At 67.5% G+C, this 112,737-nt stretch carries 103 protein-coding genes and 2 tRNA genes (1 of these 105 running past the window's edge); 56 read left to right on the forward strand and 49 right to left on the reverse strand.

The window, feature by feature from the left end; translation table 11 throughout:
• The 4 genes from GLS40_RS04120 to GLS40_RS04135 form a co-directional block, all read right to left on the reverse strand.
• Positions 1-245, reverse strand: the 5' end (the start) of a protein-coding gene (locus tag GLS40_RS04120; protein ID WP_160381473.1) for a tetratricopeptide repeat protein. The gene continues 1,423 nt to the left of window position 1, outside the view; only the first 245 of its 1,668 coding nucleotides appear in the window; its start codon is at positions 243-245; its stop codon lies beyond the left edge, outside the window.
• A gap of 126 nt (positions 246-371) precedes the next feature.
• Positions 372-956, reverse strand: a complete 585-nt coding sequence (locus GLS40_RS04125) for an HD domain-containing protein (protein ID WP_160381474.1) — start codon at positions 954-956, stop codon at positions 372-374.
• Positions 953-1,255, reverse strand: a complete 303-nt coding sequence (locus GLS40_RS04130) for a hypothetical protein (RefSeq protein ID WP_235905770.1) — start codon at positions 1,253-1,255, stop codon at positions 953-955. The genes GLS40_RS04125 and GLS40_RS04130 overlap by 4 nt, the downstream gene beginning before the upstream one ends.
• A 5-nt stretch (positions 1,256-1,260) precedes the next feature.
• The gene (locus tag GLS40_RS04135) at positions 1,261-1,914 is read right to left on the reverse strand and encodes an alpha/beta hydrolase (RefSeq protein WP_160381475.1); all 654 of its coding nucleotides are present in this window, start codon (positions 1,912-1,914) and stop codon (positions 1,261-1,263) included.
• A gap of 177 nt (positions 1,915-2,091) precedes the next feature.
• On the opposite strand from GLS40_RS04135, the gene iscR reads away from it, so the two are divergent.
• From iscR to GLS40_RS04185, 10 genes are all read left to right on the forward strand, one after another.
• A complete protein-coding gene (gene iscR / locus GLS40_RS04140; RefSeq protein WP_160381476.1) occupies positions 2,092-2,556 on the forward strand; it encodes a Fe-S cluster assembly transcriptional regulator IscR in 465 nt (154 codons plus the stop codon).
• A gap of 142 nt (positions 2,557-2,698) precedes the next feature.
• Positions 2,699-3,742, forward strand: coding sequence for a cysteine desulfurase family protein (locus tag GLS40_RS04145; RefSeq protein ID WP_160381477.1), 1,044 nt, complete (start codon positions 2,699-2,701; stop codon positions 3,740-3,742).
• Between the two features lie 16 nt (positions 3,743-3,758).
• Entirely contained in the window at positions 3,759-5,291 is a 1,533-nt protein-coding gene (sufB, locus tag GLS40_RS04150) for a Fe-S cluster assembly protein SufB (RefSeq protein ID WP_160381478.1), read from the forward strand.
• A 43-nt stretch (positions 5,292-5,334) separates the two neighbouring features.
• The gene (locus GLS40_RS04155; protein WP_160381479.1) at positions 5,335-5,649 is read left to right on the forward strand and encodes a heavy metal-binding domain-containing protein; all 315 of its coding nucleotides are present in this window, start codon (positions 5,335-5,337) and stop codon (positions 5,647-5,649) included.
• A gap of 2 nt (positions 5,650-5,651) precedes the next feature.
• Positions 5,652-6,254 carry a hypothetical protein gene (locus GLS40_RS04160; RefSeq protein WP_160381480.1) on the forward strand — a complete coding sequence of 201 codons (603 nt, stop codon included), beginning with the start codon at positions 5,652-5,654 and terminating at the stop codon, positions 6,252-6,254.
• Positions 6,255-6,312: 58 nt separating this feature from the next.
• On the forward strand, positions 6,313-7,065 hold the full coding sequence (gene sufC / locus GLS40_RS04165) for a Fe-S cluster assembly ATPase SufC (protein ID WP_160381481.1): 753 nt from the start codon (positions 6,313-6,315) through the stop codon (positions 7,063-7,065).
• Positions 7,065-8,354 carry a SufB/SufD family protein gene (locus GLS40_RS04170; protein WP_160381482.1) on the forward strand — a complete coding sequence of 430 codons (1,290 nt, stop codon included), beginning with the start codon at positions 7,065-7,067 and terminating at the stop codon, positions 8,352-8,354. The genes sufC and GLS40_RS04170 overlap by 1 nt, the downstream gene beginning before the upstream one ends.
• Complete coding sequence (locus tag GLS40_RS04175) at positions 8,354-8,845, forward strand: YIP1 family protein (protein ID WP_160381483.1); 492 nt, start codon at positions 8,354-8,356, stop codon at positions 8,843-8,845. Before GLS40_RS04170 ends, GLS40_RS04175 begins: the two co-directional genes overlap by 1 nt.
• On the forward strand, positions 8,835-9,419 hold the full coding sequence (locus GLS40_RS04180; protein ID WP_160381484.1) for a YIP1 family protein: 585 nt from the start codon (positions 8,835-8,837) through the stop codon (positions 9,417-9,419). The genes GLS40_RS04175 and GLS40_RS04180 overlap by 11 nt, the downstream gene beginning before the upstream one ends.
• 1 nt (position 9,420) lies before the next feature.
• Positions 9,421-10,641, forward strand: a complete 1,221-nt coding sequence (locus GLS40_RS04185; protein WP_160381485.1) for a cysteine desulfurase — start codon at positions 9,421-9,423, stop codon at positions 10,639-10,641.
• Positions 10,642-10,717: 76 nt separating this feature from the next.
• Here the strand turns inward: GLS40_RS04185 and GLS40_RS04190 are convergent, their stop codons facing one another.
• Both GLS40_RS04190 and GLS40_RS04195 read right to left on the reverse strand, forming a co-directional pair.
• Positions 10,718-11,284, reverse strand: a complete 567-nt coding sequence (locus GLS40_RS04190; protein WP_160381486.1) for a TetR/AcrR family transcriptional regulator — start codon at positions 11,282-11,284, stop codon at positions 10,718-10,720.
• On the reverse strand, positions 11,281-11,730 hold the full coding sequence (locus GLS40_RS04195) for a PaaI family thioesterase (protein WP_160381487.1): 450 nt from the start codon (positions 11,728-11,730) through the stop codon (positions 11,281-11,283). The genes GLS40_RS04190 and GLS40_RS04195 overlap by 4 nt, the downstream gene beginning before the upstream one ends.
• 177 nt (positions 11,731-11,907) lie before the next feature.
• On the opposite strand from GLS40_RS04195, the gene GLS40_RS04200 reads away from it, so the two are divergent.
• Positions 11,908-12,921 (forward strand): methyltransferase, encoded by a 1,014-nt coding sequence (locus GLS40_RS04200; protein ID WP_160381488.1) that lies wholly within the window; start codon positions 11,908-11,910, stop codon positions 12,919-12,921.
• 76 nt (positions 12,922-12,997) lie between these two features.
• A tRNA-Arg gene (locus GLS40_RS04205) sits at positions 12,998-13,074 on the forward strand.
• 285 nt (positions 13,075-13,359) lie between these two features.
• Here GLS40_RS04205 and xylA read toward each other — a convergent pair.
• The 3 genes from xylA to GLS40_RS04220 all read right to left on the reverse strand — a co-directional run bounded on the left by xylA (position 13,360) and on the right by GLS40_RS04220 (position 16,404).
• On the reverse strand, positions 13,360-14,655 hold the full coding sequence (gene xylA / locus GLS40_RS04210; RefSeq protein ID WP_160381489.1) for a xylose isomerase: 1,296 nt from the start codon (positions 14,653-14,655) through the stop codon (positions 13,360-13,362).
• 124 nt (positions 14,656-14,779) lie between these two features.
• Positions 14,780-14,989 (reverse strand): hypothetical protein, encoded by a 210-nt coding sequence (locus tag GLS40_RS04215; protein WP_160381490.1) that lies wholly within the window; start codon positions 14,987-14,989, stop codon positions 14,780-14,782.
• A gap of 386 nt (positions 14,990-15,375) precedes the next feature.
• Entirely contained in the window at positions 15,376-16,404 is a 1,029-nt protein-coding gene (locus tag GLS40_RS04220; RefSeq protein ID WP_160381491.1) for a LacI family DNA-binding transcriptional regulator, read from the reverse strand.
• 230 nt (positions 16,405-16,634) lie between these two features.
• On the opposite strand from GLS40_RS04220, the gene GLS40_RS04225 reads away from it, so the two are divergent.
• The 7 genes from GLS40_RS04225 (at position 16,635) to xylB (ending at position 25,125) form a co-directional block, all read left to right on the forward strand.
• On the forward strand, positions 16,635-17,693 hold the full coding sequence (locus GLS40_RS04225) for a LacI family DNA-binding transcriptional regulator (RefSeq protein WP_202075882.1): 1,059 nt from the start codon (positions 16,635-16,637) through the stop codon (positions 17,691-17,693).
• 102 nt (positions 17,694-17,795) lie between these two features.
• Positions 17,796-18,851 (forward strand): sugar phosphate isomerase/epimerase family protein, encoded by a 1,056-nt coding sequence (locus GLS40_RS04230; protein WP_160381492.1) that lies wholly within the window; start codon positions 17,796-17,798, stop codon positions 18,849-18,851.
• 1 nt (position 18,852) lies between these two features.
• Positions 18,853-19,995, forward strand: coding sequence for a Gfo/Idh/MocA family protein (locus GLS40_RS04235; protein ID WP_160381493.1), 1,143 nt, complete (start codon positions 18,853-18,855; stop codon positions 19,993-19,995).
• Positions 19,992-21,509, forward strand: coding sequence for a sugar ABC transporter ATP-binding protein (locus GLS40_RS04240; RefSeq protein ID WP_160381494.1), 1,518 nt, complete (start codon positions 19,992-19,994; stop codon positions 21,507-21,509). Before GLS40_RS04235 ends, GLS40_RS04240 begins: the two co-directional genes overlap by 4 nt.
• Positions 21,506-22,507, forward strand: coding sequence for an ABC transporter permease (locus tag GLS40_RS04245; RefSeq protein WP_202075884.1), 1,002 nt, complete (start codon positions 21,506-21,508; stop codon positions 22,505-22,507). Before GLS40_RS04240 ends, GLS40_RS04245 begins: the two co-directional genes overlap by 4 nt.
• Before the next feature lie 38 nt (positions 22,508-22,545).
• The gene (locus GLS40_RS04250) at positions 22,546-23,493 is read left to right on the forward strand and encodes an ABC transporter substrate-binding protein (protein WP_160381772.1); all 948 of its coding nucleotides are present in this window, start codon (positions 22,546-22,548) and stop codon (positions 23,491-23,493) included.
• Between the two features lie 180 nt (positions 23,494-23,673).
• Positions 23,674-25,125 carry a xylulokinase gene (gene xylB, locus GLS40_RS04255; protein WP_160381495.1) on the forward strand — a complete coding sequence of 484 codons (1,452 nt, stop codon included), beginning with the start codon at positions 23,674-23,676 and terminating at the stop codon, positions 25,123-25,125.
• Positions 25,126-25,226: 101 nt separating this feature from the next.
• Here xylB and GLS40_RS04260 read toward each other — a convergent pair whose 3' ends face one another.
• From GLS40_RS04260 to mazG, 5 genes are all read right to left on the reverse strand, one after another.
• A complete protein-coding gene (locus GLS40_RS04260) occupies positions 25,227-26,648 on the reverse strand; it encodes a protein adenylyltransferase SelO (RefSeq protein ID WP_160381496.1) in 1,422 nt (473 codons plus the stop codon).
• 212 nt (positions 26,649-26,860) lie between these two features.
• A complete protein-coding gene (locus GLS40_RS04265; RefSeq protein ID WP_328598873.1) occupies positions 26,861-27,307 on the reverse strand; it encodes a GNAT family N-acetyltransferase in 447 nt (148 codons plus the stop codon).
• The gene (locus GLS40_RS04270) at positions 27,304-28,242 is read right to left on the reverse strand and encodes a nucleoside hydrolase (RefSeq protein WP_160381497.1); all 939 of its coding nucleotides are present in this window, start codon (positions 28,240-28,242) and stop codon (positions 27,304-27,306) included. The genes GLS40_RS04265 and GLS40_RS04270 overlap by 4 nt, the downstream gene beginning before the upstream one ends.
• A 236-nt stretch (positions 28,243-28,478) precedes the next feature.
• Positions 28,479-29,492 carry a Fe(3+) ABC transporter substrate-binding protein gene (locus GLS40_RS04275; RefSeq protein ID WP_160381498.1) on the reverse strand — a complete coding sequence of 338 codons (1,014 nt, stop codon included), beginning with the start codon at positions 29,490-29,492 and terminating at the stop codon, positions 28,479-28,481.
• A gap of 87 nt (positions 29,493-29,579) precedes the next feature.
• Positions 29,580-30,422, reverse strand: a complete 843-nt coding sequence (mazG, locus tag GLS40_RS04280) for a nucleoside triphosphate pyrophosphohydrolase (protein WP_160381499.1) — start codon at positions 30,420-30,422, stop codon at positions 29,580-29,582.
• A 63-nt stretch (positions 30,423-30,485) separates the two neighbouring features.
• On the opposite strand from mazG, the gene GLS40_RS04285 reads away from it, so the two are divergent.
• Together GLS40_RS04285 and speB are read left to right on the forward strand one after the other, a co-directional pair.
• The gene (locus GLS40_RS04285) at positions 30,486-31,658 is read left to right on the forward strand and encodes a M20 aminoacylase family protein (protein WP_160381500.1); all 1,173 of its coding nucleotides are present in this window, start codon (positions 30,486-30,488) and stop codon (positions 31,656-31,658) included.
• A 1-nt stretch (position 31,659) separates the two neighbouring features.
• Positions 31,660-32,631 (forward strand): agmatinase, encoded by a 972-nt coding sequence (gene speB / locus GLS40_RS04290; RefSeq protein ID WP_160381501.1) that lies wholly within the window; start codon positions 31,660-31,662, stop codon positions 32,629-32,631.
• A 3-nt stretch (positions 32,632-32,634) separates the two neighbouring features.
• Here speB and arsH read toward each other — a convergent pair whose 3' ends face one another.
• The 3 genes from arsH to GLS40_RS04305 are packed head-to-tail and all read right to left on the reverse strand — an operon-like array spanning position 32,635 to position 34,115.
• The gene (gene arsH, locus GLS40_RS04295) at positions 32,635-33,339 is read right to left on the reverse strand and encodes an arsenical resistance protein ArsH (protein ID WP_160381502.1); all 705 of its coding nucleotides are present in this window, start codon (positions 33,337-33,339) and stop codon (positions 32,635-32,637) included.
• A complete protein-coding gene (gene arsC / locus GLS40_RS04300) occupies positions 33,332-33,754 on the reverse strand; it encodes an arsenate reductase (glutaredoxin) (RefSeq protein ID WP_160381503.1) in 423 nt (140 codons plus the stop codon). Before arsC ends, arsH begins: the two co-directional genes overlap by 8 nt.
• 28 nt (positions 33,755-33,782) lie before the next feature.
• Positions 33,783-34,115 (reverse strand): ArsR/SmtB family transcription factor, encoded by a 333-nt coding sequence (locus GLS40_RS04305; protein WP_160381504.1) that lies wholly within the window; start codon positions 34,113-34,115, stop codon positions 33,783-33,785.
• Between the two features lie 154 nt (positions 34,116-34,269).
• Here GLS40_RS04305 and GLS40_RS04310 point away from each other — a divergent pair, with 154 nt between their 5' ends.
• From GLS40_RS04310 to GLS40_RS04350, 9 genes are all read left to right on the forward strand, one after another.
• A complete protein-coding gene (locus GLS40_RS04310; RefSeq protein ID WP_160381505.1) occupies positions 34,270-35,301 on the forward strand; it encodes a LacI family DNA-binding transcriptional regulator in 1,032 nt (343 codons plus the stop codon).
• Positions 35,302-35,632: 331 nt separating this feature from the next.
• Positions 35,633-36,958, forward strand: coding sequence for an ABC transporter substrate-binding protein (locus GLS40_RS04315; RefSeq protein WP_160381506.1), 1,326 nt, complete (start codon positions 35,633-35,635; stop codon positions 36,956-36,958).
• A 69-nt stretch (positions 36,959-37,027) separates the two neighbouring features.
• Positions 37,028-37,975 carry a carbohydrate ABC transporter permease gene (locus GLS40_RS04320; RefSeq protein WP_160381507.1) on the forward strand — a complete coding sequence of 316 codons (948 nt, stop codon included), beginning with the start codon at positions 37,028-37,030 and terminating at the stop codon, positions 37,973-37,975.
• A gap of 60 nt (positions 37,976-38,035) precedes the next feature.
• On the forward strand, positions 38,036-38,974 hold the full coding sequence (locus GLS40_RS04325; RefSeq protein WP_160381508.1) for a carbohydrate ABC transporter permease: 939 nt from the start codon (positions 38,036-38,038) through the stop codon (positions 38,972-38,974).
• A 52-nt stretch (positions 38,975-39,026) separates the two neighbouring features.
• Positions 39,027-39,215, forward strand: coding sequence for a hypothetical protein (locus tag GLS40_RS04330; protein ID WP_160381509.1), 189 nt, complete (start codon positions 39,027-39,029; stop codon positions 39,213-39,215).
• A 2-nt stretch (positions 39,216-39,217) separates the two neighbouring features.
• Entirely contained in the window at positions 39,218-40,315 is a 1,098-nt protein-coding gene (locus GLS40_RS04335; protein WP_160381510.1) for an ABC transporter ATP-binding protein, read from the forward strand.
• Entirely contained in the window at positions 40,308-41,303 is a 996-nt protein-coding gene (locus tag GLS40_RS04340) for an ABC transporter ATP-binding protein (protein WP_160381511.1), read from the forward strand. The genes GLS40_RS04335 and GLS40_RS04340 overlap by 8 nt, the downstream gene beginning before the upstream one ends.
• An 11-nt stretch (positions 41,304-41,314) precedes the next feature.
• Entirely contained in the window at positions 41,315-42,946 is a 1,632-nt protein-coding gene (locus GLS40_RS04345) for a dihydroxyacetone kinase subunit DhaK (RefSeq protein WP_160381512.1), read from the forward strand.
• A gap of 418 nt (positions 42,947-43,364) precedes the next feature.
• A complete protein-coding gene (locus GLS40_RS04350) occupies positions 43,365-44,393 on the forward strand; it encodes an AbrB family transcriptional regulator (RefSeq protein ID WP_160381513.1) in 1,029 nt (342 codons plus the stop codon).
• 21 nt (positions 44,394-44,414) lie between these two features.
• On the opposite strand, the gene GLS40_RS04355 is transcribed toward GLS40_RS04350, so the two are convergent.
• From GLS40_RS04355 to trpD, 5 genes are read right to left on the reverse strand one after another with little or no spacing between them, the layout of a single operon-like run.
• Positions 44,415-45,590 (reverse strand): molybdopterin molybdotransferase MoeA, encoded by a 1,176-nt coding sequence (locus GLS40_RS04355; RefSeq protein WP_160381514.1) that lies wholly within the window; start codon positions 45,588-45,590, stop codon positions 44,415-44,417.
• Positions 45,587-46,066: a cyclic pyranopterin monophosphate synthase MoaC gene (moaC, locus tag GLS40_RS04360; protein WP_160381515.1), complete on the reverse strand. Its 480-nt coding sequence runs from the start codon at positions 46,064-46,066 to the stop codon at positions 45,587-45,589. The genes GLS40_RS04355 and moaC overlap by 4 nt, the downstream gene beginning before the upstream one ends.
• On the reverse strand, positions 46,066-46,881 hold the full coding sequence (gene trpC / locus GLS40_RS04365) for an indole-3-glycerol phosphate synthase TrpC (RefSeq protein WP_160381516.1): 816 nt from the start codon (positions 46,879-46,881) through the stop codon (positions 46,066-46,068). The genes moaC and trpC overlap by 1 nt, the downstream gene beginning before the upstream one ends.
• Positions 46,882-46,886: 5 nt before the next feature.
• Entirely contained in the window at positions 46,887-47,555 is a 669-nt protein-coding gene (locus GLS40_RS04370) for a uracil-DNA glycosylase (protein ID WP_160381517.1), read from the reverse strand.
• A gap of 1 nt (position 47,556) precedes the next feature.
• Positions 47,557-48,582 (reverse strand): anthranilate phosphoribosyltransferase, encoded by a 1,026-nt coding sequence (trpD, locus tag GLS40_RS04375; protein WP_160381518.1) that lies wholly within the window; start codon positions 48,580-48,582, stop codon positions 47,557-47,559.
• A gap of 217 nt (positions 48,583-48,799) precedes the next feature.
• On the opposite strand from trpD, the gene GLS40_RS18200 reads away from it, so the two are divergent.
• The gene (locus tag GLS40_RS18200) at positions 48,800-50,608 is read left to right on the forward strand and encodes a divergent polysaccharide deacetylase family protein (RefSeq protein WP_160381519.1); all 1,809 of its coding nucleotides are present in this window, start codon (positions 48,800-48,802) and stop codon (positions 50,606-50,608) included.
• Between the two features lie 36 nt (positions 50,609-50,644).
• On the opposite strand, the gene GLS40_RS04385 is transcribed toward GLS40_RS18200, so the two are convergent.
• The 3 genes from GLS40_RS04385 to GLS40_RS04395 all read right to left on the reverse strand — a co-directional run bounded on the left by GLS40_RS04385 (position 50,645) and on the right by GLS40_RS04395 (position 54,231).
• Positions 50,645-50,971, reverse strand: a complete 327-nt coding sequence (locus GLS40_RS04385; protein ID WP_160381520.1) for a YnfA family protein — start codon at positions 50,969-50,971, stop codon at positions 50,645-50,647.
• A 140-nt stretch (positions 50,972-51,111) separates the two neighbouring features.
• On the reverse strand, positions 51,112-52,953 hold the full coding sequence (locus GLS40_RS04390) for a peptidylprolyl isomerase (RefSeq protein WP_160381521.1): 1,842 nt from the start codon (positions 52,951-52,953) through the stop codon (positions 51,112-51,114).
• Positions 52,954-53,055: 102 nt separating this feature from the next.
• A complete protein-coding gene (locus GLS40_RS04395) occupies positions 53,056-54,231 on the reverse strand; it encodes an aminotransferase (RefSeq protein ID WP_160381522.1) in 1,176 nt (391 codons plus the stop codon).
• 196 nt (positions 54,232-54,427) lie between these two features.
• Here GLS40_RS04395 and GLS40_RS04400 point away from each other — a divergent pair, with 196 nt between their 5' ends.
• Entirely contained in the window at positions 54,428-54,859 is a 432-nt protein-coding gene (locus tag GLS40_RS04400; protein WP_160381523.1) for a hypothetical protein, read from the forward strand.
• A gap of 225 nt (positions 54,860-55,084) precedes the next feature.
• Positions 55,085-56,035, forward strand: a complete 951-nt coding sequence (gene lipA, locus GLS40_RS04405; RefSeq protein WP_160381524.1) for a lipoyl synthase — start codon at positions 55,085-55,087, stop codon at positions 56,033-56,035.
• A gap of 4 nt (positions 56,036-56,039) precedes the next feature.
• Here lipA and GLS40_RS04410 read toward each other — a convergent pair whose 3' ends face one another.
• The 3 genes from GLS40_RS04410 to GLS40_RS04420 all read right to left on the reverse strand — a co-directional run bounded on the left by GLS40_RS04410 (position 56,040) and on the right by GLS40_RS04420 (position 59,351).
• The gene (locus GLS40_RS04410; RefSeq protein WP_160381525.1) at positions 56,040-56,621 is read right to left on the reverse strand and encodes a retropepsin-like aspartic protease family protein; all 582 of its coding nucleotides are present in this window, start codon (positions 56,619-56,621) and stop codon (positions 56,040-56,042) included.
• A 54-nt stretch (positions 56,622-56,675) separates the two neighbouring features.
• Positions 56,676-57,287 (reverse strand): MarC family protein, encoded by a 612-nt coding sequence (locus GLS40_RS04415; protein WP_160381526.1) that lies wholly within the window; start codon positions 57,285-57,287, stop codon positions 56,676-56,678.
• Between the two features lie 219 nt (positions 57,288-57,506).
• Complete coding sequence (locus GLS40_RS04420) at positions 57,507-59,351, reverse strand: ABC-F family ATP-binding cassette domain-containing protein (protein WP_160381774.1); 1,845 nt, start codon at positions 59,349-59,351, stop codon at positions 57,507-57,509.
• A gap of 462 nt (positions 59,352-59,813) precedes the next feature.
• Here GLS40_RS04420 and ndk point away from each other — a divergent pair, with 462 nt between their 5' ends.
• Positions 59,814-60,236, forward strand: coding sequence for a nucleoside-diphosphate kinase (gene ndk / locus GLS40_RS04425; protein WP_160381527.1), 423 nt, complete (start codon positions 59,814-59,816; stop codon positions 60,234-60,236).
• Positions 60,237-60,270: 34 nt separating this feature from the next.
• Here ndk and GLS40_RS04430 read toward each other — a convergent pair whose 3' ends face one another.
• The 6 genes from GLS40_RS04430 to typA all read right to left on the reverse strand — a co-directional run bounded on the left by GLS40_RS04430 (position 60,271) and on the right by typA (position 67,537).
• Entirely contained in the window at positions 60,271-60,627 is a 357-nt protein-coding gene (locus tag GLS40_RS04430) for a TfoX/Sxy family DNA transformation protein (RefSeq protein WP_160381528.1), read from the reverse strand.
• 59 nt (positions 60,628-60,686) lie between these two features.
• Positions 60,687-60,818, reverse strand: a complete 132-nt coding sequence (locus GLS40_RS18085) for a hypothetical protein (protein WP_268892923.1) — start codon at positions 60,816-60,818, stop codon at positions 60,687-60,689.
• A 244-nt stretch (positions 60,819-61,062) separates the two neighbouring features.
• Complete coding sequence (locus tag GLS40_RS04435; RefSeq protein WP_160381529.1) at positions 61,063-62,394, reverse strand: EH signature domain-containing protein; 1,332 nt, start codon at positions 62,392-62,394, stop codon at positions 61,063-61,065.
• Positions 62,391-63,362 (reverse strand): OmpA family protein, encoded by a 972-nt coding sequence (locus tag GLS40_RS04440; RefSeq protein WP_160381530.1) that lies wholly within the window; start codon positions 63,360-63,362, stop codon positions 62,391-62,393. Before GLS40_RS04440 ends, GLS40_RS04435 begins: the two co-directional genes overlap by 4 nt.
• Positions 63,362-65,404, reverse strand: coding sequence for a hypothetical protein (locus GLS40_RS04445; RefSeq protein ID WP_160381531.1), 2,043 nt, complete (start codon positions 65,402-65,404; stop codon positions 63,362-63,364). The genes GLS40_RS04440 and GLS40_RS04445 overlap by 1 nt, the downstream gene beginning before the upstream one ends.
• A 315-nt stretch (positions 65,405-65,719) precedes the next feature.
• Positions 65,720-67,537, reverse strand: a complete 1,818-nt coding sequence (typA, locus tag GLS40_RS04450) for a translational GTPase TypA (RefSeq protein WP_160381532.1) — start codon at positions 67,535-67,537, stop codon at positions 65,720-65,722.
• Positions 67,538-68,111: 574 nt separating this feature from the next.
• On the opposite strand from typA, the gene pdhA reads away from it, so the two are divergent.
• The 7 genes from pdhA to GLS40_RS04485 all read left to right on the forward strand — a co-directional run bounded on the left by pdhA (position 68,112) and on the right by GLS40_RS04485 (position 74,734).
• Positions 68,112-69,140 carry a pyruvate dehydrogenase (acetyl-transferring) E1 component subunit alpha gene (gene pdhA, locus GLS40_RS04455; protein WP_160381533.1) on the forward strand — a complete coding sequence of 343 codons (1,029 nt, stop codon included), beginning with the start codon at positions 68,112-68,114 and terminating at the stop codon, positions 69,138-69,140.
• Between the two features lie 13 nt (positions 69,141-69,153).
• Positions 69,154-70,536 (forward strand): pyruvate dehydrogenase complex E1 component subunit beta, encoded by a 1,383-nt coding sequence (locus GLS40_RS04460; RefSeq protein ID WP_160381534.1) that lies wholly within the window; start codon positions 69,154-69,156, stop codon positions 70,534-70,536.
• Positions 70,537-70,547: 11 nt separating this feature from the next.
• Positions 70,548-71,903: a pyruvate dehydrogenase complex dihydrolipoamide acetyltransferase gene (locus tag GLS40_RS04465; RefSeq protein ID WP_160381535.1), complete on the forward strand. Its 1,356-nt coding sequence runs from the start codon at positions 70,548-70,550 to the stop codon at positions 71,901-71,903.
• Between the two features lie 352 nt (positions 71,904-72,255).
• Positions 72,256-72,471, forward strand: coding sequence for a twin-arginine translocase TatA/TatE family subunit (locus GLS40_RS04470; protein ID WP_160381536.1), 216 nt, complete (start codon positions 72,256-72,258; stop codon positions 72,469-72,471).
• A 27-nt stretch (positions 72,472-72,498) separates the two neighbouring features.
• Positions 72,499-72,978, forward strand: a complete 480-nt coding sequence (gene tatB / locus GLS40_RS04475; RefSeq protein WP_160381537.1) for a Sec-independent protein translocase protein TatB — start codon at positions 72,499-72,501, stop codon at positions 72,976-72,978.
• Entirely contained in the window at positions 72,975-73,901 is a 927-nt protein-coding gene (gene tatC / locus GLS40_RS04480; protein ID WP_160381538.1) for a twin-arginine translocase subunit TatC, read from the forward strand. Before tatB ends, tatC begins: the two co-directional genes overlap by 4 nt.
• Positions 73,898-74,734, forward strand: coding sequence for an ATP-binding protein (locus tag GLS40_RS04485; RefSeq protein WP_160381539.1), 837 nt, complete (start codon positions 73,898-73,900; stop codon positions 74,732-74,734). The genes tatC and GLS40_RS04485 overlap by 4 nt, the downstream gene beginning before the upstream one ends.
• A 196-nt stretch (positions 74,735-74,930) precedes the next feature.
• On the opposite strand, the gene GLS40_RS04490 is transcribed toward GLS40_RS04485, so the two are convergent.
• A complete protein-coding gene (locus tag GLS40_RS04490) occupies positions 74,931-76,586 on the reverse strand; it encodes a thiamine pyrophosphate-binding protein (RefSeq protein WP_160381540.1) in 1,656 nt (551 codons plus the stop codon).
• A 106-nt stretch (positions 76,587-76,692) separates the two neighbouring features.
• Between GLS40_RS04490 and GLS40_RS04495 the strand changes: the two genes are divergently transcribed.
• The 5 genes from GLS40_RS04495 (at position 76,693) to GLS40_RS17810 (ending at position 83,502) form a co-directional block, all read left to right on the forward strand.
• The gene (locus tag GLS40_RS04495) at positions 76,693-77,676 is read left to right on the forward strand and encodes a LysR family transcriptional regulator (protein WP_160381541.1); all 984 of its coding nucleotides are present in this window, start codon (positions 76,693-76,695) and stop codon (positions 77,674-77,676) included.
• Positions 77,677-77,742: 66 nt separating this feature from the next.
• Positions 77,743-78,909 (forward strand): acyl-CoA dehydrogenase family protein, encoded by a 1,167-nt coding sequence (locus tag GLS40_RS04500; protein WP_160381542.1) that lies wholly within the window; start codon positions 77,743-77,745, stop codon positions 78,907-78,909.
• Positions 78,909-80,015 (forward strand): CaiB/BaiF CoA transferase family protein, encoded by a 1,107-nt coding sequence (locus GLS40_RS04505; protein WP_160381543.1) that lies wholly within the window; start codon positions 78,909-78,911, stop codon positions 80,013-80,015. The genes GLS40_RS04500 and GLS40_RS04505 overlap by 1 nt, the downstream gene beginning before the upstream one ends.
• Entirely contained in the window at positions 80,012-80,848 is an 837-nt protein-coding gene (locus GLS40_RS04510; RefSeq protein WP_160381544.1) for an FAS1-like dehydratase domain-containing protein, read from the forward strand. Before GLS40_RS04505 ends, GLS40_RS04510 begins: the two co-directional genes overlap by 4 nt.
• Before the next feature lie 182 nt (positions 80,849-81,030).
• Positions 81,031-83,502, forward strand: coding sequence for a CaiB/BaiF CoA-transferase family protein (locus tag GLS40_RS17810; protein WP_202075890.1), 2,472 nt, complete (start codon positions 81,031-81,033; stop codon positions 83,500-83,502).
• A 3-nt stretch (positions 83,503-83,505) separates the two neighbouring features.
• Here GLS40_RS17810 and GLS40_RS04520 read toward each other — a convergent pair whose 3' ends face one another.
• From GLS40_RS04520 to GLS40_RS04535, 4 genes are read right to left on the reverse strand one after another with little or no spacing between them, the layout of a single operon-like run.
• A complete protein-coding gene (locus GLS40_RS04520; protein ID WP_160381545.1) occupies positions 83,506-85,074 on the reverse strand; it encodes a cisplatin damage response ATP-dependent DNA ligase in 1,569 nt (522 codons plus the stop codon).
• On the reverse strand, positions 85,075-86,079 hold the full coding sequence (locus GLS40_RS04525; RefSeq protein ID WP_160381546.1) for a ligase-associated DNA damage response exonuclease: 1,005 nt from the start codon (positions 86,077-86,079) through the stop codon (positions 85,075-85,077).
• Positions 86,080-86,136: 57 nt separating this feature from the next.
• Positions 86,137-88,380 carry an ATP-binding protein gene (locus tag GLS40_RS04530; protein WP_160381547.1) on the reverse strand — a complete coding sequence of 748 codons (2,244 nt, stop codon included), beginning with the start codon at positions 88,378-88,380 and terminating at the stop codon, positions 86,137-86,139.
• A gap of 31 nt (positions 88,381-88,411) precedes the next feature.
• The gene (locus GLS40_RS04535) at positions 88,412-88,906 is read right to left on the reverse strand and encodes a molybdopterin-dependent oxidoreductase (protein ID WP_160381548.1); all 495 of its coding nucleotides are present in this window, start codon (positions 88,904-88,906) and stop codon (positions 88,412-88,414) included.
• A gap of 167 nt (positions 88,907-89,073) precedes the next feature.
• On the opposite strand from GLS40_RS04535, the gene GLS40_RS04540 reads away from it, so the two are divergent.
• The 4 genes from GLS40_RS04540 (at position 89,074) to GLS40_RS18205 (ending at position 94,210) form a co-directional block, all read left to right on the forward strand.
• Positions 89,074-89,670 carry a response regulator transcription factor gene (locus GLS40_RS04540; protein ID WP_160381549.1) on the forward strand — a complete coding sequence of 199 codons (597 nt, stop codon included), beginning with the start codon at positions 89,074-89,076 and terminating at the stop codon, positions 89,668-89,670.
• 125 nt (positions 89,671-89,795) lie between these two features.
• Positions 89,796-92,570: a methyl-accepting chemotaxis protein gene (locus GLS40_RS04545; RefSeq protein ID WP_160381550.1), complete on the forward strand. Its 2,775-nt coding sequence runs from the start codon at positions 89,796-89,798 to the stop codon at positions 92,568-92,570.
• Positions 92,571-93,680: a protein-glutamate methylesterase/protein-glutamine glutaminase gene (locus GLS40_RS04550; protein ID WP_160381551.1), complete on the forward strand. Its 1,110-nt coding sequence runs from the start codon at positions 92,571-92,573 to the stop codon at positions 93,678-93,680.
• Positions 93,677-94,210 (forward strand): chemotaxis protein CheD, encoded by a 534-nt coding sequence (locus tag GLS40_RS18205; protein ID WP_328598874.1) that lies wholly within the window; start codon positions 93,677-93,679, stop codon positions 94,208-94,210. The genes GLS40_RS04550 and GLS40_RS18205 overlap by 4 nt, the downstream gene beginning before the upstream one ends.
• A 244-nt stretch (positions 94,211-94,454) precedes the next feature.
• On the opposite strand, the gene GLS40_RS04560 is transcribed toward GLS40_RS18205, so the two are convergent.
• From GLS40_RS04560 to GLS40_RS04575, 4 genes are all read right to left on the reverse strand, one after another.
• Positions 94,455-94,529, reverse strand: a tRNA-Glu gene (locus tag GLS40_RS04560).
• A 123-nt stretch (positions 94,530-94,652) separates the two neighbouring features.
• A complete protein-coding gene (gene recJ, locus GLS40_RS04565) occupies positions 94,653-96,392 on the reverse strand; it encodes a single-stranded-DNA-specific exonuclease RecJ (RefSeq protein ID WP_160381552.1) in 1,740 nt (579 codons plus the stop codon).
• A 201-nt stretch (positions 96,393-96,593) separates the two neighbouring features.
• Positions 96,594-97,880: a homoserine dehydrogenase gene (locus GLS40_RS04570; RefSeq protein ID WP_160381553.1), complete on the reverse strand. Its 1,287-nt coding sequence runs from the start codon at positions 97,878-97,880 to the stop codon at positions 96,594-96,596.
• A gap of 82 nt (positions 97,881-97,962) precedes the next feature.
• Complete coding sequence (locus tag GLS40_RS04575; protein WP_160381554.1) at positions 97,963-98,340, reverse strand: hypothetical protein; 378 nt, start codon at positions 98,338-98,340, stop codon at positions 97,963-97,965.
• A 78-nt stretch (positions 98,341-98,418) separates the two neighbouring features.
• On the opposite strand from GLS40_RS04575, the gene GLS40_RS04580 reads away from it, so the two are divergent.
• Complete coding sequence (locus GLS40_RS04580) at positions 98,419-99,006, forward strand: TetR/AcrR family transcriptional regulator (RefSeq protein ID WP_160381555.1); 588 nt, start codon at positions 98,419-98,421, stop codon at positions 99,004-99,006.
• Positions 99,007-99,024: 18 nt separating this feature from the next.
• On the opposite strand, the gene GLS40_RS04585 is transcribed toward GLS40_RS04580, so the two are convergent.
• Together GLS40_RS04585 and acnA are read right to left on the reverse strand one after the other, a co-directional pair.
• The gene (locus GLS40_RS04585) at positions 99,025-99,432 is read right to left on the reverse strand and encodes a c-type cytochrome (protein ID WP_160381556.1); all 408 of its coding nucleotides are present in this window, start codon (positions 99,430-99,432) and stop codon (positions 99,025-99,027) included.
• Positions 99,433-99,515: 83 nt separating this feature from the next.
• On the reverse strand, positions 99,516-102,266 hold the full coding sequence (acnA, locus tag GLS40_RS04590; protein ID WP_160381557.1) for an aconitate hydratase AcnA: 2,751 nt from the start codon (positions 102,264-102,266) through the stop codon (positions 99,516-99,518).
• A gap of 260 nt (positions 102,267-102,526) precedes the next feature.
• Between acnA and GLS40_RS04595 the strand changes: the two genes are divergently transcribed.
• Positions 102,527-103,252: a DUF1223 domain-containing protein gene (locus GLS40_RS04595; RefSeq protein WP_202075893.1), complete on the forward strand. Its 726-nt coding sequence runs from the start codon at positions 102,527-102,529 to the stop codon at positions 103,250-103,252.
• A gap of 4 nt (positions 103,253-103,256) precedes the next feature.
• Here the strand turns inward: GLS40_RS04595 and GLS40_RS04600 are convergent, their stop codons facing one another.
• From GLS40_RS04600 to GLS40_RS04610, 3 genes are all read right to left on the reverse strand, one after another.
• Positions 103,257-104,153: a lysophospholipid acyltransferase family protein gene (locus GLS40_RS04600; protein WP_160381558.1), complete on the reverse strand. Its 897-nt coding sequence runs from the start codon at positions 104,151-104,153 to the stop codon at positions 103,257-103,259.
• Between the two features lie 134 nt (positions 104,154-104,287).
• Positions 104,288-106,333 (reverse strand): oxidoreductase, encoded by a 2,046-nt coding sequence (locus GLS40_RS04605; protein WP_160381559.1) that lies wholly within the window; start codon positions 106,331-106,333, stop codon positions 104,288-104,290.
• A 128-nt stretch (positions 106,334-106,461) separates the two neighbouring features.
• Positions 106,462-107,031 carry a YcbK family protein gene (locus GLS40_RS04610; protein ID WP_160381560.1) on the reverse strand — a complete coding sequence of 190 codons (570 nt, stop codon included), beginning with the start codon at positions 107,029-107,031 and terminating at the stop codon, positions 106,462-106,464.
• 314 nt (positions 107,032-107,345) lie between these two features.
• On the opposite strand from GLS40_RS04610, the gene GLS40_RS04615 reads away from it, so the two are divergent.
• From GLS40_RS04615 to GLS40_RS04630, 4 genes are read left to right on the forward strand one after another with little or no spacing between them, the layout of a single operon-like run.
• Complete coding sequence (locus tag GLS40_RS04615) at positions 107,346-108,953, forward strand: L,D-transpeptidase family protein (RefSeq protein WP_202075902.1); 1,608 nt, start codon at positions 107,346-107,348, stop codon at positions 108,951-108,953.
• Between the two features lie 30 nt (positions 108,954-108,983).
• Positions 108,984-110,075 (forward strand): UDP-3-O-(3-hydroxymyristoyl)glucosamine N-acyltransferase, encoded by a 1,092-nt coding sequence (gene lpxD / locus GLS40_RS04620; RefSeq protein WP_160381561.1) that lies wholly within the window; start codon positions 108,984-108,986, stop codon positions 110,073-110,075.
• A 33-nt stretch (positions 110,076-110,108) separates the two neighbouring features.
• Positions 110,109-110,369, forward strand: a complete 261-nt coding sequence (locus tag GLS40_RS04625; protein ID WP_160381562.1) for an acyl carrier protein — start codon at positions 110,109-110,111, stop codon at positions 110,367-110,369.
• Positions 110,366-111,574: a beta-ketoacyl-[acyl-carrier-protein] synthase family protein gene (locus GLS40_RS04630; protein WP_160381563.1), complete on the forward strand. Its 1,209-nt coding sequence runs from the start codon at positions 110,366-110,368 to the stop codon at positions 111,572-111,574. Before GLS40_RS04625 ends, GLS40_RS04630 begins: the two co-directional genes overlap by 4 nt.
• Before the next feature lie 108 nt (positions 111,575-111,682).
• Here the strand turns inward: GLS40_RS04630 and GLS40_RS04635 are convergent, their stop codons facing one another.
• Complete coding sequence (locus tag GLS40_RS04635; protein WP_160381564.1) at positions 111,683-112,309, reverse strand: invasion associated locus B family protein; 627 nt, start codon at positions 112,307-112,309, stop codon at positions 111,683-111,685.
• Positions 112,310-112,737: the final 428 nt, after the last annotated feature.

The raw sequence follows: 112,737 nt of genomic DNA on the forward strand, positions 1-112,737 counted from the left end.
GCCCGGGTCTGCCCGTCCATCAGGATCCAGGGCATGTTGTAATTGGGCCCGGCGGCATAGGAGACGCCCCAATGCGCCATCGCGCAATCGGGATCGTGCTCCAGCGCGCGGCGATAGCAGGCGAGCGCCTCTTCGTGATTGTAGCCGTAGGTCCAGTTCAGGCCCCGGTCGAACCAGAGCTGCGCCAGGGGCGAGGCGGTGGTGACGGGCAAGCTGTGGGTGCCCAGGTCGTAGTAAGTGTCCATGCCGGGGCCTCGCATCGCTCAACGGTTAGGGAACGGTATGCCAGGAGTTGAACGCGGCTGATCAGACAGGGCAAGCGCGGAAATTGGTCAGGCGCGCGGGGCGTGGAGGCCGCGAAGCGCCCGCAGTCAGCCCAGCCTGGCGATAAAGGCCTTCACCTTCGGCGCGATCCAGTCCCAGAGCGCGGGCGCCCCGCTTTCGATCTTGCGGCCGACTTTTTCCCGGAAGACATCCCAGGTGACCGCATAGTCGATCCAGGAGCCGCCCCCCGAGGCGAGGTTCTGATTCGGCGGCTGGAACCGGTCGAGCGACTTGGCGAATCGTGCATCGGGGGTCTCGTTTGCCTCGAACTCTTCCCACAGGGCGCGAAAGGCTGTGGCCTGGTCGGCGGGCAGCAGGCCGAAGATCCGGTTGGCGGCGGCCTGTTCGCGCGCGGCGACGGTTTCGGCGTCAAGCGCACCGGCGCCATAGATCGGCACATCGCCGGCGTCGATTTCGACCAGATCGTGGATCAGCAGCATGCGGATCACCCGGTCGATGGAGACATCGGCGCCATGTTCGGCCAGCACCATGGCGTAAAGCGCGAGGTGCCAGGAATGTTCGCCCGAATTCTCGCGCCGCGAATTGTCGCAGAGCGGCGTGGCGCGCAGCACCGACTTGAGGCGGTCGGCCTCGGTCAGAAAGGCCATCTGGGCGTCGAGGCGGCTGGTCATTGTCCGGGCTTGGGCGCGGGCCGGGGGGCGATGCGTTTCGCAGGCTGGGCCGCTGCGGGTTTCGCCGGCTGCGGCGGGGCGCTGGCGCGATGCTGGGCCAGCTTGCGTTCCAGCGCCGCGCGCGCCTTGCGTTCGGCCAGGCGCACGCGGACGTCTGTCAGAAAGGCCTCTTCCAACGTCTGGGATGCGGCACCGATGACCCCCGCGATTTCCATGAACAGCCGGTCGTCGCCGGTTTCGTCCATGGCTTTCATCACGTCTTCGCCCAGCTGGGCGGCGAGGGTCTGCAGTGTCGACATGAGCCTTAGCGCGTTGTTTCGGTCAGGCGTCGTTTCACGTAGTCGGACACGCTGGTGATCATCGTGTCCATATGCGGATCTTCGAAGAAATGGCCGGCACCTTCAACCTGTTCATGGGTGATAGTGATGCCCTTCTGTTCCTTCAGCTTCGACACCAGCGAGGCGGTATCGGCCGGCGGGGCGACCCGGTCGGCGGTGCCGTTGATGATCAGGCCCGAGGACGGGCAGGGCGCCAGGAACGAGAAATCGTACATGTTGGCCGGCGGCGAGACCGAGATGAACCCGGTGATCTCGGGGCGGCGCATCAGCAGCTGCATGCCGATCCAGGCACCAAACGAGAACCCCGCGACCCAGCAGTGTTTCGAGTTGTTGTTCATCGACTGCAGGTAGTCGAGCGCCGAAGCGGCATCGCTCAGCTCTCCGATGCCCTGGTCGTATTCGCCCTGGCTGCGGCCGACGCCCCTGAAGTTGAAGCGCAGTACGGTGAAGCCCATCTTGTGAAAGGCGTAATGCAGATTGTAGACGACCTTGTTGTTCATCGTCCCGCCGAACTGCGGATGCGGATGCAGCACGATGGCGATGGGGGCGTCACGTTCCTTCTGCGGGTGGTAGCGGCCTTCGAGCCGGCCTTCTGGGCCGGGAAAAATGACCTCGGGCATTGTTTGCGCGGTCTCCTGCGGATATGCGCGTGAATTCTTGACGAATTCTCTCGGGCACATTAGAACGGTTCTAAATCCGGTCGTGGTCCGGATCGGGCTTTTTGCGAGATAGTTCCTGGGTCCGGGAAGGTCAATCATTTCCGGCGGATCCGGGGAAGTCACGCGGCGGAGGCGGCCATGAAACTGAGCACCAAGGGACGTTACGCGATGGTTGCCCTGGCCGACATGGCGTTGCAGCCGGGCGACGGTCTGGTGACGCTGGCGGGTATCTCCAAGCGGCAGGCGATTTCGCTGCCCTATCTGGAGCAGCTTTTTGTCAAGCTGCGCCGCGCCGGGCTGGTCGAATCCGTGCGCGGCCCGGGGGGCGGCTACAGGCTGGCCCATTCGCCCAGCGATATCCGCGTGTCGGATGTGCTGGCCGCCGTGGACGAGACGGTGAGCGCGATGCACAAGGGCGCGGGCGCTTCGGGCGGGCTGTCCGGCTCGCGCGCGCAGTCGGTGACGAACCGGCTGTGGGAGGGGCTTTCGGCCCATGTCTATGTCTTCCTGCACCAGACCCGGCTGTCGGATGTGGTGGGCAACGGGCTGGCGCCATGCCCCGCGGTGCCCAACCTCTTTGCCGTGGTGGACGAGGACGCATGACCCGGGCCGGCGGACATAAATGCGCCCTGGCCGACGGCGCGCTGCTGTCCGGGCGAGGCGCTTGTGGCCACTTGCCCCGGGCGGGGCGCTCTTGCGGCCGGATGGAGCCCGGGGTGCGCCTCCTGCCCCGAGGGCGCGCGCGATGAGGCGGGTGTATCTGGATCACAACGCCACCACGCCGCTGCGGGCCGAGGCGCGCGAGGCGATGATCGCGGCGATGGATGTCGCCGGAAACCCCTCGTCGGTGCATGGCGAGGGGCGGCAGGCCAAGGCGCTGATCGAACGGGCGCGGGCGCAGGTCGCCACGGCGCTCGGCGCGGACGGGGCCGATGTGATCTTTACCTCCAGCGCGACCGAGGCGGCGGCGCTGGCGTTGGCGGGTCGTGGCCTGCACTGCGCCGAGGTGGAACATGACGCCGTCCTGGCCTGGGCCGAGAGCGGGCTGCCGGTGGATGCGCAAGGCGCGGTGCAGGTGGCGGAGCCGCAGGCGGCGACCCTGCAATTCGCCAATTCCGAAACCGGCGTGATCCAGGATCTGCCCGCCGATCTGGCGGTCTGCGACCTGACGCAGGGTTTCGGCAAGGTGCCTCTGGCCTTCAACTGGCTGGGGTGCGACATGGCGCTGGTCTCGGCCCACAAGCTGGGCGGGCCCAAGGGCGTGGGCGCGCTGGTGCTGCGGCGGGGTCTGGATGTCCAGGCGCGGATCCGGGGCGGGGGCCAGGAGATGGGCCGCCGCTCGGGCACCGAGAACGTGATCGGCATCGCCGGGTTCGGTGCCGCGGCCGCAGCGGCGGCTCGGGATCTGGACGCCGGGATCTGGGACGGCGTCGCGCAACGGCGCGATCTGCTGGAAGAGGCCATTGCGGCCGAGGACAGCGATATTATCTTTGCTGGGAAAGGCGCCAAACGCCTGCCCAATACCTGCAGCATCGTCAGCCCCGGCTGGAAGGGCGAGACGCAGGTGATGCAGATGGACCTGGCCGGATTCGCCGTATCGGCCGGATCCGCCTGTTCCAGCGGAAAGGTGCGTGCCAGCCGCGTGCTGCGCGCCATGGGATTCGACGAAGGGGCCTCAGCCAGCGCGATTCGCGTCAGCCTGGGCCCCGAGACCACCGAAGAGGACATCCTGCGCTTTGCCCGGACCTGGGCCGCGCAGCGACGCAAACACCGCGCCCGCGCGGCGTAAGACGGAAGGAACCGCCATGACGGCACTCGACAAGACCGAGGTGAAGGACGGCGTGGACCAGGAGACGGTGGATGCCGTCGCCAAGGTCGGCACCTACAAATACGGCTGGGACACCGAGATCGAGATGGACTATGCCCCGATGGGCCTCAACGAGGACATCGTGCGGCTGATCTCGACCAAGAACGGCGAGCCGGAGTGGATGACCGACTGGCGGCTGGAGGCCTATCGCCGCTGGCTGACCAAGGACGAACCGACCTGGGCGATGGTCGATTATCCCAAGATCGACTTTCAGAACCAGTATTACTATGCCCGTCCGAAAAGCATGGAGACCAAGCCCAAATCGCTGGACGAGGTCGATCCCAAGCTGCTGGCGACCTATGAAAAGCTGGGCATCCCGCTGAAGGAACAGATGGTTCTGGCCGGTGTCGAAGGCGCCGAGGCCGCGCCCGCCGACGGGGCCGCGCCCGAACGCCGGGTCGCGGTGGATGCGGTGTTCGACAGCGTCTCGGTCGGCACGACCTTCAAGAAGGAGCTGGAGAAGGCGGGCGTCATCTTCTGCTCGATCTCGGAAGCGATCCAGGAGCATCCGGAGCTGGTGAAGAAATACCTCGGCTCCGTCGTTCCGGTCAGCGACAATTTCTACGCCACGCTGAACAGCGCGGTCTTCTCGGACGGCTCCTTTGTCTATGTGCCGCCGGGGGTGCGCTGCCCGATGGAGCTGTCGACCTATTTCCGCATCAATGCCGAGAACACCGGCCAGTTCGAGCGGACGCTGATCATCGCCGACAAGGGCTCTTACGTCAGCTACCTGGAAGGCTGCACCGCGCCCAAGCGGGACACGGCGCAGCTGCATGCGGCGGTGGTCGAGATCATCGTCGAGGAAGACGCCGAGGTGAAATACTCGACCGTGCAGAACTGGTTCCCGGGCGACGAGGAGGGCCGCGGCGGCATCTACAACTTTGTCACCAAGCGCGCCGATTGCCGGGGCGACCGGGCCAAGGTGATGTGGACCCAGGTGGAAACCGGCAGCGCGGTGACGTGGAAATATCCGTCCTGCATCCTGCGCGGCGACGACAGCCAGGGCGAGTTCTACTCGATCGCCATCGCCAACAACTACCAGCAGGCCGATACCGGGACGAAGATGATCCACCTTGGCAAGAACACCAAGAGCCGGATCGTGTCCAAGGGGATCAGCGCGGGCCGTGCGCAGAACACCTATCGCGGGCTGGTCTCGATGCATCCCAAGGCGCAGCACGCGCGCAACTACACCCAGTGCGACAGCCTGCTGATCGGCGACAAATGCGGGGCGCATACGGTGCCCTATATCGAGGTCAAGAACAACACGGCCCGGGTGGAGCACGAGGCGACCACCTCCAAGGTGGATGACGACCAGCTGTTCTACTGCCGCTCGCGCGGGATGGACGAGGAAGAGGCTGTGGCGCTGGTGGTGAACGGGTTCTGCAAGGAAGTGCTGCAGGCGCTGCCGATGGAATTCGCCATGGAAGCCCAGGCGCTTGTCGCGATTTCGCTGGAAGGATCGGTCGGGTAACGAATTTTCGACGAAAATTCGGGCGCGCAGACAGGAGACGGGCATGATCGTGACAACGACCAACGGGATCGAGGGCCACCCGATCCGCGAATACAAGGGCATCGTGGTGGGCGAGGCCATCATGGGCGCCAATGTGGTGCGGGATTTCTTTGCCGGGATCACCGATATCATCGGCGGCCGGTCCGGCGCCTATGAGAGCAAGCTGCAGGATGCGCGCGACACCGCCATGCGCGAGCTCGAGGCGCGGGCGGCCACGATGGGTGCCAATGCCGTGGTCGGGGTCGATCTCGATTACGAGGTGGTGGGCGACTCGATGCTGATGGTTTCGGTCTCGGGCACCGCGGTGGTGATCGACTGATCATGCGCGACGTCTCTGCCCCCAGGATCGACCGGCCGGAGCTGACCCTGCCCGAGGCAGAGGCGGCCCTGCTGCGCGCGGAATATGCCGCCGCCTCGGTCATCCTGGAATATGGCTCGGGGGGCTCGACCGTGCTGGCGGGCGAGATGCCGGGCAAGCGGGTGTTCAGCGTCGAGAGCGATCCCGACTGGGCCGCCATGATGCGCGACTGGTTCGCCCAGACCCCGCCAGCCTCGCCGGTGGAGGTGATCCATGCCGACATCGGGCCGACCAAGGAATGGGGCCATCCCAAAAGCCATCACGGCTGGCGCAGCTATCCGGCCTATCCGCTGGGCGTGTGGGAGCTGGACGAGATCCCGCATCCCGACGTGGTGCTGGTCGACGGGCGGTTCCGCGTGGGCTGCGCCCTGGCGACGGCCTTTCGCGCGCAGCGCCCGGTGGTGCTGCTGTTTGACGACTACGCGGGCCGTCAGGCCTATCACGTGATCGAGGATTACCTCGGCACGCCCGAACTCACCGGCCGCATGGCCCGGTTCGAGGTCACCCCGCAGCCCGTTCCGGCGGAGCGGCTGCTGCAGGTGATCCAGTTGATGCAGCGCCCCTGACCGGGCGCCCCAGGGAACAGGCCGCGCCCGGCGCGGCAGAGATCGAAGGAAGAGATACATGTTGGAAATCAAGAACCTGCACGTCAAACTTGAAGAAGAGGACAAGCAGATCCTCAAAGGTGTCGACCTGACCGTCGAGGCCGGCAAGGTGCATGCGATCATGGGGCCCAACGGGTCGGGCAAGTCCACACTGTCCTACGTGCTGTCGGGCCGTGACGGATACGAGGTAACCGAAGGCGCGGCCACGCTCGACGGCACCGACCTGCTTGAGCTGGAGCCCGAGGAACGCGCCGCGGCGGGCCTTTTCCTGGCGTTCCAGTACCCGGTGGAGATCCCCGGCGTGGGCAACATGACCTTCCTGCGCACCGCCGTGAACGCGCAGCGCAAGGCGCGCGGGCAGGACGAGCTGAGCGCGACCGAGTTCCTGAAGGTGATCCGCGAAAAGGCCAAGGCCCTGAAGATCGACGCCGAGATGCTCAAGCGCCCGGTGAATGTCGGTTTTTCCGGCGGCGAGAAGAAACGCAACGAGATCCTGCAGATGGCGATGCTGGAACCCAAGATGTGCATCCTGGACGAGACCGACTCGGGCCTTGACGTGGACGCGATGAAGCTGGTGGCCGACGGCGTGAACGCCCTGCGCGACGAAGGCCGCGCCTTCCTGGTCATCACGCATTATCAACGGCTTCTGGACCACATCAAACCCGACGTGGTGCACATCATGTCGGACGGCCGCATCGTCAAGACCGGCGGCCCCGAGCTGGCGCTGGAGGTCGAGACCAACGGGTATGCAGACTTCCTGGAGGAGGCGTGATGTCGGCCCTGCCCAAGGCGAAACTGGATGCCACCCAGGCCCGGCTGGCGGCGCTGAGCGCGCCCGAGGCGCCGGGCTGGACCGGCCCCGCGCGCAATGCCGCGCTGGAGCGGGTCGAGACCCTGGGCCTGCCGGCCCCGCGCGACGAATACTGGCGCTTCACCCGCCCGGCCTCGCTGGTGCAGGCCGAGGCACCTGCGGCCGAGGTCTATACCTCGTCCGACACGCCGATCTTTGACGGGATCGACCGGGTGAAACTGGTCTTTGTCGACGGTGTTTTCGATGCCGGGGCCTCGGACGATCCGGCGCTGGCCGGGGTCACGATCGAGCGGCTGCAAGCGGCCCAGACCACCGATATCCACTGGGCGCGCGACCTTTACGGCACGCTGGAGGCGCGGGGTCAGACCCCCGTTGCGCGGCCGCTGGCGGCCCTGAACACCGCCTTTGCGACCGACGGGGTGCTGATCCATGTGACCGGCCGGGCCGAACGGCCTGTGAGCCTGATTTACCTTCATGAATCAGAGACTTCGGATGCATACCTGCACCATGTCGTGAAGCTGGAGGCGGGGGCCGAGATGACCCTGCTGGAAAACGGTCCCGGCGCCGCCCGGATGAACATGGTGATGGAGGTCGAACTGGCCGACCGCGCCGCGTTCCACCATGTGCGCGCGCAGGGCCGCGACCACCAGCGGCGGGCGGCGACGCATGTCTTTGCGCGGCTCGGGTCCGAAAGCACGTTCAAGAGCTTCACCGTCACCATGAACGGCGTGATGACCCGCAACGAATGCGTGCTTGAGCTGACCGGCGACAATGCGACGGCCCATGTGGCGGGCGCGGCGCTTGGCGATGGCGATTTCCACCATGACGACACGGTCTTCGTCACCCATGACGCGGTGAATTGCGAAAGCCGGCAGGTGTTCAAGAAGGTGCTGCGCAACGGTGCGACCGGCGTGTTCCAGGGCAAGATCCTGGTGAAGCCCGGTGCCCAGAAGACCGACGGCTACCAGATCAGCCAGTCGCTGCTGCTGGACGGGGACAGCCAGTTCCTGGCCAAGCCCGAGCTGGAGATCTATGCCGACGATGTCGCCTGTTCGCACGGTTCGACCTCGGGCGCGATCGACGAGACGGGGCTGTTCTACCTGCGTTCGCGCGGGATCCCCGAGGGGCCCGCGACCGACCTGCTGACCCTGGCCTTCCTGGCCGAGGCGGTGCAGGAGATCGAGGACGGCGCGCTGCAGGAAGAGGTCCTTGACCGCCTGCGCGGCTGGCTGGAGCGTCGGCGCCACTGATGTCGGCGCTGCGCGACATGGCGGCCACCTACCGGGGGCCGGGCCGGGTGCTGTCCCGCATGCTGGCCGCCGGTCAGCGCGAGGACCGGGCGCTGGCGGTGCTGATGGCCGCCTGCGCGCTGATCTTTGTCGCCCAGTGGCCGCGCCTTGCGCGCCAGGCCTATCTGACCGGCACGGATCTGAACCCGCTGCTTGGCAGTACCCTGCTGGCCTGGATCTTCATGGCGCCGCTGGCGCTTTACATGCTGGCGGCCCTTGCGCATCTGGTGGCCCGGGTGCTGGGCGGCAAGGGCACCTTCTACGGGGCGCGGCTGGCGCTGTTCTGGGCGCTCTTCGCCTCGGTTCCGCTGCTGTTGCTGCACGGGCTGGTGGCGGGGTTCATCGGGCCGGGTCCGCAACTGGCGATGGTCGGGGTTGTCTGGCTGTCGGTTTTCGGCTGGTTCTGGGTCTCGGGCCTGCTGGCCGCCGAACGAGGGGCACATGATGTCTGATCTTCTGCGCAACCTGGTTGCGGATACCGTGCTGCGCCCGCGCCTGGCGGCCAAGCAGGTGCTGGGCATGGCGCCGGGGCGCGAGGCGATGCTGCTGGCGCTGGCGCTGATCGCGGTGCTGAACGGCGCCTTCTACGCCCTGGCCCTGCCGGTGGAGGCGCCCTCGGGCCTGCCGCTGCCGGCCTTTGTCAATGCGCCGGTGGCGATGGCGGCCTTTGCCGCCGCGCTGCTGCTGGCCAATGTCGTCTTCCTGACCATGTCGGGCAAGATCCTGGGCGGCGTGGGGCGTTTCGACGACCTGCTGGCGATCTCGGTCTGGCTGCAGGCGCTGCGGCTGGTGCTGCAGGTCGGCGTGACCGTGATGGCCCTGCTGTCGCCGGGGCTGGGCGGGATGATCGCCGCCATCGCGGGCATCTGGAGCATCTGGATCCTGCTGAACTTCGTGGCCGAGGCGCATGGCTTTTCCTCGGTCGCACGGGCGCTGGTGGCCTTCGTGATCGGCGTCATCGGTCTGGCCTTCGTGCTGTCCTTCATGCTGGCGCTGTTTGGCGTCGCACCGCCCGAGGGGGTCTGAAATGTACGATGTGAACGCGATCCGCAGGGATTTCCCGATCCTGTCGCGAGAGGTCAACGGCACGCCGCTGGTCTATCTCGACAACGGCGCCTCGGCGCAGAAGCCGCAGGTGGTGATCGACGCGATCACCCAGGCCTATGCGATGGAATATGCCAATGTGCACCGTGGCCTGCATTTCCTGTCGAACCTCGCGACCGAGAAATACGAAGGCGTGCGCGGCAAGATCGCCCGCTTCCTCAACGCCGGGGACGAGGACGAGATCGTCCTGAACTCGGGCACCACCGAGGGGATCAACATGGTCTCTTACGCCTGGGCCGCGCCGCGCCTGCAGGCGGGGGACGAGATCCTGCTGTCGGTGATGGAGCATCACGCCAATATCGTGCCCTGGCATTTCCTGCGCGAACGTCAGGGCGTGGTGCTGAAATGGGTCGATACGGATCTGGACGGGTCGCTCGACACCCAGAAGGTGATCGACGCCATCGGGCCCAAGACCAGGCTGATCGCCCTGACGCATCTGTCCAACGTTCTGGGCACCGTGGTCGACGTCAAGGCGATCTGCGCCGCGGCGCGCGCCCGGGGCGTGCCGGTGCTGATCGACGGCTCGCAGGGCGCGGTGCACATGAAGGTCGACGTGCAGGACATCGGCTGCGATTTCTACGCGATCACTGGGCACAAGCTTTACGGCCCCTCCGGATCGGGCGCGATCTACGTCCGCAAGGAGCGGCTGGCCGAGATGCGCCCCTTCATGGGCGGTGGCGACATGATCCGCGAGGTCACCAAGGACACGGTGACCTATGCCGACCCGCCGATGAAGTTCGAGGCCGGGACCCCCGGGATCGTGCAGACCATCGGGCTGGGCGTGGCGCTGGACTATCTGGAAAGCGTCGGGATGGACGCCATCGCGGCCCATGAGAAGGGGCTGGCGGACTATGCGGCCAAACGTCTGAAGGGGCTGAACTGGCTGAACGTGCAGGGCACTGCGCCCGGCAAGGCGGCGATCTTTTCCTTCACCATGAACGGCGCGGCCCATGCGCATGACATCTCGACCATCCTCGACAAGAAGGGGGTCGCCGTGCGCGCCGGGCATCACTGCGCCGCGCCGCTGATGGAGCATCTGGGCGTGACCGCGACCTGCCGCGCCTCCTTCGCCATGTACAACACCGAAGCCGAGGTCGACGCGCTGATCGACGCGCTAGACCTGGCGCACGAACTGTTCGGCTAGGCCGCGCGGTCAGCCGGGCGGCCTGAACTCCGCCGCCTGTGCCCGCGACACCCGGACAGGCGCGCGGGCCGCGCCGTCAGCCCAGCAATCTGAGCGCCGCCGCCTGTGCCTGCATCACCGGGGCGGGCGAGCGGGCCGCGCGGGCCTGGGCGACCGCGCCGTCGAGCATCGCCATGACCGGCCCGGCAAGGCTGCCGTCGCCGCCGCCCGCTGCCAGTGAGGCGGCAAAGGCGTCGATGCCGGCGCGCATGGCGGCATGCACCGCCTTGGTCAGCACCTCGTCCTGCGGCACCACCTCCTGCGCCATGACGGCCAGCAGGGCACCCTGGGCATAGCCGTTGCCTTCCAGCCATTTGGCGGTGCCGCCGAACAGCAGTTCGATCTGCTTGCCCGCCGGAATCGCCCGCGCTTCGGATTTGGCAAAGCCGGTGACCATCTCGTCACGCAGCCAGTCGATCACCGCCACCGCCAGCGCCGCCTTGCCCCCCGGGAAATGGTGGTAGAGCGACCCCTTGGGACAGCCCGCCACCTGCAACAGTTCGGCCAGCCCGACATCGTGATAGCCGCGGGACTGGAACAGCTGCAGGGCCGAGCGGATCAGCCGTTCGCGCGTGGGATGCGGGGCAGGGGCCGGCTCTGTCATCGGATGCGCGGCCGGGCGTCGGGCAGGATGGCGATGGAGGCGAGGGCGGTGGCGCACAGGCGCGGCTCTTCCCCCTCGGTTTCCACGAAGATGTCGGCCTCGACCGTGGCCACGCTCTTGCCCTTGCGGATGGTGCGGGCCCTGGCGCGCATCGTCTCGCCGGTGGCGGGGCGCAGGAAATGCACGGTGAAGCTGGAGGTCACCACGTCGATGCCGCCGCCATTGGCCGAACCGGCCCAGGCACAGGCCATATCCGCGAGCGCCCCGATGCAGCCGCCGTGGACGTAACCGTGATGCTGGCGCATGTCGTCGCGGATCGGCACCTCGATCTCGACCTGGCCATTGCCGGCGGCCAGCCCCTTCAGCCCGAACCACCGGTTGAAGCCCTGCGCCCCGGAATTGCCGTTCAGGCGGTCGAGGATCTCGGGCACGGAATAGTCGTACATGGCGCGTCTCCGCTCTAGACCAATCGGTCTAATCTATGCCCGGCCCCGCGCGCCCTGTCAATCTGCAGGCATTCATGTCGGAATCCTGCCATTCATGTCGCAAAATGACACTGAGCTGTTTCCATCCGGGCTGCGCGCGTTAGGGTTGCACCATCAGCCACAACCAGGGGAACTGACATGACACTGACCACCGAAGTCGACCAGATCTCGGACATCGCATTCGGGTTCATGGGCTCGAAAACCCTGTTCGCGGCGCTCGAGCTCGAGGTGTTCACCCATCTGTCCGGCGGGCCGCTGACCGGTGCCGAACTGGCCGACAAGGCCGGGGTGCACGAGGATCGCATGGTGACGCTGCTGACGGCTCTGGCCGGGCTGGGGCTCGTGTCGGTCGAGGACGGGCGCTTCGCCAATTCTCCCGCCTCCGAGGCCTTTCTGGTGAAGGACGCCAAATACGACTTCGGCGATTACCTGCGCCTGCAGGTCGGCAAGCAGATGTATCCGCTGCTCGACCAGATCGACGGCGTGCTCAAGGGCGAGATGTCCAGCGACGACGTGAAATCCTATGCCCAGTGGTTCGCGGACCCCGAGGAGGCGCGGCTTTATTCCGAAAGCCAGCATGCCGGCTCGCTCGGCCCGGCGCGCGCCCTGGCGCGGAACCTGGACCTGGGCGGCGCAAAACGGCTGCTGGACGTGGGCGGCGGGACCGGCGCCTTTGCCATCACGCTCTGCAAGGCCTTCCCCGAACTCTCGGCCACCATCCTGGAATTTCCCAACGTCGCCGCCCTGGGCCGGAACTATGTCGAAGAGGCCGGCCTGTCGGACCGCGTGACCTATGTCGAGGGCAATGCGCTGGAGGCGCAGTGGCCGGCGGGGCAGGACGTGGTGCTGATGTCCTACCTCTTCTCCGGTGTCCCGGGCGAGACGCACAACGGCCTGATCGCCCAGGCGCATGAGGTGCTGCAGCCCGGCGGGCAGGTGCTGATCCACGATTTCGTGGTCGACAAGGACCGCTCGGGGCCCAAGCTTGCGGCGCTCTGGCAGCTTCAGCACACCGCCTTCACGCCCGAGGCGCGCTCGCTCGACGATGGCTGGCTGGCCGACACGATGGAGGGCGCGGGTTTTGCCGATGTGAACGTCTCGACCATGATCCCCGAGATGACGATGCTGGCCACGGGCCGCAAGGCGGCCTGAGCCCGCGCGGAAACGAAGGGCGCGCGGCAAAACCCCATTGCCGCCGCCAACGCCATGGTTTATGGCACTCCGGCACGCACCCGTAGCTCAGCTGGATAGAGCGCTGCCCTCCGAAGGCAGAGGCCACAGGTTCGAATCCTGTCGGGTGCACCAGATACCTTTCGCAAAGCGAAAGATGGCACTCCCTCGAGCAAAGAGACGACGCGGCAGCGGTTTTCCTGAATCCGCGAGGGCGCCCGGCGGTCGAGCTTTGTCCTGACGGGGGCACCAGGCACTTTCCGTTCGGCGGAAAATGGCAGTCCTTCAAACATCCGGGATATGGCGGCAGAGGGTCCGACGGGGCCGCGAGCGCTTGCGGCCAGCGCGCGTTGTCCGGACCGGCGCGCCCGTTGACCGGACGCGCCGCTGCCTTGGGTCCCGGGCCGCGCCGGGGCGATGTCAGACGTAGCGGTTGACGATGTTCTCCAGCATTTCCTGCCGGCCCGAACGTGGCTGCGGGTTGATGCCCTCGGCGATCACCCGCGCGGAAATGCTGTCGAGGTCGCTGTGAAGCATCGCCTGCGCCGCGGGGCTGTCCCAGCCCGCGTAGCGCGCGCGGCGCGGGCCCTCCAGCGCGGCGTCCTCCAGCATCCGGGCGGCGGCCTTGAAGCCGCGCGCGCAGATATCCATCGCCCCGGCGTGGCTGGCGATCAGGTCCTCGGGGTCCAGCGACTGGCGGCGCAGGCGGGCGTCGAAATTGGTGCCGCCGGTGGTAAAGCCGCCGTTGCGCAGGATCTCGTAATAGGCGAGCGCGGTTTCAGGCACGTTGTTGGGAAACTGGTCGGTGTCCCAGCCCGACTGGTAGTCGTTGCGGTTCATGTCGATCGACCCGAGAATGCCCAGCTCGCGCGCCATCGCCAGCTCATGCTCGAAGCTGTGCCCGGCGAGAATGGCGTGGCCCTGTTCGATATTCACCTTCACCTCCTTCTCCAGCCCGAAATCCTTGAGGAAGCCGTAGATCGTCGCCACGTCGTAATCGTACTGGTGCTTGGTGGGCTCCTGCGGCTTCGGCTCGATCAGGATGGTGCCGTCAAAGCCGATCTTCCGCGCGTGCTCCACCACCATGCAAAGGAAACGCCCGGCGTGTTCGCGCTCGCGCCCCATGTCGGTGTTGAGCAGCGTCTCATAGCCTTCGCGCCCGCCCCAGAGCACGTAATTCGCGCCCTTCAGCCGGTGCGTGGCGTCGAGGCAGGCCTTCACCGTGGCCGCGGACCAGGCAAAGACATCCGGGTCGGGGTTGGTGGCGGCCCCGGCCATGAAGCGGCGGTTGCTGAACAGGTTCGCGGTGCCCCAGAGCAGACGGGTCTGCGAGACCTCCATCTTGCGTTCGAAGATGTCGATGATCTCTTCGAAGTTCCGCAGGCTGTCGGAGAAGGTCGCGCCCTCGGGTCGGATGTCGGCATCGTGGAAGCAGAAGAAGGGCACCTTCAGCAGGTCGAACATCTCGAAGGCGACATCGGCCTTGCGGCGTGCGGCATCCATGTTCTCGCCGAACCAGGGCCGCTCGAAGGTGCGCCCGCCAAAGGGATCGCCGCCCTCGAAGGCGAAGCTGTGCCAATAGGCCACGGCAAAGCGCAGGTGATCCTCCATGCGCTTGCCCATGACGATCTCGTCAGGGTTGTAGTGGCGGAAGCAGGGGCCTTCGCCCTCGGGATCGAAGCGCAGCGGTTTGAGGTCGCCGAAGAAGTCAGACATATGCGGTCCTTTCATCGCCTCCGCCCCGATCGGTGGGGAGGCCGGGGAGTTGTGAGGGCAGGGGGCAGGCCGCCCGCCGGGGATCAGCGCGCCGGCCAGGCCAAGGCGCGGCGCAGGATTTCCTTTAACCGGGGCAGCTCGCAGTCCGGTGCGACATGACCAGGCGCCGCACAGAACCGACGCCGCGCCCGGAGGTGCGGGCCAAGACCGCCGGGACGTCGGCGATCGCCAACGGGTTGTCGGGCAGGCCCTGCCCACTGGACGGCCGCTCGCGCAGCGGCGGGTTGTCCCAGTTGCCCATCAGGTGGAAACCGCCAGCGCCATCGGCGAACATGCCGCTTGCGGTCTCGCAGCTCGTACCCATGAAGCCGGGCGGAACGGCTCAAGCGCGATCAGCTTCTGGACGTCCTTGCCGCCCCCGCGCAGCGCCGGTCAGCGCCAGCGGAAATGCAGGGGCCGCCCGTGCTGACCGCCGGCGATGAACGGGGCGATGCCCGCGTCCTTTCCCGGCGCGGCGCGGCAGGTTGATCCCGGTCTGCGCCAAGGCGTCACCACCCGGAACCGGGCCGCGCATCAGCGCAGCGATTGCAACTGTCTGTCCCAAGAGGTCCTCCCATGGCTGATCCGCTGCGGGTCCTCCACCCGGTTGCCGCGAATCCGAATTTCTGACTAACGTACGTCGGTAAATGGCAGCGCGCAATCTTTCACTCGCCGGGATTCTCAGGGGAGGTTGTCGCGCATGTAGATCTCGACGCGGATCGGTTCGACCTGCGGGGGCGGGTTCTGTCCGTCCAGCAGGTTGCGCAAAAGCTGGATCGCGCCCTGGACCTCGCTCCGGCTGTTCTGATGCAGGACGGCGTCGAAACTGCCATCGAGCAGCGCCTCGCGCGAATAGCGGGTCAGCTCGTGCACCACGACCGAGACATGGCGTTCGGGCTGCAGGGCGGCAAGCGCCTCGGCCACGCCGCGGTTGCCCGCGCCCATGCTGTAGACCCCCACAATCCCCGGGTCCGCGGCCAGCTTTTCGGCCAGCTGGTTGCGGACCCGGTCCTTGTCGTCGAGCCCTTCGATCGGCGCGATCAGCGATTGTTCCGGGAATTCCGTGCGCAGGACCTGTTCGAATCCAAGCCGCCGCTCGGCGTGGTCGCGCACCAGCATCGAGCCGCAGACCATCGCGATCCGGCCCGCGCGGCCACGGCAGAAACGGCCCAGAAGGCTGCCCGCGGTGCGGCCGGCCTGAACATTGTCGATGCCGACAAACCCTTGTTTTTCCGAGCCGGGAAGGTCAGATACCAGCGTGACGACGGCAATGCCGCGCGCCCGCAGCTCGCGCACGGCGATGCGCACGACGGTGGCGTCGGTTGCCACCAGGGCAACCCCGTCCACGGCTTCGGGGTCTAGGCTGCGCAGCAGGTCGGCCAGCGCGCCCGCGTCAAAGGCCGGGACCTTGCGTGTTTCGATGACCGTAAAGTCGCGCAGCGCCGCTGCGGCCTCTTCCGCGACGTCCTGCTCAAGCGCGCGCATGAAGCTATTCTGCCCGTCGGGCAGGATGAAGCACAGCCGGTAGCGCCGCCCGCGCGACAGGTTGGCGGCGGCGAGGTTGCGTTCGAATCCGAGATCGCCAATCGCGTCCAGGACCCGGCTGCGGGTCTTGTCGCGCACGCCCTCGCGGTCGTTCAGAACCCGGTCGACGGTCGAAAGGCTGACACCCGCGACCCGGGCAACGTCGTGAATCGTCGGGCGTGTCATCGGGCCTGGTCGTCTCCGCTGCGGCAATTTTGACGGTCGTACGTCAGTTTCTGACAGAATAGCAGAGGCATCTTGGAGAGCGAAGGCATTTCATTGCCTTTTCCACAGTTTGGCCCCCCGCGGCGGGGCCCTCCGGCCGGTCGACGGGGGACAGGATTTGATAGACGTCTATCAAAATTCGATTGACGCCACGCCGTTTCGCTGCGAGCGTTTGTGCAGGGAGGACTGCAATGACCAGACGGCCACCGACATTGTCGGATGTCGCGCGTTGCGCGGGCGTCAGCTATGCGACGGCGGACCGTGTCGTGAACGGCCGCGCCGGCGTGTCCGAGAAGGCGGCGCGCAACGTGCATGCCGCGATCGAGGCCCTGGGCTATGTGCGCAATGTGGCGGCCGCCAATCTCTCGCAGCAGCGCCTTTACCGGTTTGCCATCGTCTTGCCGTCCGGCTCCAACGCCTTCTTCCGCCGTGTGCAGGCGCTGTTTGCCGAGGCGGCGGCGCGGCTGCTGTCCGACCGCATCAGCCTGTCGGTCGAAAGCGTCGAGGCCTTCGACGCCGAGGCCCTGACGGCCCGCATGGCCGCACTTGCCGAGTCGCGGCTGGACGGCGTGGCGGTGGTTGCCAGCGATGATGCGCGCACGGCCTCGGCCATCGCCGCGCTGCGGGCCCGGGACATCCCGGTGGTCACGCTGGTCTCGGACGTGCCGGGATCGCAGCGCAACGCCTATGTGGGCATCGACAACGTGGTGGCGGGCCGTACCGTCGGCCGGCTGATCCGCATGGCGCATGGCGGGCGCAACGGGCGGGTGCTGCCGGTGGTCGGGGCGCTCTCGGCGCGCGACCACGCCGAACGCCTGTCCGGCATGCGCGAGGTGATCGGCGACACCTTCGAGATCGCGCCCGTGGTCGAGGGCCGCGACCGGTTCGAGCTGGTGGAGGCGCTGGTTGGCCAGGCCCTGGCCGAGGACCCGGCGATCACCACGATCTACAGCGCCGGGGCGGGCAATGCCGGGCTCGTCCGCCTGCTGGAGGCGCTGCCGCCGGATGTCGCGCGGCCCTATGTCTTCCTGCACGAGTTGGTGCCGCATTCGCGCCGCGCGCTTGAGGAAGGGCGCATCGACGTGATCATCGACCAGCGGCCCGAGGAAGAGGTGGCGCGGGTGGTCGAACACCTGACGCTGCTGGCCGACCGGCGCGAGCTGGTGCGCACCGATCCGATCGTCCCGACCATCTTCGTGCGCGAGAACCTGCCCCAGGTGCAGGCCGACGCGCTGGAGCAGGCGGGCTGACACCGCCGGTCACCGCCGGGGCGCGCGCGCGCCCTGCGGCGGGCCGGCAGATTGAAAGACCATTCAGGGCCGCCTTGTTCCGGCGGTGAAAGGGAGAAGACGATGAAGACGATCAAGGGACCGGGGCTGTTTCTGGCACAGTTCGCCGGGGACACCGCGCCGTTCGATTCCTGGGACGGCATCACCAAATGGGCCGCGGAGTGTGGCTACAAGGGGGTGCAGGTGCCGGTCTGGGATGCGCGGCTGGTCGATCTCGACAAGCTGGCGAGCTCGCAGGCCTATTGCGACGAATGGGCGGGGCAGGCGCGCGACAACGGGGTCGAGGTGACCGACCTGTCGACGCATATCCTGGGCCAGCTGGTCGCCGTGCACCCGGCCTATGACGCCTGGGTCGACGGCTTTGCCGCGCCCGAGGTGCAGGGCAAGCCCAAGGAGCGCAGCGAATGGGCCGTCGCGCAGGTCAAGAAGGCGCTGACCGCGTCGAAGAACCTCGGTATCGGGCAGCATGTGACCTTTTCGGGCGGGCTCTGCTGGCCCTTCGTCTACCCCTTTCCGCAGCGCCCGCAGGGCATGGTGGACACGGGCTTTGACGAGCTGGCGCGGCGCTGGCGCCCGATCCTCGATCATGCCGAGGATTGCGGGGTGGACGTCTGCTACGAGATCCACCCGATGGAGGATCTGCACGACGGCGTCACCTTCGAAATGTTTCTTGAAAAGCTCGACGGGCACGCGCGCTGCAACATGCTCTACGACCCGTCGCATTACGTGCTGCAGTGCCTCGATTACCTCGACAACATCGACATCTATGCCGAGCGCATCAAGATGTTCCACGTCAAGGATGCCGAGTTCAACCCGACCGGGCGTCAGGGTGTCTATGGCGGCTATCAGCCCTGGGTCGACCGCGCGGGGCGGTTCCGCAGCCTCGGCGACGGGCAGGTCGATTTCGGCGCGATCTTCGCCAAGATGGCCGCGAACGATTTCGACGGCTGGGCCGTGGTCGAATGGGAATGCGCGCTGAAGCATCCCGAGGACGGCGCGCGCGAGGGCGCGCAATTCGTCAAGGATCACATCATCCGTGTCACGCCGCATGCCTTTGACGATTTCGCGGGCGGCGACATCGACGAGGCGACCAACAAGACGCTGCTGGGGATCGGTTGAGATGGCACGTATCAGACTGGGCATGGTGGGCGGCGGCAACGACGCTTTCATCGGCGGGGTTCACCGCATCGCAAGCCGCATCGACGGGCATTTCGAACTGGTGGCGGGGGCGCTGTCCTCGACCCCGGACAAGGCGCGCGCCAGTGCCGAGGCCCTGGGGCTCGACCCCGCGCGCTCTTACGGCAGCTTCGAAGAGATGGCCGAGGCCGAGGCGGCGCGCGCGGACGGGATCGAGGCGGTCAGCATCGTCACCCCGAACCACGTGCATTATCCCGCCGCCAGGGCGTTTCTGTCGCGCGGCATCCACGTGATCTGCGACAAGCCGCTGACCGCGACCTTTGCGGATGCCGAGGCGATGGAAAAGGCGGTGGCCGAGAGCAAGGCGCTGTTCATCCTGACCCACAATTACACCGGCTATCCGATGATCCGTCAGGCCCGGCAAATGGTGGCCGATGGTCTGCTTGGCAGGATCCGCATCGTGCAGGCGGAATATCCGCAGGACTGGCTGACCGACGCGGTGGAAACCGAGGGCGTGAAACAGGCCGAGTGGCGCACCGATCCGGAACGCTCGGGGGCAGGGGGGTCGATAGGGGATATCGGCACCCATGCCTATAACCTCGCATGCTTCGTCTCGGGCCTGACGGGGACCGAACTGGCCGCAGACCTGCAGAGCTTTGGCGCCGGGCGCCGGCTGGACGACAACGCCCACATCCTGCTGCGCTATGACGGCGGGGCGCGCGGCATGCTCTGGTGCAGCCAGGTCGCGCCGGGCAACGAGAACGGCCTCCGACTGCGCATCTATGGCGAAACGGGCGGGCTGGAATGGGCACAGGAGGATCCGAACTACCTTTGGTTCACCCCGCATGGCGAAGCGACCCGCCGTCTGACCCGCAACGGACCCGGCGCCATCGCGGCCGCGACCTCGGTCAGCCGGATCCCTTCGGGCCATCCCGAGGGCTACCTCGAAGGGTTCGCGACGATCTACGCCGAGGCGGCCGAGGCGATCCGCGCGGTGCAGGGCGGCGCCTCGCGTGACGCGGTGATGGGCGTGCTGCCGGGGATCGGCGCGGGGCTGGAGGGCATGGCCTTCATCCGCGCCTGCGTCGCCTCGGCGGGCAACAACGCGGCGTGGACCAGGCTATGAGCCGACCCTCTGTCCTTGCGCTGCGGCATGTGACCAAGAGCTTTGGCCCGGTGGAGGTGCTCCACGGGGTCACGCTCGACCTGCGGGCGGGCGAGGTGCTGGCGCTGATCGGCGAGAACGGCGCGGGCAAGTCGACCACGATGAAGATCCTCGCCGGGATCGAGGCGCCAAGCTCGGGCCGGATCCTGCTGGACGGGCAGGAGGTCGCCTTTGGCTCGCTGCATGAGGGCGAAGAGGCCGGGATCGTGATGATCCACCAGGAGTTCAACCTGGCCGAGCAGCTGACGGTCGAGCAGAACATCTTTCTCGGGCGCGAGCTGCGAAAGGGCTGGCTGCTGGACAAGGCGCGGATGCGGCGGCTCACCCGTGACTACCTGGCGCGGATCGACTGCCAGGTCGATCCCGACACGCTGGTGTCGAAACTGTCGAACTCGGACAAGCAGATGGTCGAGATCGCCAAGGCGCTCAGCCGTGACGCGCGGGTGCTGGTGATGGACGAGCCGACCGCCGTGCTGACCGGGTCCGAGACACGCATCCTCTTTGACCAGGTGCGCGCGCTCAAGGCGGCGGGCACGGCGATCCTGTTCACCTCTCACAAGCTGGGCGAGGTGGCCGAGATCGCCGACACCGTGACCGTGCTGCGCGACGGCACGCTGGTGCATGACGGCCCGGCGGGCGAGATCACCGAGGACGAGATGGCCACGGTGATGGTGGGGCGGGATGTCTCGGACCTGTTCCCCGACAAACCCGTCGCCGCGCCGGATCGCGAGGTGCTGCTGCGTGTCGAGGGGCTGAACGTGCCGGGCCGCGCCAGCGACATCTCCTTCGACCTGCACCGGGGCGAGATCCTGGGCATCGCCGGGCTGATCGGTTCTGGCCGGACCGAGGCGATGGAGGGGCTTTGCGGGCTGCGCCCCGCGACCAGCACAGCTGTCGAGATCGGCGGCGCCCCGGTCGGCATCACCCGGCCCGGCGACGCGCTGGCGCACGGGCTGTGCTACCTGACCGAGGACCGCAAGCTGCGCGGCCTGCTGCTGGACAAGGGCATGCGCGAGAACCTGACCCTGCAGGCGCTGCACAAATACGGCCGGGTCCTGATCGACTTTGCCGCCGAGGACCGCGCGCTGGACCAGGCGATCGACGAATTCGACATCCGCGCCGGGGCGCGCTCCATGCGCGTCGGCAACCTGTCGGGTGGCAACCAGCAAAAGCTGTTGCTGGCCAAGGTGATGCAGTCCGATCCGATGATCCTGATCGTCGACGAACCGACGCGCGGCATCGACATCGGCACCAAGCAGCAGATCTACGCCTTCCTGCGCAAGCTCGCCGCCGAGGGCCACGGAGTCGTCGTGATCTCGTCTGAAATGCAAGAGGTGATCGGCCTCTCGGACCGGGTGATGGTGATGCGCTCGGGCCGGATCGCCAAGGTTCTGTCCGGCGACCAGATCACCGAGGACATAATCATCCGGCACGCCATGGGCGTTGGCACGGGCAGCACGGAAAGGGTGGCATGATGGCGACCGAAACAGCGGCGCGCAAGCCGCGCAAGGCGCTCCCCTCGATGAGCGTTCTGGGGCCTGTGATCGCGCTCGTGCTGCTGATCGTGGTGGGCACGGCGCTGAACTCCAACTTCCTGAGCGCGGCCAATATCACCAATGTGCTGGCGCGATCCGCCTTCATCGGCATCATCGCCGTGGGCATGACCTTCGTGATCACGGCAGGCGGGCTTGACCTGTCGGTGGGCTCGATGGCGGCCTTCATCGCGGGGCTGATGATCCTGGTGATGAACGCGGCGCTGCCGGTGCTGGGGATCGGCATTCCGATCATCCTGCTGGGCATGGCCGTGGCGCTGGTGGCGGGGATCGCGGCGGGGCTTCTGAACGGCTTCCTCATCACCACACTGGGGATCGAGGCCTTCATCGTCACGCTGGGCAGCATGGGCATCTATCGCAGCCTGGTCACCTGGCTGGCTGATGGCGGCACGCTCAGCCTCGACTTCGGGCTGCGCACCTTCTACCGGCCGGTCTATTTCGGCGGGCTGTTCGGGATCAGCTGGCCGATCATCGTCTTTGCGCTGGCCGTCATCGTCGGCGAGGTGCTGATGAGCCGCGCCCGGTTCGGGCGCCATTGCGCGGCCATCGGCTCGAACGAGAGCGTGGCGCATTATTCCAACGTCAACGTCAACCGCACCCGGCTGCTGACCTATGCCATGCTCGGGATGCTCGTCGGCGTGGCGACGATCATGTATGTGCCACGGCTCGGCTCGGCCTCGGCCTCGACCGGGGTTCTGTGGGAGCTTGAGGCGATCGCGGCGGTGATCATCGGCGGCACCATCCTCAAGGGCGGCTTCGGCCGGGTCTGGGGCACGGTGATCGGCGTTCTGATCCTGAGCATGATCGACAACATCCTGAATCTGACCGACTTGGTCTCGCCCTATCTCAACGGCGCGATCCAGGGGGTCATCATCATTCTCGCGGTAATCCTGCAGCGGGAAGCCAAGGCGAAGGGATGAGCCTTCGCCATTCTAAGGGAGGAAACGAAATGTCTTACATGAAGACTTTGCTGGCCGGATGCACGGCGCTTGCGCTGAGCACCGGCGGGGCGCTGGCGCAGGACGGCGACACCAAAGTGATCGGCGTGTCGATCCCCGCGGCGACCCATGGCTGGGCCGGCGGCATGAACTTCCACGCGCAGCAGACGGTGGAACGGCTGGAAAAGGTCTATCCGCAGCTCGATTTCGTGCTGGCCACGGCCTCGGATCCGGGCAAGCAGGTCAATGATATCGAAGACATGGTGGCGACGCGCAACATCGACGCGCTGGTGGTGCTGCCCTTTGAATCCGACCCGCTGACGCCGCCGGTTCAGGCGGTTGCCGAAAGTGGCGCCTGGGTCACCGTGGTGGACCGCGGCCTGTCGATTCCGGGTATCGAAGACCTCTACGTGGCCGGCGACAATCCCGGCTTCGGGCGGGTCTCGGGCGAATACATGGTCTCGCAGATGCCCGACGGCGGCAAGATCGTGGTGCTGCGCGGCATCCCCACCACCATCGACAACGAGCGTGTCGAAGGGTTCCAGCAGGCGATCGAAGGCTCGGGCATCGAGATCGTCGACATGGAGCACGGCAACTGGAACCGCGACGACAGTTTCAACGTCATGCAGGATTTCCTGTCCAAGCATCCGCAGCTTGACGCGGTTTGGGCCTCGGATGACGACATGGCGGTCGGCGTGCTGGCGGCTATCGACGCGGCGGGGCGCGACGACGTGAAATTCGTGCTCGGCGGTGCCGGCATGAAGGAGATGATCAAGCGCGTGATGGATGGGGATTCGATGATCCCCGCCGACGTGACCTACCCGCCGTCGATGATCGCCACGGCGATCGAGCTGACGGCGGTCGGGCTGACCTCGAACGCGCCGGTGTCGGGCACGTTCACCATCGGCTCGGTGCTGATCACCTCGGACAATGCCGAGCAGTTCTACTATCCTGACAGCCCCTTCTGATCCTGAGGGGCGTGATGCGGGCGGGCAGCGATGCCCGCCCCCATGCTTCCGCCGCGCCGCCACCGGCGCCTGCACACCGACCGGATCGCTTGACGGGACGGGGGGCACCCCGGACAAGGTCGGACTGATCCACGCCGCGGGATGACTCCCGCGCCACAACCGCTCACGGGAGAAGACGGAATGGCATATCTGGGTGTCGACCTTGGCACGTCGGGGCTGCGCGCCCTGCTTGTGGACGCGGGCGGCACGCCGCTTGGCGCCGCCGAAAGGGCCTATGAGGTACAGCACCCGCAGTCGGGCTGGTCCGAGCAGGACCCGTCGGAATGGATCGCGGCGCTGGAGGGCGCGGTCGCAGAGCTGCGCGCGGCGCATCCCGAATTTGCCGGGCTGCGCGGTATCGGCGTCGCCGGGCACATGCACGGGGCGACGCTGCTGGACGCGGCGGGCGAGGTGATCCGCCCCTGCATCCTGTGGAACGACACCCGTTCGCATGTCGAGGCGGCGGCTCTGGACGCGATGGAGGGCGTGCGCGACATCTCGGGCAATATCGTCTTTCCCGGCTTCACCGCGCCGAAACTGGCCTGGGTGCGCGCGCATGAGCCCCAGAATTTCGCCAGGGTCGCCAAGGTGCTGCTGCCGGCGGCCTACCTGAATTTCCACCTGACCGGCAGCTATTTCGCCGACATGTCCGACAGCGCCGGGACCGCCTGGCTGGACACCAGGGCGCGGGGCTGGTCCGAGGCGCTGCTGGATGCGGGCGGGATGCGGCGCGACCAGATGCCCGACCTGCTGGAGGGCAGCGAGGCCGGGGGCCGGTTGAAGCCCGAACTGGCGGCGCGATGGGGGCTGTCCGGGCCGGTGGTTGTTGCCGGGGGCGCGGGCGACAATGCCGCCGCCGCCTGCGGCATCGGCGCGATGAACGAGGGGCAGGGCTTTGTCTCGCTCGGCACGTCGGGCGTGCTGCTGGCGGCGCGCGATGGCTATCGCCCCGCGCCCGAGACGGCGCTGCACACCTTTTGCCACGCGGTCCCGGGCCGGTGGTACCAGATGGGGGTGATGCTCTCGGCGACCGACAGCCTCAACTGGCTGGCCCGGATCACCGGCTCCACCCCGCGCCAGCTTGTCGCGCCGCTTGGCGAGGTGCTGCACGCGCCCGGCCGGGTGCGCTTCCTGCCGTATCTGTCGGGCGAACGCACGCCCCATAACGATGCCGAGATCCGGGGCAGCTTTACCGGGCTGGGCGCCGAGACCACGCGCGACGACCTGACCCGCGCCGTGCTCGAAGGGGTCACCTTTGGCCTGCGCGACAGCCAGTCGGCGCTGGAGGCCACGGGCCTGCGGCTGCAGCGGCTGATCGCCATCGGCGGCGGCAGCGGGTCGCGCTACTGGCTGAAGCTGATCGCCACCGCGCTGAACGTGACGCTGGACCTGCCGAGCGGCGGCGAGTTCGGCGCCGCGCTCGGGGCGGCCCGGCTGGGTATGGTGGCCTCGGGCGACCACCTGGTGGAGGATGCGATGACCAAGCCCCCGACCGGCGAAGAGATCACGCCCGAACCGGCGCTGATCGCGCAGTTCGACGAGGCCTATCAGCGGTTCCGCGCCACCTATGGTGCGGTCCGGTCGGTGCAATAGCCCGCGCGGCGCAGGGGCTGACCTGTGCAGCCTCCGCCGGGTCGATATACCTCAGGGCCGATGCTCCATAGACCAACGCCAAGCCGCAGGCCCTCAGCACCTCACGTCCCGCAGAAGGTCGCCTGGATTTCCTCTCCGGCGGCCGGGGGGCTGGCGAGGTCGGCCGCGTCGGGCTGGTCGTCGAAGGGGTGGGCGAGCACCTGCCGCAGACGCTCGAACGGGGCCATGTCGCCAGCCACCGCGGCCTCGATCATCTGCTCGACCCGGTGGTTGCGCGGGATATAGGCCGGATTGGCCAGGCGCATGCGCTCGGCCACGCCGTCCTCGCCCGCGCTGCGGGCCGTCCAGCGTGTTTCCCAGGTGTCGAACCCCTCGCGGTCGAGGAACTGGTCGCGCGCGGCCGCACCGCCAAGCGCGCGGAAGGTGTTGGTGAAATCGGCCCGGTTCTGCGCCATCAGGCTCAGCAGGTCGACAATCAGCGCCTCGTCCCCGTCCTGCGCCGTGGCCAGGCCCAGCTTGGCCCGGAAAAGCGTCAGCCATTCGGCATGGACCCGGTCGGGCACCGCGTGGATCGCCGCGGTGAAACGCTGGATCGCGTCCTCGCGGTCCGGCATCAGCGCCACCAGGCAGGATGCCAGCTGCGCCAGATTCCAGGCCACGATCTGCGGCTGGTTCTGGTAGGCATAGCGGCCCTGCCGGTCGATCGAGGAATAGACCGTCGCCGGGTGATAGGCGTCCATGAAGGCGCAGGGGCCATAGTCGATGGTCTCGCCCGAAAGGCTGGTGTTGTCGGTGTTCATCACGCCGTGGATGAAGCCGACGGACATCCACTGCGCCACCAGCCGGGCCTGCCGGGCGATCACGGCCTCCAGGAATTCCACCGGATCCGTGGCCTCGGGGTAGTGCCGGGCCAGGGTGTAATCATAGAGGCGCTGCAGACCCGCGCGATCCTGCCGCGCGGCGAAATACTGGAAGGTGCCGACCCGGATATGGCTGGAGGCCACGCGCGTCAGCACCGCGCCGGGCAGGGGGAGTTCACGCATGATCTCTTCGCCCGTGGCCACGGCGGCCAGGGCCCGGGTGGTGGGAATGCCAAGCGCATGCATCGCCTCGGAGACCAGGTATTCGCGCAGCACCGGGCCCATCCAGGCCCTGCCGTCGCCCATGCGGGAATAGGGCGTGGGGCCGGCGCCTTTCAGCTGGATGTCGCGGCGGGTGCCGCCGGAATCGACCACCTCGCCCAGCAGGATCGCGCGGCCGTCGCCGAGTTGCGGGGAAAATCCGCCGAACTGGTGCCCGGCATAGACCTGCGCCAGCGGGGCCGCGCCTTCGGGCGTGGCATTGCCCGAAAACAGCCGGGCCAGGTCGTCCTCGCCCGGCAGGTCGGTGATGCCCAGCCCCGCCGCCAGCGGGGCGTTGAAGGCCAGCAGGCGCGGCGCGGCAACCGGCGTGGGGCCGAGCCGGGTGAAGAACCCGTCGGGCAGGGCGGCATAGGTGTTGTCAAAGGGGATCGCGATGCTCATGCCCCCAGTCTATGCGTTCCGGCGCGGATTGCCACGGCTGTCGCGCGGAGTTGACCGGGGCAGCGCGCAGCAGCGGGCTTGAACGGCCAACCTATCCCGTTCGGCCCGTGCGTGGGGGGTGAGCATGGGCGCATCGGCCCCCGCATCATCCCAAGGCCTGAAGCTCGGCCACCGTCCGCCCCCCCGGGAACATGCCCTGCGCCCCAAAGCGCCTAGAACCGGCGCGTCATCAGCATGTACTGCTCGCGCGGGGCGAATTTCTGCTTGCGGTAAAAGGCCACCGTGCGGGGATCGTCGCGCTTGACCTCCAGATGCAGGGCGGTCAGCCCGGCCTGGGCCAGCGCCTTGGGCAGGATCGACAGCACCTCTCCGCCGATGCCGCGGCCGCGCACGCCGGGGCGGATCCAGATCTCGTCGACGAATCCGTCCAGCCCTCCGAACTCCAGCGACCAGCCGAAACAGATCACCACATAGCCGATGGGCGAACGGACCGGGCCGATCAGGTAGACCACCCCGTGTTCCGACCCGTCGAGCAGGACCGACAGCGCGCGGGCGCGGATCTCGTCGGTCTGGTCGATCTCCATCTCGCCGTGGAACGCCGCCACCATCGGCAGCAGGCGCTGCAGGTCTTCGGGGCCGGCAAGGTGCAGAGAGGTCACAGGCGGGCCAGCCTTTCTGCCAGCAGGGCGAAAAAGCCGTCGGCGTCGATCGTGCCCATGAACATCGCATTGGCCGGGCGGTCGGTGACGCCCCACCAGTCGGCCACCGTCATGCCCATGGTCAGTTCCGAGGTCGTCTCGATCTCGACATTGATGTGCCGCCCGGTGAACAGGTCGGGCCGGATCAGATAGGCGGTCACGCAGGGATCGTGCAGCGGGGCGCCGTCACTGCCGTATTTTTCCTTGTCGAAGCGTTCGAAGAAATCGGTCATCTGGGCGACGGCGATCCCGACCGGCGTGCCGATGGCGCGGAAGGCATCGTTGCGGGCGCGGGTGACCAGCGCCTGATGCGTCACATCCAGCGACATGACCACAAGCGGAACGCCGGATTTGAACACGATATCAGCGGCCTGCGGGTCGACGTAGATGTTGAACTCGGCGGCCGGGGTGATGTTGCCCACCTCGAAATAGGCCCCGCCCATCAGCACGATCTCTTGCACCCGTTCGACGATGTCGGGCGCCTGGACAAAGGCCTGGGCGATATTGGTCAGCGGGCCAAGCGGGCAGAGCGTGACCGTCCCCGGCGGTTCGCTGCGCAGCGTCTCGATGATGAAATCCACCCCGTGGCCGGGCTGCAGCGGCATCGTCGGATCGGGGAGTTTCGGGCCGTTCAGGCCGGTCTCGCCATGCACATGCTCGGCGGTGACCAGCGGGCGGCCCATCGGGCGGTCGCAGCCGGCAAAGACCTTGACCTCGGGGTGGCCGGCCAGTTCGCAGACGATGCGCGCGTTCTTGGCGGTCAGCGACAGCGGCACGTTTCCGGCAACGGCAGTGATGCCCAGCACCTCGATCTCTGCGGGGCTGGCGAGGGCCAGCAGGATGGCGACGGCGTCGTCCTGTCCCGGATCGGTGTCGATGATGATCTTGCGCGCCATTCAGTCCCCCGTATTGCGCGGGCGAGAGTGACGCGGGATCGCCCGGTTGTCCACCGTCGAGAGGGGCCGCGCAGGATGCCGCCGGGCAGTTGCCTGCGGAACGGGCCGGGTCATGGGAAGGGCGGGATCGGAGCGGTTGCAGGGCGAAGCCTTAATATCGGATCGCAATACACTGACAGAAAACGAAAAAGGCCCGCCGAAACCGGCGGGCCCTTGCGCGATCTTCGGGCTGACGGTCAGCCGTCGAAATCGACCTGTTCCATCAGCTTCAGCGCGGCGGGGCGCAGCTTGGCCAGCTCGGCCAGATTCACGTCATCGGGGGTGAAGCTGCCCCAGCCCTTAACCAGTTCCGACGGTTCCGAGCCCTCGGCGATCGGATATTCGTGGTTGGCCGCGGCATAGATCCCCTGCGCCTCGGGCGAGACGAGGAAGTCCATGAACTTGATGGCATTTTCGCGGTTCGGGCTGGCCTTGGTCAGCGCGATGCCCGAGATGTTCACATGGGTGCCGCCGCCTTCGAAGGTGGGAAAGACGATGCGGACGGAATTGGCCCATTCCGTCTGTTCGGGATCTTCCAGCATCTCGCCCATGTAATAGGTGTTGCCCAGGCTGATGTCGCATTCCCCGGCCCAGATCGCCTTGACCTGCGCGCGGTCATTGCCCTGCGGCTTGCGGGCGAGGTTGGATTTCAGCGCCTCCAGCCAGGTCTTGGTGGCCTCTTCGCCGTGGTGGTACAGGTAGGCGGCGGTGAGGGCGACGTTATAGGGGTGCATGCCCGAGCGGGTGCAGATCCGGCCCTTCCACTTGGGATCGGCGAGATCCTCGTAGGTGGTCACCTCGCCGTCGGCGACGCGGTCCTTGCTGGCATAGACGATGCGGGCGCGGGTGGTCAGCGCCCACCACTGGCCGTCCGGGTCGTGATAGGCGGCGGGCACCTTGGCGGCCAGGGTTGGATCGGTGATCGCCTCGGTCACGCCGGCGTCCACCACGGCGGCCAGGCGCGCGATATCCACGGTCAGGACCAGATCGGCGGGCGAGCGCGCGCCCTCGGCCTTCAACCGTTCCACCATGCCCTTGTCGAGGAAGGCGATGTTGACGGTGATCCCGGTCTCCTTGGTGAAGGCGTCGGCCAGCGGCTGGATCAGCTCGGGCTGGCGGTAGGAGTACAGGTTGACCTCTTCGGCCAGGGCGGGAGTGGCGACAAGGGCGACGCCACAGGCGAGGGCGGTCTTGCGGGCAAGTGTAAGCATTCGGTCCTCCGGATTCTGCTGACCGCGGAATGCCCGACAAAAGTGCTCAGGTCAATGCCTTATGAAATCACTCAGGTAACCGGGGCGCTATCCGGACCGGCCCGATCCGCCCCGGGCGCGGGCCTTGTCCTCGGCCTTGGCGATGTCCCACATGGTGTCCATCTCGGCCAGGTCGCTGTCGGCGGGGCGCTTGCCGATCGCGTCAAGTTGGTCCTCTATCCGCTTGAAACGGCGCGTGAACTTGGCATTTGCGCCGCGCAGGGCCGCTTCGGGATCGACGCCCATGTGCCGCGCCAGATTGGCCATCACGAAGAGCAGGTCGCCAAATTCCTCTTCGATCTCCTCGGGGCCCAGGGTGTCGCGCGCCTCGACCAGTTCGGCGGTCTCTTCGGTCAGCTTGGACAAAACGTCGCCGGTTCCGGGCCAGTCGAACCCGACGCGGGCGGCGCGTTTCTGCAGCTTGACCGCCCGGGTCAGCGCGGGCAGGCCCATCGCCACCCCGTCCAGCACGCCGGTCTGCGCCTTGCCGGCGCGTTCGGCGGCCTTGATCGCCTCCCAGTCGGCGGTCTGCTGTTCGGCGGATTTCTCGCGGCTCTCGTCGCCAAAGACATGGGGATGCCGGGCGACCATCTTGTCAGACATGGTGTTGGCCACGTCGTGAAAATCGAACAGCCCGCGTTCCGAGGCCATCTGCGCATGGAACACCGACTGGAACAGCAGGTCGCCCAGTTCGCCGCGCAATTCGTCCCAGGCCTCGCGCTCGATGGCGTCGGCGACCTCATATGCTTCCTCGATCGTATAGGGGGCGATGCTGGCAAAGTCCTGTTCCAGGTCCCAGGGGCAGCCGGTGGCCGGATCGCGCAGGCGGCGCATGATTTCCAGCAGCCGGGGTAACCCGCCGTCAGGGTCGTGGATCAGATCATCTGCCATTGCGGGATCTCCGGCTTTCGGGTTGAGTGCACCCTGACCCGAGGCGCTGTCAGGAGTCCACCCATGCCCGTCATCAACTCCATCGCCGGCTTTGCCGAGGACATGAAGGCGTGGCGCCGACACCTGCATGCCAACCCCGAACTGGGGTTCGACTGCCACGACACCGCGTCCTTCATCGTCGAGCGGCTGCGCGAATTCGGCGTCGACGAGATCCACCAGGGCATCGCAAAGACCGGCGTCGTGGCGATCATCGAGGGGCGCGGCCGGCACAGGGGCGGCATCGTCGGCCTGCGCGCCGACATGGACGCGCTGCCGATCGAGGAATCGACCGGGGCCGAGCATGCCTCGACCCGTGCGGGCAAGATGCATGCCTGCGGGCATGACGGACATACGACCATGTTGCTGGGCGCCGCGCGTCACCTGGCCGAAACGCGGAATTTCTCCGGCAAGGTGGCGCTGATCTTTCAGCCGGCGGAAGAGGCCGGCGGCGGCGCAAATGTCATGGTGCAGGAGGGGATGCTGGACAGTTTCGGCATCGGGCAGGTCTATGCGTTGCACAATGCGCCGGGATATCCCGCGGGCCATTTCGCCACCGGGCCAGGGCCGGTGCTGGCGGGCGACGACATCTTTCATATCCACATCACCGGGGTGGGCGGCCATGCCGCGCATCCCGACGAGACGCGCGACCCGGTGATGGCCGCCGTGGGCATCGCCCAGGCGCTGCAGACCATCGTCAGCCGCAACATCTATGGCCGGGACGAGATGGTGCTGTCGCTGACCCAGATTCACACCGGCAGTTCCGACAACATCATCCCCGAGAAGGCCTATCTGAACGGCACCGTACGCACCTTCGACCCCCTGGTACAGGACCGGGTCGAAGCGCGGATGCACGAGATCGTGGCCGGGCAGGCGGCGGCCTATGGCGTGGAGGCGGTGCTGGACTATGCCCGGGGCTATCCGCCCACGATCAACGACCCCGAAAAGAGCGCCTTTGCCGCCGAGGTCGCCCGCAGCGTCGCGGGCGAGGACAATGTGACCTACCGCGAGGACCGTTCGATGGGGGCCGAGGATTTCGCCTTCATGCTGCAGGAACGGCCCGGCGCCTATATGCTGATCGGGCAGGGCGAGGGGGCGGGGCTGCACCAGCCGGGCTATGATTTCAACGACGAGATTGCGCCCGTGGGGGCCAGCTATTTCGTCCGCCTCGTGGAAACCGCGCAACCGCTGGAGGGCTAACATGGCGCTTGAGGATGCCAAGACACAGGTCGACCAGGCCTTTACCCGCGACGGCCTCAAGGGGCTGAGCTTTGAAAACGCGTTCGGCGGGGCCACGTCCTTTCTGCGCCGGCGATACACCAAGGACCTGACGGGGGTGGACCTGGCGGTGACCGGCGTGCCCTTCGATCAGGCGGTGACCAACCGCACCGGCACGCGCCTTGGCCCCCGGGCGATCCGCGAGGCCTCGTGCCTGCAGCCCTATGACCCGCCCTATGGCTGGGGCTTTGACCCGCTGGGCGAATTTGCCATCGCGGATTACGGCGATCTGGCCTTCGACTATGCCAGGGTCGCGGATTTTCCCGACACCCTGACCGCGCATATCCGGGGCATCCTGGCGCAGGGCGCGGGCAGCGTGGTGCTGGGGGGCGATCACTACATCAGCTTCCCGATCCTCAAGGCCTATGCCGAGAAATTCGGCCCCCTGTCGCTGATCCATTTCGATGCCCATAGCGACACCTGGGCGGATGACGATTTCGACCGGATCGACCACGGCACGATGTTCTACAAGGCGATCAAGCTGGGGCTGATCGACCCGGCGACCTCGGTCCAGGTGGGGATCCGCACGGTGAACCTGGACGGTGACATGGGCATGAACATCATCGACGCGCCCGCGGTGCACGAGACCGGCAACCGCGCGGTTGCGGCCCGGATCCTCGAGATCGTGGGCGACCGCCCGGCCTATCTGAGCTTTGACATCGACTGCCTGGACCCGGCCTATGCGCCCGGCACCGGCACGCCGGTCTGGGGCGGGCTGACCTCGGCCCAGGCGGCGGCGATCCTGCGCGGCATCGCCGGGGTGAACCTGGTGGGCGGGGATGTCGTCGAGGTCTCGCCGCCCTTCGACACCACCGGCGCCACCGCCATCGCGGGCGCCCATGTGGCGATGGAGATCATCTGCCTGTGGTGCTGGACCCGGCGCAAGGGCGGCTGAGGCTCAGGCCCGGTTCACCCGGGCCAGCAGCTCCTCGGCGGATTCCTTGCGTTCGGAATAGCGGTCGACCAGATGCTCGCGGATATCGCGGGTCAGGACGGTGAACTTCACCAGTTCCTCCATCACGTCGACGATCCGGTCGTAATAGGACGAGGGCTTCATCCGCCCGGCCGCGTCGAACTGCTGAAAGGCCTTGGGCACCGAGGACTGGTTGGGGATCGTCAGGCAGCGCATCCAGCGGCCCAGCACGCGCAGCTGGTTCACCGCGTTGAAGCTCTGCGAGCCGCCCGAGACCTGCATCACCGCCAGCGTCTTGCCCTGCGTCGGGCGCACGGCGCCCAGCGACAGCGGGATCCAGTCGATCTGCGCCTTCATGATGCCGGTCATCGCGCCGTGACGCTCGGGCGAGGACCAGACCATGCCGTCGCACCAGGTCACCAGATCGCGCAGCTCGGCCACCTTGGGGTGGTCGGCGGGGGCGTCGTCGGGCAGGGGCAGGCCGGATGGGTTGAACATCCGCGTCTCGGCGCCCAGCCGTTGCAGGATGCGCGCCGCCTCCTCCGCCGCCAGGCGCGAAAAGCTGCGCTGCCGGAGCGAGCCATAGAGCAGCAGGATGCGCGGCGGATCCGTGCGTCGGCTGGCGGGGAACAGCGCGTCGGGGTCGATGGCGCGGAACTGCGTGTCGTCGAGGGCGGGCGTATCAGGCAATGCGGTGTCCTTCGGCAGTCAGGATCATCTCTCCGTCTTCCTTCCAGAGCGGACCGGGCGGCAGGGTGTCGAGCAGGTCCAGCACGGTTTCGGACGGGCGGCACAGGCGCACGCCCCTGGGCGAGCACACGATCGGGCGGTTCACCAGCACCGGATGCTTGAGCATCGCGTCCAGCAGCGCGTCGTCAGGGACGGCCGGGTCGGTCAGCCCCAGCTCGACGGCGGGGGATTTTGTGGTGCGCAGCGCGCTGCGCGGCGTCAGGCCGGCGGCGGCGAAAAGGGCCAGCAGCTGCGGCCGTGTCCAGCCTTCCGCCAGGTAGTCGATGATCACCGGTTCGGTGCCGGATTTTCGTATGATTTCCAGCACGTTGCGAGAGGTTCCGCAATCGGGGTTGTGGTGGATGACGATGGTCACGGCAGGGGTCCTTTCCGGGCCGGTCGGGTCAGCATTCAAAGGCCAGCCTGGCGAGGATGGGCTGGCACAGCTCGGGCTGGCCCCGGCAGCAATCCTCCAGCAGGAAGCCGAGCAGGTCGCGCATCCTGTCCATATTGGCCATGTAGCGCACGCTGCGCCCGTCGCGTTCGTTGGTGACCAGCCCGGCGTTCAGCAGGACGGTCAGGTTGGTCGACATGGTGTTCTGCCGGATGCCGAGCGACTCGGCGATCTGGCCGGCGGCCATGCCCTCGGGCCCGGCGGTGACCAGCAGGCGGAACACGTCCAGCCGGGTCGATTGTCCAAGGGCGCTGAGCGCGGCGAGGGCGAGTGTCTTATCCATATATCATGAATAGTTGATTCGTTGCGGCGCCGCAAGCGCCAGGGTGCCACCATTCCCGGGGCGCGGCAGCAGGGCCGCAGCGAAATCCAATGTGGCCGCTAGCTGATTGACGTACCTCAGTTTTGCGCCGTACCGTCACGGGACGGAGGTCCCGATGGCAAAGCCGACAGTCCATGACATCGCCCGCGAGGCAGGCGTCAGCCTGGCCACGGTCGACCGTGTGCTCAACGGCCGCCCCGGCGTGCGGGCGAATACGATCGAGCGTGTGAACGACGCGGTCCGCAGCCTGGGCTACGTGCGCGACACCTATGCGGCGAACCTGGCGCGCAAGACGCAGTACCGCTTTGCCTTTGTCCTGCCGGATGGCGACAGCCAGTTTGTCGACACGCTGAAACTGGCACTGAAAGAGGCGATGGCGGCCCAGCTGGCCGACCGTGTCTTCGTGAAGGTGGTGCCGGTGCAGGTGCAGGATCCGCATTCTGTCGTGCGGGCGCTGAATTCGCTGTCGGCCGAGCATTACGACGGCGTGGCGATCATGGCGCCCGAGACCCCGCAGGTGCGCGACGCGGTTGCGCGGCTGAAGGAGGCAGGGCTGTCGGTGGTGGCGCTGGTGTCGGATTTGCCGACCTCGGGGCGGGACCATTTCGTGGGGATCAACAACCTGTCGGCGGGCCGCACGGCGGGCGACCTGATGGGGCGCTTTGTCGGCGCAATCCCCGGCAAGGTACTGATCGTGACCAATTCCATGCTCTCGCGCGACAGTATCGAGCGGCGGCTTGGCTTTGACGAGGTGATGTCGGAACGCTTCGATCATCTGACCATCCTGCCGACCATCGAATCGCGCGGCGATCCCGCGCGGATGGAGGCGATCCTGCTCAAGGCGGCGCTGGCGCATCCGGATCTGCGGGGGGTCTATTCGATGGGGCCGGGCAACCGCCCGCTGATCGGCGCGCTGCGGCGGTCGGGCCGGATCGCAGAGCTGACGGTGATCGTGCACGAGCTGACGCCGCTGACCCATCAGGGGCTGATCGACTATGAGGTGGACGCGGTGATCACCCAGAACGTCGGCCACCTGGTGCGCAGCGCGATGCGGGTGCTGCGGGCGAAATGCGACGGGGTGGCGATCTACGAGGCGCAGGAGCGTATCCGGATCGACATCGTTCTGAAAGAGAACCTGCCGACCTGAGAAAAGGCTGCCGGGCGGCGCGACTCGGTGCCTCGGGGCAGGGTGCTGAGTCGCCGGTTCCGGCGCAGGGCCGGGCCGCGCAATCTGACGTTACGGCAACCCGGCGGGCGCATCCCGTCAAGACATCACAAGCGTAGCGACTTGTGAATAGTGTTACTATTCAGAGATTTATGAGCCATTCTTACCGCCTTTTCCGACCCGGAACATAAAATGAGGTACGCACCTCAGAAATCCCTTTACGCAGGCGCCGTTCGTCCTTTACCGTTTTCCCATGCCCAAAGCGGCGTCTGTAACTGTGCGCCGAACGGACAGAAACAGGGAGGAACCACCTATGAATACCAAGGGACTCTTGGCGGCCATTGGCTTGGCTGCCGGTGCGGGCGTCATGGCGCCCGCGGCGCAGGCAGAGGATTTGACCCTCTGCTGGGCCTCGTGGGATCCGGCAAACGCTCTGGTCGAACTGAGCAAGGATTTCGAGGCCGAGTCGGGCCATTCGATGAATTTCGAATTCGTGCCCTGGCCCAACTTCGCCGACCGGATGCTGAACGAGCTGAATTCGGGCGGGCAGCTCTGCGACCTGATGATCGGCGACAGCCAGTGGATCGGCGGATCGGCCGAGAACGGCCATTACATCAAGCTGAACGACTTCTTCGACGCCAACGGCATCAAGATGGACGATTTCATCGACGCCACGGTTGTGGGCTATTCCGAATGGCCCAAGAACACCCCCAACTACTGGGCGTTGCCCGCCTTTGGCGACGTGGTGGGCTGGACCTATCGCAAGGACTGGTTCGAACGGCCCGCGCTGATGGCCGAATTCAAGGACAAGTACGGCTATGACCTGGCCGCGCCGGAAACCTTTGCCCAGCTCAAGGACATCGCCGAATTCTTTCAGAAACGCGAGATCGACGGCAAGACGGTCTACGGCGCCTCGATCTACACCGAACGCGGGTCCGAGGGGATCACGATGGGCGCGATGGACGTGCTCTATTCCTTTGGCTTCAAATACGAAAACCCCGAAAAGCCCTATGACATGGAGGGTTTCGTGAACTCTCCGGGCGCGGTGGCCGGGCTGGAGTACTACAAGGAACTCTACGACTGCTGCACCCCTCCGGGCGCGTCCAACGGCTACATGAGCGAGGGGATCGACGCCTTCAAGTCGGGCCAGGTCGCCATGCAGATGAACTTTGCCTTCACCTGGCCGGGCTTCGAGAACGACGCCAGTGTCGGCAAGGGCAAGACCGGCTATTTCGTGAACCCGGCCGGCCCGGATGGCGAGCAGTTCGCCCAGCTGGGCGGGCAGGGCATCTCGGTCGTGGCCTATTCCGAAAAGCAGGACGCGGCGCTGGAATACATCAAGTGGTTCGCCAAGCCCGAGGTGCAGGCGAAATGGTGGGAAATGGGCGGCTTCTCCTGCCTCAAGGCGGTGACGCTGGACCCGTCCTTCCCGGCCAGCCAGCCCTATGCGCAGACCTTCCTCGACTCGATGGCGGTGGTAAAGGACTTCTGGGCCGAACCCTCCTATGCCATCCTGCTGCAGGACACCCAGAAGCGGTTCCACGACTATGTCGTCGCCGGGCAGGGCACGGCACAGGAAGCGTTGGACGGCCTGGTCTCGGACTGGACCGAAACCTTCGAGGATGACGGCAAGCTTTAAGCGCCGTTCATGACACGGCCGGGGGCGCAGCAGGTGCGGCCCCGGCGATACAGGCCAGAAAGTTCCCCCATGACACAGACTCCCATAGAGCGTGCCGCCGCCGCCACGCCACCGGCCATCGTCACCCGCGTCAAGGGAATTTCGGACCGGACACTGGCGTGGATCTTCGTCGCCCCGACGATCTTCCTGCTGCTGGCGATCAACATCTTCCCGCTGATCTGGACGATCCGGCTGAGCCTGACGAACTACCGGGCCAACCGCACCAACGCCGAGGTGGAATGGGTCGGCCTGCGCAATTACGAGCGTATCCTGACCGACGGCGACATCTGGCATTCGATGCAGGCGACGGCGCATTTCCTGATCTGGACCATCGTGCTGCAGGTGCTGATCGGATTTACCCTGGCCTATCTGATCAACAAGAAATTCAAGGGCAACGACCTGTGGACCACCATCATCGTGCTGCCGATGATGCTTTCGCCTGCGGTGGTCGGCAACTTCTGGACCTTTCTCTATCAGCCGCAGATCGGGCTGTTCAATTACGTGGTGAGCTTCTTTTCCGGGGTGGATCCGTCGTCCTTTTCGATGATCGGGTCGGTGAACCTGGCGCCCTGGGCGATCGTCATCGTCGACACCTGGATGTGGACGCCCTTCGTGATGCTGATCTGCCTGGCGGGGCTGCGCTCGATCCCCGACTACATCTACGAGGCCGCCGCCATCGACCGCGCCAGCCCCTGGCGGCAGTTCTGGACGATCACCGTGCCGATGGTGCTGCCCTTCCTGATGCTGGCGGTGCTGTTCCGGGGGATCGAGAATTTCAAGATGTTCGACATGGTGACCCTGCTGACCGGCGGCGGCCCCGGCTCGACGACCGAGCTGACCTCGATCACGCTCAAGCGCGAGGCCTTCGAGAAATGGCGCACCGGCTATTCCTCGGCCTATGCGATCATCCTGTTTGTCACGGTCTTCGGCCTTGCCTCGATCTACGTGAAGGCGCTGAACAAGGTGAAGGAGCGTTGAGATGAAACAGCCGTTGCTCTCTGCCCTCTTTCTGACCGCAACCCGACCGGAGGCGAAGTCATGAGCGATTTTTCCGTCATCGCCGCCACGCCGCGGCAGAAGTGGATCGCCGGGTCGCTGGTCGTGCTCTACGCGGTCATCACCATCCTGCCGCTGGTCTGGATTGTCGCGACCGGGTTCAAATCGCCCGCCGATGCCATCGCCTATCCGCCCAAGGTGGTGTTCGAACCGACGCTGGAGGGCTACGTCAACCTCTTCACCACCCGTTCGCGCGCCACGCCGGAAACCCTGGAAACGCTGGGCCCGCCGGACAGCTGGTACGACCGGATCGTGCGCCAGTACGGCATGGTGATCTCGGGCCCCTCGCGCTATGGCGAGCGGTTCCTGAACTCGGTCATCATCGGCTTTGGCTCGACCTTCCTGTCGGTCTTCCTGGGCACGCTGGCGGCCTATGCCTTTTCCCGCTTCAAGGTGCCGCTCAAGGACGATCTGCTGTTCTTCATCCTCTCGACCCGGATGATGCCGCCAATTGCGGTGGCGATCCCGATCTTTCTGATGTTCCGCACGCTGGGGCTGTCGGACACCCACCTGGGGATGATCCTGCTTTACACGGCGGTGAACATCTCGCTCTCGGTCTGGCTGCTCAAGGGGTTCATCGACGAGATCCCCCGCGAATACGAGGAAGCGGCGCTGATCGACGGCTACACGCGCTTTCAGGCCTTTCGCAAGGTGGTGCTGCCGCAGGCGGCAACCGGCATCGCCTCGACCGCGATCTTCTGCCTGATCTTCGCCTGGAACGAATATGCCTTTGCGGTGCTGCTGACCTCGGGCACGGCGCAGACCGCGCCGCCCTTCATCCCGACGATCATCGGCGTGGGCAAGGACTGGCCCGCCGTGGCCGCGGGCACCACGCTGTTCCTGATCCCGGTCATGGTCTTCACCATCATGCTGCGCAAGCACCTGCTGCGCGGGATCACCTTTGGCGCGGTGCGGAAATGAGGGGCGATACCATGCAGATGACCCGAAACGCCACCAGGGTGGAGGGCCCGAGATGACCCGTTTCCTCAACGGCCTGCTTCGCCTGCGCCGCGGCCCGTGGGAGATGCTGGCCAGCATCCTTATCGCCCTGGGCGTGGTGATGCTGATGCAGCCGCTGTTCCTGTGGGCCTATACCTGGTCCTTCCTCGTCACGCTGACCGGAACCGTCATGTTCATCGTCGTCAGCCATTTCCCGGAGTAGGCATGGCCGAAATCGTCGTCCAGAACCTGTGCAAGGAATTCGGCAGCTTCACCGCCGTGCAATCCTCGTCCTTCACCATCGAGGATGGCGAATTCTTCATGCTGCTCGGCCCCTCGGGCTGCGGCAAGACCACGACGCTGCGGATGATCGCGGGGCTTGAGCTGCCGACCAGCGGGGAAATCTACATCGACGGCGAAGAGGTCGGCCGCAGGCCCGCCTCGCAGCGCGACATCGCCTTTGTCTTTCAGATGTTCGCGCTCTACCCGCATATGAATGTGCGCAAGAACATCTCGTACCCGCTGGTCAGCCAGGGCATGCCGCGCGCCAGGGTGCGCGAAAAGGTGCAGGAGGTCGCGCGCATCCTGGGGATCGAGGATATCCTGGACCGCCCCGTCGGCGGGCTTTCGGGCGGCGACCGGCAGCGCGTGGCCCTGGGGCGTGCCATCGTGCGCGATCCCAAGGCCTTCATGATGGACGAACCGCTGGGGGCGCTGGACGCCGAATTCCGCGAACACATGTCGCAGGAGCTGCGCGCCCTGCACGACCGGATGGGCGCGACGACGGTCTATGTGACCCATGACCAGCTTGAGGCGATGCAGATGGGCGACAAGATCGTGGTGATGAACCACGGGGTGATCGAACAGTTCGGCAAGCCCCAGGACATCTACGACAAGCCCGCCACCATGTTCGTGGCCGATTTCATCGGTTCGCCCTCGATGAACTTCCTCGATTTCGACGGGGCCGTGCAGCCCGGTTCCGGGGCGGTGACGCTGGATGGCCAGGCGCTGCCGGTGCCCGCCGCGCGCGAGGCGTTTTCCGGCGGCATGGCCTATGGCGTGCGCCCCGAACATGTGCGCATCAGCGACTCCTCGGCCTATCGCGGCCGGGTTCGGGCGACGGAATATCTGGGCACCACGCAGATCGTCACCATCGCCACCCCGAACGGAGAGTTGAAGGCCCGCATCCCCTCCGAACAGCCCGCGCGGCTGGACGAAACCGTGGGGCTGGATTTCAACGGCACCACCGTGACCCTGTTCGACCGCCAGACGGGGCGGGCGCTTGGGTCGGAACTGAACGAGGGGGTCCTGTCCCGTGGCTGATGTCACCCTGAGCAACCTGTCGAAATCCTACGGCGACACGGTCGCGCTGTCGGACGTGTCGATGACCATTCCCGACGGCGCCTTTGTCGTTCTGCTGGGCCCGACCGGCGCGGGCAAGACCACAACCCTGCGCCTCGTCTCGGGGCTGGAGGCGCCGGATACGGGCCGGGTGGCCATCGGCGGGATGGAAGCGACCGGGCTGACCCCGGCGCAGCGCAATGTGACGATGGTGTTCCAGCAATATTCGCTCTATCCGCACATGACGGTGCGCGACAACCTGGCCTTTCCGCTGCGCTCGCCGATCCTGAAGACCCCCGAGGACGAGATCGCCCGCCGCGTCGGGGCCGTGGCCGAGGTGCTGCGCATCGCGCACAAGCTGGACAACAAGGCGACGCAGCTGTCGGGGGGCGAGATGCAGCGCGTCTCGATCGGCCGGGCGCTGGTGCGCGAGCCGTCGATCCACCTGATGGACGAACCGCTGTCCTCGCTCGACGCCAAACTCAGGGCCGATCTCAGGATCGAGCTCAAGCGCATCCAGGCCGAGATGGGGGCCACGCTGCTCTACGTCACCCATGACCAGATCGAGGCGATGACGATGGCGACCCATGTGGGCGTGCTGGACCACGGGCGGCTGGTGCAGTTCGGCCCCCCGCGCGAGGTTTATGAAAGCCCGGTCAGCCTCTATGTCGCGACGCGGCTCGGCCTGCCGCGGATCAATGCGCTGCCGGCCGGGCTGTTCCCCGGCGCACCGGGCGGGGCGGCGACCATCGGGCTGCGCCCGGAACACATCGCCCACGGCGAAGGTCAGCCGGCCGAGGTCGTTCGCGTCGAACATCTGGGCGACCAGACCCGCCTGCACCTGCGGCTGGCCGGGCACGAGATCGTCACCCTGACCGAGGCGCAGACCGCGCTCGGCCCCGGCGACACCCTGTCCATCGCGCCCCGCGATCCCCTGTTTTTCGACACCGCGGGCGCCCGCGTCGGCTGAGGAGGAAGCTCATGAACCAGTTCATAAATTCCAGGGAGACCCTGGTCACCGAGGCGATCGACGGCACCTTGCGCACGGCGGGCGGGCGGCTGGCACGGCTGGACGGTTACCCGCATATCAAGGTCGTCGTGCGCACCGACTGGGACAAGTCGAAGGTGGCGCTGGTCTCTGGCGGCGGATCGGGGCACGAGCCGAGCCATGCGGGCTTTGTCGGGCAGGGGATGCTGACCGCGGCGGTCTGCGGCGATGTCTTCGCCTCGCCCTCGGTCGACGCGGTGCTGGCGGGGATCCTCGCGGTGACGGGCCGGGCGGGCTGCCTGCTGATCGTCAAGAACTACACCGGCGACCGGCTGAACTTTGGCCTGGCGGCGGAACGGGCGCGCGCCTTCGGCCTGTCGGTCAACATGGTGGTGGTCGACGACGACATCGCGCTGCCGGACCTGCCGCAGGCGCGCGGAGTGGCGGGCACGCTTTTCGTGCACAAGATCGCGGGCGCACTGGCGGATCAGGGCGGCGATCTGGCCTCGGTCACCAGGGCGGCGGAACGGGTCATCGCCTCGGCGGTCTCCATCGGCATGTCGCTGGACACCTGCACCGTGCCCGGTTCGCCCAAGGAGGCGCGGATCGACCGGGGCAAGGCCGAGCTGGGCCTGGGCATCCACGGCGAGGCCGGGGTGGAACAGGTCGACTTCCGCTCGGCGCGCGAGGCGGTGCGCATGGTCGTGGAACGCCTGACGCCCCATGTGGGTCCGGGTCCGCATGCCGCGCTGCTGAACAACCTCGGCGGCGCCACGCCGCTGGAAATGGCGGTGCTGGCCGAGGAACTGGCCACATCGGCCATCGGCGCGCAGCTGCGCTGGCTGATCGGCCCGGCGCCGATGATGACCTCGCTCGACATGCAGGGCTTTTCGGTCTCGCTGCTGCCGGTGACCAAGGCGGACGAGGCGGCGCTCTGCGCCCCGGTCGGCCCCTGGGCCTGGCCCGGCTGCCTGGCGCTGGACGCCGTGCCGGTGCTGCCGCTGCCCGACGGGCTGACGCCGATCCAGCCGATGCCCTCGCGCAACGAGGCGACCCGCGCCTTCATCGAGGGCTGCTGCAAGGTCTTCATCGCGGCCGAGGCCGACCTCAACGCGCTCGACGCCAAATCGGGGGACGGCGATACCGGCAGCACGCTGGCCACCGCCTCGCGCGCGCTGATCGCCGCGCTGGACCGGATGCCGCTGGCCGACCTCACCCAGCTCTACCGCGCCATCGGGCTGGAGCTGAGCCAGACGATGGGCGGCTCCTCCGGTGTGCTGCTGGCGATCTTCTTCGCGGCGGCGGGCGATGCCTCGTCCTCGGGCGAGGATGCGCATGGCGCGCTGATGGCGGCGTTGGACCGGGTGCAGCAGGTGGGCGGCGCACAGCCCGGGGACCGTACGATGATCGACGCGCTGCTGCCCGCGCTGCAGGCCCTGCCGCAGGGGCTGGGGGCCGCCGCAACCGCCGCGCGCAAGGGGGCGGATGTCACCGCCACCATCACCACGGCCAAGGCCGGGCGGGCGAGCTATGTCAATGCCGCCAAGCTGGAGGGCAATGTCGACCCGGGGGCCGAGGCGGTGGCCCGCCTGTTCGAACATCTGGCCGAAACCGTGGGCGCCTGAATGCGGGCCGCGCGGGCCGGCCGCGCGGCAATCGCCGGGCAACGGCGGGGTGCCTTGTCCCTGTGCGCTTTGACCGGATGTCGGGCGATGTGACCCGGTCCCGCACCTGGCGGTGACGGGGCCGGTTGCAGTTGCCCCGGGAACCCCGGTAAGAGGGCGGTACGGCATCAGGCCGGGAAACCAGCACCTTGTTATCGCTCCGACATTTGACCGCAGGGGACCCGGCGCATTGCCCGGGGTCTGCGCCATGCCCGCGCCTGGCGGTCACGGGGGGCCATCCCACAGGCCCCTTTGCGGCATCCCCGGCAATCGCCCCGCCCGCAATGGCCCGGGTTGGTCGCTCACGCCATCGGGGCCGCGCCGCGTGCTGAGGCCCGGGCTCCAGCGCCTGCAACGCGCACCCTGGCCGGTCAGGCTGGTGGTCCTGGCCCTTGTCTCGGCGCTGTTTGTCGTGGTGCTCAGCGCCCTGGGTGCCCCCGCCTCGGGTCTGCTGGGGCCGCTGCTGGCGGCCCTGGTGCTGGCCTGTTCCGGCCTGCCGGTTCCCATCCCGGGCGAGGCGCAGCGCGCCGGGCAGGCTGTCGTCGGCTGCATGATCGCCGGGATCATCGAACCGCGGGTGCTGCTGACCCTGCCGAGTTACGCGCCCGAGATCCTGACGGCCACCGCCATGACCCTGCTGGTGACCTTCGTCATCGTCACGCTGACCGCGCGGCTGCGGGTCTTCGACGTCCAGACCCTTGCCTGGGGTCTGCTGCCGGGCGGTGCCTCGGCGATGATCGTGATGTCCGAAGAGTCCGGCGCCGATGTGCGCATGGTCGCGATCATGCAGTACATGCGCGTCATCGTCGTGGCCCTGTCGGCGGCGGGCATCGCCTGGATCCACCCGGTGGCCGGGGCAGGCCCGGGCGCCGGTGCCGCGGTCGAGCTGGCAGCACGGGCCCCGGCCAGCCCGCTGTTCACGCTGCTGATCGTTGCCGCCGGGCTGCTGGTGAACCGGTTTGTTTCCTTGCCGGCGGGGGCGCTGGTGCTGCCGATCCTGATGGGCGTCGTCTTCGAGGCGCAGACCGGGTTGCAGGTGAATGTGCCGGCCTGGGCCATATGGCTGGGCTTTGCCGCGATCGGCTGGAGCGTGGGCATGCGGTTCCGCGCCGACCTGCTGCGCCCGATCCTGAGGCTGCTGCCGGTTGTGCTGCTGATCAACCTCGCGCTGGTTGCGGTCTCGGCTGTCGGGTCCTTTGTCGTCTCGGCGATCTTCGGGATCGGCTATACCACCGCGTTTCTGGCGATGTGCCCCGGCGCGATGGACACTGTCGCCATCGTCGCCCGCGACCTGGATGCCGACATGGGCTTCATCCTCTCGGCGCAGTTCCTGCGGATGCTGGTGGTGATCCTCGTGGTGCCGCCCCTGGTCCGCCGCTTCCTGCTGACGCGGCAGGGGGCGGGATAGGAGGGCGGGGCGCGTTGCGCCTCAGCTCAGCAGCAGGCAGGGGACGGTATCGCCCTCGCTCGCGGCAGGCGCGTCGACCGGCCGGATGACAAAGGCATCCGCCCGGGCCAGCACCGACAGCAGGGCGCTGTCCTGGCTGGCAAAGGGGCGCAGGCCCTGATCGGTGACTTCGGCCCGCATGTAATGCAGGCGCGGCCCGTTGGCGGCGACATCCGTGGCCAGCCGCATCTGCGAGGGCGCCAGCGGGCCGGCCCCCAGGCCCAGCATGGCCCGAATGACGGGACGCAGGAAGACATGGCCGCAGACCATGGCCGAGACCGGGTTGCCCGGCAGCCCGATCATCGGCACACCGGAAATCCGCCCGGCCATCAAGGGTTTGCCCGGCCGCATCGCGACCTTGTAAAAGGCGCGCTCCATCCCCAGTTCGCCCGCCACGCGGCCGACCAGATCGTGATCGCCAACCGAGGCGCCGCCGATCGTGACCATCAGATCGGCGCTGGCGGCCAGCGAAAAGGCCAGGCGCAGGCTTGCGGCGGTGTCGCGGGCTGCGGGCAGGATGCGCACGGTGGCGCCCTCGGCCTCCAGCAGCGCCTTGATGCCGAAGGTGTTCGAGGCGACGATCTGGTCCGGGCCCGGCGTCTCGCCCGGCATCACCAGCTCGTCCCCGTTCGAGATCAGCGCCACCACCGGACGCCGCGCCACCGGCAGCACCGGGTGGTTCATCGCGGCGGCCAGCGCCACGTCCTGCGGGCGCAGGCGGCGCGGGGCCGAGATCCGGTCGCCGATGCGGAAATCGCCGCCGGCGGGACGGATGTTGCTGCCCTCGTCGAGATTGCCGCCCAGGGTGATCGTCGTGCCCTCGGCGGTCACGTCCTCCTGGATCACCACGCGGTCCGCGCCCTCGGGCACCGGGGCACCGGTAAAGATGCGCACCGCCTGGCCGGGCCCGACCGTGCCGTCGAACCGCCGTCCCGCCGCGGCCTCGCCGATCACCGCGAACCGCGCGCCGGGGCGGACCTCGCCGCCGGGCACCGCATAGCCATCCATCGCCGAGGCGGCAAAGGGCGGCTGATCCCGCCGGGCCTGCACCTCGCGCACCAGCACCCGGCCCGAGGATTGCGCCAGCGGCACCATCTCGGTTTCGGTCGGGGCGACCAGGGCAAAGAGCCGGTCCAGCGCCTCGTCGACGGGGATCATCCCGCGGTGGCCTCGTAGCGGCCGGACTTGCCGCCGTCCTTCAGCCGCACATGGATGCCGCCGATCTCCATCGCGCGGTCGACGGCCTTGGCCATGTCATAGACGGTCAGCGCGGCGGTCGAGACGGCGGTCAGCGCCTCCATCTCCACCCCGGTCTGGCCGGTGGTCTTGACCGTCGCCTCGATCCGGATGCCGGGCAGGTCGGGATCGGGCGTCAGCTCGACCGCGACCTTGGTGATCGGCAGCGGATGGCACAGCGGGATCAGGTCGGCGGTGCGCTTGGCGCCCATGATCCCGGCCAGCCGCGCGACAGACAGGACATCGCCCTTCTTGGCGCGGCCTTCGGTAATGATATCATAGGTTTCCGGCGCCATCTTCACCCAGCCTGCGGCCACGGCAACGCGCGAGGTGACGTCCTTGTCGGACACATCGACCATATGGGCATCGCCCTTGCCGTCGAAATGGGTCAGCGCCATCACAGCACCCCGGACATCGGATTCTGCACCGTCAGCAGGCTGCGCGTGGCGGCGGTGACGTCCTCCTGCCGCATCAGGGCTTCGCCGATCAGGAAGCAGCGGGCGCCGTATTGCGCCATGTCGGCCAGATGCTCGGGGGTCGACAGCCCGCTTTCCGACACGATGATCCGACCCTCGGGCACCCGCCGCGACAGGTGGCGCGTGGTGTCCAGGCTGGTCTCAAAGGTCCGCAGATCGCGGTTGTTGATGCCGATAAGGCGCGATTGCAGGGCGCCGGCGCGCTCAAGCTCGGCCTGGTCGTGCACCTCGATCAGCGCGTCCATGCCCCATTCGGTGGCGGCCGCCTCAAGCTCGGCGGCCTGGGTGTCGCTGACCGAGGCCATGATGATCAGGATGCAATCGGCGCCAAGCGCGCGGGCCTCGGCCACCTGATAGGTGTCGTACATGAAATCCTTGCGCAGCGCGGGCAGGTCGCAGGCGGCGCGCGCCTCGGTCAGAAAGGACTTGGCCCCCTGGAACGAGGGCGTGTCGGTCAGCACCGACAGGCAGGTCGCGCCGCCCTCGGCATAGGCGGCGGCCAGGGTCGCGGGATCGAAATCGGCGCGGATCAGCCCCTTGGAGGGCGAGGCCTTCTTGACCTCGGCGATCAGCCCGTAGCCTGCGCGCGACGCGTCGTGCAGGGCATCGGCGAAGGGGCGGACCGGGGGCGCGTTGCGGGCCTCGGCCTCGACAGCAGCCAGAGGCTTGGCAGCCTTGTCGGCGGCGATCTCTTCAAGCTTGTAGGCCTTGATCCGGTCCAGAACGGTTTCGCTCATCTATGTCATGTCCTGCGTGGTCCGGCCCAGTTGATGGGCGTCTCACCCCTCGAAGTAAGCCAGTTGTTGACCGATGAAAATGGCCGGGAGCCGAAAAAACCCCGGCGCGCGGAAAGTGGCGAGGGATGTGCGCTGCGCAGCACCAGATGATCCGCCCCGGCGATGGCATCGGCAAAGCCCTGCGCATGCCCGCCCCAGAGGACAAAGGCGCGCGGCCGGTCCGACAGCCGCGCCAGCACCTGCCGGGTCAGCGCCTGCCAGCCGAGTTTGCCGTGCCCGCCCGCGCCGCGCGCCGGCACGCTGAGCGCGGTGTTCAGCAGCAGCACGCCCTGCCGGGCCCAGAACCGCAGATCGGCATCCGGCGGGCAGGCGCCGATGTCCTCGGCCATCTCGCGGTAGATGTTGGACAGCGACCGGGGCAGGGGCCGGGTGCCCGGCTCGGCGGAAAAGGCCAGCCCGTGGGCATGGCCGGGGGTCGGATAGGGATCCTGGCCCAGGATCACCACGCGGGCCGCATCGGGCTGGGTCAGCTCCAGCGCGGCAAAACGCTGTGCGGCGGGTGGCAGGATCTCGCGCTGGTCGGCCTCGATCCGGGCATGGATGCGGGGCCAGTCCTCGCGGAAGAAGGGCAGCCGGGCCCAGTCGCCCAGCCCGGGGGGCAGGCCCTCGCGCATCTCAGCCCGTGGCGGCCGAGGTCACGCGCGCCAGCGTCCTGACCCGCCCGAGGGCCGCGCCCCGGTCGATGCTTTCCGCTGCCATGGCCACGCCTTCCTTGAGGTCCGCCGCCTTGTCGGCCACCAGCAGCGCCGCCGCCGCGTTCAGCAGCACCGCGTCGCGATAGGCCGAGGGCGCGCCCTCCAGCAGCGCCGACAGGGCGCGGCCGTTTTCGGCGGGCGTGCCGCCGACGATGGAGTCGAAGGGATGTTCCGGCAGACCGGCCTCTTCAGGGTGCAGCTCGAAATCGTGCACCGTGCCGTCCGGCTCGAGCGCCGAAACCCAGCTGATCCCGGCAATCGACAGCTCGTCCGTCCCGTCCGAGCCATGCACCAGCCAGGCCTTTTCCGACCCGAGCTGACCCAGCGTTTCGGCCATCGGGCGGATCACGTCGCGGGAAAAGGCGCCGGTCAGCTGGCGTTTCACCCCGGCGGGGTTGGTCAGCGGGCCCAGGATGTTGAAGATCGTGCGGGTGCCCAGTTCCGTGCGCGTCGGCATCACATGGGCGGTGGCCGGGTGGTGCATCGGCGCCATCATGAAGGCGATCCCGGCCTCGGCCAGGGCGCGTTCCACGACCTCGGGGCCGACCATGACATTGACGCCCAGCTGGGTCAGCGCGTCCGCCGCCCCGCTTTTCGAGCTGAGGTTGCGGTTGCCGTGCTTGGCCACCACGACACCCGCGCCGGCCACGACAAAGGCCGCCGCTGTCGAGATGTTCAGCGTGCCGCGCCCGTCGCCCCCGGTGCCGACGATGTCCATCGCCCCTTCGGGCGCCTGCACCTTGCGGCAGCGGGCGCGCATCGCGGCGGCGGCGGCGGCATATTCGTCGACGCTTTCGCCCCGGGTGCGCAGGGCCATCAGCAGCCCGCCGATCTGGCTGGGGGTCGCCTGGCCGTCGAACAGGATGTCGAAGGCGCGGTTGGCCTCGTCCCGGGTCAGCGGACGGTCGGCCGAGGCGGCGATGAGGGGCTTGATGTCGTCGCTCAATCTGGTTTCGCCCGATCACGGGCGCTCCTGTGCAGAGGCCCCTGTGCAGTGGCCGAGAGTATGGTATGATCCGCGAAACGCGCCGGTCCGCATGCCTGTCCTCAGGCGGCGGGTCGCGCAGAACATGCTCCGGCAGGCCCTGAGGGTCAAGGCCAGGGGCGGGGTCAAGAGGCAAGGGCGGCGCGGGCAGGCGTCGCTGTGTGAAAGGCAGGGCGGCGTGGGACGCGGACTCGTTTCAGGAATACTCTGGGGGCTGGTGATTTCGGTGATTGCGGTCGCCATCACCTCGCTCAACGCCACGTTGCCGGGCAGCGAGCCGCCGCGCACCGGCACGGCCGACGTGCCCGCGGGATCGGAATTCAATCAGTCGCGCCCGGACGAGCCGGCCAGGCTGCCGGGCCAGCAGGCCGTGGCCAAGGCCCCCGGCGCCGTCAGCCCCGCCGCGCCCAGCCCCGACGATCTGGCCCCGATCGACCCGGTCGGCACCCAGCCGGCGCAGCGCCCCGTCACCGGCGGCCCGGAAACCGCGCTCGCCTCGGCCCCCGCCGCGCCGCGCAGCGGGCCCGCGATGGGATCGGATGCCGATGCGCCGCTTGCGCCGGGTGCCGAACGCCCCGCGCCCAATGCCCCGCAGACCGAGTCCGGCCCCGCCGTGTCGACCGCTCCCGCCCCGCCGCCGCAGGCGCCCGTGGCGCCGCGCGTGCCGGTGGGCGACGACAGCTCGACCGGGTTCCCCAGCACCGACCTGCAGGCGGCGGCGGAAAGCCCGGTGATCGTGGCGCCCGGCGACAAGGTCGCCAGCCTGCCCTCGGAATCCGGCGCCGACAGCCCGCCGAGCGCCGATGCGACAAGTGCCCCGGCGATGGCCGCGCCCGAGGCGGAGGATGGCACCGCTGACGCACCGGACGAGATCATGGAGCCTGCCGGGGGCGCAGACCCCGCGATGGCCGCGCCGCAGGCCGCCGCAACGGATACCGGCGACGCATCTCCCCGGACCGGGGACGAGACCGCCGAAGCACCCGCAATGGCTGAGGGCATGGCCACCGGAGGCACCGCCGGTGCAGAGACCGCCGACACGGGCGCAATGGCCGAGGACATGGCCATCGCGGATCAGGCCGCCGGAGACACGGCCGAGGCCGAGGACGAGATCGCCACCGATGCCGGCACGGTCGAAGAGGCAGAGGGGCCGGTGCCCGGCCAGCTGGGCCGCCCCGGTGTCAGCCTGCTGGAGCGCGGGACCGAGCGGCGGTCGGAACGGCTGCCCTCGGTGACAGGTCAATCCGCAGGCCAGCCCGCCGGCGAGGCCGCCGCGACGACAGCGGCCGCCCCGGCCGAGGACTCCGCGCTGCCGCCGATCGAGCGCTACGCCGTGCCCTTCGAAAACCCCGAGGACAAGCCGCTGATGTCGATCCTGCTGCTGGATGACGGCACCTCGGCGACCAGCACCACGGCCCTGTCGGAATTTCCCTATCCCCTGACCATCGCGCTGGACCCGTCCTGGGACGGCGCGCCCGAGGCGATGCGGCGATATCGCGCGGCGGGGATGGAAGTCGCGATCCTGGCCGACATGCCCGAGACGGCCACGGCCAGCGACATGGAGACGAATTACCAGGTCTGGAGCGAACGCCTGCCCGAAACCGTGGCGGTGATGGAGGGCGACGACACCGGATTGCAGGCCGCGCGGCCCGCCTCCGATCAGCTGGCCGATATCCTCGCGGCCTCGGGGCGGGGGCTGGTGCTTTACCCCAACGGGCTGGACACGGCGCGCAAGCTGGCTGTGCGCAAGGGCGTGCCCGCGGCCACCGTGTTCCGCGATTTCGACAGCGACGGGCAGTCGTCGGATGTGATCCGCCGCTTCCTCGACCACGCGGCCTTTCGCGCGGGTCAGGAAGGCGGGGTGATCATGGTTGGCCGTTTGCGGGCCGAAACCGTGCAGGCGCTGCTGGTCTGGGGCCTGCAGGACCGCGCCAGCCGGGTGGCGCTGGCGCCGGTCTCGGCCCTGCTGATGTCGTCCCTGCCGGAGTGAAACCGGATCGCCGGGCTGGCGGAACAGGCGCGCGCCTCAGCCCCCGCGCGGCGCCCATAACATGATCGCCGCGCCCGCCAGGCAGACCGTGGCGCCTGCGATGTCCCAGACGTCGGGCCGCTGCCCGTCGACCAGCCAGAGCCAGACCAGCGAGGCGACGATATAGACCCCGCCGTAGATCGCAAAGGCGCGGCCCGACTGGTCCGCCGCGCTGAGGGTCAGCAGCCAGGCAAACAGGGCCAGCGAGGCCATGCCCGGCACCAGCCAGAGCGGTGACCGGTCCAGCCGCGCCCAGGCCCAGACGGCAAAGCATCCGGTCAGTTCCGCAACGGCGGCGGCAAGATAGATCGCAAGTGTTGTCATTGTCGGCTCGGGCTGGGGCGGGTCCCCGTCACGCTGGCGCGCCGGGGCGCCAGCGCCCGGTGGCCGCCGGCGGGCCGATGTGCGGCCAGGGGTGGCCCGGCAGCGGCGGGCGGCGCAGCACCGCCGCCGCCCGGCCGCGTCTACCGGAAGTTCGCGTGAACCGCGTTCAGCGCGTTCTGATCCAGCCGCACGCCCGCACGGGTGCGGATGTCGGCGGCAAAGGCGTTGTAGAGGTCCTGGTTCATGCTCTGCGAGGCCTGTTCGCGGATCGAGGCGATCATCGAGGCTGTATTCTCATCCTCGTCCGAGGGCGGCACGATGGCGTCCAGACGCAGGATCATCACGGTGCCAAAGCCCTGCGCCACGATGATCTCGCCCTCTTTCATCTGGTAGATGCGGCTGACCAGATCGGTGGGCGCCCCCAGGATCGCGCCGTTGCGGCTGAGCGATTCCTCGGTCTTGGTCTCCAGCCCCAGCCCCGCGAAGGTCGCGCTTTCCATCAGCCGGGCCTTGTCCTGCTCGGCCAGCTCGGTCAGGCGCTTCATGGTCTCGGCCGTCTCCCAGGCGCCGCGCACCTGATCGCGCACTTCCTCGTAGGGCTGCGCGACGGGATCGACGATCTCGTCCAGGCGCATGGCGTAGACACCGCCGTCGTCCAGCTGCTTGAGCTCGGGATAGTCGTCCTTGGTCAGCGCCTCGGCGGCGGCGTCGAACCCGTCGTAATTCGCGATGCCCTCGCTGGTGCCGGGATACCAGTCGAAGGTGGTCAGCTGCATGTCGGTCTCGTCGGCCAGCTCCTCCAGCGTCGCGCCGCCGGCCAGCAGGTCCTCGATCGGCTCCATCTGGCGCTCCACCTCGCGGCGGGCGGCATCGGCGGCGAGTTCCTCGCGCAGCATCAGCGAGGCATCCTCCAGCGAGGTCTTCTGCGCGGCCAGAACGCCGTTGATGCGGAAGAGGGCCGGGCCCAGGTCGGTGTCGACGGGGCCGACCACATCGCCCGTCTCGGCGGCAAAGACAGCCGCGCCGGCGGCGCCAAGGCGCTCCTGCGTGACGTCGCCCATGTCGATATCCATCAGGGACAGGCCGCGATCGGTGACCAGCGTCTCGAAATCCGTCTCGCCCGCGTCCAGCTTGTCCTTGGCGGCCTGCGCGGCCGCGGCGTCGGGATAGACCAGCCGTTCGACCAGGCGGCGCTCGGGGCGGTCGAATTCATCCCGGCGCTGTTCGTAGAGGTCCACCAGCGATTGCTGGTCCACCGCCGCCGCATCCACCAGCATGTCCGGATCGAGCCAGGCATAGGTGATCCGCTTCTTTTCCGGCTCGGTGTAGTCCTTCACATGCAGGTTGTAATAGTCGATCAGCGTCTCGTTGTCGGGTTCTGGCAGCGGCTCGGGCAGCTTGTCGTCGCCCAGCGTGGCATAGGTCACGCTGCGCCGTTCGCCGATGTATTTGGCCAGGGTGTCGGCATAGGCGGCGGGCATGGCCCCGCCCGAGACGATGGCGGCCTGGAGGATGGTGCGCGCGGTCTCGTCCCGCAGGCGGTCCTCGAACCGGGCCTCGGTCAGGCCGTTGCGGTCCAGCGCGGCGCGATAGCCCTCGCGGTCGAACTTGCCGTCCAGCCCCTGAAAGGCGGGGATCGTCTGCAACTGGCGGGCCAGGGTCGCATCGCCGATGGAGATGCCAAGGCGGTCGGCCTCGTTGTCCAGCGCGGCCGAGGCGATCAGCCGCGACAGGGTGTTTTCGGTCAACCCGAAGCTCTGCGCCTGTTCGAAGCTCAGCGCCTGGCCGGTCTGCGCCTCGATGGCGCGGATGTCCTGCTGCAGGGCGCTGGCATAGACGTCGACGGGGATTTCCTTGTCCCCGACCTTGCCGATCGAGCGCACGGTGCCCGACAGGTTGGTCACGCCGAAGCCGCCAAGCCCCAGTATCAGCAGGGCCAGCAGGCCCCAGACCAGCATCTTCGATGAATTCTTGGCTGCCATTGCGCCCTCGTCCCTGCCTGTCGCTCTGTCGGGGTTGTCTAATGTGCTTGGCCCCGTGTCACAAGGCCCGGCGGTGGTGCCGTGACGGGGATGTGAGGCGCGTCAGCCCGCAAAGCCCCCGAGACGGTCGAGCAGCGCCCCGATCCCCTGCGCATCGACATTGGCAAAGGCCACGCGCAGCTGGCGTTTGCCCGCGGCGTCGCCCTCGGGCATGAACATCGTGCCGGGCAGCAGCAGCACGCCCGCCTCGGCCACCAGCCGCTGCGCCAGCCGGTCCGAGGGCAGGTCGAAAGGATGCGCCATATAGGCGAAATAGGCGCCGCAGCCCATCAGCTCCCACCCCTTGGCGGCCAGGGGGGCAAAGCCGCCGGTGATCGCGGCGCGGCGCGCCATGATCTCGTCCCGCTCGCCCGCCAGCCACTGGTCGAGGTTCTGCATCCCCCAGAGCGCGGCGAACTGGCCGATCTGGGCGGGGCAGATGGTGACGGTGTCCAGGAATTTCTCGACCTCGGCCAGCCGGGCGGGCGAGGCGCTCATCGCGCCGACACGGTGGCCGGTCAGGCGATAGGCCTTGGAGAAGGAATAGAGCTGGATCAGCGTGTCGTCCCAGTCGGGATCGGCGAACAGGTCATGCGGTGCGGACGAGGCGGCAAGGAAATCGCGATAGGTCTCGTCGACGATCAGGGCGATGCTCCGGGCGCGGGCGAGGTCGAAGAAGGCGCGGATGACCGCGGGCGGATATTCCACGCCGCCGGGGTTGTTCGGCGTCACCAGCACGATGGCGCGGGTGCGCGGGGTGATCAGCGCGGCGGCCTGTTCCGGGTCGGGGATCAGCCCGGCGCCGGTGGGCAGGGGCACCGCCACGGCGCCCGCCATGTCGAGCCACATCTTGTGGTTGAAATACCACGGCACCGGCAGGATGACCTCGTCCCCCTCGGCCACCAGCGTGTGGATCGCGGCGCAGAACGCCTGGTTGCAGCCCGAGGTGATGGCGACCTGCGCCGCCGCCACCGTGCCGCCATAGCTGCGGGTCCAGCGGGCGGCGACCTCTTCGCGCAGGGCGGGCAGGCCCAGCACGGGGCCGTAAAGATGCGCCTGCGGCTCGTTCATCGCCAGGTCGGCCATCGCCTCGCGCATCGCCAGCGGGGGCGGATCGACGGGCGCCGCCTGGCTGACGTTCAGCAGCGGGCGCCCGGGCGGGAAGGTGACCCCCTGCAGCCAGCGCCGCGCCTCCATCACCGGGGGCGCGAATGTGGTGGCGGTGCGGGGCAGGGACATCGGTTTCTCCGGTGCTGGGGGCGGGTTGCGGGCAGGCTAGCGCGGGCGCGGGGCAAGGGAAAGAGCACCCGATGCGCGGCGGACCGCAGGGCGCTCGGCAGATTTCCGCGATGGCGGGCGGCGGCCTGTCCGGGGGCTCTGGAACTTTGTCGCGGGCCGCCACATTGAACCGGTATAACAAGAACCGGAGCAGATCATGAAATTCCATTACGTCGTGCTGGCCGCCGCCGCCCTTGTCACGGCCTGCCAGGGCATTGCGATGCCGGGGCGGGCAACAAGCGGGCAGACCTCCAGCCCTCAGGCAACAACCGGCATCCCCGAGGCCGCACAGGGCCGGTGGGGGCTGACCGCGGCCGATTGCGGCCCGGATGCGAGCATCGCCAAGGGGCTGATGGTGGTCGACGGGACCACGCTGAAATTCTACGAATCCCGCGCCACCCTGGGCAAGGTGGCAGAGCGGAGCGACACCGGGATCGAGGCCGACTTTGCCTTTACCGGCGAGGGCATGAGCTGGACCCGGCGCGAGGTCCTTGACCTGCAGGACGGCGGGCGCACCCTGGTGCGCCGCGAATACGGCGAGGGCGCGATCCCCGGCCCGCTGCGCTACACCGCCTGCGACGCGGTCTGAGACCCCTCCGGCATCGTGGCCAGCCCCGCCACGGTGCCGATCCGATATCCGCCCCCCAAGTTCAGGCCTCTGGCCGGGCGAACCGCCCGGGCGCCGGAAAATCCCGCAGACCCTCCCGCCCGGTGCAGAACCGCCATGCCCGGCGGGCAAACCGTCATGCCGGTACTGGCACTTTTGCGGCCGGATGACTATGCTAGGGCTCGATATAAGGCAGAGGCCCGTCCCATGCGCGATCTGAAGATCCCCGACCAGCGTCACCCCGAGAAGGCGCACCGCCCCGACAACGCCCAGCCGAAGAAGCCCGACTGGATCCGCGTCAAGGCCCCGACCTCGAAGGGATACATGGAGACCAAGCGGATCATGCGCGAGAATCGCCTGGTCACGGTCTGCGAGGAAGCGGGTTGCCCCAATGCCGGCGAATGCTGGAGCCAGGGCCACGCCACCATGATGATCATGGGCGATATCTGCACCCGGGGCTGCACCTTCTGCAACATCGCCACCGGACGGCCCGATACGCTGGATGCCTTCGAACCCGGCCGCGTCGCCCATGCGGTGGAAAAGCTGGGGCTGAATCATGTGGTCATCACCTCGGTCGACCGCGACGATCTGGACGACGGCGGGGCCGAGCATTTCGCCCAGACCATCCGCGCCGTGCGCCACCGCTCGCCCGACACGACGATCGAGATCCTGACCCCCGATTTCCTGAAGGCCAAACCGGGCGCACTGGAAACCGTTGTCGAGGCGCGCCCCGACGTGTTCAACCACAACCTGGAAACCGTGCCCGGCCTCTACCCCGAGGTGCGGCCCGGCGCGCGGTATTTCCACTCGCTGCGGCTGCTGCAGAAGGTCAAGGAGCTGGACCCGGCGATGTTCACCAAGTCGGGCATCATGGTCGGCCTCGGCGAAGAGGCCCCGGCCGTGCGCCAGGTGATGGATGACATGCGCGCGGCCGATGTGGATTTCCTGACCATCGGCCAGTACCTGCAGCCCACGCCCAAGCACCATGCCGTGGCCCGCTTCGTGCATCCCGACGAATTCGCGGCCTATGAGAAATCGGCCTATGGCAAGGGGTTCCTGATGGTCTCGGCCACGCCGCTGACCCGGTCGTCCTACCATGCGGGCGAGGATTTCGCGCGGCTCAGGGCGAACCGGCTGGCAAAGCTGGGACGGGCCTGAGCGCCTAGCGCGTCAGCACAAGCGCGCCGTCGGCGATCTCGATCCGGCTGAAGTTCTGCAGATAGCTCATGCCCATCAGGGACATGGGCATCGCGCCTTCCGAGACGAAGGCGCGGAAGCGGCTGTCGTGCACCGGGCCCAGGTCGACGCTGTCCAGTGTGACCGGCGCCAGCCCGACCTCGCCATTTGCGGTAGAGGCGCGGCCCAGGAACTGCAGCGCGTCGGGGTCGATCCCCACCTTTTCGGCGTCGCGGCGCGTCAGCACCAGATCGGTCGCGCCGGTATCGACCATCAGCCAGATCGGTTCGCCGTTGATATCCACCGTCAGGTAATAGTGCCCGTCGTTGGCGCGGGGCACGCGGATCGTCTCGCCGGTCTGGCTGACGCTCTGCATCGGCATCACCGTGGTGCGGATGTCACCCCAGAGCCCGACGCCCGCCAGCACCCCGACAAAGATCAAGGCCCAGAGCGCGGCATGCTGCAGCATCGTGCCCAGCCGGCCCCGGTAGCGCACGACGGCATAGCCCCCGATTGCCGCCATCAGCAGCGAAAGATAGGCGATCTGCATTATGGTGTCTGTGCTCATCGGGCCCTCCGGTCTGACTAAGGATATAGGCGCAGGGGGCGGGGCTTGCGAGGGTCAGCCGGCCAGGCCGAAGGCGCGCAGCCCGTCCAGCACGAACTGGACCGACAGGGCGGCCAGCAACATGCCAAGCAGGCGCGTGACCACGTTGATGCCCACCCGTCCCAGGGCGCGCTCCAGCAGGCCGGTGGTCAGGAAGAAGGCAAAGACCACCGCCAGCACCACCGCCGCGACGGCCAGCACCAGCGCCAGCCCGGCCAGCCCGGGGCGCTGGCCCGCCAGCAGGATCACCGTCGCGATGGCCCCGGGGCCGGCGATCAGCGGAATGGCCAGCGGAAAGACCGAAGGATCGGGCCGGTCGTCGGCCTGGTCCTCGCGCCGCCTGGTGCGGCGTTCGAACAGCATGTCGAGCGCGGTGAGGAACAGCAGGATACCCCCCGCGATGCGAAAGGCGGGCATCGAGATCCCGACGAAGTTCAGCACCGCCTCGCCGAAGAGGGCGAACAGCATCAGGATCAGCATCGCGATCCCGCAGGCCCTGAGCGCGATGGAACGCCTCTGTGCCGGGCTCATCCCCTGGGTCAGCGCGGCAAAGAGCGGCGTGAGCCCCACGGGGTCGATGATCACGAAAAGCGTGACGAAGGCGGTGATGAGAAAGGCGGTGTCCATGAAGCCTCCGTCGGCGGGCGTGGCGGGATTGGATCACGTCAGGGGCGCAAATCCTAGGGCGCAGTTGGCCGGGACATCCGTCAAGGGGCTGGCCGGGAGTTGTCTAAATCGAACCAATGCGGGAATTTCTGGCCGCATTGTTTCCATTTGAGAGACAAAATCCAACATTTCCGCGCCGACGCAGGCGCGCGGCCCAAAAGGCCGGCGCAAGCGATGCGATCAGGCCTGCGCCGCTTCCAGCTTCTCCAGCGCGCTCATCCACAGGGCCTCGGCCTTTTCCATCGCCTGGCGCAGCTCGGCATATTTGCGGTTCCAGACCTCCAGCTCGCCGACCTTTTCCTCTTCGTAGAGCGCGGGGTCGGACAGTTTCGAGGCAAGCTTGTCGCTCATCTCGTTGAGCTTGTTCACCCGGTCCTCGCATTTGCGGACCTCGGAGCGGAGCGCCTGGATCGCCTCGCGCGAGGGGCGGGCGGGTTTCGGCTTTTCCTTCTTCTCGGAGGGCCGGTCGGGCGTCAGAAGCAGCGCGCGATAGGCTTCGAGATCCTGCTCGTAAGGAGTCACGCGGCCGTCCTTGACCAGCCACAGCCGGTCGGCCACGAGGCTGAGCAGGTGCATGTCGTGGCTGACGAGGATCACCGCGCCGGTATAGGCGGTCAGCGCCTCGACCAGGGCTTCGCGGCTTTCGATGTCGAGGTGGTTGGTCGGTTCGTCGAGGATCAGCATATGCGGCGCGTCGAGCGTGGCCAGCATCAGCGACAGACGCGCCTTCTGCCCGCCCGACAGGCGCCCGACCACGGTATCGGCCTGCTCGGCCCGGATGCCGAAGCCGCCAAGGCGCGCGCGCAGTTTCGAGGGCGGCTCGTCCGGGCGCAGGCGGCGCAGATGGTCGACGGGGGTTTCGTCCACATGCAGCTCGTCGACCTGGTGCTGGGCGAAATAGCCGACCCGCAGCTTGGACGAGGTGATGACCCGCCCCGACATCGGCGCAAGACGGTTGGAGAGCAGTTTCGACAGGGTCGACTTGCCCTCGCCGTTGCGGCCCAGCAGGGCGATGCGGTCGTCCTGGTCGATGCGCAGGTCGAGATGCGACAGCACCGGCTTGCCGTCATAGCCGACCACGCCGCTTTCGACCCTCACGATGGGCGGCGAAAGCTCTTCGGGCGTGGGGAAGGAGAAGGCGCGCAGCGCGGCCTCCTGCGGGGTGTTGATCGGCTTGAGCTTGGCGATCATCTTGAGCCGGGATTGCGCCTGCACCGCCTTGGAGGCCTTGGCGCGGAACCGGTCGACAAAGCTTTGCAGGTGGGCGCGGCGGGCCTCCTGCTTGCGGTTCTCGGCCTCGGCCACGGCCAGGCGCGCGGCGCGGGTTTCGGCGAAAGTGTCGTAATTGCCCTGATAGAGCGTCAGCTTGCGGTCCTCCAGGTGGAGGATATGGCCCACGGCGCGGTTCAGCAGGCCCCGGTCGTGGCTGACGATCAGCACGGTATGGGGATAGCGCGCCAGGTAGCTTTCCAGCCACAGCGCGCCCTCCAGATCCAGATAGTTGGTCGGTTCGTCCAGCAGCAGCAGATCGGGCTGCGAGAACAGCACGGCGGCGAGGGCGACGCGCATCCGCCAGCCGCCTGAAAAGGCCGAGCAGGGCATGCGCTGTTCGGCATCGGTGAAGCCAAGGCCCTTGAGGATCGAGGCGGCGCGCGCCTCGGCCGACCAGGCGTCGATATCGGCCAGGCGGGTCTGGATCTCGGCGATGCGGGCGCCGTCGGTGGCGGTGTCGGATTCCGCCATCAGCTCGGCCCGCTCGGTATCGGCGGCAAGCACGGTGTCGATCAGCGAGACCTCGTTGCCCGGCACCTCTTGCGCGACGCCGCCGATGCGGGCGCGCAGGGGCATGGTGATCTCGCCCGATTCCAGCGCCAGTTCGCCCCGGATCAGGCGGAACAGCGTGGTCTTGCCGGTGCCGTTGCGCCCGACAATGCCGATCTTGTGCCCCTCGGGGATATTGGCCGAGGCGTGTTCGATCAGCGGGCGGCCCGCGACGGAGTAGGATATGTCGGTGATGCGCAGCATGACCGGCGCATAGCAGAGGGCGGGGTAGGGTGCCAGATGGTCTGTGCGCAATAGATGCTGCAGGGCGGAGAGGTGTTGCCGATGTCTCTGGCGTCGCTGGCAAGCCATCGGCTCAATCGTCTTTCGGGCCGGGGGCGGGTCGCCGTTTCTGGATATTTATGGCCAGAGGAAGCAGGCGGGGTGGCGCGCAAGGACTGGCGGCGGTCCGCCCTGGCGGTGTGGTGTCTGGCCGGGGGGCGGGGCCGGCGTTCCGGGTGCCGGATCTGTCGCGACAGGCGGCGGATCGCACCGGCGGGCCGCCTGCGCGGCGGGGTGCTGCGCGGCCCTGCCGGGGCGGCCTGCGCGGGGGCCGGGGCGCGCTATTGACGCTTTTCAAAGCGGGGGGCGCATGCTAGGCGGACGGCGTCATTCATGGCGGGCCATTGCGCCCGCCTTTTCACGAGACGAAGAAGGATTTTCCAGATGGCTATCGAACGCACCCTGTCGATCATCAAGCCCGACGCCACCCGCCGCAACCTGACCGGCAAGATCAACGCCAAGTTCGAGGATGCCGGCCTGCGCATCGTCGCCCAGAAGCGGATCCAGCTGACCATGGCCCAGGCCGGGAAGTTCTACGAAGTGCATGCCGAGCGTCCGTTCTACGGCGAACTCTGCGAGTTCATGGCATCGGCCCCCGTCGTGGTGCAGGTGCTGGAAGGCGAAGGCGCCATCGCGAAGAACCGCGAAGTGATGGGCGCGACCAATCCCAAGGATGCCGCACCGGGCACCGTGCGCGCCGATTTCGCCGAGAGCGTGGGTGAAAACTCCGTCCACGGTTCGGACGCGCCGGAAACCGCCGCTGTCGAGATCGCCTATTTCTTCTCGGGTCTCGAACTGGTCGGCTGAGCCCGCACGGTCTTGCAGATCGAAGGCCGCGCGTTCACCCGCGCGGCCTTTTTCGTTCCGTGGCCGCGGCGGCGGGCCTGACGCCGATTTCATCCAGGATCGCCTCGATCCCGGTGTCGTCGCGGCGGGTGCTGGCGCGGAGCCTGTCGAACCGGGCCCTGAGCGCGGCCTTTTCGGCGCCCTTGCAATCGTTCCATGGGCGGCCCTGCAACCCCATCACCAGGGCATAGTAGCCGATGAAATGCGCCGTCCCGCCCGAGGCGAGGAAGGCGGCATAGGCGGCATCGGCCCCCATCTCGCGCAGCTGGCGCGCGCTGGTGATTCCGGCGCGGCCGTAGGCGATGTCAGCGGCCGGGCCGAGGTTGCGGATGGTGGAGACAAGGTCGGACATGGGCAGGCCCCCCTTTCAGGGACAGCCTGACCCGGGATGCGCGCCCTGTCCAGCCGCTGTCAGATCGCGGCCCAGTCGGTGAAGCGCACCGGGGGCGTCTGCTGCTGCTGTTGCTGCTGTTGTTGTTGTTGTTGTTGCTGCTGCGTTTGCTGCGGTTGCTGCTGCTGCTGCGGCGCGGGTTGGGTCGTCATCTCTGCTTGTCCTCGGTGTTTGCCCGTTTCCTCGCGGGCCTTTCGGAGCGCGATCTCGTAGGCTTTCGGGCCGAATGCAAGGGCGCCTCTCAAAGCTGTCATCGGTTTCTGCCGAAACGGTGTCCGACCCGGGGCAAAGCGCGGTTTTTCCTGCGGTTTTCTGCCGATGGATATGGCGGGCGTGGCCGCGCGGGCACAGTTCCGCGTGCAGTTGCGGCAGGCGCGGGGCGGCGCGCGCAGGGTGTCAGATGTGGCGTTCGACCCAGTCGGCCCAATGGCCGATATGGCTGTGGGCGCGGTGCAGGTCCGAGTCGCGGCGGATCGCCTCGCAATCGTACTCCGCACGGTAGAGGCGCGGGGCCTCCGGCGCCTCGGCATCGAAGATATGGGTCATGTAATTGTGACAGCCATCCACCACCACGTGGCGCCCGATACGCATCACCAGCAGCGAGGTATTTGCCCGCCGCCCGCCCGCCGTCTGCCGCCCGAACCGGCCAAGCGCGCCTTCGCCCTCGGGCGAGAGGCGGCGGCGGGCAAGCACGGCGGCACTGTCGGAAAAGGCGACCCAGGCGGCGTGGATCCGCCCCTCGTCATAAAGCCGCAGCCAGAAGTCGCGCCGGGGCGGCCACATGTGGCTGTCCTGGGTCAGCGTGACCACGTCGCAGAAGAACTGCATGTCCTCGCGCGTCAGCCACCGCAGCAGGATGTCCAGCCGGTCGGGGCGCATGCCGGTCCAGGCGCCGCCGGGCATCACGCGGGGGTCCTGGTAGTGGCGGATCAGCGTCTCGGCCAGGTGGCTGCGCAGGGCGTCGCCGGGATCGCGATCCGCCCAGGGGGCCAGCAGGGCCTCGATCGCCTCGCAGGCGCCCTCGGTCCGCAGGGTTCCCCTGGCGGGGGCGAGCCAGGCGAAAAGCCGGTCGATGGCGGGCCGCGTGTCAAGCTGCGGTGCAAGCGCGGCCAGCAGGGCGGCGTGGATCGCGTCGCCAATGCCCGTGCCATGCGGGGCGCGCAGGCCCAGGGCAACCAGCGCGGCATGGGGATCGGGGGTGTCGACGATGCGGGAAACGGCGGCGGCGGGGGCGGCCTCGGGATCCAGCAGCTCGGGCAGGGCGGCGAGCAGGCGGCGCCAGCGGCCTCCGATTTCGTCCCGGCGGGTGTCGAGCGCGGCGGCCAGAGTGTGGCAGTGCAGCGCGCCGGGGGCGAAGCTGGCGAGGTAGACGCCCACCATACCGTCGACGAAGCGCCCGGCGGGCTGGGTGCGGATCTGATCGGCGAAGAAGTTGCGCAGCGCCCGGCCCTCGGGCTGGTTGCGCCGCTCGGGGGCATAGAGCGCCATCGCGACCGACAGCGCGCGGGGGATCGAGACATCGGTCCAGTCGTCGCTGACGAGGCGGCCGTTGAATTCGGAAATCGTTTCGTCCAGATCCTCCGGCGGGCTGGCCACGACATCGGGCCAGCGCGACAGGATCTCGGCCACGCCCTTTTCGATCCGGTCGGTGCCGGGCAGGGGGCCGCGGGGCGGGCGGGCCGCGCCGTGGCGGGGGCCGACGGCCAGCAGGCGGGTCAGCCCGGTCATCCCGGCTGATCCGACACGGCCAGGCGCTTGCGGATGATCTCGATCTCTTCGCTGCGGCCCGGGGAATACATGATGAACCGCAGGTCGATGCGGCGGTTGGTGGCGCGGCCCTCGGCATCGTCATTGCCGGCGATGGGGCGGTTCTTGCCGTAGCCTGCGACCGAAATCACCGGCTGGCCGCGATAGTTCTGGTGATCCAGCAGGCCGGGCACCTTGTCGGACATGGCGCCATAGGTCGCCGCGGCGCGTTCGGCCGACAGCCGCAGGTTGGGCAGGTCGTCGCCCACATCGTCGGTATGGCCCTCGATCTGGACCGCCTCGATCACCGCATGGCCGGGGTTGCACGCCTCGTGCCAGTCCTGGCGCCGGCCGGTGGTGTAGCAGGGCAGGACGCTGTCCAGCCGCATGGCGATATCCTCGACGATCTTCTGCTTGTCGGCGGTCAGCGTCCGCGCGCCCGAGGCAAAGAGCCCCTCGCCCTGGAACCGCAGGGCGTCGTTCTCGGCGCTGATCGCGACGGTCAGGTCGGGGAAATCGCTGCGCAGCTTGTCGCGCAGATCTTCGAGGATGCGCAGCCGGGTAGCGGCGACCTCGTCAAGGTAGCGCTCCAGCGGGTTGCGGCGCAGGGCTTCCAGCTCGGCCTCCAGCTCGGCGATGCGGGCTTTCAGATCGGTCTCGCGCTCGGCGGCCTCCAGCAGTTCGGCGCGCAGGGTGGCGATGGTCCCCTCCAGCTCGACGATCCGCGCCTCGGCGCTCTGCAGGTCCGCGCGCGCGCTGTCACGCTCCCCGACGACGACGTCGTATTCGTCGCGCGCGACCACCTCCTGATCCTTGAACCGGCTGGCAAAGAAGGCGAGCAGGATCATCACGATGAAGAGGAAACTGACCGTCATGTCCGTCATCGAGACAAAGACGGATTCCTCTTCCTCCTCGGCGCGGTGCCGGTGACTGGCGGCCAGGGCGCGCATCAGGCACGCCTCGCCACGGGGATGAAGCTTTCGGCCTGGTCGACCACTTCGCGCAGGGTCGAGACACCGGGTTCGAGGATCGAGTGCAGCTCGCGCACATGCTGTTCGGCGGTGGTGAGCGTGGCCTCGACATTCTCGCGGTAGGTCTCGAAGGCGGCGCCGAGCTTCTCGTCGATCTCGTCGAAGCGGTCGCCCTGGCCGCGCAGCATGTTCAGCGTCTCGCGCACGGTGGCCAGCGTCGCCGCGATGCCCTCGCGTTCCGAGCCGAGCGCCACGCGGGCGGTTTCCAGCACCTCGACGGCATTGCGGGCCACATCGGCGCCGCTGCCGCGCACCGCCTCTCCGGTCTGGCGCGTGGCCTCGGTGGCGGCGGCCAGGCTGGCCTCGATCCGCTCATGCGAGCTGCGCACCGGTTCGATGGCGCGGGTCAGGTCGTCGGTGGCGCTGCCGATGGCCAGTCCGGCGCGGTCCACCTGGCCGGCGCTGTCACGCACGCTGCCCGCAATCTCGCGGAAGCCCTCGGCGCTCTGGTCGATCCCGGCCAGGACCTCTTCGATCTGCTTGCCCAGCGATTCCAGGCGGCCGACGATCTCGGTCCCCACGGTTCCGGTCATCGCCTGGCCCATGCGGGCAAGTTCCGCGCTGGTCTCGCCAAAGGTTTCGACCATGCGGCGGCCCGCGTCATGGATGGCGCTTTCGGCATCGCCGGACGCAAGGCTCAGACGCTGCGCCGCGGCTTCGGATCCGGCCTGCGCGGCGCTTTCCATTTCCGAGCGGATCGAGGCGGCGGCGGTGCGCATCTCGCTGGCGGCGATGGCCAGGGCACGGGCGCCCTTGCCGGTGTTCACGCGGATGCCGTCGAGCGTTTCGTTCATGGCCTCCAGCATCCGGTCGGCCCCGGCGGTCATCGTGTTGCTGGCGGTCTCGGCGCTGGTGGACAGCTGGGTCTGCAGCTCCATCATGGCGCGGGTCATCTGGCCGACGGCCTCTTCCATGCCCGCGCCCATGCGGCCCGACTGCAGGGCCAGCTGCTTGACCAGCAGCCCGATGCGGTCGCCCGCCTTGTCGAAACGGTCCCCGGCGCGGCCAAGCGCCTCGGCCACGCTGCCAGAAAGCTGCGAGGACATGCCGTCCACCAGCCCCTCCAGCCCCGAGGTCGACTGCTGGCGGATGGCGCTGGCGACCGGCTCCATCGCGCCGGCGATGGCGGTGGAAATCCGCTCGGGCAATTCATCGCGCAGGGGATTGGCCAGCTGGGTCACCAGCTCGGTGCCGATGCGGCGCATCTCGTCCATCTGGGCGCGGGACTGGGCCAGCTGGCGCACGGCCAGATCTTCGAGGCTGACATAGCTCAGGCGGCGTTCCAGGTCGCGTGACAGGGCACCGGTGGCGGACTGGATGCCATCCATCCAGCGCCGCAGGAAGATCGAGAAGACGATGGAGGATCCCAGCCCGGTCAGCGACATGATGAACTTGGCCGAGGCGACGGTCAGCAGGCTGGTCAGCGCCGCCGTGCCTTCGCCCACCATCGACGATCCCATGTCGTCAAGCGCGGCGATCAGGCCCAGGAAGGTCAGGAACAGCCCGCCCGAGACAAAGAGCGAGGGCATCATGCGGTAGAAGCCGGGGCCGAAGCCCAGGTCCTCGACGTTGAAGATGCTGGCGGGGCGGACCGAGTTGCGCAGCACCTTGGTGCCGTCTTCGTCGGTCTGGATCAGCGTCTCGCGGTATTCGCGCCAGGCCGCGCCGATGGAGCGTTCGGCGGGGTTGCCGTATTTCTCGCGGTCGACCATCTGGCGGTTGATGACGGCGATCTGATCGGCCAGCCCGGCGCCGTCGCCGGCCTCGGACACCAGGTCGTGCAGCATGCTCAGCGCGCGGCGGTTGATGCGGGCGCGATGGTAGAGATGCACCAGCGTTCCGGCCAGCAGGCCGAGGATCGCGACCACGACCAGCCCCGGCACATGTTCGGCCTTGAGCAACCCGGCACCGGCCAGAATGGCGGATCGGACGGCTTCGCCCAGTCCCACGATGATATCCATGCTCTACCTCTTACCTCTGCACCGGCCTTGCCCGGGGGCCCCTCTTGACGGAAGGCGGATCCCGGCGGCCTTTCATCGTTCAACCTGCAAGTGGAAAGTGGCGACAATCGTTCGGAATTTGGAAATTCACTGTCCAAAGCCGGGGCAATTCCCGGCGTAACCCCTTGTATACAGGAGTTTAGGCGGGAAACCGCCGGGCCGCCAAACGGGCAAAATCCTGTTGGCCGCGGGACCGGACAGCAAAAAGGGCGCGGCCGTGTCAGCCGCGCCCTTTTCGGGATGTCTGCCGGTTACGGGCCGGTTACGGGGCCGCGATCAACCTGCGCGCGAGGCGCGCTTGCGCTCGTGCGGGTCCAGGTGCCGCTTGCGCAGGCGGATGGCACTGGGGGTGACCTCGACCAGCTCGTCATCGTTGATATAGGCGATCGCCTCTTCCAGCGAGAGCGTCACCGGCGTGGTCAGGCGCACGGCCTCGTCGGTGCCCGAGGCGCGGACGTTGGTCAGCTTCTTGCCCTTGAGCGGGTTCACTTCCAGGTCGTTCTCGCGCGAATGCTCGCCGATGATCATGCCGGTGTAGACCGGGGCCTGCGCGCCCAGGAACATCTTGCCGCGCTCTTCCAGGTTCCACAGGGCATAGGCCACCGCTTCGCCGTTCTCCATCGAGATCAGTACGCCTGCGCGGCGCCCGTCGATCGGGCCGCGATGCGGGGTCCAGCCGTGGAACACGCGGTTCAGCACGCCGGTGCCGCGGGTGTCGGTCAGGAATTCGCCGTGATAGCCGATCAGCCCGCGCGAGGGCACATGGGCCACGATGCGGGTCTTGCCGGCACCGGCGGGTTTCATTTCGACCAGGTCGCCCTTGCGGGGGCCGGTGATCTTTTCGATCACGGCGCCGGTGTATTCGTCGTCGACGTCGATGGTGACTTCCTCGACCGGCTCCTCGGTGGTGCCGTCATTGTCGCGCATGATCACCTGCGGGCGCGAGATCGACAGTTCGAACCCCTCGCGGCGCATGTTCTCGATCAGGACGCCCATCTGCAGTTCGCCACGGCCCGACACCTCGAAGGCCTCGCCGCCGGGGGTGTCCTTGATCTTGATCGCGACGTTGGTCTCGGCCTCTTTCATCAGGCGCTCGCGGATCACGCGCGACTGGACCTTCTTGCCGTCGCGCCCGGCCAGCGGGCTGTCGTTGATGCCGAAGGTCACGGTGATGGTCGGCGGGTCGATCGGCTGCGCTTCCAGCGGCTCTTCCACCGCCAGGGCGCAGAGCGTGTCGGCCACGGTCGCCTTGGTCATGCCCGCGATGCTGACGATGTCGCCGGCCTGGCCCTCTTCGATATCCTGCTGCATCAGGCCGCGGAAGGCGCGCACCTTGGTGACGCGGAACTGTTCGATTTTCTGGCCGATGCGGCTGATCGCCTGCACCGTCTGGCCGACCTTGATGCGCCCGGTCTCGATCCGCCCGGTCAGGATGCGCCCGACAAAGGGGTCGGCGCCCAAGGTGGTGGCCAGCATGCGGAAGTCGTCGTCCTGCTTCTTCTGCTGCTTGGGCGCGGGCACGTGGTTCACGATCAGCGCGAAGAGCGCGTCGAGGTTCTTGCGCGGTCCGTCCAGTTCCGCATCCGCCCAGCCGGCCCGGCCCGAGGCGTACATATGCGGGAAATCCAGCTGGTCGTCATCGGCGCCGAGGTTGGCGAAAAGGTCGAAACATTCGTCGAGCGCGCGGTCGGGTTCGGCATCCGGCTTGTCGACCTTGTTCAGCACCACGATGGGCCGCAGGCCGAGCGCCAGCGCCTTGGAGGTCACGAATTTGGTCTGAGGCATCGGGCCTTCGGCGGCATCCACCAGCAGCACCACGCCGTCGACCATCGACAGGATCCGCTCCACCTCGCCGCCGAAATCGGCGTGGCCGGGGGTGTCGACGATGTTGATCCGCGTGCCCTTGAATTCGACCGAGGTACATTTGGCCAGGATGGTGATCCCGCGCTCGCGTTCCAGGTCGTTGCTGTCCATTGCCCGTTCGGCCACGGCCTGGTTGGCCCGGAAGGCGCCGGACTGCTTGAGCAGCTCGTCCACAAGCGTGGTCTTGCCGTGGTCGACGTGGGCGATGATAGCAATGTTGCGCAGGTCCATGGGGGCCTCTCTGAAGGGATCGCGGCTCGCCTATACTGCATCCGCAGAAAAGGCCAGAGATAAAGGCGTCCGCGCCTCTACGGCAGCCGGGGCGGCGGGGCAGGTGCCCCGAGCCCCCCGCCGGGATGGCCGGTCGGGCGCTGTCGCCGGGTGCGACCATACCCTGGTTCGGTTGTCTTGCCTATGAGGTCGCCGGAAAGAACCGGGCGGGCTGGCCCCGCACCGGTCGGGATCCCGGCGCGGGAGGTGGTTCGGGGGGGCGGTCTTGGTTTCAGGTGCGTGTCACAGGGCTGCTGGCGGGGTGTCCGAAAGACGCGGGGTTTGCGTTATTCATGGCCGGGTCGCCGGCCTTGGGTTGCGCCGCCTGCGGCGTCGCGGGGGAGGTCGCGCCGGAATTCCACCCGCAAGGGGTGGCCTTCCGGCGCGACGCCTCCGGCGGGGATATTTATGGCCAGAGGAAGCGGGGGGAAGCGCTCAGTTCACCCCGCGTCAAATTCTCTCTCGCAAGGCGAAACCGAATCCTGTAAGAAATAGTTCAACGTTAAACTATCCGCTGCGGAGGAGATGCACCGTCATGGCGACACGCAAGACAGCCAAGGCGCCGAACGTTTCGGCTGACGAGCTCAAGCAATATTACAAGGACATGCTGTTGATCCGCCGCTTCGAGGAGAAGGCCGGGCAGCTTTACGGCATGGGCCTGATCGGTGGCTTCTGCCATCTCTACATCGGCCAGGAGGCCGTTGTGGTCGGGCTGGAGGCCGCGGCCGGAGAAGGCGACAAGCGCGTCACCTCGTACCGCGACCACGGCCATATGCTGGCCTGCGGGATGGAGCCGAACGGCGTGATGGCCGAGCTGACCGGGCGCGAGGGGGGCTACTCCCGGGGCAAGGGCGGCTCGATGCACATGTTCTCGAAGGAGAAGAACTTCTACGGGGGCCACGGCATCGTGGGCGCGCAGGTGCCGATCGGCGCCGGGCTGGCCTTTGCCGACCGGTACCTGGGCAATGACCGCGTGACTTTCGCCTATTTCGGCGACGGGGCCGCAAACCAGGGTCAGGTCTACGAGGCGTTCAACATGTCCGCGCTGTGGAAGCTGCCGGTGATCTTCGTGATCGAGAACAACCAGTACGCCATGGGCACCTCGCAGAAGCGGTCGACCTCGACCGACGAGATCTACACCCGCGGCGCCCCCTTCGGCATTCCCGGCGAGATGGTCGACGGCATGGATGTGCTGGCGGTGAAGGAGGCAGGCGACAAGGCCGTCGCGCATTGCCGCGCGGGCAAGGGGCCGTACATCCTGGAAATCAAGACCTACCGCTATCGCGGCCACTCCATGTCGGACCCGGCGAAATACCGGACCCGCGAGGAGGTGCAGAAGATGCGCGAGGAGAAGGACGCCATCGAGCATGTGCGCGAGCTGCTGGTCTCGGGCGGGCATGCGTCGGAAGATGACCTGAAGGCCATCGACAAGGAGATCAAGGACATCGTGAACAAGTCCGCCGATTTTGCCAAGGAAAGCCCCGAGCCCGCGCTCGAGGAGCTGTGGACCGATATCTACGCCAGCGACATCCCGCAGGGTGCCGCCGTCGAACAAGACGCATAAGGGAGGGGAGCCAATGCCGACCGAAATTCTGATGCCCGCCCTGAGCCCGACGATGGAAGAGGGCACGCTGGCGAAATGGCTGGTGAAGGAGGGGGATACCGTCTCCTCCGGCGATATCCTGGCCGAGATCGAGACCGACAAGGCGACGATGGAATTCGAAGCCGTGGACGAGGGTGTGATCGGCAAGATCCTGGTGAGCGAGGGGACCGAGGGCGTGAAGGTGAACGCCCTGATCGCCGTGCTGCTGGAAGAGGGCGAAAGCGCCGACGACATCGGCGATACCGCCGCTGACGCTGCCCCGGCCGAAGCGCCGGCAAAGGTGCCGGCCGAGGCGAAGGCGCCGGACGCCGCCGAAACGGGGCCGGGGCTGGTGCAGACCAAGGCGCCCGAGCCGGATTGGCCCGAGGGCACCGAATTGAAGTCGCAGACCGTGCGCGAGGCGCTGCGGGACGCGATGGCCGAAGAGATGCGCCGCGACCCGAACGTCTATCTGATGGGCGAGGAGGTGGCCGAGTACCAGGGCGCCTACAAGGTCAGCCAGGGCCTGCTGGATGAATTCGGCGACAAGCGCGTGATCGACACGCCGATCACCGAACATGGCTTTGCCGGGATCGCGGTTGGCGCGGCCTTTGGTGGGCTGCGGCCGATCGTCGAGTTCATGACCTTCAACTTCGCCATGCAAGCCATTGACCATATTATCAACTCTGCTGCCAAGACGCTCTATATGTCGGGCGGGCAGATGGGGGCGCCGATGGTCTTTCGCGGGCCCAACGGCGCTGCCGCCCGGGTGGGCGCGCAGCACAGCCAGGACTATGCCGCGTGGTATTCGATGATCCCCGGCCTGAAGGTGGCGATGCCCTATTCGGCCTCGGACGCCAAGGGCCTGCTGAAAAGCGCGATCCGCGATCCCAACCCGGTGGTCTTCCTCGAAAACGAGATCCTTTACGGGCGCTCGTTCGACGTGCCGGTGCTGGACGATTTCACCGTTCCCTTCGGCAAGGCCCGGATCTGGCGCGAGGGCACGGACGTGACCATCGTCAGCTTTGGCATCGGGATGCAATACGCCCTGCAAGCCGCTGAAAAGCTGGCCGAAGACGGGATCGAGGCCGAGGTGATCGACCTGAGGACCCTGCGGCCGATCGACTATGACACGCTGCTGACCTCGGTCATGAAGACCAACCGCTGCGTGACCGTCGAGGAGGGCTTCCCCGTGGGCTCCATCGGCAACCACCTGTCCGCGACGATCATGGAACGCGCCTTCGACTATCTGGACGCGCCGGTGATCAACTGCGCAGGCAAGGACGTGCCGATGCCCTATGCGGCGAACCTTGAAAAGCTGGCGCTGGTGACCACCGACGAGGTGATCGAGGCGGTCCGCAAAGTGACCTACAGGTAAGGAGCCGAGCGATGCCGACGGAAATCCTGATGCCCGCACTGTCTCCGACGATGGAGGAAGGCACGCTGGCGAAATGGCTGGTCAAGGAGGGCGACACCGTCTCCTCCGGCGACCTGCTGGCCGAGATCGAAACGGACAAGGCGACGATGGAATTCGAAGCCGTGGACGAGGGTGTGATCGGCAAGATCCTGGTGAGCGAGGGGACCGAGGGCGTGAAGGTGAACGCCCCGATCGCCGTGCTGCTGGAAGAGGGCGAAAGCGCCGACGACATTGGCGCGACCTCGGGCGGTGACGCGAAGAGCGCGCCGCAAGCCGATGGAACTGCTGGGCAAACGCCCGCGCCGAAAGGGGCGCAAGCTGCCCCGGCCAAGGACCCGGTTGCACACTCCGACACCAAGGCGCCGCCCGCGCCGAAGGGTGCGGATGGCAAGCGGGTTTTTGCCTCGCCTCTGGCCCGCCGGATTGCGGCGGACAAGGGGATCGACCTGTCCGGGGTCAAGGGGTCGGGCCCGCACGGCCGCATCGTGCGCGCCGACGTGGAAAGCGCCAAGCCCGCCGCGGCCGCCGCTGCGGCCCAGGCGCCGACATCCGACGCCAAGGCCGCGCCCGCTGCCGCTCCGGCCGCCATGGGCACCGGGCCGTCGACGGAAACCGTGCTCAAGATGTACGCGGATCGCGACTATACCGAGGTCAAGCTGGACGGGATGCGCAAGACCATCGCCGCCCGTCTGACCGAGGCCAAGCAGACCATCCCGCATTTCTACCTGCGCCGCGACATCAAGCTCGACGCGCTGCTGGCCTTCCGGGGCAAGCTGAACAAGCAGCTGGAAAGCCGGGGCGTGAAGCTGTCGGTGAACGATTTCATCATCAAGGCCTGTGCCCTGGCCCTGCAATCCGTGCCCAAGGCGAATGCCGTCTGGGCCGGTGACCGGGTGCTGGAACTGACGCCTTCGGATGTCGCGGTGGCCGTGGCCATCGAGGGCGGGCTGTTCACGCCGGTGCTGAAGGATGCCGAGATGAAATCGCTTTCGGCGCTGTCGAAAGAGATGAAGGACCTCGCCACCCGGGCGCGCGACCGCAAGCTTGCGCCGCACGAATACCAGGGCGGCAGCTTTGCCATCTCGAACCTGGGGATGTTCGGGGTCGACAATTTCGATGCGGTGATCAACCCGCCGCACGGGGCGATCCTGGCGGTTGGTTCCGGGGTGAAGAAACCCGTGATCGGCGATGACGGAGAGGTCACGGCGGCGGCGATCATGTCGGTCACGCTGTCGGTGGATCACCGGGTCATCGACGGGGCCCTTGGCGCCGAGCTGCTGAAGGCCATCGTCGACAACCTCGAAAACCCGATGGTGATGCTCGCCTGATCTTGCAACGCCCGGGGTCCCGGCCCCCGCGCCGGGACCCCGCGCAAGACCTGCCGTGTCCCGGCCCCCGCGCCGGGACCCCGCGCAAGACCTTCGGTGTCCCGGCCCCCGCGCCGGGACCTCGCGCCCAGCGGGCATCCCGCTCCCGGCCCGATACGGCCGCCCGGCGCGCCCGGCCCGGTCCCGCGCGCATGCCCGATCCGCCGCCAATCGCTGCGGCATCCTGCACCGGCCCGGTCAAATACGGTAAAAGTGACCAATTGGTCCTTTCATCCCCCGGGGCAAGGGATTAGATATCTGCGGACATTCTGGCCCGGCCGGGGAGGCGGGCCTTACTCAGGGAGTGCAACCCATGCTGAACAACATCGGTCTTCCCGGCCTGCTGCTGATCGCGGTGGTCGTGCTGGTCCTTTTCGGGCGCGGCAAGATCTCGTCGTTGATGGGCGAGGTCGGCAAAGGCATCACCGCCTTCAAACGCGGCGTGAGCGACGGGACCAAGGAACTCGAGGACGCCTCGAAAGAGGATGACCGCGACGTGACCCCCGTGGGCGAGAAAGACAAGGCGTAAGCCGGACGAGGGAAGGGGCCCCGGGCCATGTTCGACCTCGGCTGGACGGAACTGCTGCTGATCGGCATCGTTGCGCTGATCGTGGTGGGGCCAAAAGACCTGCCCGTCCTGTTCCGCAATGCGGGGCGGTTCGTGGGTAAGGCACGTGCGATGGCGCGGGAATTCAGCCGCGCGATGGAAGATGCCGCCGACGAGAGCGGCGTCAAGGATGTCTCGAAATCCCTGCGTGACATCGCGAACCCCAAGAAGCTGGGCCTCGACAAGCTGAAAGAGGCGACCGACTTCAAGAAATGGGAGCCGGGCAGCGCCACCGCCGGGCTGGCCGAGGACCGCGCCGAGGCCGCCAAGAAAATTCATGCAGCCACGGCCGAGCGCGCCGCCAAGCGCAAGGCGGCCGAGGCTGAAGAGGCCGAGCGTGTCGCACGGGAGGCCGCGGCCCCCGCCGAGACACCTGCGGAAACGCCTGCCGAACCGCAAAAGGCCGCCGCCGGAGACAGCACTACATGAGCGAGGCCGACGAGCTGGAAGACAGCTCCGCCCCCCTGATCGAGCATCTTGCCGAACTCAGGACGCGACTGATCCATTCCGTGGTGGCGTTCATCATCGGCATGGTGATCTGTTTCACCGTCTGGAACCCGATCTTCAACTTCCTGACCCAGCCGCTTTGCGACGCCATGTCGGCGCGCGGACAGACCGGCGACTGCGGCCTGATCCTGATCAAGCTGCAGGAAGGGTTCTTTGTCGCGATCTCGATCTCTCTGCTGGGCGGGCTGTGCCTCAGCTTTCCCTATATCGCGCTGCAGATGTGGCGCTTCGTGGCGCCGGGGCTCTACAAATCCGAGAAGGGGGCGTTCCTGCCTTTCCTGATCTCCTCGCCCCTGATGTTCGCGCTTGGCGCGGCCTTCGCCTTTTACGTCGTGACCCCGCTGGCCTTCGACTTCTTCCTGGGCTTCCAGCAACCGGGTTCGGTGCTGGGCGAGGAAGGGATTGAGGGCAGCGGCATCGCCGGCATCGCCTTCCAGGGCTCGGCGCAGGAATACCTGTCGCTGACGATCAAGTTCATCGTGGCCTTCGGCCTCTGCTTTCAGCTGCCGGTGCTGCTGACCCTGATGGGCAAGGCCGGGCTGGTCAGCGCCGAGGGGCTGGGCAATGTGCGCAAATACGCCGTGGTCGGCATCCTGGTGCTCGCCGCTCTGGTGACGCCGCCCGACGTGATCACCCAGGTGATCCTCTTCACCGTGGTCTACGGGCTTTACGAGATCTCGATCTTCCTGGTCCGCCGGGTCGAGCGCAAGCGCGACGAGCGGCTGCGCGAGGAAGGCTATTTCGACGAGGATGAGGACGAGGCCGCCGAGGACGAGGCCGAGGATCCCCTGATGGCCGAATTCGATGCCGACGAGGATACGGACACGGACAAGAAGGACCCATGACCGACCCGCTGGACCGCATAGCCGCCGCGCTGGAACGCATGTCGCCCGCGCCGCTGGACGCGCCGGATTTCTCGACCGCCGATGCCTTTGTCTGGCATGTCGACCCCGAGAGGCTGGAGCCGGTGGCCAAGGTCTCGCGCGTGGCGCTGCAGCTGCTGGTGGGCATCGACCGTTCCCGCGACACGCTGCTGGCCAATACGCTGCAGTTCGCCCGGGGGCTGCCCGCGAACAATGCCCTGCTCTGGGGCTCGCGCGGGATGGGCAAGTCGAGCCTGGTCAAGGCGATCCATGCCGAGGTGATCCGCCAGGGCCATCCGCTCAAGATCGTCGAGCTGCAGCGCGAGGATCTGCCAAGCGTCTCGCGCCTGATGCATCTGCTGGGCGGGTCGGACGAACGCTTCCTGCTGTTCTGCGATGACCTGTCGTTCAGCCATGACGACGAGCATTACAAGTCGCTCAAGGCCGTGCTGGATGGCGGCATCGCCGGGCGGCCCGAAAATGTGCTGTTCTACGCCACCTCGAACCGCCGCCACCTGATGCCCCGCGACATGATCGAGAACGAGCGCTCATCGGCGATCAACCCGGGCGAGGCGGTGGAGGAAAAGGTGTCCCTGTCGGACCGTTTCGGGCTGTGGCTGGGCTTCCACCCCTGCGATCAGGACGAATATCTGCGGATGATCGCGGGCTATTGCGCGGCCTATGGCGTTTCGGTCCCCGAGGACCGGCTGCGGGCCGAGGCGATCGAATGGCAGGCCACGCGCGGCTCCCGCTCGGGGCGGGTGGCGTGGCAGTTCTTCACCGACCTCGCGGGCCGGGAAGGGGTGGCGCTTTAGGGCGCTCTTGGGGGGGCTGTGGCAGGCCCCCGCATCGCACGACAGACACAGCGATCCGGCCCGTCGGGGCCGAGCCGTCGAGCCGCGGAGTCCAAGCGCGAAGCGAAGCGATCGCTTGCAGCGGCACGGCGCGCGGCACGGACCGGGGCGGCGCCGGTCCTCGGTCCGGCACGGCCCGTCGCCAGAGCGGTGGCGCTCAGTCCTCCAGCACCAGTTTCGTCGACAGCGCCCTGGGGTCCAGCTTCAGGTGCAGGATCGCGGGCACGCCTGCCGCGCGGGCCTCGGCCAGGGCGGGGGCGAAATCGGCGTCGGTCTCGACCGTCAGCCCCAGCCCGCCATGCGCCCGGGCCAGAGCGGCGAAATCCGGGTTCTTCAGCGCGGTGCCCGAGGGGCGGCGGGGATAATGCTTTTGCTGGTGCATCCGGATCGTGCCGTACATCCCGTTGTCGCAAAGGATGACGATCACATTCGCCCCTTCGGCGCAGGCGGTGCCGAATTCCTGGCTGACCATCTGGAAACAGCCGTCCCCGGCCATGCAGATCACATCGCTTTCAGGGCGCTCCAGCTTGGCGGCGATAGCGGCGGGCAGGCCATAGCCCATCGAGCCCGAGGTTGGCGCCAGCTGCGTGCGCCAGCCGCGATAGCGGTAGTAGCGGTGCACCCAGCCGGCGTAATTCCCGGCGCCGTTGGTGACAACCGCATCATCGCCAAGCACCTCGTTCATGTGGCTCACCACATGTTCCATCCGGATCGCGCGGGGCGTGCTCTCGGGCTGTTGCCATGCGGTATAGGCGGCGCGGGCCGCCGCGCAGCGTGGGGTTGCGGCAACGGCGCCGCGTGCCTCGGCGGCGTCGGCCAGTTGCAGGGCCAGCGGGCCGGGGCGGGCGGTCACCGCGATTTCGGGGCGGTAGACGCGGCCATGCTCGTTGGGATCGCCATGCACATGGATCAGCGCCTGATCCGGCTGGGGAGAGGACAGGAGCGTGTAGCCCGAGGTCGTCATCTCGCCCAGCCGTGCGCCCAGGGCCAGGATCACATCGGCCTCGCGCACGCGCTGCGCCAGGGCCGGATTGATCCCGATGCCCACGTCGCCCGCATAGGCCGGGTGCCGGTTGTCGAGGTAATCCTGGCAGCGGAAGGAGGCGCCAACCGGCATGTCCAGCGCCAGCGCCAGGCGGCCAAGGGCCTCGGCGGCCTCGCCCGACCAGCCGCCGCCGCCGACGATGCAGACCGGGCTTTCTGCCGATTGCAGACGGTCGAGTATGGCGGCGATGTCGTCTCCCGCCGCCTTGCCCGAGGCGATGACCGCCGGGGCTGCCGCAACGCCCGTGACGCCGGTCGAAGACAGCATGTCCTCGGGCAGGGCCAGCACAACAGGGCCGGGGCGGCCGGACTGCGCGACGTGGAAGGCACGGCTGACATATTCCGGGATCCGGTCGGCCCGGTCGATCCGCGCGGCCCATTTGGCCAGCGGGCCGAACATCTGGTGGAAATCGACCTCCTGGAACGCCTCGCGGTCGCGCTGGTCCGAGGCCACGTCGCCGACAAACAGGATCATCGGTGTCGAATCCTGAAATGCCACATGCACGCCGGAAGAGGCATTGGTCGCCCCCGGCCCGCGGGTGACAAAGGCGACGCCGGGCTTGCCGGTCATCTTGCCGGTCGCCTCGGCCATCATCGCGGCGCCGCCCTCCTGCCGGGCGGTGACGACGCGGATCGCGCTGTCGTGCAGCCCGTCGAGCGCGGCGAGGAAGCTTTCGCCGGGGATCGAGAACACCCGTTCCACCCCCTGGGCGGCAAGGCATTCGACCAGCAGCGCGCCGGCGTGTCGCGTGGTTTCGGTATCTTTCATCGTCTCGACTCCGCTTCCTGACGGCAAGGCTGCCCTGCTTGGGATAGCGCGTCGGCCCCCCGGGGAAAAGCCCGGCCCGCGATTGCCCGCATTCTCAGGCGGCGATATGCTGCAATGGCATGGCGGGGATGAGATGGACCTGAAATCGCTCAACGCATTTGTGGTGATCGCGGAAACCGGCAGCATCAGCCTGGCGGCGGGGCGGCTGAACATCGTCCAGCCGGCCCTGTCGCGGCAGATCGCGCGGCTGGAGGGCGACCTGGGCGTGACGCTGTTTCGCCGCCACGGGCGCGGCGTCGAACTGACGGCGGACGGGCAGCGCATCCTGGATCACGCCCGCGTCGTCCTCAGGGATCTCGCCGCGCTCAGGGACGAGGCCGCGCGCCGCAACTTTCCGGCGGGCGAGGTCGCCTTTGGCACCCCGACCACTGTCGCCGAGGTTCTGATCGCCCCGGTCATCGAGAGCTGTGCGCGGCAATGGCCCGAGGTCAAGCTGCGCGCGGTGACGGGCTACAGCGGCCACGTCCAGGGCTGGCTGCAGAGCGGCACGCTGGATCTGGGCGTGATCTATGACACCGGCAAGGCACTTGCCGGCATCCGGACTTCGCCGCTTCTCGTTGAAAATCTGTTCCTTGTTGAGCCGCCGGATGCGCCGGCGCGGGACACCGCGACGCTGGAAGAGGCGGCGGCGCTGCGGCTGATCCTGCCGAACCCGGTGCACGGGCTGCGCATCCTGATCGACATGGTTGCCGCCCGGCAGGGGATCGCCATCGCCCCGGTGGTCGAGACGGACGCGCTTGCGGCGCAGATCGACCTGGTGCGCCGGGGTTTTGGCGCCACGATCCTGCCCCGTGTCTCGGTCTTTCGCGACCTGCGCGAGGGGCGGCTGCGCGCCACCCCGCTGGAGCGGCCCGGGATCACCCGCACCCTGATGCTGGCCACGCCCGACGACCGGCCGCTGAGCGGCGCGACCCGGGCCGTGGCCGCCGAGATCCGCGCCGAGGTGACGCGGCTGGCGGCAACGGGCCTCTGGCCGCATGTGGCGCTGCCCGGCGATGCCGACGGCGATATGCCGAAATGGCATATCTGAAAGCGCCACAAGGTTTTTCCCTCTCTCTCTGCGCGCGGCTAGGATTGCCGCAACCGAGGAGGCATCATGACCGACACCGAGAACGCCGAAGAGATTTCGGCCATCCGCGACGCTGTCCGCGCGCTCTGCTCCGAATATCCCGGGGAATACTGGCGCAAGCTGGACCGCAGCCAGACCTATCCCACCGAATTTGTCGAGGCGCTGACCAGGGCCGGGTTCCTCGCCGCGCTGATTCCCGAAGAGTACGGCGGATCGGGCCTGCCGCTCAGCGCCGCCGCCGCGATCCTGGAAGAGGTGCAGGCGTCGGGCTGCAACGGCGGGGCCTGCCATGCGCAGATGTATATCATGGGCGCGCTGCTGCGGCACGGGAACGAGGCGCAGAAGCAGAAGTACCTGCCCGGCATCGCCAGCGGCGCGCTGCGCCTGCAGGCCTTTGGCGTGACCGAGCCGACCAGCGGGACCGACACCACCTCGATCAAGACCTTTGCCCGGCGCGAGGGCGATCATTACGTGATCAACGGGCAGAAGGTCTGGACCAGCCGGGCCGAGCATTCCGACCTGATGCTGCTGCTGGCCCGCACCACGGCGCGCGACAAGGTGGACAAGCGCCATGACGGCATCTCGGTCTTCCTTGTCGACATGCGCGAGGCCCTGGGCAACGGGCTGACGATCAAGCCGCTGCGCGCGATGATGAACCATTCCGCCACCGAGGTCTTTTTCGACAACCTCAAGGTCCCGGCCGAGAACCTGATCGGCGAAGAGGGCAAGGGCTTTCGCTACATCCTGTCGGGCATGAATGCCGAGCGGATCCTGATCGCGGCGGAATGTATCGGTGACGCGAAATGGTTCATCGAGAAGATGAAGGCATACGCCAGCGAACGTGTCGTCTTTGGCCGGCCAATCGGGCAGAACCAGGGCATCCAGTTCCCGATTGCCGAATGCTATGTGCAGATGCGGGCGGCCGAACTGATGGTGAAGGAGGCCGCGCGCCTGTTCGAGACCGGCCAGCCCTGCGGGACCGAGGCGAACATGGCCAAGATGCTGGCGGCCGATGCCTCGTGGAAGGCGGCGGATACCTGCATCCAGACGCACGGCGGTTTCGGCTTTGCCGAGGAATACGACGTGGAACGCAAGTTCCGCGAAACGCGGCTGTATCGCGTGGCGCCGATTTCGACCAACCTGATCCTCAGCCACGTGGCCGAACACGTGCTGGGCCTGCCGAGGTCGTTCTGATGGGGCCGCTGGACGGGATCACGGTTGTCGCCATCGAACAGGCGGTCGCCGCGCCATTCTGTACCGCACGGCTGGCGGATGCCGGGGCGCGGGTGATCAAGGTCGAACGGCCCGAAGGCGATTTCGCCCGGGGCTATGACGACGCGGTGCCGGGCGGGCAGTCGAGCTATTTTGTCTGGCTCAACCGGGGCAAAGAATCCGTCGCGCTGGACCTGACACAGGCAGTCGCGCGCGAACGGCTGGAGCGGCTGATCGCCGGGGCCGATGTTCTGGTGCAGAACCTGAAGCCCGGCGCGCTCTCGCGTCTTGGCTTTGGCATCAAGCGGCTGCGCAGCAGCTATCCCGGCCTGATCTGCTGCTCCATCGCCGGGTTCAACGACACCGGCCCTCTGGCCGGGCGCAAGGCCTATGACCTGCTGATCCAGGCGGAAAGCGGGCTCTGCGCGATCACCGGCGGGCCGGAAGAACCGTCGCGCGTGGGGATTTCGGTGGTCGACATCTCGACCGGCGCGACAGCCCATGCGGCGGTGCTGGAGGCGCTGATCCAGCGCGGGCGGACGGGGCAGGGGGCCGACATTCGCCTGTCGATGTTCGACGTGATCGCCGACTGGATGGCCGTGCCCCTGCTGAACCACGAGGGCGGCAAGACGCCGAAACGTGTCGGCCTTGCCCATCCCTCCATCGCGCCCTACGGGGTCTTTGCCACGGCGGACGGGCGGCAGGTGCTGATCTCGATCCAGTCCGAGCGTGAATGGAGCGTGCTCTGCCGGCAGGTACTTGGGCGGCCCGAGCTGCTGGAAGACCCGCGCTTTGCCTCCAATGTCGAGCGGGTGCGCAACCGTGCGGATACGGATGCTGCGGTGGCCGGGGCCTTTGCCGCGCTGGAGGGCGCGGCGCTGATCGCGCGGCTGAGCGCGGCGCAGATCGCCTTTGGCGAGCTGAACGACATGGCGGGGCTGGCCCGTCACCCGGAACTGCGCCGTGCCGTGGTGGATACGCCGCACGGCCCCGTACGGATACCGGCGCCGGCGGTCACGGTGGACGGGCAGACCCGGATCGGCGCCCGGGTGCCGGCCATAGACGAACATGCGGAGGATCTGGGATGAGCGGGATCGACATCGACCACCTGAAAGGCTGGATCGGGTCCGAGCAACGGCGCGAGGTGACGGTCACCCCGACCCTGGCCGCGCAGTTCTGCGTCACGCTCGACCTGGCGCCGCCCGCCGGGGACGCGCCGCTGCCGCAGCTGTTCCACTGGTGCCTGACCATGCCCGAGACGGCTCATTCCGGGCTCGGCCCCGACGGGCACGCGGCGCGGGGCGGCTTCCTTCCCCCGGTGCCGCTGCCGCGCCGCATGTGGGCCGGGGGCGCGCTGGAGTTCCGGGGCGATATCCGCACCGGCGACACCGTGGCCCTGGTGGCCCGGGTCGAGGATGTGACGCTCAAGACAGGGCGCTCGGGCACGCTGGTCTTTGCCACCGTCCGGCATGATGTCACCGGCCCCCGTGGCCCGGTCGCCACCGAACGGCAGGACATCGTCTATCGCGAGGTCTCGCCGACCGTGCTGGGCGATACGCCGCTTGGCCCCCGGATGCCCGAGCCCGAGATCACCGAGGCCGTGGCGTTCGATCCGGTCCTGCTGTTCCGCTATTCCGCCGTCACCTTCAACGGGCACCGGATCCACTATGACCGCAGCTACTGCATCGAGGAGGAGGGCTATCCCGGCCTCATCGTGCATGGTCCGCTGCAGGCGACACGGCTGGCGCATCTCGCCGCGCGACAGCTGGGGCGTCCGCTCCGGCACTTCGCCTATCGCGGGACCAGCCCGATGTTCGATGGCACGCCTGCCGCGCTCAACGCCGTGACCGGGGCCGAGGGGCTGAGCCTCTGGGTTTCGACCGGGCGCGGCGACACGACAATGACCGCCGAGGCGGGCTGACAGCGTCCTCTTTGCGGCGCGGCGGGGGCCTGTCGGCAAGGCCCTCGTCACTGTCCGCCGCAAATGTGGCTTTTCCGGCGGGACCTATTGCCTACCGACCGGAAAGTCGAAAATATGCGCCAACCGAGGCGGGGGAGGAGGGCCCCCACCCTGGCCGTGCATATCTAGGGAGGATCGCCGAAATGACCGAGCAGCCAGCCGGATACCTGTCGCATCTCAAGGTTCTCGACCTGACGGATTTCCGCGGGGCCATCGCGGGGCGTGTCTTTGCCCAGCTGGGTGCCGACGTGGTGCAGGTGGAAACCCGCGACGGTACGGACAGCCGCCGGCAGGCGCCGTTCGATCCCTCGGGCGCTTCGCTGTTCTGGGCGGCCTATGGCGCGGGGCGGCGGTCCATCGCGCTGGACCTCACCGTACCGGCGGATATGGAAACCTTCGAAAAGCTGGTCGCGGCGGCGGATGTGCTGGTGGAATCCGGCAACCCGGGCGAAAAACCGCTGCTGGATGCCGCGCGGATGGCCGAAATCAACCCCGCGTTGATCCATGCCATCATCACCCCCTTCGGTGTCGACGGTCCCAAAGCTGGCTATCATGACAGCGAGCTGACGATCTGGGCCGCCGGCGGTCCGCTTCTGCCCGTCGCTGCGGTGGCCGACCGGCCCTATCGCATTTCCGTGCCTCAGGCCTATCACCATGCGGCAGTGGATGCCGTGGGCGGGGCGCTGGTGGCCTATTTCGCCCGCAAGAAGACCGGGCGCGGCCAGCGGGTCGAGGTGTCGGCCCAGACCTCGGCCACGCAGTCCACCCTGTCGATGACGCTGGCGGGTGCCGTGGGCCATGCGAATTACACGCTGCGCAAGTCGGTGGCGAGCTTCAAGAAGAACCCCGATCTGTCCGGATCGGGCGCGCGCACCGGCAAGAGCAAGTGGGAAGTGCAGGACGGCCTGGTCGAGATGCACCTGGCAATGGGTCCGGCGACCGGGCGCTTTACCAACAAGCTGTTCGAGGCGCTGATCGACATGGGCGCCGAGGGGGTGGAGGAATTCGCGAAATGGGACTGGCCGACCATTCCCGACGCCATCGCCAATGACGAGATCGAGGAAGAGGATATGGAGCGCTGCCGCCAGGCGGTCGCGAAATTCCTGAACCCCAAGATGAAGAACGACGCGGTGGACATCGCGCTGAAATACAAACTGCTGATGGCCCCGGTCACCACGGTCAAGGACCTGCTGGAAAGCCACCACGAGGCCGCGCGCGACTTTTTCCGCGAGGTGCCGCATGGCAACCGCGTGCTGCATCAGCCCGGCCCCTTTGCCCGCTACCTGGACGGCGCCTTTGCCGACCTGGGCGCGGCGCCGGAGATCGGCGCGCAGGGCGAGGCCATCCGCCGCGACTGGCTGGGCGAGGCGAAACCCGCGCCGGTGCCGTCCGGTGCTGCGGGCCGGCCGCTCGAGGGGATCAAGGTGCTGGACCTCGCCTGGGTTGTCGCCGGCCCGATGATCGGCCGCAACCTGGCCGATTTCGGCGCCACGGTGGTGCGGGTCGAAAGCTCGAAACGGGTGGAAACCGCGCGGATGCTGGGGCCCTACCCGGGGGGCGTCCAGAATTTCATGCGCTCGGGCCAGTTCGAGAACTGCAACACCGGCAAGCTGGGCCTCTCGCTCGACCTCGGGACCGAGGAGGCCAAGGCGGTCATCCTCGACCTGGTGGACTGGGCCGATGTGGTGGTCGAAAGCTTTGCCCCCGGCCAGATCGAACGCTGGGGCCTGGGCTACGAGGTTCTCAAGCAGCGCAACCCGTCGATCATCATGCTGTCCACCTCGCTCATGGGGCAGGTGGGGCCCTGGTCGCGCATGGCGGGGTTCGGCAATATCGGCGGGGCGATGTCGGGCTATCAGGGCCTTGTCGGCCCGCGCGAGGGGCTGCCGGTCGGCCCCTATGGCCCCTATACGGATTACGTCGGCCCGCGTTTCGGCATGATCGCCCTGCTGGCCGCGCTGGATCACCGCGAAAAGACGGGCGAGGGCGGCTGGATGGACGTGGCCCAGGCCGAGACCGGCATGCAGTCCATGGCCGAGGCCTTTGCCGATTTCGAGGTCAATGGCGTTGTCGCCAAGGCCAATGGCAACCGCGATCCGCTGATCGTGCCAAACCATGTCTCGATGTGCATCAAGCACGACATCAACGACCGCTGGGTCGCGATCTCGTGCCGGAGCGATGCGGAATGGGCCGCCTTGGCCGCCGAAATGGGCGGCGAGATGGCCGCCGACGCCGCGCTGGCCACGCTGGAGGGGCGCAAGGCCGCCGAAGACCGGATCGAGGCCGCCATCGACGCCTGGACCCTGAACCAGGAGGCCGACGCGGTAGAGGCGCGGCTGCAGGCGGTTGGCGTGCCGGCCCATGTCGTCGCCTCGTCCGAGGACATCTTTGCCGATCCGCAGATCCGGCATCAGAAACATTTCATCGACATCCCGCGCCAGGACGGCGTGATCTCGACCGTCGAGGCCTGCCGCTTCATCCTGTCGGAAACCCCCGCCGCGCCGGAACGGGCCAGCCCCGATTACGGGCGGGACAACGACTTCGTCCTTGAGGAATTGCTGGGCTACGATCGCGACCGGATCGAGGCGCTGGCGGCGGTCGGCGCGCTGGTCTGAGGGTCAGATCGCGGGCGGCAGCAGCGCCTTGAGGGTTTCAAGCCGATCGGCCTCGGCCGCCGGTTTGTCGCTGCGGATCCGCGCGATGCGGGGAAAGCGCATGGCCACGCCCGACTTGTGCCGGGGCGAGCGGTTCAGCCCCTCGAATGCGATTTCCAGCACCAGTTCGGGTTTCACCGACCGGACGGGGCCGAAGCGTTCCACCGTGTTGTTGCGCACGAAGCGGTCGAGCGATTTCAGCTCGTCGTCGGTGAAGCCGAAATAGGCCTTGCCCACGGGCACCAGCTGGTCGCCGTCCCAGAGCGCAAAGGTGAAATCCGAATAATAGCCCGACCGTTTGCCATGCCCCCGCTGGGCATAGATCAGCACGGCGTCCACCACCATCGGGTCACGCTTCCACTTGAACCAGGGCCCCTTGGCGCGCCCGGCGGTATAGGGGCTGTCCTTGCGCTTGATCATCACCCCTTCGATCACCGCATCGGGCGGATCGGCGCGCAGGGCGGCGAGGTCGTCCCAGGTGTCGAATGCCAGCAGCGGCGACAGGTCCAGCCGATCCGGGTCGAACCGGTTCCGCAATCCTTCCAACGCCTTGCGGCGCGTGGTGAAAGGGTCGGCGCGCAAATCCCGGCCCTCGATCAGCAGCGCATCGTACAGCCGCAGCGCCGCCGGGTGGCTTTGCAGCAGCCCCTTGCCGACGCTCTTGCGGTTCAGCCGCTTCTGCAATTCGCCAAAGGGGGCGACCTCGGCCCCGCGCCGCACCAGCAGCTCGCCATCCAATGTGCCCTCGAACTCCAGCGCGTCGAGCAGGTCGGGGAAACTGGCCGAGATATCCTCGCCCGTGCGCGAATAGAGCCGGCGCGTCCCGCGATCGACCGAGGCCTGCACGCGGATGCCGTCCCATTTCCATTCGGCGGCGTATTCGGCAGGGTCCAGCGCGCCCAGCTGGTCCAGGTCGGTTCCGGTCGACAGCATCACCGGGCGGAACGGCGCATGGGCGGCCGACACCGGCTTTTCCCCCCCGTCGAGCCAGGCAAAGAGGCTGTCATAGGGCGGCGTCAGCCCGTGCCACAGTTCCTCGATCTCGGTTGCGGGGACGGTGCCATATTCCGCCAGTGCGGCGCGGGCCAGCCGGGCCGATACCCCCACGCGCAGCCCGCCGGTCGCCAGCTTCAGATAGGCATGGCGCCCGCTCGGGTCCAGCCGGTCCAGCCGCGCGGCGATCAGGCCGGGCAGGTCGGCCTTGCCCGCCTGTTCCAGTTCACCCACCAGCTGCGACAGGGGCAGGTCCTCGGGCGGGGCCCCGGTGGGCCAGATCAGGGCAATGGTTTCGGCCAGGTCGCCCACGAAATCGTAGGAATAGCCGAACAGCTCGGCATCCACCCGTTCGGTCACCAGAGCGCGCAACAGCGAGGGGGTGACCTTGCGCAGCTCCAGATCGCCGGTCAGCGCGGCCAGGGCGTAGCCGCGTTCCGGGTCGGGCCGGTTGCGGAAATGGGTGACGAGGTGGCGGATCTTGCCCGTGCGGGCGGGGGTGAAGGCCAGCGATTCCAGCAGGCGGGCGAAATGCTGCATCTACTCCGCCTCGTCCTCGTAGCCGACCAGGTTCAGGGGCCGGGCCGTCCGCCCCTCCAGCGTGCAATGGCGGATCAGCGCCTCTTCGCGGCCGTGGGTGACCCAGACCTGTTCGGGGTCCAGCTCGGCGATGGTGCGGGTCAGGTCCGGCCAGTCGACATGGTCCGAAATCACCAGAGGCAGCTCGACCCCGCGCTGCCGGGCGCGGGCGCGGACCTGCATCCAGCCGCTGGCAAAGCAGATCACCGGGTCGGGGAAGCGCTGCGCCCAGGTGGCGGCAAAGGCCGAAGGCGGGGCAATCACGATCTGGCCCGCAAAATCCGCCTTGGTCATGCCGTCGTCGGTGGCGGGGCGCAACGGGCCAAGGTCCACGCCCTGTTCGATGTGATAGGCGCAGAGCCGCTCCAGCGCGCCGTGGATGTAGATCGGCGCCTCCCAACCGGCGGCGCGCAGCAGGGCGATCAGGCGCTGCGCCTTGCCCAGGGCATAGGCGCCAACCAGATGCGCCCGTTCCGGAAAGGCCTGGACCGAGGCCAGCAGCCGCGCGATCTGTCCCTCCGGCTCCGGATGGTGGAAGACGGGCAGGGCAAAGGTCGCCTCGGTCACGAAGACATCGCAGGGGACGGGTTCGAAGGGCGCGCAGGCCGGGTTGGCCCGGCGGCAATAATCGCCCGAGACCGTGAACCGGCGGCCCCCGGTGCGGATCGCGATCTGGGCCGAGCCGAGCACATGGCCCGCCGGATGGAACGCGACCTCGGCATCGCCGATGCGCAACGGCCCCTCGGCCACCTGTGTCTGCCCGGCGAAATCCTGGCCATAGCGGATCGCCATGATGTCGAGCGTCTGGCGCGTGGCCAGCACCGCGCCGTGGCCCGACCTCGCATGGTCGGCATGGCCGTGCGTGATCAGCGCCCGTGCGACCGGGCGCACCGGATCGATGTGGAAATCGCCGGCGGGACAGTAGAGCCCGGCAGGCCGGGGGTGCAGCATGTCGTCTGGACGCATCCGCTGATGTTATGTCCCTCGCGCTGCGGGGCAAGTGCGCCGGGCGGCCGGGGCGGATTATTCCGGCGCCCCGGCGGGGCTGTCGCGGCCCCGGCCCGGGGTGGCGGGATGCGCCGAGGGCCGGCCACTGGCGGCCGCTTCGGCCAGGATGCGGCCCAGGCTGTCGCGGCCCAGCGGTTTGGTCGCCACGTCGTCGACACCGGCTTCGGTCAGCTCGGCGGCGATCTCCTCGCCGATATGTGCGGTCAGGGCGACGATGCGGGTTGCGGCGTTTGGCCCGGGATGTGAGCGAATCCAACGGGTTGCGTCGCGTCCGTCCCGTCGCGGCATCGAGACATCCATCAGGATCAGGTCAAAGGCCTCGCCCGCCGCGATCCGCGCCACCTCTTCTCCGTCATGCGCCTCGCTCACGCCGTGGCCGTCGCGTTCCAGCATGTTGCGCAGGATAAAGCGGTTGGTGGCGTTGTCCTCGGCGATCAGCACCTTCAGCGCGGGCGTGGTTCCGGCCGCGGGCACGGGCGCGGGCCTGGCCGGTTCGATCACCGCCTGGGGCAGGGGCAGGGTCACCGTGAAGGTGCTGCCGATCCCTTCGGATCCGTCGACGGTGATCTCCCCGCCCATGCCGCGCACCAGCCGCCGGGCAATGCCCAGGCCCAGCCCCGTGCCCTGGATCTGGCGCGTGACGGCCGCGTCGAGGCGGACAAAATCCTCGAACACCGCCGCGTGATCCCCGGGCGCGATGCCGATACCGGTGTCGGCGACCCGCAGCGTGACTGTCTCTGCGCCGGTCCGGCGGGCAGAGACCTCGACCTCGCCGTTCCGGGTGAACTTGACGGCATTCGACACGATATTGGCAAGGACCTGCCGCAGCTGCACGGCGTCCCCCCGGACCGCGCCAACCGGGCGCTCGCCCGGCCGCCGCGCCAGCCGGTTGCCCTGCGCGCGGGCGCGCCCGGCCTCTCCGGCCAGGACCGAGGCGATCAGGGCGTCGAGGTCGAAGGCCACCGTGCCGGAGGGGCGGCCACCCTCGATCCGCGTGATGTCGAGCACGTCATTGATCAGGTCCAGCAGGATCGAGGTCGAGTCCCTGAGGATCGGCAGGTAGCGGGCGAGGCTGGCCGGGTCGGGATCGTCCTCCATCAGCTCGATCGTCCCGAGCACGCCATTCAGCGGCGTGCGCATCTCGTGGCTGACAATTCCCAGGAAGCGCGCCTTGGCCCGTTCGCCGGCGAGGGCGCGATCGCGGGACTCCTTCAACTCCGCCTCGGCCGCGATGCGGTGCGAGATGTCGCGGATCACGCAGACGCAGATTTCAGCCCCCTCGCGGTCGGTGACGCCCATCGACATTTCAACGGGAAAGCGCTGCCCGTCCGGCAGGCGGCCCGCCAGACGATGGCCGGTGCGCAGGCCCCGGCGGGCCGCGACATGCAGGTCGTGCCCGGTGATCCCGCGCCGGATTTCAGGCCCGTCAAAGGCCAGCAGCGTGCCCACGGCCTGACCCGCAAGCGCGGCCGCGGGGCGCGCGAACATGCTGCCCGCCGCAGCATTGGCATTCTCGATCCGCCCGCGCCGGTCGAGCACCAGGATCGCATCCTGCGAGGTCGAGACGATGGTTTCCAGCCGCGCCGAGGTGGTCATCACCTCCTGCGCGCGCCGTTCGCTGACCGTGGCAAGGCGGCGGAACATCATCACCGTCAGGCTGAGCCCGGCGAGCAGGCCGAAACTGGCCAGCGCCAGCCGCGACAGCACGCCCGCCATGTCGCGCCGCATGGTCTGGGAGAGGGCGGACAGCAGCTGGTTGCCGATCGTGGCGATGCTGCGCACCTGGGGTCTCAGCCGGTCGACCTCGGCCAGCATGGCGGGCAGCGCGCGGGCCAGCTCCGTATCGGGGGCGTCGATTGCCGGCACCATCCCGCGCAGGGTCCCGGCTGTTTCCGCAAAGGCCGCACCCATGCCGTCGCCGAACAGCACGCTGCGGTAAAGCGGGCTGCGCTCCAGCGTATCGAGCCGACTGTAGAGGATGTCATAGCGTTGCCGCACCCTGGCCAGGGCGGCGGTGTCCGGCATCCCCGACAGGGCGGCCCTTTGCACGGCGCCCGAGAATTCCAGGAACTCCACCTCCAGCTGGGTGAGCGTCCACTGCACATTGTCCGAGGGCGAGGACTGCAGCTCTGACAGCTTTGCCCGCACATCCGTCAGCAGAAAGACAATCACGACGAGGCAGACCGCGGAGAGGGCCCAGACGATGGCCAGCCTCGATGAGCGCCGTTCCAGCCCCAGCATGTCGCGGTTGCGGCCCATCGGTCATCCCTTGCGGTGCGGATGCTCCCCGCTAGGGGATGATGTCGATCTGGTCGAGCTGCCAGATTGAATTGGCGTATTTCACCTCGGTCCGGAACGACGGGTCGGAATCATAGGGATAGACCAGCCACAGCGGCCCCTTGTCCCGCAGCGACATCGGCGCGCCGTTGCGCTGATAGGCGAGCAGGGCGCCATCCGGGCGGATGTCCGCCACCGCGATGCGGATGGCATAGCCGTTGGCCGCCACCAGCGACAACGTGCCGTCGCGGACCTCCAACCGCTCCAGCAGCGCGGCGAGGCGCACGCCGCGAAAGGTCTGCGGGCCGTCGGTCCAGATCGTGGTGGTGGTGAAATCGCTGACGGGCAGCCCTTCCAGGCCCTGCCTGTCAAGCGCGGCAGTTTCTTCACCATTCTTAGTAATTGTCAGAATGACCGGCCCGCTGGCGCGGGGCAGGTCGGCCCAACCGGGCAGGGCCAGGCAGAGAATCGCCAGAATAATGGCCGGGGCCGAAGCTGTGCGGATCAAGTTTTCCCTCCAATTCAGCTGATTTGCCTAGCGAACCGAAACATCGGTTTCGCAAGAGGATGCTAGCGTGAAAGTCTTTCCGACTCGTGTACGGCGGCAGCAATCGCCAAGACATTCTTTTCAGAGTCATGTATTGTCCCGGCTGGGTTAAGAAATTGGACTTGGACATGGCCAGTTTGATGCTTGCCGACGATCATGCGCTGCTGCGCGAGATGATCGCCGGCTATCTTTCCGACCGTGGCGGGCACGACGTGGCCACCGTGGCAAGCGTGGACGAGGCCTGCGACCTGCTGGACGGGGGCGCGCGCTTCGATCTTGTGCTGGTCGACTACCGCATGCCCGGGGCCAACGGGATGACCGGGATATCCGAGATCGTCGCGCGCGCGGGCGAGGTGCCGGTCGCGCTGCTGTCCGGCGTGTCCGGTGTCGAGGTCGCGCGTGAGGCGCTGAACGCCGGATTGCGCGGCTATCTGCCAAAAACCCTGACGCCGGAAGAGCTTGCCACTGCCGTCGGCCGGCTGCTGGAGGGCGACCGTTTCCTGCCCGACGGCTTTTCGATGAGCCCCGAGGACGACCTTCTGACCCGGCGCGAGACCGAGGTCCTGCGTGGCATCTCGCAAGGTCTGTCGAACAAGGAAATCGCGCGCGACCTGGACCTCAAGGAGGTCACGATCAAGCTGCACGTGAAGACCCTGTGCCGCAAGCTCGAGGCGCGCAACCGGACCCACGCGGCGATGCGGGCGCTGGATCTCGGCCTGCTCTGAGCGGTTAGGAACATTTCTAGCCAACGCCCGTCAGGGTTTAAACCAATCTTCAACTGTCCCTGCGCCAGATGGTCGGACGCAGCCGCTTGTCCGGCCGCCGTCTGATCTGCCTTGGGACATTGCTCATGCTAAGAAACGTCACGATCGCCTTCAAACTGCCCCTGGCGCTGTTTTCCGGCCTGGCGCTCGCCGTCGCTGGCACGGGATTTCTGGTATGGCCGGCGGTCCGGGCGGTGCTGCACGAGGATGTGGTGGTGGCACTCGCCAGCACCCACAAGGCACAGGTTGCCGCGGCCGAGGCCCGGGCGGAGTTGTTCCTGTCCGAGGTCACGCGGATCGCCAGGTCGCCGGCGCTGACGATGACCCTGAGCCATGCTACGGGGCCGGGCGCCGTCCCGCCCGACATGCTGGCCGGCGCGCGGGAAATGCCCCGGGAAATACCTGCCGCGACCTGGGGCTTCGACGGAACGTTGCAACTCTATTCCCTTGGCGGGAAAGCCATTTCCTCCCAGGGGGAGGAGGTCTCGGACGCGGTGGAGGCCCGCATGCAGGCACTGGCCACCGATGTCGTGGCCCCGGTCGCGGTCGTATGGAACGGCGATCCGGCGCATCTTGCCGTCGCGGCCCCGGTGCCCGATGGCCCTGGCGCAGCGGCTGTGCTTGTCGGTGTGATCGGCATGGATCAGCTTTTTGGCGACGTTCTGGAAGGGGCGGTTCTGGACATCGCGACGGGCGCACCGGACCCAGCCCTGCAGACAGGCGATGCCGGGACGCAGAGCACGGCGTTTGCATTTGGCGACAGCACGCTTGTCCTGACGAGCAGACTGGCCAGCGCCCATGAGTCCGAAGAAAGGCGGTTTCTGGCGGCGCGGGCGACACTCGCTGGTCTGGTGAGCGTTGTTGTCGTCACGGTGCTGGGCCTGGTGCTGAGCGCACGTTTCGCGTCCACGGTAAACCGGCTTGTCGCGATGGCCGAATCCATACGGGACGGAACGCTCGACGATGACGAGGCGCTGCCGCCGCGGCGTGACGGGCTGGGACGCATCTCGCTTGCATTGGTACAACTGCGCCAGACCCTGCGCGATGCCCACGAAACCGTCCGTGTCGCGACATTCAAGAGCGGGGCGGTCGAGGCCACCTCGGCAGCCCTGATGATGACGGACACGGACTTTCGCATCCTGCACATGAACCAGGCCATCGCCGATCTGTTGCGCCGTCGCCAGAAGGATTTCGAATCCGTGATCGGTCACTTCGATCCGGAAAACCTGATCGGCAAGTCGATGGACGTCTTCCATCGCCAGCCAGAGAGGATCCGCGCGCTGGTGGCGGATCCCTCCAGCCTGCCGTTCCGGACGGACATCCCCCTCGGCGAGGCGCGGCTGGCAATCACCGTCAACCCGATTGCCGGTGCCGACGGCCATCGGGAAGGCATGGTGATCGAATGGAGCGATGTGACGGAAGAACGCCGGACCGGCGCCATACTCGATGCCATCGAGACAGGTCAGCTCAAGGCCGAATTCGATCTTGACGGGCAGCTGGTCTCGTCCAACGCTCTGTTCCGCCAGGTGGTTGCAGGGGAAGCCGGAACCATCCGCATTGCCAACATGGTCACGATGACGGACGGGGAAAACGGCGGTCGCGTCGTCGAGCATCTGCAAAAGGGCGAGACCCGCAGCGGTTTGATCCGGCTCAAATCTCCGCAGTCGGAGGTGACAGCCAGCGTGCAGGGCGGATTTTACCCGATCCGGGACCGTTCGCGAAAGGTTTCCGGTATCCTGATGCTCGGCTCCGATATGACCGAAGTTCAGGCGACGCTCGACGCGGCAGAGGCCACGCACCGGAACCTGGTGCAGGCCCAGGACACGGTTGTCGAGGCCTTGCGCGTCGGCCTTCGCCACCTGTCGGACGGCGAACTGTCACTGCGCCTCGACCAGCGGTTCGACGACCGGTACGAGGAATTGCGACGCGATTTCAACGCCGCCCTGGAAAGCCTGGATGCGACCCTGTCGGACTTCGCGCGCGAAACCGGGGGCATGCAGCACGAAACCTCGGAGATTTGCCGCGCCGCGCAAGAGATGGCGGTCCGCACCGAGAGACAGGCCATTACCCTGCAGGAGACAGCCACCGGGCTGGACGAATTGACGGCCAATGTCGCCAACACCGCCGAGGCCGCGGGTCAGGCCGACGGCATCGTGTCGCAGACCCGGAGCCGTGCCGAAAAGAGCGGAATGGTCGTGGACGAGGCCGAGGCCGCGATGGCCGCCATTGCCGCGTCATCGCGCGAGGTGGTCAAGGTGATCTCCGTCATCGACGACATCGCGTTCCAGACCAATCTGCTGGCCCTGAATGCCGGGGTCGAGGCTGCGCGGGCCGGCGAGGCCGGTCGCGGATTTGCCGTCGTTGCGACCGAGGTCAGGGCCCTTGCCCAGCGTTGTGCCAACGCCGCTGCCGAGATCAACGCGTTGATCCTGGCGTCGGATCAGCACGTCAGCCGGGGCGTCGGACTGGTCAGTCAGGCGGGCGAGGCGCTGAAAGAGATCTTCGATTCCATCAGCATCATTTCGACACATATCGCGGATATCGCGCGCGCTGCCCGCGAGCAATCCGATGGCCTTGGCCAGATGAATGCATCGGTCAACGAGATCGAGCATGCGACACAGCAGAATGCCGCGATGTTCGAGGAGACCAATTCCGCCAGCCAGGAACTCTCCAACCGGGCCCAGATGTTGTCCGTGGCCGTTGGACGCTTCTCGGTTTCGGCAGATGAACCTGTCTCTGAAACTGCACCGAGTCCAGTCGCCCAAAAGGTTGCTGGCAGACGTTCCGGTTCTGGCACAAAAGGCGCGCTCGCCCTGGCACCACACGCTGCGCAGGAAATCGACAATTGGGAGGAATTCTGAATGCCTGTCGGCCCGGGAACGTTTGGCGAACTGAAACGACCGACCGGCATCGGTGTCAAACGTGTGCTGATTGTCGATGACTCGCACGCGATTCAGCGGTTGCTGGGTCATGCCCTGGAAAGCGACCCGCGTCTCAGGGTCGTTGGTATCGCGAAGGATGCCTACGACGCGCGCGAGCAAATCCGCAATCTGGAACCGGACGTCGTCGTCCTGGATGTCGAGATGCCCCGTATGAGCGGACTCGATTTTCTCGAAAGGATCATGCGCCTGCGCCCGATGCCGGTCGTCATGTTCTCGAGCGTGACACAGAACGGCAGCGATGCGGCCATCCGGGCCCTCGCCCTGGGAGCGGTTGACTGCGTTGCCAAGCCCAATATGGGCATCACCCGTGAGACGCTTGGCGATCTTGCGGACAGGGTCTTCGCCGCCGCCAATGCCGGAGTTCTGAAACCCGCGCCACTGCCGACGGAAAGCACTCGAAAACTCGCCAGGGACGCTGTGCCGAGCGGCCGGCCCCCTCGACATGCGATCCTCATCGGCTCCTCGACCGGCGGCGTGGCCGCGGTCGAGATCGTCCTCAGGGGACTGCCTGCCGATTGCCCGCCCGTTGTCGTGGCCCAGCACATGCCCGAAAGCTACCTGGAAAGTTTTGCCATCCGCCTGAATGGCCTGCTGCCGCAGGTCGTCCAACTTGCAGAACATGGCATGCCGTTGAAATCAGGGCATATCTACCTCTCGCCCGGAGGTCATGCGCATACTGGCGTCAACTTCGAGAAGGGTCGATTTTCCACAGTCGCAATTGATGCTCCGAAACGAAACGGCCATTGTCCCTCCGTCGACGTCCTGTTTCAGAGCGCGGTCGGATTTGCCGATCGAGTTGTTGCTACCATCCTGACGGGGCTCGGCAAGGACGGCGCCGAAGGCATGAAGCAGCTCAGGTCGGCTGGGGCATATTGTATCGGCCAGGATGAAGCCAGCTGCGTGGTCTACGGGATGCCACGCGCTGCCGCCGACCTCGATGCCCTGGATGAGCAGTTGCCATTGAACGGCATTGCTGACGCGATTGTCTCAGCCGCCGATCAACGTGCCGGGAAGAGGATCGCAGGGTGACATTCTCGCGCGTTCCAACTCACAAGGGTACTGTAGCGATCACCCAGGGGCAGTATGCCGTGTCCGGCGATCCGGATTGCATCCTGTCGACAATTCTTGGCTCCTGCGTATCCACATGTTTGTGGGACCCGCATGCCCGTGTCGGAGGTATGAACCACATCCTGGTCGCCCGGTCCGCAGCAACATCCGGCGCCAGTGACATGGAGGGCATCAACGCGATGGAGCTATTGATCAACGCGCTGGTCAGGATGGGCGCGGTGCGATCCAGCTTGCAGGCCAAGGTATTTGGAGGAGCGCGCATGATTTCCGGGCTCAGTGACATCGGGGAGGCTAACGGAACCTTTGTTCTGGAATACCTGTCACGAGAAAGCATTGCATGCCTCGGGAAGAGCCTTGGAGGCGCGTCTGCCCGACAGATCAAATTCAGACCAAGCGACGGGAAAGTTCTTCTAAAGACCGTGGGGGCGAGCAAGCCGGCCGAAGTTCCACCTGACAAGCCGAACCCCGGAAACGGAGTCGAGCTTTTCTGACTGGGCGATCCCACAGAATTCGAGACCTGAACAGCCTGACATTTCCTGGATGCTTCAGTGTCTCACATTCCGCCACTCCAACTCACCCGCGCGCCATCACCAGGATGTCGACTGCGCGCGGATTGCGGATTCCGGTTTCGACTGCGCGGAAAACGCCTGTCAGGCGCGATGAGGTCCAAGCCCCGGGAACCGTGAAGCGCTTTGCGACTCAAGTCCCAGTAAACTTTCACTTTTCGGAGAAAAGTGGCAGCCCGTAGGGGAATCGAACCCCTCTTTCCAGGTTGAAAACCTGGCGTCCTAACCGATAGACGAACGGGCCATGCCTTGGCGTGAGGCGTCTTCTAGGCAAAGCACCGGGGGTGCGCAAGGGGAAATTTTGCGGCTTCCGAAGATTTTCGGAACGCCGCCGAAATGACCGACGGAGCGGTGGGCGCGGGGCCGGTCAGTGCGCCTCGGCAGCATCGTCGAGGCGCAGTTGCACGCTCTGACGGCCGCCCCAGGTGTTGATGTCCAGCTTGCCCGCAAGGTGGAATCGGGCGCCGTCATGGGCGCTCAGGCGCGGGCCCAGCGGGCCGTCGAAGGCGCCGAAGGAAATCGCGTCCATCCGGGCGCCAAGGCCGTCGCCGAAGGTGACCTTGAGGTGCGACTCCCCGACCCGGCGGGCGTTGAGGATACGCATGTCGGGAAAGGCGAATCGCGGGGCAGGGGCGCTGGCGCCGAAGGGGCCGGCATCCTCGATCCGGCGGACCAGTTCGACCTGCGCCGCGCCCGGCATCAGCACGCCGTCGATGCGCAGGTCGGCAGGGCCCGCCGCCGCGGCGCCCTGACGGTCCAGCAGTTCCGACAGGCGGGCCATCGCGGCCTCCAGCTTGTCGCGCATCACCGTCAGTCCGGCGGCCATCTTGTGCCCGCCGCCCTTGACCAGCAGCCCCTCGGCGGCCAGCCGGTGGACGGCCGCGCCAAGGTCGATGCCCGCGACGGAACGGCCGGATCCCTTGCCCTCGTCGCCGTCGAAGCCGATCACGACCGAGGGACGGTTGGCCTGTTCCTTGAGACGCGAGGCGACGATGCCGACAACACCCGGATGCCAGCCCTCGCCGGCGGCCCAGGCGAGCGGCGCCTCCAGCCCGCGCGCCTCGGCCTGGGCAAGGGCGGCGGAGCGGACCTGGCCCTCGATCTCGCGGCGTTCGGCGTTCAGCTCGTCCAGCCGGTCGGCCAGGGCGCGCGCCTCGTGCGGGTCGTCGGTTGAAAGCATCCGCGCGCCGAGGTCGGCCTTGCCGATGCGCCCGCCGGCGTTGACCCGGGGGCCCAGGACATAGCCCAGGTGATAGGCGCTCGGCTCGGAGTCAAGGCGCGCGACGTCGGACAGGGCGGCCAGCCCGGGCCGGGCGCGGCCCGCCATCACCGTGAGGCCCTGGCGGACGAAGGCGCGGTTCACCCCGATCAGCGGGGCCACATCGGCCACGGTGGCCAGCGCCACAAGGTCCAGCATTTCCAGCAGGTTAGGCCCTTTGGTGCCCTGGCCGCGCAGCTGGCGATTGGCCTCGACCAGCATCAGGAAGACCACGGCGGCGGCGCAGAGATGGGCCAGCGCGCCATCCTCGTCCTGCCGGTTCGGGTTCACCACGGCCAGGCAGTCGGGCAGGGTCTCGCCGCCCAGGTGGTGGTCGAGGATCATCACGTCGCAGCCCGCCGCAGCCACGGGTTCATGGCTGAGGGTGCCGCAATCGACGCAGACGATCAGGTCATGAGTCGCGCCCAGCTCCTGCATGGCCGGGACATTGGGGCCATAGCCCTCGTCGATCCGGTCGGGAATGTAGAGCGTGGCGGTACGCCCCATCTGGCGCAGCCAGTCGATCAGCAGGGCGGCAGAGGTGCCGCCGTCGACGTCGTAATCGGCGAAGATCGCGATGCGCTCCCGCCCGGCCACGGCGCGCAGGAACCGGGTGGCGGCGGTTTCCATGTCGCGCAGGCTGCGCGGGTCGGGCAGCAGATCGCGCAGCTGGGGCGCGAGGTAGGCGGCGGCCTCCTGCGCGCTGACCCCGGTGCGGGCGAGGACCTGGCAGACCGCACGGTCCAGCCCGGTGTCCTGGGCCAGGGCTTCGGCCGCGCGCTCGGTTTCGACCGTGGGGCCGATCCAGCGGCGGCCGGTGAGCGAGGAGTCGACGCCAAGATAGCTCATGCGCGGGGGGCCGTCCGGCGCCGGGCCGAAAGTCCGCAGCGCGAGAGTCGCCTTGCGGCGGGCCGGGCCGGCGATCCGACCATCACACCCGACCCGGGCCAGCCCCATGCCGCGCGGCGGGACCGGCCCGATGGCCGGTCCAGCGGTTGCGATAAGGGGGCGCGGGGTGTCATCGGGTCTCCTCCCTCCGGGCGCGCCGGGTCAGACTTCCTCGATCCGCAGGGCGACGGGGTCGCCTTCGACCACGCCGGTCTTCATCATCGCGGTGATCGCCCGGTCCAGATCGGCGCGCACGCAGCGGTGCGTCACGATCAGGACGGGGGCCAGCGTCTCGTCATGGTCGTACTGGCGCATGCGGTTGATCGAGATGCCGGCCTCGCCCAGAACGGTGGCGACCTTGGCCAGGGCGCCCGGCTTGTCCTGCAGCGCCATGCGCAGATAAAAGGCCGCCGGCGTCGCGGAAACCGCGGCGGTCGCGTCGGTCAGGCTGCTGGCGGGGCGGCCAAAGACGGGCAGGCGGAAGCCGCGCGCAATATCGCAGATGTCGGCGATCACGGCCGAGGCGGTCGGCCCTTCGCCCGCGCCCGCGCCCCGCAGCACGATCTGTCCCACGGCGTCGCCTTCCAACACCACCATGTTGGTCCCGCCTTCCAGCTGGCCCAGGGCCGAGGATGCGGGCACGAGGCAGGGCGACATGCGCTGTTCCAGCCCGCGCCCGGTCATCCGGCTGACGCCGAGCAGCTTGATGCGATAGCCCATGTCGGCGGCCTGCTTGATGTCCTCGATGGTGATCCGGCCGATGCCTTCCAGCTCCATGTCCGAAAAGGCGACCCGGGTGCCAAAGGCGATCGAGGCCAGCAGCGACAGCTTGTGCCCGGCGTCGATGCCGCCGACGTCAAGCTCGGGGTCGGCCTCCAGATAGCCAAGCTGGTTCGCCTCTTCAAAGACCACGTCATAGGGCAGGCCCGCGCTCTGCATCCGGGTCAGGATATAGTTGCAGGTGCCGTTCATCACGCCCATCACGCGCTTGATCTCGTTCCCGGCCAGCCCTTCGGTCAGGGCCTTGATCACCGGGATACCCCCGGCGACGGCGGCTTCGAACCGGATCACGCGGCCCTGGGCCTCGGCCAGTTCGGCCAGGGCCTGGCCGTTGACGGCCAGCATCGCCTTGTTGGCGGTGACCACGTCCTTGCCGGATTTCAGCGCGGCCTCGGTCGCGGCCTTGGCGGGGCCGTCGGCGCCGCCCATCAGCTCGACAAAGATATCCACATCGTCACGGCGGGCGAGGGCGACGGGATCGTCCTCCCAGGCGTAATCCGACAGCGGCACGCCGCGATCCTTGTCGCGGGTGCGCGCCGAAATGGCCGAGATGGTGATCCGGCGCCCTGTCCTGGCCTCCAGCAGCGCGGCCTGGCGGCGGATGATCCGCACCAGCCCCACGCCGACCGTTCCCAGTCCTGCAATTCCCAGGCGCAGCGGTTCCGTCATCTCAATCTCCGTGCTTGGCTGTGTCTCCCGGCGGCTTAGCGCCTTACGGGGCACCTTGCAACGCGAAGCGGGCGCGGCGGGCTCAGCCTTCGGTGCCGCGCTGCCGCAGTGCCTCGGCCCGGGCTTTCAGGCGCTCGATCCGTTCGCGCATCGCGGCGTCTTCATCGGGCGGAAGGGCGGTGCGTTCGATGGTGTCGACCTGCGGCGTGGTCTGGTCCCGCTCGGGCGGCAGGGTGGCGGCGCGGGCGTTCAGCGCCTCGCCCTTGGCCTGCAGTTCGGTGAAATCCTCGGGCAGGATCTGCACGTCGTCGGCCCGGGCCAGCACGGTTTCCTTCGAGGCGAGCCGGGGATAGCGGGCGTCCTTCGCGGCGGCGTCGATCGAGTCGTCAAGGCGCGGCAGCTCGGCGCAGGCGGCGAGCACGGCAATCGGCAGCAGGATCGAGAGGGCTCGCAGGATCATGTGTCAGAAATGCCCCATCCGGTGCGGGGCCGCAAGCGCCTGCTTTGCAATGAACGGGTGTTCAGATAATTTCGGGGAATGGCCCGCACCTCCGGATCCCATGCCGCGAAGACCGCGCCGCGCATCCGTGCCGCGGCGATCCGTCTGTTTGCGCGCCACGGCTATGCCGCCGTCTCGATGCGCCAGATCGCGGGCGAGGTGGGCGTGCAGGTCGGTGCGCTCTACAACCACACGGCGGACAAGCAGAGCCTGCTGCTGGAGCTGATGGAGGGCCATCTGACGGACCTGCTGGCGGCCTGCGACAGAGCCGACTCGCCCGACGGCCCGGTGGCGGCGCTGGAGGCCTTTGTCCGCTTCCACATCCGCTATCACGCCGAGCGGCCCGACGAGGTCTTCATCGCCTATATGGAGCTGCGCAACCTGACGCCGGAAAATTTCGCCCGGGTCCAGACGCTGCGCCGCCGCTACGAGGACCGGCTGGAGTCGATCCTGCGCGCCGGGATCGCGGCAGGGGCGTTCCGGCTGGCCGATGCGCGGATCGGGACGCTTGCGATCATCGGGATGCTGACTGGGATCAACACCTGGTTCCGCGCCAAGGGCCGGTTGTCGCTGGCGGATATCGAGGCGATCTACTGCGACATGATCCGCCAGTCGGTGGGGGCCTGACCCCGGGCGGGGCTGCGCTCAGCGGATGCCGTTGGCGCGCTGCACGGCGCGGATATAGTCGATCAGCGCCTTGATCTGGGTTTCGCTCAAATCCGGCCGGGCCGGCATCTCGCCAAAGCGCCAGAGCGTGGGTGACTTGCCGTTGGTCAGGGCCAGCTGGAACGAGAAATTGCTTTGCCGCGCCGGGCGGTAGCGGGAATGCACCAGCGGCGGGCCGACACCGATCCGGCCCGCGCCCGCCACACCGTGACAGCTGGCGCATTCGGCCTGGAACAGCGCCTGCCCCTGGGCCTGGCGTTCGGTCAGCTCGGGCAGTTCGGCGATGACGACCAGCGGGTCGCCCTGGGCCGCATGGGCCAGGTCCGGCGCCAGGACGGGCAGGGTGGCAAGGGCGATGGTCGCGAACATAGTCCTGAAAGAGGTCATTCTGGATCCTTCTGCACTGCAGAAATGAAAAAAGCCTTGCCGAACAGTGTCGGCAAGGCTCTTTTTCTGCAGGTGCGAAGGAATTACTTCGCTTTTGCCAGATCGCGCAGCACGTAGTGCAGAACGCCTCCGTTTTCGACATATTCCTTCTCGATCAAGGTATCGATCCGGCACTTCAGCATGATCTCTTTGGTCGACCCGTCGCCAAAGGTGATCGAGCAGGGCACCTCGCTCAGCGGTTTCAGATCGCCTTCCAGGCCGGTGATCGAGACGGTCTCGTCCCCTTTCAGGCCCAGCGATTTGCGGGTGTCGCCGCCGGTGAACTCGAACGGGATGACGCCCATGCCGACCAGGTTCGACCGGTGGATACGCTCGAAGCTTTCCGCGATCACCGCCTTGACGCCCAGCAGGGCCGTGCCCTTGGCCGCCCAGTCACGCGACGACCCGGCGCCGTATTCGATACCGCCGAAGATGACCAGCGGGGTGCCGGCCTCCTGATGGGCCATCGAGGCGTCGTAGATCGAGGTCTGCTTGCCGTCCGGCCCGAGAGTGTAGCCGCCCTCGACCCCGTCCAGCATCTCGTTCTTGATGCGGATGTTGGCGAAGGTGCCGCGCATCATGACCTCGTGGTTGCCGCGGCGCGAGCCGTAGGAGTTGAACTCCCGCGCGGGCACCTGGCGTTCGATCAGGTATTTGCCGGCAGGGGTCGTGTCCTTGAACGAACCGGCGGGCGAGATGTGGTCGGTGGTGATCATGTCGCCCAGGATCGCCAGAACCTTGGCGCCCTCGATGTCCGAGATCACGCCCGCATCCTTGGACATGCCCTGGAAATACGGCGGGTTCTGCACATAGGTCGAGGTTGCCGGCCAGTCGTAGGTCTCGCTGTCGGTGGTTTCGACCGCCTGCCACTTCTCGTCGCCCTTGAAGACGTCGGCATATTTCGACTGGAACGCCTCGCGCGTCACGGTCCGCTCGACCAGTTCGGCGATTTCGGCATTGGTCGGCCAGAGGTCTTTCAGGAAGACGTCGTTGCCGTCCTTGTCCTGGCCCACCGGTTCGGTGGTCAGGTTGATGTTCATGTCACCGGCCAGCGCATAGACCACGACCAGCGGCGGCGAGGCGAGGTAATTCGCCCGCACGTCGGGGCTGATCCGGCCTTCGAAGTTGCGGTTGCCCGACAGCACCGAGGTGGCGATCAGGTCGCCCTCGGCGATGGCTTCCGATAGCTCCTTCTGGATCGGGCCCGAGTTGCCGATGCAGGTGGTGCAGCCATATCCCACGAGGTTGAAGCCGATGGCGTCCAGGTCCTCCTGCAGGCCGGCGGCCTCCAGGTACTGCGACACGACCTGGCTGCCGGGGGCGAGCGAGGTCTTGACCCAGGGCTTGCGGTTCATGCCAAGCGCGCGCGCCTTGCGCGCCACCAGGCCGGCGCCGATCATCACATAGGGGTTCGAGGTGTTGGTGCAGGAGGTGATCGAGGCGATCACGACCGACCCGTCGCGGATCTCGTAGTCCTCGCCCTTGACCTTGACCGACTTGCGCGGGTCGCGGACCATCGTGGCCACGGGGCCCTCGTCAGCCATGTCCTGCGCGGCGTCGCTCATGTCCATGCCGCGGTAATCGGCCACGACCTTGAGGAAGCTGTCGGCGGCCGAGGTCAGCGGGGTGTGATCCTGCGGACGCTTGGGGCCCGAGACGGCGGGAACGACGGTGCCCATGTCCAGGTTCAGGGTGTCGGTGTAGATCGGATCGTAATCCGCGCCGCGCCAGAACCCGTTTTCCTTGGCATAGGCTTCGACCAAGGCGATGCGGTCCTTGTCGCGGCCGGTGTTTTCCAGATAGCGCAGGGTTTCCTGGTCGATCGGGAAGAAGCCGCAGGTCGCGCCGTATTCCGGCGCCATGTTGGCGATGGTCGCGCGGTCGGCCAGCGGCAGGTGGTCCAGCCCCTCGCCGTAGAATTCGACGAACTTGCCCACCACGCCCTTCTTGCGCAGCATCTCGACAACCTTGAGCACGAGGTCGGTGGCGGTGGTGCCCTCGACCATCGAGCCGGTCAGCTTGAAGCCGACGACCTCGGGGATCAGCATCGACACGGGCTGACCCAGCATCGCGGCCTCGGCTTCGATCCCGCCGACACCCCAGCCCAGAACGGCCAGGCCGTTGACCATGGTGGTGTGGCTGTCGGTGCCGACCAGCGTATCGGGATAGGCGACGGTCTCGCCGTTCTGGTCCTCGTCGGTCCAGACGGTCTGGGCGAGATATTCCAGGTTCACCTGGTGGCAGATGCCGGTGCCCGGGGGCACGACGCGGAAGTTGTTGAACGCGCCCTGGCCCCATTTCAGGAACTGGTAGCGTTCGCCGTTGCGCTCATACTCGCGGTCCACGTTCATCTGGAAGGCGCGGGGGTTGCCGAATTCGTCGATCATGACCGAATGGTCGATGACCAGGTCGACGGGGTTCAGCGGGTTGATCTTCTGGACGTCGCCGCCCAGGCCCTTGATGCCGTCACGCATGGCGGCCAGGTCGACCACGGCGGGCACGCCGGTGAAGTCCTGCATCAGCACGCGGGCCGGGCGATAGGCGATCTCGATCGGGTTCTTGCCACCCTTCTTGCCCCAGTCGGAAAACGCCTTGATGTCGTCGACCGAGACCGTCTTGCCGTCCTCGAAGCGCAGCATGTTTTCCAGCACGACCTTCAGCGCGGCCGGCAGTTTGGAAAATTCGCCGAGTCCGGCGGCCTCGGCCGCGGGGATCGAATAATAGGCAATGGTCTTGCCGCCAGCAGACAGTGTCTTGCGTGTCTTGGCGGTATCTTGTCCGACGGTGATGGGCATGGGTGGCCTCCCTCTCGAATGAAACAGGGGTAATGCTGATGCTGCTTCTGCCGCATCGCATCGTCTTGATCAAGGGGGCAAACCGCGTTCTGCATACATTTGCATACAAATACGCGTGTGCAGCCCCGCCCGGATGCCGCCTGTGGCCCATCCGGTCCGAATCACCACACTCGCGAGAGTTCCCGAAACCTTGATTGGTTATTACAGGACCATCGGCTTAGACCCGTTCCATCACTCCAAACCTGCCGGGGAAATTCTTGATGTTCGCACGGATCCGCGCCGTAGCCTGCCTGACTGCCACTATTCTGGCCGGAGCCGCGTTCCAGCCACAGATGGCCCAGGCCGAGGACCGCGGTCCGATCGTTGTCGAACTCTATACCTCGCAGGGCTGTTCCTCCTGCCCGCCGGCGGATGCCTTCCTGTCCACCCTGGCGGCGCGCGACGACGTCATCGCCCTGGCGCTGCACGTGGATTACTGGGACTACATCGGCTGGAAGGACGAATTCGGCTCGCCCGCCTTTTCGCACCGCCAAAAGAACTATGCCCGTTTCGCGGGGCGCCGGTCGGTCTATACGCCGCAGATGGTGATCCAGGGGCAGGACGATGTGGTGGGCACCCATCCGATGGATGTGGCCGACCTGATCCTGAAACACCGCGATACCGAACCGGGCGTTGCGCTGGCGCTGCAGCGTGCCGGAAACGGACGGATCCAGATCGACGCCCGCGCCCTGCGCACATTCTCCGGCCCGCTGGTGGTGCAGATCGTGCGTTACCTGCCCAGTGCCTCGGTCGAAATCCTGCGGGGCGAGAATGCGGGCCGCACGGTGGCCTATTCCAACATCGTCACCGAATGGAAGCCGCTGGCCGAATGGGACACTTCCAAGCCGCTGAAGATCGCCGCCGATGTGCCGGGCGAACAGCCTGTCGTGGTCTTGATCCAGCAGAAGGGCCCCGGCGCGATCGAGGCCGCCGCCCGCCTGCGCTGAGGCCTCAGCCCGCTGCCTTCCAGCGCCGGTGAATCCACAACCACTGTTCCGGATACTGGCGGATCATCGCCTCCAGCGAGTCGTTCATCGCCTGGGTCATGGTCTCTGGGTCGGAATGCGGGATCGCCTCCTCCACCACCATGCGGAAGGACAGCCCGTCGGGCTGGCGGATGTTGTAGATCGGAAAGACCGCGGCGCCGTATTTCAGCGCCAGTTCCGCCGGGGACAGCGCCGTCTGCGCCGGGTGACCAAAGAACTCCAGCGTGGCGCCGGTGCTGAAATGCTGGTCGTGCAGCATCGCCACCATATTGCCCTGCCGCAGGAACTTGACCATCTCGGCCAGCCCGCGCCGGGTGCGCGGGAACAGCGGCGTCGCGTTGTCCAGCATCGCCGCCACGTAATGCCGGTTGAAATAGACGTTGTTCAGCGGCCGGTAGAGCGCGGCCATCTGACCGTATTTCACCGCCATCGCGGCGCGGAACATGGTGTAATTGCCGAAATGGCCCGAAACGCAGATGATCGGACGGCCGGCGGCGACCTCTGCCTCGAAAGCCGCGAGGCCCGGGCCCTCCAGCGGGAAGTCGGGCAGGCGTTTGCGGACATCGTCGCCGGAATAGATCTCGATCAGCGTGCGGCCCGCATTGTCGGGCACCTCGCGCACCAGGCGTTCGACCTCGGCCTTGGGCATGTCGGGCCAGACCCGCGCGAGGTTGTCGCGCACCCGCCCGCGCCAGCCCGCCAGCGGCGCCACCAGGCGCGAGGCGACCCAGCCGATCAGCCGCACCCGGGTGGGATAGGGCAGGGCCAGGGCGATGCGCATCGGCACCTCCAGCAGCAGGTTCACCGCGTATTGCCCGGCCTTCTGGCCGGTGGACATGCTGTCGAGAGGATCGTCTGCCATCGGTCTGGTGCCACCTGCCGTTCTGCCGCCCGTCACGCGGGCCAAGGGCGGGCAGGGCGCCCCTGCCGCGGTGCCAGACATAGAGCCCGCGCCCGTGGATCACAAGCGCCGCAGCCCCTGGGTCAGCTGCCCGGTCAGATCACGCGCACCAGCCGCAAGGCGTCGTGGATCGCGGCATGCACGTTGCGCTGGCTGACCGCATCGCCGATGCGGAACAGGCGGTACTGGCCGTCCGGATTGCGCAGGACCTGCTGCGGCGTTCCGGCAAGCAGCGCGTCGTGATCCACCGCGCCCAGGTTTCTGGAGCCGGGGCGGAGGTCGAAATAGAGCTCATCCAGGGGCCGGGTGCCGTAGTTCACCACCACCTGATCATAGGTGCCGGTCCAGCGCGCGGGGCCGTAATCGGTGCCGGTCGTCGCCTCCAGCCGGTTGCCCTGGCGGGTCACCTCCAGCAGGCGGCGGGCGATGGTGAAGGTCACGTCGCCCTGCTGCAGTGCCTTGAGATAGGGCGAGATATTCATGCCCATCACATCGGGCGAGATCCCCCGGTCGGGCGTCATCAGCTCGACCTTGGCGCCGGCCTGCATCGCCAGTTCGGCCGCCTGCAGAGCGGCATGGTCGCCGGCCTCGTCATAGATCAGCACGGTGCCACCGGGGGCGATGTCACCGGACAGCAGGTCCCAGGCGCTGATCACCTGGGCGCGGTCGGTGCGGTCCTCGAACAGCCGGGTTTCGGGCAGGCCGCCGGTGGCGATGATCACGACGTCGGGGGAAAGCTCCCTGATGTCAGAAGCTTCGGCGACGGTGTTGAAGTGGAATTCGACACCCATCGCGGCGCATTGCGCCATCCGCCAGTCGATGATCGAGACCATCTCGCGCCGCCGGGGCGAGCGCGCGGCCAGCCGCAACTGCCCGCCCGGCGCATCCGCCGCCTCCAAGACGGTGACGTGGTGGCCGCGTTCGCCGCCCACGCGAGCAGCCTCCAGCCCGCCGGGGCCCGCGCCGACCACCACCATGCGCAGGGGGGTGGCGGCCCGTGCGATCTCATGCGGCAGGCTCAGCTCGCGCCCGGTGGAGGGGTTGTGGATGCAGAGCGCCTCGCCCCCCTCGTAAATCCGGTCAAGGCAGTAGGTCGCGCCGACGCAGGGCCGGATCTCGTGCTCGCGCCCCTCGCTGATCTTGCGCACGATATGCGGGTCGGCGATGTGCGCGCGGGTCATGCCCACCATGTCGAGCAGGCCGGACTGGACCGCATGGCGCGCGGTGGCCACGTCGGGAATGCGCGCGGCGTGAAAGGTCGGCATCCCGGTTTCCGCCCGTACCGCCCCGGCGAAATCGAGGTGCGGGGCGCTTTTCATGCCCTGGATCGGGATCACCTCGGTCAGGGCCGGGTCCGTATGGATGCGGCCGCGTATGACGTTGAGGAAATCGACCTGGCCGGTGTCCCGCAGGCGGCGCGCGATGGCGAGCCCGGTGTCGCGGTCGATGCCGCCGGCCTGCATCTCGTCGCCGATGAAGCGCAGGCCCAGGATGAACTCCGGCCCGGTCCGCTGTCGTATGGCCGCGATCACGTCCATCGCGAAACGCAGGCGGGTGTCCAGCGTGTCGGCGCCATAGGGGCCGTCCATCCGATTGGTCAGCGGGGACCAGAACTGATCCATCAGGTGGCCGTAGGCCTCCAGCTCGATCCCGTCCATGCCGCCGGCCTGCATCCGTTCGGCCGCGTCGGCGTAATCGGTGACGATGCGGTCGATGTCCCAGTCTTCCAGCACCTTGGGAAAGGCCTTGTGCGCCGGTTCCCGGTCCGGCCCGGAAGAGACGGAGGGCAGCCAGTCGCCCTTGTTCCAGCCGGTGCGGCGGCCCAGATGGGTGAGCTGGATCATCACCGCGCAGCCGTGGGCGTGGCAGGCATCCGTCAGCTCGCGGATCCAGGGCACGACCTCGTCGCGATAGGCCAGGATATTGTTGAAGGCTGGCGGGCTGTCGCGTGACACCACGGCGGACCCGGCGGTCATGGTCAGGGCGACGCCGCCCTTGGCCCGTTCCTCGTGATAGGCGCGATAGCGCGCCTTGGGCATCCCGTCCTCGGGATAGGCCGGTTCGTGACTGGTGGTCATGATCCGGTTCTTGAGCGTCAGGTGTTTCAGCCGATAGGGCTGGAGAAGCGGATCGTTCGACACGTGAGGACCCTCGCAACTGTCTGGCGGGTCGAGTTTTGCCGTCCGCCGCAGGAGTTACAAGGCGCAATCGGGGCGGGGGCGTGCCGTGCCCCGGACATGAAAACGGCCCCGAAGGGCCGCCGCGTCGATCAGCTGCCCCAGCTGCGCACCGGTCCGCAATCCATATGCACGAAGTCCGACCGGGTGTAGCGCCCGACGCCGCCCGCATGGCAGGCCGCGGCCGCCCGCGCCATCTGGCTGACCGAGCGCGACTGCAGCCGCAGGTCGGCCGCCTGGCCCTTCATGTGGAGCGAGTTGCGCGCCACGCCCGACGAGCGCGAACGCAGCATCGCGTTGGTTTCCGGTGAGCGGTAGCCGGACACGAGCATGTAGGGTTCCGTCACGTCGAGGAGGTTGTGCGAGGCCGCCAGGATATCCAGCGTCCGCGTGTCGATGTTCTTGACCTTGTTGTTGCGCCAGTCGCGCATGAAGTAGGTCACTTCGTGCACCGCGTCGCGGATATATTCACCCTCGACCCAGTAGATCATGTCGAGCTTTTCGCCCGTCCGCGCCGAGTACATCTTGATGCGTCGGATATCACCGGAGCCGCGCAGGAAGCCTGCCGCCTTGGTGTAAGAGGGGGCTGCTGCCACCGCTGTTGCTGCGAATGCACCCAGAAGGGCGCGCCGCGAGAAGCTCGCCGAGCCAAATTCGGTCATTCTGCCTGTCCCGTTCCGTACCTGTTGCCGCGATGTTACGCAGCTCTGCCATCTCATCCCCAGATGCACGTGGAACATTGCATATCCGCGAGGCGTGACCAAGGCGAAGTTCCCTACAAATTTCACCAAACCGTGATCTCGGCAATAATTTGCCGGCGAGGTCTGGAATTCCCCCATTTTCGGCCGAATAGTTATTCCGTTACATCACCTGTGGACCTTTTTTCGCCGCCAGAACTTAACCTTATGGACATTGTCGCTCTCCCGTTGCGATGACACTGTCCAGCCCCGAAAAGACTCCGAGAGGAACCGCCCGGATGCCATTCAAGCCATTTTCCATTCCCGGTTGTGCTGCGATTGCATTGCTCGCCTTCATGGTCGCCGTCCCCGCAGCGCCGGTCGCCGCCCAGGTGACCGCGTTCAAACAGGCGGTGGCGGAATCGGCTGCGCGCGATCGCGAGGTGGCCGCCTTCTACCGGCATCAGGATTATGCGCCGATCTGGACCGGAGCCGACGAGGCAAGCCGCCTGCGCCGCGCCGCCCTGCTCGAAGCCGTGCGCAATGCCGGGGATCACGGTCTGCCCGAGGCCAAGTACCGCCCCGACGCGCTGCTGGACCGCATGGCCAGGGCCCATACCCCACGTGAGCTGGGTCTGCTGGAGGCCGAGCTGACCCGCACCTACCTGGACTATGCGACCGATATCCAGACCGGCATCCTGACCCCGGGCAAGGTCGACAGCGAGATCAAGCGCGTGGTGCCGCTGCGCGACACGTCGGAATACATGAACGGGATCGCCTCGGCCGATCCGCGCGCCTTCCTGCGCAGCCTGATCCCCACGACCAGCGAATACACCCGCCTGCTGCGCGCCAAGCTCGACATGGAGCGCGAGATCGCCTCGGGCGGCTGGGGCCCCGAGGTTCCCGCCACTGCGCTGAAACCGGGTGACCGGGGCGCTCCGGTGATCGCCCTGCGCAACCGTCTGATCGCCATGGGCTACCTGCCGCGCAACGTGGGTGTCACCTATGACGCCGGCATGCAGGCCGCGGTGCAGGAATTCCAGCGCGACCACGGCCTGACCGAGGACGGCGTGGCCGGTTCCGGCACGATGAAGGAAATCAACGTCTCGGAAGAGGACCGGCTGAAATCGGTCATCGTCGCGATGGAGCGCGAGCGCTGGCTGAACCGGCCGCGCGGCGACCGCCACGTGCTGGTCAACCTGACGGATTTCACCGCCAAGATCGTCGATTTCGACAAGGTGAGTTTCGAAACCCGCTCGGTGATCGGCAAGAACGACCCCGACCGCCGCAGCCCCGAGTTTTCCGACGTGATGGAGCATATGGTGGTGAATCCCACCTGGAACGTGCCCCGGTCCATCGCGACCAAGGAGTACCTGCCTGTCCTGCAGCGCAATCCCTATGCCGTCAGCCATCTGCGGCTGGTCAACGCGCGCGGGCAGGTGGTGGATCGCGGGTCGGTCAATTTCGCGGCCTATAACGCGCGCAACTTTCCCTTCAACCTGAAACAGCCCCCGTCCGAGCGCAACGCGCTTGGCCTGGTGAAGTTCATGTTCCCGAACCCCTACAACATCTACCTGCACGACACGCCGTCCAAGAGCCTGTTCGCCCGCGAGCAGCGCGATTTCTCGCACGGCTGCATCCGGCTGAGCGATCCGTTCGATTTCGCCTATGCCCTGCTGGCGCGGCAGGAGTCCGATCCCCAGTCGGTCTTTCAATCCGTGCTGCGCACCGGGCGCGAAACCACGATCCGGCTGAAAGAGCCGGTGCAGGTACACCTGATCTATCGCACCGCCGTGACCCAGGCGAAGGGGCGGATGAACTTCCGCCGCGACGTCTATGGCCGCGATGCGCGGATCTGGGACGCGCTGCAGGCGGCAGGGGTGGCGCTGCGCGTCGGACAGAGCTAAGCAGGCACCCGTAACCGGACGGGAGGCCCCATGCCGCACAGCATCGCCGAGATCGCAGCCGCACTCGGGACCGAGCCGCTTGGCGACGGATCCATCGAGGTCAGCGGCGTCTCTGAACCCGCAACTGCCGGTCCTTCGGACCTGGCGCTGGCGATGAAGCCTGACTATGCCGCCGGGCTGGCGCAGGGGCAGGCGCAGGCCGCCATGGTCTGGGCCGGGGCCGACTGGCAGTCGCTCGGGCTCAAGGCGGCCATCGTGGCGCCCCGCGCGCGCCTGGCGATGGCGGGCCTGACCCGCCTGCTGGACCCGGGGCAGGGCTACGGGGCGGGCATCCACCCCTCGGCCATCATCGACCCGACGGCGGAACTGGGCGAGGGCGTTTCGGTCGGCCCCTTCACCATCATCGCGGCGGGCGTGAAGATCGGCGCCGGTTCGGTCATCGGCCCGCAGGCCCATGTCGGCACCGACGCCCGGATCGGGCCGGGCGCGATGCTGCACACCGGCGTGCGGATCGGCGCGCGGGTCCGGATCGGGCGCAACTTCATCGCGCAGCCGGGGGCGGCCATCGGCTTCGACGGGCTGTCCTTCGTCACCGAAGAGGAATCCGGCGTGGAACGTGCCCGGGCGACCCTGGGCGACAGTTCGGGCACCCGGCCGCAAAGCTGGATCCGGATTCACTCCCTCGGCTCGGTGCTGATCGGCGACGATGTCGAGATCGGCGCAAATTCCTGTGTCGACAGCGGCACCATCCGGCCCACCCGGATCGGGGACGGCAGCAAGATCGACAACCTGTGCCACATCGCCCACAACGTCGTGGTCGGGCGCGACTGCCTGTTCGCCGCGCTTGTGGGCATCGCAGGGTCCACCACGATCGGTAACAATGTCGTGCTCGGCGGGCAGGTGGGCGTCACCGACAACACCACCGTGGGCGACAATGTCGTGGCCGGCGGGGCCAGCGTGATCCTGTCCAAGGTGCCGGCGGGCCGCGTCATCCTGGGCTACCCGGCGACAAAGATGGAAACCCACCTGGAGGGCTACAAGGCGCTGCGCCGCCTGCCGCGACTATTTGCCGATGTCGCTGCCCTCAAGAAATCGGTTTTCAAGGACGGCGGGAACGACTAAATCACCCGCAACCGGGTAACGGGAGGCGAGGTCATGAGTGTCAAGGACAAGGTGATAGGCATCATTGCCGAACAGGCGGTGCTGGAGCCTTCGGATGTGACGATGGACTCCACGCTCGAGGACCTGGGCATCGACAGCCTGGGCCTGGTCGAGAGCATCTTTGCCATCGAAGAGGCCTTTGACATCCAGGTGCCGTTCAACGCCAACGAGCCCTCGGACAGCGATTTCGACATTTCCAGCGTTGCGACCATTGTCGCGGGCATCGAAAAGCTGGTGGCGGAACAACACGCGTGAAACGGGTTGTCATCACGGGCGCGGGCACGATCAACGCGCTCGGCCATTCGGTTGCCGAAACCTGCGAGGCGATGCGCGAGGGCCGCTGCGGCATCGAGCAGCTGGAATTCCGCGACGTCGAGCGGCTGATGATCCAGATCGGCGGCCAGGTGAAGGGGTTCGAGGCCGAAGGCCAGTTCAACCGCCAGCAGATGGCGCTGTACGACCGGTTCACCCAGTTCACCCTGTTCGCGGCGCAGCAGGCGATTTCCCAGTCGGGGCTTGAGTTCATCGGCGAACTTGCCTCGAAATCCGGGGTGGTGCTGGGCACTGCGGGCGGCGGCGTCTCGACCTGGGACGACAATTACCGCGCGGTCTACGAAGAGGGCAAGAACCGGGTTCATCCCTTCGTCGTGCCCAAGCTGATGAACAACGCGGCCGCCAGCCACGTCAGCATGGAATACAACCTCAAGGGCCCGTCGTTCACCGTCTCGACGGCCTGTTCCTCGTCCAACCACGCGATGGCGCAGGCCTTTCAGATGGTGCGCACGGGCATGGCGCCGGCGATGGTCACCGGCGGGTCTGAATCGATGCTCTGCTTTGGCGGGGTCAAGGCCTGGGAAGGGCTGCGGGTCATGTCCAAGGACGCCTGCCGCCCGTTTTCGATGAACCGCAACGGCATGGTCCAGGGCGAGGGCGCGGGCATCTTCGTCTTCGAAGAGATGGAGCATGCCAAGAAGCGCGGCGCCGAGATCCTGGCCGAGGTGATCGGCTTTGCCATGACCTCGGACGCATCCGACATCGTGATGCCCTCGAAACAGGGCGCGGCCAGGGCGATTACAGGCGCGATGCAGGACGCCAGGATCAACCCCGAGGAGGTGGGCTATATCAACGCCCACGGCACCGGCACCGCCGCCAATGACAAGACGGAATGCGCCGCCGTGGCCGATGCCTTTGGCCAGCATGCCGACAATCTGATGATCTCGTCCACCAAGTCGATGCACGGCCACCTGATCGGCGGCACCGGCGCGGTGGAGCTGCTGGCCTGCATCATGGCCCTGCGCGACGGCGTCATCGCCCCCACCATCGGCTATGAAGAGCCGGACCCGGAATGCGCGCTGGACGTGGTGCCCAACACGGCGCGCGAGGCCAAGGTCAACGTGGTCCTGTCCAATGCCTTTGCCTTTGGCGGGCTGAACGCGGTGCTGGCGCTGCGCAAGGTCTGACGCCCAGGGCCGCCCGCAGAACGAAACCCGCACAACGAAATCCGCACAACGAAAAACGCCGCCCCCGGGGGCGGCGTTTCGCGTTTCCGGTCCGGGGCGCGCCCCGGGTTATTGCTTGGGCGCCTCGGTCGTCAGGGCGTAGCCGTTGGTGAAGCCCTTGAGCGACAGGTTCAGCCGGACCTTCACGTCGGGTGCGGCGAAGGGCACGATGGTCAGCGTTGCCAGGTTGCCCCGCTTGAAGGCGTTCACATCCTCTTCGGTCAGCCCGATCCGGGCAAAGCAGCCCACGGTGTTGCAGAAGGAAAAACGGTAGCGCTTGCCCTTGGCACCGTCGACGCCGATCATCAGGTCCTCGGTCAGCATGGTTTCCAGCGGCACGACGATGGTGGCACCGGCCACGGCCTGGTTGCTGCCCGAGACCTTGAACAGGCTGAACTCGGCCACCGGATTGCCGTCCTGGTCCTTCAGCAGCTGGTAGAGCTGGCAGGGATCCTCGCCGTTTTCCGTGCGGATGCACTGCAGCGCCCAGTCGTCGATCTCTTCCTTCACATAGGGCTGGCCGACGCCATCCTCGCTCTCGGCCATCGACAGGCCGAGGTTGCTCTCGGGCGCCTGCTCGCCCGTGGCGGCGGGCTGCTCCGTGGCGGTTTCGTCCGTTGCGGGGGTCTCGGTCGTCTGCGCGGCCAGCGGGGCGGCCAGGGCAAGCGAAAGGATCATCGTCAGAATACGGGTCATGGTCATCCTGCTGTCGTTTCGGGCAGTCGTTTACGGCGCTCTACCATGTCGCGGAAGGGATGTCAGGTCCATTGCACAATGCGGTGTGCGGCGCGTGAACTGCCCATTTCCGGCTGGCTGCGGGGGGCCCAAAACGGCAAAAGAGGCCTTGCGGCCTCTCTTGCTCTTGCTCCCCGTCGGACTGGCCGACTTTGTATTTGCCGGAACGCTACGGCGTTTGAATCGCTGCGTCAACAGGGAATGCCGGGGTTTTTCCACAGCATCCCGATGCGCCCGCCGGGTGGAAAAAAAAGCCGTGCCCGAAGGCACGGCCAGTCTGACAGGGAGGAAGTCTGCCCGCCACCACGAGGACATGCGGCAGCGGACAAAATGATACTGGCATGAATAGGTTAAGGTTGTATTTTCGGTTCGGAACAATCTGCGGAACC

The sequence above is a fragment of the Pseudooceanicola pacificus genome, from assembly GCF_009789075.1.
Lineage (GTDB): Bacteria > Pseudomonadota > Alphaproteobacteria > Rhodobacterales > Rhodobacteraceae > Pseudooceanicola > Pseudooceanicola pacificus.

What these genes read in the sequence shown, in the direction of transcription:
- GLS40_RS04125 (WP_160381474.1), bottom strand. Translation starts at nt 956, where the DNA reads ATGACCAGCCGCCTCGACGCCCAGATGGCCTTTCTGACCGAGGCCGAC.
- GLS40_RS04130 (WP_235905770.1), bottom strand. Translation starts at nt 1,255, where the DNA reads ATGTCGACACTGCAGACCCTCGCCGCCCAGCTGGGCGAAGACGTGATG.
- GLS40_RS04135 (WP_160381475.1), bottom strand. Translation starts at nt 1,914, where the DNA reads ATGCCCGAGGTCATTTTTCCCGGCCCAGAAGGCCGGCTCGAAGGCCGC.
- iscR (WP_160381476.1), top strand. Translation starts at nt 2,092, where the DNA reads ATGAAACTGAGCACCAAGGGACGTTACGCGATGGTTGCCCTGGCCGAC.
- GLS40_RS04145 (WP_160381477.1), top strand. Translation starts at nt 2,699, where the DNA reads ATGAGGCGGGTGTATCTGGATCACAACGCCACCACGCCGCTGCGGGCC.
- sufB (WP_160381478.1), top strand. Translation starts at nt 3,759, where the DNA reads ATGACGGCACTCGACAAGACCGAGGTGAAGGACGGCGTGGACCAGGAG.
- GLS40_RS04155 (WP_160381479.1), top strand. Translation starts at nt 5,335, where the DNA reads ATGATCGTGACAACGACCAACGGGATCGAGGGCCACCCGATCCGCGAA.
- GLS40_RS04160 (WP_160381480.1), top strand. Translation starts at nt 5,652, where the DNA reads ATGCGCGACGTCTCTGCCCCCAGGATCGACCGGCCGGAGCTGACCCTG.
- sufC (WP_160381481.1), top strand. Translation starts at nt 6,313, where the DNA reads ATGTTGGAAATCAAGAACCTGCACGTCAAACTTGAAGAAGAGGACAAG.
- GLS40_RS04170 (WP_160381482.1), top strand. Translation starts at nt 7,065, where the DNA reads ATGTCGGCCCTGCCCAAGGCGAAACTGGATGCCACCCAGGCCCGGCTG.
- GLS40_RS04175 (WP_160381483.1), top strand. Translation starts at nt 8,354, where the DNA reads ATGTCGGCGCTGCGCGACATGGCGGCCACCTACCGGGGGCCGGGCCGG.
- GLS40_RS04180 (WP_160381484.1), top strand. Translation starts at nt 8,835, where the DNA reads ATGATGTCTGATCTTCTGCGCAACCTGGTTGCGGATACCGTGCTGCGC.
- GLS40_RS04185 (WP_160381485.1), top strand. Translation starts at nt 9,421, where the DNA reads ATGTACGATGTGAACGCGATCCGCAGGGATTTCCCGATCCTGTCGCGA.
- GLS40_RS04190 (WP_160381486.1), bottom strand. Translation starts at nt 11,284, where the DNA reads ATGACAGAGCCGGCCCCTGCCCCGCATCCCACGCGCGAACGGCTGATC.
- GLS40_RS04195 (WP_160381487.1), bottom strand. Translation starts at nt 11,730, where the DNA reads ATGTACGACTATTCCGTGCCCGAGATCCTCGACCGCCTGAACGGCAAT.
- GLS40_RS04200 (WP_160381488.1), top strand. Translation starts at nt 11,908, where the DNA reads ATGACACTGACCACCGAAGTCGACCAGATCTCGGACATCGCATTCGGG.
- xylA (WP_160381489.1), bottom strand. Translation starts at nt 14,655, where the DNA reads ATGTCTGACTTCTTCGGCGACCTCAAACCGCTGCGCTTCGATCCCGAG.
- GLS40_RS04215 (WP_160381490.1), bottom strand. Translation starts at nt 14,989, where the DNA reads ATGTTCGCCGATGGCGCTGGCGGTTTCCACCTGATGGGCAACTGGGAC.
- GLS40_RS04220 (WP_160381491.1), bottom strand. Translation starts at nt 16,404, where the DNA reads ATGACACGCCCGACGATTCACGACGTTGCCCGGGTCGCGGGTGTCAGC.
- GLS40_RS04225 (WP_202075882.1), top strand. Translation starts at nt 16,635, where the DNA reads ATGACCAGACGGCCACCGACATTGTCGGATGTCGCGCGTTGCGCGGGC.
- GLS40_RS04230 (WP_160381492.1), top strand. Translation starts at nt 17,796, where the DNA reads ATGAAGACGATCAAGGGACCGGGGCTGTTTCTGGCACAGTTCGCCGGG.
- GLS40_RS04235 (WP_160381493.1), top strand. Translation starts at nt 18,853, where the DNA reads ATGGCACGTATCAGACTGGGCATGGTGGGCGGCGGCAACGACGCTTTC.
- GLS40_RS04240 (WP_160381494.1), top strand. Translation starts at nt 19,992, where the DNA reads ATGAGCCGACCCTCTGTCCTTGCGCTGCGGCATGTGACCAAGAGCTTT.
- GLS40_RS04245 (WP_202075884.1), top strand. Translation starts at nt 21,506, where the DNA reads ATGATGGCGACCGAAACAGCGGCGCGCAAGCCGCGCAAGGCGCTCCCC.
- GLS40_RS04250 (WP_160381772.1), top strand. Translation starts at nt 22,546, where the DNA reads ATGAAGACTTTGCTGGCCGGATGCACGGCGCTTGCGCTGAGCACCGGC.
- xylB (WP_160381495.1), top strand. Translation starts at nt 23,674, where the DNA reads ATGGCATATCTGGGTGTCGACCTTGGCACGTCGGGGCTGCGCGCCCTG.
- GLS40_RS04260 (WP_160381496.1), bottom strand. Translation starts at nt 26,648, where the DNA reads ATGAGCATCGCGATCCCCTTTGACAACACCTATGCCGCCCTGCCCGAC.
- GLS40_RS04270 (WP_160381497.1), bottom strand. Translation starts at nt 28,242, where the DNA reads ATGGCGCGCAAGATCATCATCGACACCGATCCGGGACAGGACGACGCC.
- GLS40_RS04275 (WP_160381498.1), bottom strand. Translation starts at nt 29,492, where the DNA reads ATGCTTACACTTGCCCGCAAGACCGCCCTCGCCTGTGGCGTCGCCCTT.
- mazG (WP_160381499.1), bottom strand. Translation starts at nt 30,422, where the DNA reads ATGGCAGATGATCTGATCCACGACCCTGACGGCGGGTTACCCCGGCTG.
- GLS40_RS04285 (WP_160381500.1), top strand. Translation starts at nt 30,486, where the DNA reads ATGCCCGTCATCAACTCCATCGCCGGCTTTGCCGAGGACATGAAGGCG.
- speB (WP_160381501.1), top strand. Translation starts at nt 31,660, where the DNA reads ATGGCGCTTGAGGATGCCAAGACACAGGTCGACCAGGCCTTTACCCGC.
- GLS40_RS04305 (WP_160381504.1), bottom strand. Translation starts at nt 34,115, where the DNA reads ATGGATAAGACACTCGCCCTCGCCGCGCTCAGCGCCCTTGGACAATCG.
- GLS40_RS04310 (WP_160381505.1), top strand. Translation starts at nt 34,270, where the DNA reads ATGGCAAAGCCGACAGTCCATGACATCGCCCGCGAGGCAGGCGTCAGC.
- GLS40_RS04315 (WP_160381506.1), top strand. Translation starts at nt 35,633, where the DNA reads ATGAATACCAAGGGACTCTTGGCGGCCATTGGCTTGGCTGCCGGTGCG.
- GLS40_RS04320 (WP_160381507.1), top strand. Translation starts at nt 37,028, where the DNA reads ATGACACAGACTCCCATAGAGCGTGCCGCCGCCGCCACGCCACCGGCC.
- GLS40_RS04325 (WP_160381508.1), top strand. Translation starts at nt 38,036, where the DNA reads ATGAGCGATTTTTCCGTCATCGCCGCCACGCCGCGGCAGAAGTGGATC.
- GLS40_RS04330 (WP_160381509.1), top strand. Translation starts at nt 39,027, where the DNA reads ATGACCCGTTTCCTCAACGGCCTGCTTCGCCTGCGCCGCGGCCCGTGG.
- GLS40_RS04335 (WP_160381510.1), top strand. Translation starts at nt 39,218, where the DNA reads ATGGCCGAAATCGTCGTCCAGAACCTGTGCAAGGAATTCGGCAGCTTC.
- GLS40_RS04345 (WP_160381512.1), top strand. Translation starts at nt 41,315, where the DNA reads ATGAACCAGTTCATAAATTCCAGGGAGACCCTGGTCACCGAGGCGATC.
- GLS40_RS04355 (WP_160381514.1), bottom strand. Translation starts at nt 45,590, where the DNA reads ATGATCCCCGTCGACGAGGCGCTGGACCGGCTCTTTGCCCTGGTCGCC.
- moaC (WP_160381515.1), bottom strand. Translation starts at nt 46,066, where the DNA reads ATGGCGCTGACCCATTTCGACGGCAAGGGCGATGCCCATATGGTCGAT.
- trpC (WP_160381516.1), bottom strand. Translation starts at nt 46,881, where the DNA reads ATGAGCGAAACCGTTCTGGACCGGATCAAGGCCTACAAGCTTGAAGAG.
- GLS40_RS04370 (WP_160381517.1), bottom strand. Translation starts at nt 47,555, where the DNA reads ATGCGCGAGGGCCTGCCCCCCGGGCTGGGCGACTGGGCCCGGCTGCCC.
- GLS40_RS04385 (WP_160381520.1), bottom strand. Translation starts at nt 50,971, where the DNA reads ATGACAACACTTGCGATCTATCTTGCCGCCGCCGTTGCGGAACTGACC.
- GLS40_RS04390 (WP_160381521.1), bottom strand. Translation starts at nt 52,953, where the DNA reads ATGGCAGCCAAGAATTCATCGAAGATGCTGGTCTGGGGCCTGCTGGCC.
- GLS40_RS04395 (WP_160381522.1), bottom strand. Translation starts at nt 54,231, where the DNA reads ATGTCCCTGCCCCGCACCGCCACCACATTCGCGCCCCCGGTGATGGAG.
- GLS40_RS04400 (WP_160381523.1), top strand. Translation starts at nt 54,428, where the DNA reads ATGAAATTCCATTACGTCGTGCTGGCCGCCGCCGCCCTTGTCACGGCC.
- lipA (WP_160381524.1), top strand. Translation starts at nt 55,085, where the DNA reads ATGCGCGATCTGAAGATCCCCGACCAGCGTCACCCCGAGAAGGCGCAC.
- GLS40_RS04410 (WP_160381525.1), bottom strand. Translation starts at nt 56,621, where the DNA reads ATGAGCACAGACACCATAATGCAGATCGCCTATCTTTCGCTGCTGATG.
- GLS40_RS04415 (WP_160381526.1), bottom strand. Translation starts at nt 57,287, where the DNA reads ATGGACACCGCCTTTCTCATCACCGCCTTCGTCACGCTTTTCGTGATC.
- GLS40_RS04420 (WP_160381774.1), bottom strand. Translation starts at nt 59,351, where the DNA reads ATGCTGCGCATCACCGACATATCCTACTCCGTCGCGGGCCGCCCGCTG.
- ndk (WP_160381527.1), top strand. Translation starts at nt 59,814, where the DNA reads ATGGCTATCGAACGCACCCTGTCGATCATCAAGCCCGACGCCACCCGC.
- GLS40_RS04430 (WP_160381528.1), bottom strand. Translation starts at nt 60,627, where the DNA reads ATGTCCGACCTTGTCTCCACCATCCGCAACCTCGGCCCGGCCGCTGAC.
- GLS40_RS18085 (WP_268892923.1), bottom strand. Translation starts at nt 60,818, where the DNA reads ATGACGACCCAACCCGCGCCGCAGCAGCAGCAGCAACCGCAGCAAACG.
- GLS40_RS04435 (WP_160381529.1), bottom strand. Translation starts at nt 62,394, where the DNA reads ATGACCGGGCTGACCCGCCTGCTGGCCGTCGGCCCCCGCCACGGCGCG.
- GLS40_RS04440 (WP_160381530.1), bottom strand. Translation starts at nt 63,362, where the DNA reads ATGCGCGCCCTGGCCGCCAGTCACCGGCACCGCGCCGAGGAGGAAGAG.
- GLS40_RS04445 (WP_160381531.1), bottom strand. Translation starts at nt 65,404, where the DNA reads ATGGATATCATCGTGGGACTGGGCGAAGCCGTCCGATCCGCCATTCTG.
- typA (WP_160381532.1), bottom strand. Translation starts at nt 67,537, where the DNA reads ATGGACCTGCGCAACATTGCTATCATCGCCCACGTCGACCACGGCAAG.
- pdhA (WP_160381533.1), top strand. Translation starts at nt 68,112, where the DNA reads ATGGCGACACGCAAGACAGCCAAGGCGCCGAACGTTTCGGCTGACGAG.
- GLS40_RS04460 (WP_160381534.1), top strand. Translation starts at nt 69,154, where the DNA reads ATGCCGACCGAAATTCTGATGCCCGCCCTGAGCCCGACGATGGAAGAG.
- GLS40_RS04465 (WP_160381535.1), top strand. Translation starts at nt 70,548, where the DNA reads ATGCCGACGGAAATCCTGATGCCCGCACTGTCTCCGACGATGGAGGAA.
- GLS40_RS04470 (WP_160381536.1), top strand. Translation starts at nt 72,256, where the DNA reads ATGCTGAACAACATCGGTCTTCCCGGCCTGCTGCTGATCGCGGTGGTC.
- tatB (WP_160381537.1), top strand. Translation starts at nt 72,499, where the DNA reads ATGTTCGACCTCGGCTGGACGGAACTGCTGCTGATCGGCATCGTTGCG.
- tatC (WP_160381538.1), top strand. Translation starts at nt 72,975, where the DNA reads ATGAGCGAGGCCGACGAGCTGGAAGACAGCTCCGCCCCCCTGATCGAG.
- GLS40_RS04485 (WP_160381539.1), top strand. Translation starts at nt 73,898, where the DNA reads ATGACCGACCCGCTGGACCGCATAGCCGCCGCGCTGGAACGCATGTCG.
- GLS40_RS04490 (WP_160381540.1), bottom strand. Translation starts at nt 76,586, where the DNA reads ATGAAAGATACCGAAACCACGCGACACGCCGGCGCGCTGCTGGTCGAA.
- GLS40_RS04495 (WP_160381541.1), top strand. Translation starts at nt 76,693, where the DNA reads ATGCTGCAATGGCATGGCGGGGATGAGATGGACCTGAAATCGCTCAAC.
- GLS40_RS04500 (WP_160381542.1), top strand. Translation starts at nt 77,743, where the DNA reads ATGACCGACACCGAGAACGCCGAAGAGATTTCGGCCATCCGCGACGCT.
- GLS40_RS04505 (WP_160381543.1), top strand. Translation starts at nt 78,909, where the DNA reads ATGGGGCCGCTGGACGGGATCACGGTTGTCGCCATCGAACAGGCGGTC.
- GLS40_RS04510 (WP_160381544.1), top strand. Translation starts at nt 80,012, where the DNA reads ATGAGCGGGATCGACATCGACCACCTGAAAGGCTGGATCGGGTCCGAG.
- GLS40_RS17810 (WP_202075890.1), top strand. Translation starts at nt 81,031, where the DNA reads ATGACCGAGCAGCCAGCCGGATACCTGTCGCATCTCAAGGTTCTCGAC.
- GLS40_RS04520 (WP_160381545.1), bottom strand. Translation starts at nt 85,074, where the DNA reads ATGCAGCATTTCGCCCGCCTGCTGGAATCGCTGGCCTTCACCCCCGCC.
- GLS40_RS04525 (WP_160381546.1), bottom strand. Translation starts at nt 86,079, where the DNA reads ATGCGTCCAGACGACATGCTGCACCCCCGGCCTGCCGGGCTCTACTGT.
- GLS40_RS04530 (WP_160381547.1), bottom strand. Translation starts at nt 88,380, where the DNA reads ATGGGCCGCAACCGCGACATGCTGGGGCTGGAACGGCGCTCATCGAGG.
- GLS40_RS04540 (WP_160381549.1), top strand. Translation starts at nt 89,074, where the DNA reads ATGGCCAGTTTGATGCTTGCCGACGATCATGCGCTGCTGCGCGAGATG.
- GLS40_RS04545 (WP_160381550.1), top strand. Translation starts at nt 89,796, where the DNA reads ATGCTAAGAAACGTCACGATCGCCTTCAAACTGCCCCTGGCGCTGTTT.
- GLS40_RS04550 (WP_160381551.1), top strand. Translation starts at nt 92,571, where the DNA reads ATGCCTGTCGGCCCGGGAACGTTTGGCGAACTGAAACGACCGACCGGC.
- recJ (WP_160381552.1), bottom strand. Translation starts at nt 96,392, where the DNA reads ATGAGCTATCTTGGCGTCGACTCCTCGCTCACCGGCCGCCGCTGGATC.
- GLS40_RS04570 (WP_160381553.1), bottom strand. Translation starts at nt 97,880, where the DNA reads ATGACGGAACCGCTGCGCCTGGGAATTGCAGGACTGGGAACGGTCGGC.
- GLS40_RS04575 (WP_160381554.1), bottom strand. Translation starts at nt 98,340, where the DNA reads ATGATCCTGCGAGCCCTCTCGATCCTGCTGCCGATTGCCGTGCTCGCC.
- GLS40_RS04580 (WP_160381555.1), top strand. Translation starts at nt 98,419, where the DNA reads ATGGCCCGCACCTCCGGATCCCATGCCGCGAAGACCGCGCCGCGCATC.
- GLS40_RS04585 (WP_160381556.1), bottom strand. Translation starts at nt 99,432, where the DNA reads ATGACCTCTTTCAGGACTATGTTCGCGACCATCGCCCTTGCCACCCTG.
- acnA (WP_160381557.1), bottom strand. Translation starts at nt 102,266, where the DNA reads ATGCCCATCACCGTCGGACAAGATACCGCCAAGACACGCAAGACACTG.
- GLS40_RS04595 (WP_202075893.1), top strand. Translation starts at nt 102,527, where the DNA reads ATGTTCGCACGGATCCGCGCCGTAGCCTGCCTGACTGCCACTATTCTG.
- GLS40_RS04600 (WP_160381558.1), bottom strand. Translation starts at nt 104,153, where the DNA reads ATGGCAGACGATCCTCTCGACAGCATGTCCACCGGCCAGAAGGCCGGG.
- GLS40_RS04610 (WP_160381560.1), bottom strand. Translation starts at nt 107,031, where the DNA reads ATGACCGAATTTGGCTCGGCGAGCTTCTCGCGGCGCGCCCTTCTGGGT.
- GLS40_RS04615 (WP_202075902.1), top strand. Translation starts at nt 107,346, where the DNA reads ATGCCATTCAAGCCATTTTCCATTCCCGGTTGTGCTGCGATTGCATTG.
- lpxD (WP_160381561.1), top strand. Translation starts at nt 108,984, where the DNA reads ATGCCGCACAGCATCGCCGAGATCGCAGCCGCACTCGGGACCGAGCCG.
- GLS40_RS04625 (WP_160381562.1), top strand. Translation starts at nt 110,109, where the DNA reads ATGAGTGTCAAGGACAAGGTGATAGGCATCATTGCCGAACAGGCGGTG.
- GLS40_RS04635 (WP_160381564.1), bottom strand. Translation starts at nt 112,309, where the DNA reads ATGACCCGTATTCTGACGATGATCCTTTCGCTTGCCCTGGCCGCCCCG.